Source organism: Priestia sp. FSL P4-0332, assembly GCF_038005845.1.
Lineage (GTDB): Bacteria > Bacillota > Bacilli > Bacillales > Bacillaceae_H > Priestia.
In genome coordinates, this window is record NZ_JBBOUA010000001.1 from 305,172 (window position 1) to 407,500 (window position 102,329).

The 102,329-nt window shown below is 38.2% G+C and carries 100 protein-coding genes, 1 rRNA gene, 1 pseudogene and 3 riboswitches (2 of these 105 cut by a window edge); of the genes and pseudogenes, 71 read left to right on the forward strand and 31 right to left on the reverse strand.

Annotated elements, in window-relative coordinates:
- Positions 1-1,120 carry the 5' portion of a sensor histidine kinase gene (locus tag MKY06_RS01650; RefSeq protein WP_289910609.1) on the reverse strand. The gene continues 626 nt to the left of window position 1, outside the view, so 1,120 of the gene's 1,746 nt are visible here — the first part of the coding sequence; the start codon lies at positions 1,118-1,120; the stop codon falls past the left edge of the window.
- Positions 1,117-1,842 (reverse strand): response regulator transcription factor, encoded by a 726-nt coding sequence (locus MKY06_RS01655; protein ID WP_057245292.1) that lies wholly within the window; start codon positions 1,840-1,842, stop codon positions 1,117-1,119. Before MKY06_RS01655 ends, MKY06_RS01650 begins: the two co-directional genes overlap by 4 nt.
- A gap of 170 nt (positions 1,843-2,012) precedes the next feature.
- Between MKY06_RS01655 and MKY06_RS01660 the strand changes: the two genes are divergently transcribed.
- From MKY06_RS01660 to MKY06_RS01690, 7 genes are all read left to right on the forward strand, one after another.
- A complete protein-coding gene (locus MKY06_RS01660) occupies positions 2,013-3,227 on the forward strand; it encodes a DUF418 domain-containing protein (protein WP_098526756.1) in 1,215 nt (404 codons plus the stop codon).
- A gap of 27 nt (positions 3,228-3,254) precedes the next feature.
- Positions 3,255-3,947, forward strand: coding sequence for an ABC transporter permease (locus MKY06_RS01665; RefSeq protein WP_255285994.1), 693 nt, complete (start codon positions 3,255-3,257; stop codon positions 3,945-3,947).
- 1 nt (position 3,948) lies between these two features.
- Positions 3,949-4,881, forward strand: a complete 933-nt coding sequence (locus tag MKY06_RS01670) for an ABC transporter ATP-binding protein (RefSeq protein ID WP_053488232.1) — start codon at positions 3,949-3,951, stop codon at positions 4,879-4,881.
- 146 nt (positions 4,882-5,027) lie between these two features.
- The gene (locus MKY06_RS01675) at positions 5,028-5,621 is read left to right on the forward strand and encodes an undecaprenyl-diphosphatase (RefSeq protein ID WP_013055082.1); all 594 of its coding nucleotides are present in this window, start codon (positions 5,028-5,030) and stop codon (positions 5,619-5,621) included.
- Positions 5,622-5,773: 152 nt separating this feature from the next.
- The gene (locus MKY06_RS01680; RefSeq protein ID WP_013055083.1) at positions 5,774-6,193 is read left to right on the forward strand and encodes an organic hydroperoxide resistance protein; all 420 of its coding nucleotides are present in this window, start codon (positions 5,774-5,776) and stop codon (positions 6,191-6,193) included.
- 105 nt (positions 6,194-6,298) lie between these two features.
- A riboswitch (cobalamin riboswitch) is annotated at positions 6,299-6,481 on the forward strand.
- A 133-nt stretch (positions 6,482-6,614) separates the two neighbouring features.
- Positions 6,615-7,412: a HoxN/HupN/NixA family nickel/cobalt transporter gene (locus MKY06_RS01685; RefSeq protein WP_013055084.1), complete on the forward strand. Its 798-nt coding sequence runs from the start codon at positions 6,615-6,617 to the stop codon at positions 7,410-7,412.
- A gap of 229 nt (positions 7,413-7,641) precedes the next feature.
- Positions 7,642-8,805: a M20 family metallopeptidase gene (locus MKY06_RS01690; RefSeq protein ID WP_013055085.1), complete on the forward strand. Its 1,164-nt coding sequence runs from the start codon at positions 7,642-7,644 to the stop codon at positions 8,803-8,805.
- Between the two features lie 69 nt (positions 8,806-8,874).
- On the opposite strand, the gene MKY06_RS01695 is transcribed toward MKY06_RS01690, so the two are convergent.
- Positions 8,875-9,297, reverse strand: coding sequence for a DoxX family protein (locus tag MKY06_RS01695; RefSeq protein ID WP_025601701.1), 423 nt, complete (start codon positions 9,295-9,297; stop codon positions 8,875-8,877).
- A gap of 305 nt (positions 9,298-9,602) precedes the next feature.
- Here MKY06_RS01695 and MKY06_RS01700 point away from each other — a divergent pair, with 305 nt between their 5' ends.
- Positions 9,603-10,127 (forward strand): type 1 glutamine amidotransferase domain-containing protein, encoded by a 525-nt coding sequence (locus tag MKY06_RS01700; protein ID WP_013055087.1) that lies wholly within the window; start codon positions 9,603-9,605, stop codon positions 10,125-10,127.
- Positions 10,128-10,172: 45 nt separating this feature from the next.
- On the opposite strand, the gene MKY06_RS01705 is transcribed toward MKY06_RS01700, so the two are convergent.
- A complete protein-coding gene (locus MKY06_RS01705; RefSeq protein WP_013055088.1) occupies positions 10,173-10,412 on the reverse strand; it encodes a hypothetical protein in 240 nt (79 codons plus the stop codon).
- 346 nt (positions 10,413-10,758) lie between these two features.
- Between MKY06_RS01705 and MKY06_RS01710 the strand changes: the two genes are divergently transcribed.
- Positions 10,759-11,247 (forward strand): DinB family protein, encoded by a 489-nt coding sequence (locus MKY06_RS01710; RefSeq protein ID WP_025601698.1) that lies wholly within the window; start codon positions 10,759-10,761, stop codon positions 11,245-11,247.
- A 26-nt stretch (positions 11,248-11,273) separates the two neighbouring features.
- Here MKY06_RS01710 and MKY06_RS01715 read toward each other — a convergent pair whose 3' ends face one another.
- A complete protein-coding gene (locus MKY06_RS01715) occupies positions 11,274-12,026 on the reverse strand; it encodes a lipase family protein (protein WP_035439339.1) in 753 nt (250 codons plus the stop codon).
- A gap of 253 nt (positions 12,027-12,279) precedes the next feature.
- On the opposite strand from MKY06_RS01715, the gene MKY06_RS01720 reads away from it, so the two are divergent.
- Complete coding sequence (locus MKY06_RS01720; RefSeq protein WP_013055091.1) at positions 12,280-13,734, forward strand: alanine/glycine:cation symporter family protein; 1,455 nt, start codon at positions 12,280-12,282, stop codon at positions 13,732-13,734.
- A gap of 32 nt (positions 13,735-13,766) precedes the next feature.
- Here the strand turns inward: MKY06_RS01720 and MKY06_RS01725 are convergent, their stop codons facing one another.
- A complete protein-coding gene (locus MKY06_RS01725; protein ID WP_013055092.1) occupies positions 13,767-14,822 on the reverse strand; it encodes an aromatic acid exporter family protein in 1,056 nt (351 codons plus the stop codon).
- Positions 14,823-14,965: 143 nt separating this feature from the next.
- Here MKY06_RS01725 and MKY06_RS01730 point away from each other — a divergent pair, with 143 nt between their 5' ends.
- Entirely contained in the window at positions 14,966-16,132 is a 1,167-nt protein-coding gene (locus MKY06_RS01730) for a M20 family metallopeptidase (RefSeq protein ID WP_025601693.1), read from the forward strand.
- Between the two features lie 54 nt (positions 16,133-16,186).
- On the opposite strand, the gene MKY06_RS01735 is transcribed toward MKY06_RS01730, so the two are convergent.
- Positions 16,187-16,642 carry a ferritin-like domain-containing protein gene (locus MKY06_RS01735; RefSeq protein WP_340960164.1) on the reverse strand — a complete coding sequence of 152 codons (456 nt, stop codon included), beginning with the start codon at positions 16,640-16,642 and terminating at the stop codon, positions 16,187-16,189.
- Between the two features lie 151 nt (positions 16,643-16,793).
- Here MKY06_RS01735 and corA point away from each other — a divergent pair, with 151 nt between their 5' ends.
- From corA to essA, 16 genes are all read left to right on the forward strand, one after another.
- Positions 16,794-17,759, forward strand: coding sequence for a magnesium/cobalt transporter CorA (gene corA / locus MKY06_RS01740; RefSeq protein ID WP_025601852.1), 966 nt, complete (start codon positions 16,794-16,796; stop codon positions 17,757-17,759).
- A 154-nt stretch (positions 17,760-17,913) separates the two neighbouring features.
- The gene (dcuS, locus tag MKY06_RS01745) at positions 17,914-19,500 is read left to right on the forward strand and encodes a DcuS/MalK family sensor histidine kinase (protein WP_013055096.1); all 1,587 of its coding nucleotides are present in this window, start codon (positions 17,914-17,916) and stop codon (positions 19,498-19,500) included.
- Positions 19,493-20,218: a response regulator gene (locus tag MKY06_RS01750; protein WP_289910640.1), complete on the forward strand. Its 726-nt coding sequence runs from the start codon at positions 19,493-19,495 to the stop codon at positions 20,216-20,218. Before dcuS ends, MKY06_RS01750 begins: the two co-directional genes overlap by 8 nt.
- Before the next feature lie 140 nt (positions 20,219-20,358).
- Positions 20,359-21,018 (forward strand): cobalamin B12-binding domain-containing protein, encoded by a 660-nt coding sequence (locus MKY06_RS01755; protein ID WP_013055098.1) that lies wholly within the window; start codon positions 20,359-20,361, stop codon positions 21,016-21,018.
- Positions 21,005-21,757, forward strand: a complete 753-nt coding sequence (locus tag MKY06_RS01760; RefSeq protein ID WP_013055099.1) for an STAS domain-containing protein — start codon at positions 21,005-21,007, stop codon at positions 21,755-21,757. The genes MKY06_RS01755 and MKY06_RS01760 overlap by 14 nt, the downstream gene beginning before the upstream one ends.
- A gap of 80 nt (positions 21,758-21,837) precedes the next feature.
- Positions 21,838-23,145 carry an ATP-binding protein gene (locus MKY06_RS01765; protein WP_234015017.1) on the forward strand — a complete coding sequence of 436 codons (1,308 nt, stop codon included), beginning with the start codon at positions 21,838-21,840 and terminating at the stop codon, positions 23,143-23,145.
- A gap of 370 nt (positions 23,146-23,515) precedes the next feature.
- On the forward strand, positions 23,516-24,721 hold the full coding sequence (locus tag MKY06_RS01770) for a DEAD/DEAH box helicase (protein WP_013055101.1): 1,206 nt from the start codon (positions 23,516-23,518) through the stop codon (positions 24,719-24,721).
- Between the two features lie 252 nt (positions 24,722-24,973).
- On the forward strand, positions 24,974-25,291 hold the full coding sequence (locus MKY06_RS01775) for a hypothetical protein (RefSeq protein WP_013055102.1): 318 nt from the start codon (positions 24,974-24,976) through the stop codon (positions 25,289-25,291).
- A 109-nt stretch (positions 25,292-25,400) separates the two neighbouring features.
- On the forward strand, positions 25,401-26,000 hold the full coding sequence (locus tag MKY06_RS01780; protein ID WP_029324609.1) for a WXG100 family type VII secretion target: 600 nt from the start codon (positions 25,401-25,403) through the stop codon (positions 25,998-26,000).
- A 61-nt stretch (positions 26,001-26,061) separates the two neighbouring features.
- Positions 26,062-26,454 carry an SseB family protein gene (locus MKY06_RS01785; RefSeq protein WP_013055104.1) on the forward strand — a complete coding sequence of 131 codons (393 nt, stop codon included), beginning with the start codon at positions 26,062-26,064 and terminating at the stop codon, positions 26,452-26,454.
- Positions 26,455-26,826: 372 nt separating this feature from the next.
- Complete coding sequence (locus MKY06_RS01790) at positions 26,827-27,120, forward strand: WXG100 family type VII secretion target (protein ID WP_013055105.1); 294 nt, start codon at positions 26,827-26,829, stop codon at positions 27,118-27,120.
- A gap of 93 nt (positions 27,121-27,213) precedes the next feature.
- Positions 27,214-27,453: an EsaB/YukD family protein gene (locus MKY06_RS01795; protein ID WP_013055106.1), complete on the forward strand. Its 240-nt coding sequence runs from the start codon at positions 27,214-27,216 to the stop codon at positions 27,451-27,453.
- Positions 27,454-27,467: 14 nt separating this feature from the next.
- Positions 27,468-28,772, forward strand: coding sequence for a type VII secretion protein EssB (gene essB / locus MKY06_RS01800; RefSeq protein ID WP_289910654.1), 1,305 nt, complete (start codon positions 27,468-27,470; stop codon positions 28,770-28,772).
- A gap of 12 nt (positions 28,773-28,784) precedes the next feature.
- Positions 28,785-33,263: a type VII secretion protein EssC gene (gene essC, locus MKY06_RS01805; protein WP_340960168.1), complete on the forward strand. Its 4,479-nt coding sequence runs from the start codon at positions 28,785-28,787 to the stop codon at positions 33,261-33,263.
- Positions 33,260-36,442 (forward strand): type VII secretion protein EsaA, encoded by a 3,183-nt coding sequence (gene esaA, locus MKY06_RS01810; protein WP_098278430.1) that lies wholly within the window; start codon positions 33,260-33,262, stop codon positions 36,440-36,442. Before essC ends, esaA begins: the two co-directional genes overlap by 4 nt.
- Positions 36,420-36,917, forward strand: a complete 498-nt coding sequence (gene essA / locus MKY06_RS01815; protein ID WP_013055110.1) for a type VII secretion protein EssA — start codon at positions 36,420-36,422, stop codon at positions 36,915-36,917. Before esaA ends, essA begins: the two co-directional genes overlap by 23 nt.
- A gap of 50 nt (positions 36,918-36,967) precedes the next feature.
- Here the strand turns inward: essA and MKY06_RS01820 are convergent, their stop codons facing one another.
- Positions 36,968-37,444 (reverse strand): hypothetical protein, encoded by a 477-nt coding sequence (locus MKY06_RS01820; RefSeq protein ID WP_013055111.1) that lies wholly within the window; start codon positions 37,442-37,444, stop codon positions 36,968-36,970.
- A gap of 287 nt (positions 37,445-37,731) precedes the next feature.
- On the opposite strand from MKY06_RS01820, the gene MKY06_RS01825 reads away from it, so the two are divergent.
- Positions 37,732-38,886, forward strand: a complete 1,155-nt coding sequence (locus MKY06_RS01825; protein ID WP_280166938.1) for an endonuclease — start codon at positions 37,732-37,734, stop codon at positions 38,884-38,886.
- Positions 38,887-38,990: 104 nt separating this feature from the next.
- The gene (locus MKY06_RS01830; RefSeq protein WP_280166937.1) at positions 38,991-40,628 is read left to right on the forward strand and encodes a family 14 glycosylhydrolase; all 1,638 of its coding nucleotides are present in this window, start codon (positions 38,991-38,993) and stop codon (positions 40,626-40,628) included.
- Between the two features lie 49 nt (positions 40,629-40,677).
- Here the strand turns inward: MKY06_RS01830 and msrA are convergent, their stop codons facing one another.
- The gene (gene msrA, locus MKY06_RS01835; protein WP_029324598.1) at positions 40,678-41,193 is read right to left on the reverse strand and encodes a peptide-methionine (S)-S-oxide reductase MsrA; all 516 of its coding nucleotides are present in this window, start codon (positions 41,191-41,193) and stop codon (positions 40,678-40,680) included.
- Positions 41,194-41,561: 368 nt separating this feature from the next.
- On the opposite strand from msrA, the gene MKY06_RS01840 reads away from it, so the two are divergent.
- Entirely contained in the window at positions 41,562-42,899 is a 1,338-nt protein-coding gene (locus tag MKY06_RS01840) for an ATP-binding protein (RefSeq protein ID WP_289910670.1), read from the forward strand.
- A 163-nt stretch (positions 42,900-43,062) separates the two neighbouring features.
- Positions 43,063-43,959: a hypothetical protein gene (locus MKY06_RS01845; protein ID WP_029324593.1), complete on the forward strand. Its 897-nt coding sequence runs from the start codon at positions 43,063-43,065 to the stop codon at positions 43,957-43,959.
- A 194-nt stretch (positions 43,960-44,153) separates the two neighbouring features.
- On the opposite strand, the gene MKY06_RS01850 is transcribed toward MKY06_RS01845, so the two are convergent.
- Positions 44,154-45,710: an ABC-F family ATP-binding cassette domain-containing protein gene (locus MKY06_RS01850; protein WP_013055117.1), complete on the reverse strand. Its 1,557-nt coding sequence runs from the start codon at positions 45,708-45,710 to the stop codon at positions 44,154-44,156.
- Positions 45,711-45,971: 261 nt separating this feature from the next.
- Here MKY06_RS01850 and MKY06_RS01855 point away from each other — a divergent pair, with 261 nt between their 5' ends.
- Positions 45,972-46,904, forward strand: coding sequence for a D-2-hydroxyacid dehydrogenase (locus tag MKY06_RS01855; RefSeq protein WP_057275226.1), 933 nt, complete (start codon positions 45,972-45,974; stop codon positions 46,902-46,904).
- Between the two features lie 99 nt (positions 46,905-47,003).
- The gene (locus tag MKY06_RS01860; protein WP_098278434.1) at positions 47,004-48,089 is read left to right on the forward strand and encodes a nitric oxide synthase oxygenase; all 1,086 of its coding nucleotides are present in this window, start codon (positions 47,004-47,006) and stop codon (positions 48,087-48,089) included.
- Between the two features lie 48 nt (positions 48,090-48,137).
- Here the strand turns inward: MKY06_RS01860 and MKY06_RS01865 are convergent, their stop codons facing one another.
- Entirely contained in the window at positions 48,138-48,269 is a 132-nt protein-coding gene (locus MKY06_RS01865) for a YflJ family protein (protein WP_016762840.1), read from the reverse strand.
- A 173-nt stretch (positions 48,270-48,442) separates the two neighbouring features.
- Positions 48,443-48,892, reverse strand: coding sequence for an Rrf2 family transcriptional regulator (locus MKY06_RS01870; protein ID WP_028410145.1), 450 nt, complete (start codon positions 48,890-48,892; stop codon positions 48,443-48,445).
- 216 nt (positions 48,893-49,108) lie between these two features.
- Here MKY06_RS01870 and hmpA point away from each other — a divergent pair, with 216 nt between their 5' ends.
- The 4 genes from hmpA (at position 49,109) to MKY06_RS01890 (ending at position 53,456) form a co-directional block, all read left to right on the forward strand.
- Positions 49,109-50,290: an NO-inducible flavohemoprotein gene (hmpA, locus tag MKY06_RS01875; RefSeq protein WP_013055122.1), complete on the forward strand. Its 1,182-nt coding sequence runs from the start codon at positions 49,109-49,111 to the stop codon at positions 50,288-50,290.
- Positions 50,291-50,362: 72 nt separating this feature from the next.
- Positions 50,363-51,652, forward strand: a complete 1,290-nt coding sequence (locus tag MKY06_RS01880; protein WP_098278435.1) for a lysine N(6)-hydroxylase/L-ornithine N(5)-oxygenase family protein — start codon at positions 50,363-50,365, stop codon at positions 51,650-51,652.
- Positions 51,653-51,795: 143 nt separating this feature from the next.
- Entirely contained in the window at positions 51,796-52,308 is a 513-nt protein-coding gene (locus MKY06_RS01885) for a type 1 glutamine amidotransferase domain-containing protein (RefSeq protein WP_013055124.1), read from the forward strand.
- Positions 52,309-52,667: 359 nt separating this feature from the next.
- Complete coding sequence (locus tag MKY06_RS01890; RefSeq protein WP_116299237.1) at positions 52,668-53,456, forward strand: CAP domain-containing protein; 789 nt, start codon at positions 52,668-52,670, stop codon at positions 53,454-53,456.
- 239 nt (positions 53,457-53,695) lie between these two features.
- On the opposite strand, the gene ade is transcribed toward MKY06_RS01890, so the two are convergent.
- Both ade and MKY06_RS01900 read right to left on the reverse strand, forming a co-directional pair.
- Positions 53,696-55,432, reverse strand: coding sequence for an adenine deaminase (gene ade / locus MKY06_RS01895; RefSeq protein WP_098278437.1), 1,737 nt, complete (start codon positions 55,430-55,432; stop codon positions 53,696-53,698).
- Positions 55,433-55,515: 83 nt separating this feature from the next.
- A riboswitch (purine riboswitch) is annotated at positions 55,516-55,617 on the reverse strand.
- Between the two features lie 182 nt (positions 55,618-55,799).
- Positions 55,800-56,027 carry a DUF1128 domain-containing protein gene (locus MKY06_RS01900; RefSeq protein ID WP_013055127.1) on the reverse strand — a complete coding sequence of 76 codons (228 nt, stop codon included), beginning with the start codon at positions 56,025-56,027 and terminating at the stop codon, positions 55,800-55,802.
- A 176-nt stretch (positions 56,028-56,203) separates the two neighbouring features.
- On the opposite strand from MKY06_RS01900, the gene MKY06_RS01905 reads away from it, so the two are divergent.
- From MKY06_RS01905 to MKY06_RS01915, 3 genes are read left to right on the forward strand one after another with little or no spacing between them, the layout of a single operon-like run.
- Entirely contained in the window at positions 56,204-56,677 is a 474-nt protein-coding gene (locus MKY06_RS01905) for a low molecular weight protein-tyrosine-phosphatase (protein ID WP_013055128.1), read from the forward strand.
- A 39-nt stretch (positions 56,678-56,716) separates the two neighbouring features.
- A complete protein-coding gene (locus MKY06_RS01910; protein ID WP_013055129.1) occupies positions 56,717-57,055 on the forward strand; it encodes a hypothetical protein in 339 nt (112 codons plus the stop codon).
- 14 nt (positions 57,056-57,069) lie between these two features.
- On the forward strand, positions 57,070-57,909 hold the full coding sequence (locus MKY06_RS01915; RefSeq protein ID WP_013055130.1) for a YihY/virulence factor BrkB family protein: 840 nt from the start codon (positions 57,070-57,072) through the stop codon (positions 57,907-57,909).
- A 230-nt stretch (positions 57,910-58,139) separates the two neighbouring features.
- Here the strand turns inward: MKY06_RS01915 and MKY06_RS01920 are convergent, their stop codons facing one another.
- On the reverse strand, positions 58,140-60,059 hold the full coding sequence (locus MKY06_RS01920; protein WP_013055131.1) for a heavy metal translocating P-type ATPase: 1,920 nt from the start codon (positions 60,057-60,059) through the stop codon (positions 58,140-58,142).
- A 224-nt stretch (positions 60,060-60,283) separates the two neighbouring features.
- Positions 60,284-60,433 carry a BH0509 family protein gene (locus MKY06_RS01925; RefSeq protein ID WP_013055132.1) on the reverse strand — a complete coding sequence of 50 codons (150 nt, stop codon included), beginning with the start codon at positions 60,431-60,433 and terminating at the stop codon, positions 60,284-60,286.
- 208 nt (positions 60,434-60,641) lie between these two features.
- Between MKY06_RS01925 and MKY06_RS01930 the strand changes: the two genes are divergently transcribed.
- The gene (locus tag MKY06_RS01930; protein WP_013055133.1) at positions 60,642-60,959 is read left to right on the forward strand and encodes an ArsR/SmtB family transcription factor; all 318 of its coding nucleotides are present in this window, start codon (positions 60,642-60,644) and stop codon (positions 60,957-60,959) included.
- Between the two features lie 15 nt (positions 60,960-60,974).
- On the forward strand, positions 60,975-61,898 hold the full coding sequence (locus tag MKY06_RS01935; protein ID WP_029324576.1) for a cation diffusion facilitator family transporter: 924 nt from the start codon (positions 60,975-60,977) through the stop codon (positions 61,896-61,898).
- A 15-nt stretch (positions 61,899-61,913) separates the two neighbouring features.
- Here the strand turns inward: MKY06_RS01935 and MKY06_RS01940 are convergent, their stop codons facing one another.
- A complete protein-coding gene (locus tag MKY06_RS01940; RefSeq protein WP_064471274.1) occupies positions 61,914-63,098 on the reverse strand; it encodes an MFS transporter in 1,185 nt (394 codons plus the stop codon).
- Positions 63,099-63,291: 193 nt separating this feature from the next.
- Between MKY06_RS01940 and MKY06_RS01945 the strand changes: the two genes are divergently transcribed.
- From MKY06_RS01945 to MKY06_RS01955, 3 genes are all read left to right on the forward strand, one after another.
- Positions 63,292-63,453, forward strand: a complete 162-nt coding sequence (locus MKY06_RS01945; protein WP_141425884.1) for a DUF3237 family protein — start codon at positions 63,292-63,294, stop codon at positions 63,451-63,453.
- 20 nt (positions 63,454-63,473) lie between these two features.
- Positions 63,474-63,962: a phenolic acid decarboxylase gene (locus tag MKY06_RS01950; RefSeq protein WP_013055136.1), complete on the forward strand. Its 489-nt coding sequence runs from the start codon at positions 63,474-63,476 to the stop codon at positions 63,960-63,962.
- Between the two features lie 206 nt (positions 63,963-64,168).
- Positions 64,169-64,552, forward strand: a complete 384-nt coding sequence (locus tag MKY06_RS01955) for an OsmC family protein (protein WP_098278438.1) — start codon at positions 64,169-64,171, stop codon at positions 64,550-64,552.
- Positions 64,553-64,698: 146 nt separating this feature from the next.
- On the opposite strand, the gene MKY06_RS01960 is transcribed toward MKY06_RS01955, so the two are convergent.
- Entirely contained in the window at positions 64,699-65,115 is a 417-nt protein-coding gene (locus MKY06_RS01960; protein ID WP_013055138.1) for a pyridoxamine 5'-phosphate oxidase family protein, read from the reverse strand.
- A gap of 200 nt (positions 65,116-65,315) precedes the next feature.
- On the opposite strand from MKY06_RS01960, the gene cax reads away from it, so the two are divergent.
- Both cax and MKY06_RS01970 read left to right on the forward strand, forming a co-directional pair.
- Positions 65,316-66,371, forward strand: coding sequence for a calcium/proton exchanger (gene cax / locus MKY06_RS01965; RefSeq protein WP_013055139.1), 1,056 nt, complete (start codon positions 65,316-65,318; stop codon positions 66,369-66,371).
- A 176-nt stretch (positions 66,372-66,547) separates the two neighbouring features.
- The gene (locus tag MKY06_RS01970) at positions 66,548-67,348 is read left to right on the forward strand and encodes a YfkD famly protein (protein ID WP_013055140.1); all 801 of its coding nucleotides are present in this window, start codon (positions 66,548-66,550) and stop codon (positions 67,346-67,348) included.
- Positions 67,349-67,384: 36 nt separating this feature from the next.
- Here the strand turns inward: MKY06_RS01970 and yfkAB are convergent, their stop codons facing one another.
- Complete coding sequence (yfkAB, locus tag MKY06_RS01975; RefSeq protein WP_098278439.1) at positions 67,385-68,503, reverse strand: radical SAM/CxCxxxxC motif protein YfkAB; 1,119 nt, start codon at positions 68,501-68,503, stop codon at positions 67,385-67,387.
- A gap of 204 nt (positions 68,504-68,707) precedes the next feature.
- Here yfkAB and MKY06_RS01980 point away from each other — a divergent pair, with 204 nt between their 5' ends.
- From MKY06_RS01980 to MKY06_RS02010, 7 genes and pseudogenes are all read left to right on the forward strand, one after another.
- A complete protein-coding gene (locus MKY06_RS01980) occupies positions 68,708-68,893 on the forward strand; it encodes an SE1561 family protein (RefSeq protein ID WP_013081532.1) in 186 nt (61 codons plus the stop codon).
- Positions 68,894-69,056: 163 nt separating this feature from the next.
- Positions 69,057-70,598: a fumarate hydratase gene (locus MKY06_RS01985; protein ID WP_013055143.1), complete on the forward strand. Its 1,542-nt coding sequence runs from the start codon at positions 69,057-69,059 to the stop codon at positions 70,596-70,598.
- 94 nt (positions 70,599-70,692) lie between these two features.
- Positions 70,693-71,502 (forward strand): delta-lactam-biosynthetic de-N-acetylase, encoded by an 810-nt coding sequence (gene pdaA / locus MKY06_RS01990; protein ID WP_064471275.1) that lies wholly within the window; start codon positions 70,693-70,695, stop codon positions 71,500-71,502.
- 162 nt (positions 71,503-71,664) lie between these two features.
- Positions 71,665-73,050, forward strand: a complete 1,386-nt coding sequence (gene rlmD / locus MKY06_RS01995; RefSeq protein ID WP_097824778.1) for a 23S rRNA (uracil(1939)-C(5))-methyltransferase RlmD — start codon at positions 71,665-71,667, stop codon at positions 73,048-73,050.
- A 340-nt stretch (positions 73,051-73,390) separates the two neighbouring features.
- Positions 73,391-74,741 (forward strand): annotated as a pseudogene (locus tag MKY06_RS02000) (FAD-binding oxidoreductase).
- A 199-nt stretch (positions 74,742-74,940) separates the two neighbouring features.
- Positions 74,941-75,021: riboswitch (glycine riboswitch) on the forward strand.
- A 159-nt stretch (positions 75,022-75,180) separates the two neighbouring features.
- A complete protein-coding gene (locus MKY06_RS02005; protein ID WP_013055146.1) occupies positions 75,181-76,533 on the forward strand; it encodes an amino acid permease in 1,353 nt (450 codons plus the stop codon).
- Positions 76,534-76,865: 332 nt separating this feature from the next.
- Positions 76,866-79,007, forward strand: coding sequence for a PAS domain-containing sensor histidine kinase (locus MKY06_RS02010; RefSeq protein ID WP_064471276.1), 2,142 nt, complete (start codon positions 76,866-76,868; stop codon positions 79,005-79,007).
- Positions 79,008-79,431: 424 nt separating this feature from the next.
- Here MKY06_RS02010 and MKY06_RS02015 read toward each other — a convergent pair whose 3' ends face one another.
- From MKY06_RS02015 to MKY06_RS02030, 4 genes are all read right to left on the reverse strand, one after another.
- Positions 79,432-79,548: a YfhE family protein gene (locus tag MKY06_RS02015; RefSeq protein ID WP_013055148.1), complete on the reverse strand. Its 117-nt coding sequence runs from the start codon at positions 79,546-79,548 to the stop codon at positions 79,432-79,434.
- 101 nt (positions 79,549-79,649) lie between these two features.
- Entirely contained in the window at positions 79,650-80,210 is a 561-nt protein-coding gene (locus MKY06_RS02020) for a GNAT family N-acetyltransferase (RefSeq protein WP_013055149.1), read from the reverse strand.
- 255 nt (positions 80,211-80,465) lie between these two features.
- A complete protein-coding gene (locus tag MKY06_RS02025) occupies positions 80,466-81,593 on the reverse strand; it encodes an amidohydrolase (protein ID WP_013055150.1) in 1,128 nt (375 codons plus the stop codon).
- A 61-nt stretch (positions 81,594-81,654) separates the two neighbouring features.
- Positions 81,655-82,557 (reverse strand): TIGR01777 family oxidoreductase, encoded by a 903-nt coding sequence (locus MKY06_RS02030; protein WP_098278440.1) that lies wholly within the window; start codon positions 82,555-82,557, stop codon positions 81,655-81,657.
- A 96-nt stretch (positions 82,558-82,653) separates the two neighbouring features.
- Here MKY06_RS02030 and recX point away from each other — a divergent pair, with 96 nt between their 5' ends.
- Entirely contained in the window at positions 82,654-83,463 is an 810-nt protein-coding gene (gene recX, locus MKY06_RS02035) for a recombination regulator RecX (protein ID WP_098278441.1), read from the forward strand.
- Positions 83,464-83,753: 290 nt separating this feature from the next.
- Here the strand turns inward: recX and MKY06_RS02040 are convergent, their stop codons facing one another.
- The gene (locus tag MKY06_RS02040) at positions 83,754-84,407 is read right to left on the reverse strand and encodes an SDR family NAD(P)-dependent oxidoreductase (RefSeq protein WP_013055153.1); all 654 of its coding nucleotides are present in this window, start codon (positions 84,405-84,407) and stop codon (positions 83,754-83,756) included.
- Between the two features lie 82 nt (positions 84,408-84,489).
- Between MKY06_RS02040 and MKY06_RS02045 the strand changes: the two genes are divergently transcribed.
- The gene (locus MKY06_RS02045) at positions 84,490-84,804 is read left to right on the forward strand and encodes a YfhH family protein (protein WP_013055154.1); all 315 of its coding nucleotides are present in this window, start codon (positions 84,490-84,492) and stop codon (positions 84,802-84,804) included.
- Between the two features lie 78 nt (positions 84,805-84,882).
- Here MKY06_RS02045 and MKY06_RS02050 read toward each other — a convergent pair whose 3' ends face one another.
- Positions 84,883-85,038 (reverse strand): small, acid-soluble spore protein K, encoded by a 156-nt coding sequence (locus MKY06_RS02050; RefSeq protein WP_013055155.1) that lies wholly within the window; start codon positions 85,036-85,038, stop codon positions 84,883-84,885.
- A 135-nt stretch (positions 85,039-85,173) separates the two neighbouring features.
- Here MKY06_RS02050 and MKY06_RS02055 point away from each other — a divergent pair, with 135 nt between their 5' ends.
- Positions 85,174-85,443, forward strand: a complete 270-nt coding sequence (locus MKY06_RS02055; RefSeq protein ID WP_013055156.1) for a YfhJ family protein — start codon at positions 85,174-85,176, stop codon at positions 85,441-85,443.
- 63 nt (positions 85,444-85,506) lie between these two features.
- Here MKY06_RS02055 and MKY06_RS02060 read toward each other — a convergent pair whose 3' ends face one another.
- Positions 85,507-86,487 carry a metal-dependent hydrolase gene (locus tag MKY06_RS02060; RefSeq protein WP_029324552.1) on the reverse strand — a complete coding sequence of 327 codons (981 nt, stop codon included), beginning with the start codon at positions 86,485-86,487 and terminating at the stop codon, positions 85,507-85,509.
- Positions 86,488-86,726: 239 nt separating this feature from the next.
- Between MKY06_RS02060 and mutY the strand changes: the two genes are divergently transcribed.
- Positions 86,727-87,821, forward strand: a complete 1,095-nt coding sequence (gene mutY / locus MKY06_RS02065) for an A/G-specific adenine glycosylase (protein WP_340960174.1) — start codon at positions 86,727-86,729, stop codon at positions 87,819-87,821.
- Positions 87,822-87,855: 34 nt separating this feature from the next.
- Here the strand turns inward: mutY and MKY06_RS02070 are convergent, their stop codons facing one another.
- On the reverse strand, positions 87,856-88,080 hold the full coding sequence (locus MKY06_RS02070) for a hypothetical protein (RefSeq protein ID WP_025752758.1): 225 nt from the start codon (positions 88,078-88,080) through the stop codon (positions 87,856-87,858).
- A 116-nt stretch (positions 88,081-88,196) separates the two neighbouring features.
- Here MKY06_RS02070 and fabL point away from each other — a divergent pair, with 116 nt between their 5' ends.
- The 5 genes from fabL to MKY06_RS02095 all read left to right on the forward strand — a co-directional run bounded on the left by fabL (position 88,197) and on the right by MKY06_RS02095 (position 92,440).
- Positions 88,197-88,946, forward strand: coding sequence for an enoyl-[acyl-carrier-protein] reductase FabL (gene fabL / locus MKY06_RS02075; RefSeq protein ID WP_013055160.1), 750 nt, complete (start codon positions 88,197-88,199; stop codon positions 88,944-88,946).
- A 97-nt stretch (positions 88,947-89,043) separates the two neighbouring features.
- Entirely contained in the window at positions 89,044-89,337 is a 294-nt protein-coding gene (locus MKY06_RS02080) for a gamma-type small acid-soluble spore protein (RefSeq protein ID WP_013055161.1), read from the forward strand.
- A gap of 189 nt (positions 89,338-89,526) precedes the next feature.
- Positions 89,527-89,787 (forward strand): YgaB family protein, encoded by a 261-nt coding sequence (locus MKY06_RS02085; RefSeq protein ID WP_013055162.1) that lies wholly within the window; start codon positions 89,527-89,529, stop codon positions 89,785-89,787.
- Positions 89,788-89,982: 195 nt separating this feature from the next.
- Positions 89,983-90,519 carry a nucleoside tri-diphosphate phosphatase gene (ntdP, locus tag MKY06_RS02090; RefSeq protein WP_013055163.1) on the forward strand — a complete coding sequence of 179 codons (537 nt, stop codon included), beginning with the start codon at positions 89,983-89,985 and terminating at the stop codon, positions 90,517-90,519.
- A gap of 169 nt (positions 90,520-90,688) precedes the next feature.
- Positions 90,689-92,440, forward strand: coding sequence for an ABC transporter ATP-binding protein (locus tag MKY06_RS02095; RefSeq protein WP_013081549.1), 1,752 nt, complete (start codon positions 90,689-90,691; stop codon positions 92,438-92,440).
- 35 nt (positions 92,441-92,475) lie between these two features.
- On the opposite strand, the gene MKY06_RS02100 is transcribed toward MKY06_RS02095, so the two are convergent.
- From MKY06_RS02100 to MKY06_RS02110, 3 genes are all read right to left on the reverse strand, one after another.
- Positions 92,476-93,564 (reverse strand): FUSC family protein, encoded by a 1,089-nt coding sequence (locus MKY06_RS02100; RefSeq protein WP_013055165.1) that lies wholly within the window; start codon positions 93,562-93,564, stop codon positions 92,476-92,478.
- 323 nt (positions 93,565-93,887) lie between these two features.
- Positions 93,888-94,061, reverse strand: a complete 174-nt coding sequence (locus MKY06_RS02105) for a hypothetical protein (RefSeq protein ID WP_170960132.1) — start codon at positions 94,059-94,061, stop codon at positions 93,888-93,890.
- 136 nt (positions 94,062-94,197) lie between these two features.
- Positions 94,198-95,496, reverse strand: a complete 1,299-nt coding sequence (locus MKY06_RS02110) for a glutamate-1-semialdehyde 2,1-aminomutase (protein ID WP_013055166.1) — start codon at positions 95,494-95,496, stop codon at positions 94,198-94,200.
- Between the two features lie 202 nt (positions 95,497-95,698).
- On the opposite strand from MKY06_RS02110, the gene MKY06_RS02115 reads away from it, so the two are divergent.
- From MKY06_RS02115 to perR, 6 genes are all read left to right on the forward strand, one after another.
- A complete protein-coding gene (locus tag MKY06_RS02115) occupies positions 95,699-96,712 on the forward strand; it encodes an ABC transporter ATP-binding protein (protein ID WP_013055167.1) in 1,014 nt (337 codons plus the stop codon).
- Entirely contained in the window at positions 96,705-97,496 is a 792-nt protein-coding gene (locus MKY06_RS02120; RefSeq protein ID WP_013055168.1) for an ABC transporter permease, read from the forward strand. The genes MKY06_RS02115 and MKY06_RS02120 overlap by 8 nt, the downstream gene beginning before the upstream one ends.
- 9 nt (positions 97,497-97,505) lie before the next feature.
- Positions 97,506-98,291, forward strand: coding sequence for an ABC transporter permease (locus MKY06_RS02125; RefSeq protein ID WP_013055169.1), 786 nt, complete (start codon positions 97,506-97,508; stop codon positions 98,289-98,291).
- Between the two features lie 92 nt (positions 98,292-98,383).
- Positions 98,384-98,776 carry an ion channel gene (locus MKY06_RS02130; protein ID WP_013055170.1) on the forward strand — a complete coding sequence of 131 codons (393 nt, stop codon included), beginning with the start codon at positions 98,384-98,386 and terminating at the stop codon, positions 98,774-98,776.
- Positions 98,777-98,845: 69 nt separating this feature from the next.
- Positions 98,846-99,316, forward strand: coding sequence for a thioredoxin-dependent thiol peroxidase (gene bcp, locus MKY06_RS02135; RefSeq protein ID WP_013055171.1), 471 nt, complete (start codon positions 98,846-98,848; stop codon positions 99,314-99,316).
- Between the two features lie 254 nt (positions 99,317-99,570).
- Positions 99,571-100,005, forward strand: a complete 435-nt coding sequence (gene perR / locus MKY06_RS02140; RefSeq protein WP_013055172.1) for a peroxide-responsive transcriptional repressor PerR — start codon at positions 99,571-99,573, stop codon at positions 100,003-100,005.
- Between the two features lie 22 nt (positions 100,006-100,027).
- On the opposite strand, the gene MKY06_RS02145 is transcribed toward perR, so the two are convergent.
- Complete coding sequence (locus tag MKY06_RS02145) at positions 100,028-100,387, reverse strand: YgzB family protein (protein WP_013055173.1); 360 nt, start codon at positions 100,385-100,387, stop codon at positions 100,028-100,030.
- Positions 100,388-100,609: 222 nt separating this feature from the next.
- On the opposite strand from MKY06_RS02145, the gene MKY06_RS02150 reads away from it, so the two are divergent.
- On the forward strand, positions 100,610-101,476 hold the full coding sequence (locus MKY06_RS02150; RefSeq protein WP_013055174.1) for a nucleotidyltransferase-like protein: 867 nt from the start codon (positions 100,610-100,612) through the stop codon (positions 101,474-101,476).
- A 343-nt stretch (positions 101,477-101,819) separates the two neighbouring features.
- A 16S ribosomal RNA gene (locus MKY06_RS02155) occupies positions 101,820-102,329 on the forward strand; it runs 1,042 nt beyond the window's last position.

Here is a 102,329-nt window from a genome sequence, read left to right on the forward strand (position 1 = left end):
GAATCGTTGAAAGAGGTGTGCGCAAATCATGTGATATTCCCGTCATCCATTCTTCGCGAGTAGTTTCTAGCTGCTTTCGTTCTTTTTCAGCTAAGCTAAGCTGCTCCGCCATCTCATAAAAGGCTTTAATTACTTCTGAATACAAACGATATTGTAAGCGTACTTTTCCATTCTTCCGAAAGACGCGCTTCCGCTCTTTTTCTGTTAGCACTTCTGAATAGTTTCCGCTTCCCATGCGCCCGAGCCAGCTCGTGAAGAGAAGTAAGGGGCCGCCATAGCGAAAAGCGTTCCAGATGGAGAAAGCGATGGTGGCTATAAGAACAGAAACAGCCACGATAATGGAGACCATCCAAGCTTTTCGAATAATAGATTCATCGGTTATACTGTGGTAATTATTAGGAGTGTAAAAAACCCATGAAATTTTCTTCTTTGGATCATGGAATACAGTAGCTGTTGAATCATATTTATCTTGTTCAATTTTTCGGGAAATAATTTCTAAAGGATCGTAACGTGTTTTTTCTTTAGACATTCTAATTGAAGCTAAGATATCACCTTTCTCATTTAAAATTTGAAGCGAAGCATCTTTTTCTTTTAACGCCTTTTTGATAAGAGGGATATCGCTTTTGGGAGGCACATTTTGTTTATTATATTTAGCATACAAAGCATATAGCTGGTCTTTTAAATCACTTTTATAGCCCAAAATATAATAAGTAGGTGTAGTCAAAAAGGTATCAAGTTCTGTTACTACACTATAGCCTTTAAATTTTTTGGTTTTATCCATTTCTAATAATTCGGAAAGACCGTATTGGTGGGGCAAGTCTTTTGGGGAGTTAATTTCTCCAATTACTTTTCCTTGTTTGTTCAGTACTTGGTACCATAGTCCTTCTTGTTTAAGTTGTTTTGCTAAATCATCTGAAACGGTTGCTTTTCCACCTTCAACTGTTGTATCCCCGGTTAATACGCTAAGTGATCCAGAGGGTAAGTCTCTTTTTATATCTTGCTTTGAAAGGTAATAAGCTAGAAACATTAAAACGCAAAAAAGAACGCAGCAAACACATGCAATAATCGCAATAAACTGAAATGAAAAATGAAAGGTCAACCTTCTTTTAATTGATTTCATAGCGCTTTTCCGTTCACTAATTTATATCCAAGTCCGCGCACCGTAACTAAATGCTTTGGACTGCTAGGATTATCTTCAATTCGTTCTCGAATTCTTCGAATATGTACGGTTACTGTATTGTCGTCTACAAACTGATTATATCCCCAGACGGCTTCAAGCAGCTGTGATTTAGAAAGAACAATATTCATATTTTTACAAAAGTGAAGAAGCAATAAAAACACTTGTGCGGGGCAAGAAACCGTTTGACCGTCCACAATGAGTTCTCCTGCCGATTCATCTACAGTAAAACGATCAAACTCATAGCGATTTGACGATTGTGGTTCCGTTCTTATAGAAGTTCCTTCAGTCAGCGCTTGCTTTCTGCGCAGTCGTGCTTTAATTCGTGCTGCAATTTCTAAAGGATTAAACGGCTTAGTTACGTAGTCATCTCCTCCCATGGCGAAACCCGTTAGTACATCCAGGTCGGATACTTTGGCTGTTATGAATAAAATATACGCGTTTGAGAGCTCACGAATTTTAGGACAGATATCAAATCCGCTTTGATCGGGAAGCATTACGTCCAACAAAATAATATCAATTGTTTGATTATGTAAAACATCCAGCGCTTCTTGAGCGGTGTGAGCTTTATAAATTTGGTTGAATCCTTCTTTTTTTAATACTGTCTCCAGCATTTTGACGATGGCAATTTCATCATCAACTAGCAATATAGACGCATCTTCCAACGTAAATCACCTCTGTTTCATTTCATACGTATTCGATTTTAGCATAAGAACATTACGAAAAGATTAACAAAATTGGAAAATGTTAAGGAAAAGATAATCTCCTGGTTATTTTCTTGAAAACTTCATTTCATATACTAAATGCACAGACACATAGTAAAGGAGTTAAAAGGATGAGTAATGATTTTAGGCGGGTTAAAGTAATTGATAGTATGAGAGGATTCAGCTTGTTTGGTATTTTACTAGCGAATATGCTGATTTTTCAATATGGCATTTACGGAAAGGATATGATTCATCTCTTCTCGCTATCACCAAGTGATTCAGCAGCCTATGTCTTTTTAAAAGTCGCGGTAGAAGAAAGTTTTATGCCGATTTTCACCTTTTTATTTGGCTATTCAATGGTGAAGATGAAAGAAAGCTTAGAAAGAAGGCAGCTAGGCGTGAAAAGGCATTTCTTTCGCCGTTTTCTTCTGCTTCTAGGGTTTGGACTACTGCATGGAGTGTTTTTATGGGAAGGAGATATTCTTACGTTTTACGGAATGATGGGAGTATTTTTACTACTTTTCTTTTTAAACCGTAAAGCCAAAACACTATTGGTGTGGGCATCGATGTTGCTGATTCTTACGGGAGCAGCTGGTTATGGTTCATTAAACGATAATATGTATCTTCTTAGCGATAAACAAACGCTTACGACATATGTAAAAGATACGATTCATGTGTATGGAAGCGGAACTTATGAACAAATTAAAGACCACCGCAACAATGCTGATCCGGTGAATATGGCAGGATATAAATTTGCTTTTGCCTTCTTGTTTACGCCATTTATAATGGGCGCTTTGTTTTTATTTGGTATGTATGCAGGAAAGAAAAAGTGGTTTTACGACGTTTCAGCTAATCAAAAACAGTATGGCCGTTGGGCGGCCGCGCTGATTCCGCTTGGCTTGCTGTTAAAAGGAACTATGTACCTGTGGCCGGATGCTAATTGGGCTGGCGCTACACATATGTTAGGTGGGAGTCTTCTATCTCTTGGTTATATTGCAGGCTTTGCTTGGCTATATGCGAAATGTGAAAAGTCATTTTTGATGAAGGCTTTTGAAAGCGTAGGAAGAATATCACTTAGCAATTATTTAATGCAAACGGTTATATGCACGACGATTTTTTATGGCTATGGCTTAGGCTATTTCGGAAAGCTTGGCATGATTGCAGGAATTTTTGTCTGCATCGGTATTTACGGAATTCAGCTTATCGGCAGTTATATGTACGTGCAAAAATTTAAAACTGGACCCGTGGAAAAGCTGCTGCGCATATGGACAAATTTTTCTTGGAGTGGAAAGCCAAAAGAGAAAAAAGCTTTACCGATAGAAGTAAATCATCCTTTTGTTGGATGAGAGGGGTCAAACTTATGTGAAAAGGAGATTTTAAAAATGTGGGCTATTAGTGTAAAAGAGTTTCAAAGCTTATTTAAAAGTATTAAATCAATTATCGTTATTTTAATCGTATGTGGTGCTTCCTATGGAATAGCCCATATAGTTAGTCAACTTGGAGGTCAACTGACGAGTGCACAGGTTCGAGATGGAGCCAACGGGGGAATTTTGGTGATGCTTCTCGGGTTCGGACCTTTATTTATTTCAAGTCTTTCTCATAATGTTATTAATCAAGAAATTAAAACAAGAACAGCAAGGTTTTTAGTTACCAAAACATCAAGAGAGCGTATTGTATTAGGGAAATTCTTAGGTATTTGTTGCTTCTGGCTTGTTTGTATCTCTATTTCATTTCTACTAATTGCGTTTATTTCGCATCATTTTTCTTTTTATATATTTTTAGAGTGCCTGCTATTCACCGTTTGTATCATTTCATTTGTTTTAATGCTTTCAGCTTTAACGCCAAGCCCAACTCATACTATGTTTTTATCAATTATTTTATCGTTTGTTCTACCGGTACTGAGTGGATGGAGCATATTTTCATCAAAAGCGTACATTGCATGGTTTAAGTATGTGACACCTTACTACTATTTAAAGCTGGAGAAAGGGTATCTAACAGTTCTTCTTATTTTTGCAGCACTTTGTTTATGTACGGCACTTTGGAGTTTTAAAAGGAGAGAAGTATAATATGTATGCCATTGAAACAAGTAAATTAACTAAAAAATATGGATCTAAAACAGTTGTTAACGGTATTAATTTACAGGTACCACAAGGAGAAATTTACGGGTTTTTAGGAAGAAACGGAGCAGGAAAGTCTACCTTTATTAATATGCTTACCGGCGTTTCATTTCCTTCAGCAGGAGAATTTACGCTGCTGGGACAGAGTGATATTGATTTAGAGCTTCAGAAGAAAATAGGTGTGCTTCCTGACTATGCTAACTTTTATGATGAGATGACAGCGCTCAATCATTTGCGCTATTTTTTAAAGATAAACGGCCATCGTTTTTCGAAAGAACATTGTAGTAATGTACTGAAGAAAGTAGGATTAGAAGGACATGACCATCAGAAAGTTGGAAAGTTTTCATTTGGAATGAAAAAGAAGTTAGGAATTGCTCAAGCAATTGTAACAGACCCAGATCTTATCTTTTTAGATGAACCGACTTCTGGAGTAGATATTGAATCTGCTCTCTACATTCATGAACTAATAAGAGAACTCCAAAATCAAGGCAAGACAATTTTTATGACGTCTCATAATTTAAATGAAGTTGAGAAGATTTGTACACGTGTAGCGATTATGAAAAATGGGGTCATCTTAATAGAAGGTACAATGGAAGAGCTGCGCTTTCAATATCAAGCGAAAAAAACGGTGATGATCAAACATGATCCTTATCCAAACAGTCACAAAGAATACATTCAACAGTTTTTCCGTACGTTGAGTCCCGAAGTTGAATACCATCACATGTACACAAAAGTGATGCTTCAAAAAGAAAGAAATATTCCTCTTATTATTCGCGAATTGATTCAATGCGGCATCGACATTTATCAAGTTCACGTCGAAGAACCTTCTTTAGAAGAAATCTTTTTGCAAAAAAATATTGTGGATCACTCACAGGTGAGTTAATGGGCGAAAGGCCGTTAATTTACTACTCAGCCTGAATACATTATTTATAAATACCAGTTAGGAAGCTTCTGACAAAAACATGTTCATTTTCTCAAGAAACTGATAAGATAGCTAATGACATTTAAAAATAAGAAAGGATTTCGATTATGTTATCAGCTATCAATTCAGTAGATTATACCATTTTCCACGCGGTGAATCAGTATGCCTCACACGTAAAGCCTCTAGATTCGCTGATGGTATTCTTTGCAGATTATGCCCAGTATGTACTTATCGTTTTACTCGGCTTGTTTTTACTTATTAATAAAAACGGCAGCCGTGTTGTAGCATTTCAAGCTTTATGTGCTTGTGCCACAGGAGTCATTATCAATAAAGTGATTAGTTTATTTGCTTATCGAGATCGTCCGTTTATCTCTCACCACGTGAATCAGCTTATTGATCACGCCGCAAATTCTTCATTTCCAAGCGATCATGCTACATCTGCATTAGTTATCACTTTTACCATTTGGCTGCATTTCAAACGTTCAGGGCGCATGTGGGTTGTCATGGGCGTACTCATTGCCTTTTCACGCGTATGGGTTGGCGTTCATTATCCATTCGATGTGTTAACAGGAGCCGTTTTAGGCTGCGTGCTGGCGCTGTTTATTCATTATGTTATTTTTAATACGAAACTGATGAGGGCTATTACCAACTTGTCTATTTTTCGAAAATCAGCTTATGACGAACAGTCTCAATATTATTAAGAAAAAGTCGCAAATACGCGGCTTTTTTTATTGGGAAATTTTTAATGTATTTAATACTTGTTTTTTAAAATTAAATTGTGTACAATTAAATTACAGAAACGATAAATAAAAAACTTTTAATAAAATTAACGAAAAAGAGGAGAGGTTTATACATGAAAGCTTTATATGAAACAACAGTCGTTAACACAGGTGGAAGAACAGGAGAAGTTCACTCTTTAGATAACATCTTTAACTTAGACGTTGCAACACCTCCAGCGCTTGGTGGAGAAGCAACAACAGCAACAAACCCAGAGCAGCTGTTTGCAGCTGGATACAGTGCTTGTTTCAACAGCGCGTTAGAATTTATGTTGAAAAAACATAACGTAGAAATCAAAAGCAGTGAAGTAAAAGCTACTGTTCAGCTGCTTCCTGATAAAGCTGATCAAGGAGTGAAAATTGGAGTAGCGCTTGAAGCTCATATCGAAGGCTTAGATTTAGAAACAGCGAAAAAATATGTAGACCTAGCTCACTCATACTGCCCGTATTCAAAAGCAATCAGCGGTAACGTAGACGTAACGGTAGAAGTAGTTTAATTGCTTTAAAAAGCCCTGCTAAGCATGTAAAGCTTAGCAGGGCTTTTTTATTTGAATTTTCTCTATTCATTTGTAAGAAGTACTAGTATAATGAGGAAGAAAATGAATCATTCGCACAGTTTAGGTGCTCTTACATAGCGTAAGAGGTAACAGGGAATCGAGTGCAAATCTCGAGCGGTCCAGCCACTGTAAGCAGGGAGTTTTCTATCTTATCGTCACTCAAAACGGGGAAGGCGGTAGAAAATGATGATCTCAAGCCAGGAGACCTACCTATTCTGTACACTTGACTCTTCTAGGAAAGAGGCGGTGTATCAAGGTACGCAGTGAGCAATTGCTGTTTATTTTCATATGCCGACACATCCTCAATTTCTATAGAATTGAGGCTTTTTTACGTTTTATTTTTAAAAAAGGAGTGTAGGAAATGGAAGGTTTATCAGTTTTTTTACTTGTCTTTTTATTAGGAATCAGGCACGGATTGGATGCAGATCACTTAGCTTTTATTGATGGCCAGACTCGATATAATTGGCGAATGGGCAGCCGTTTTGCCCCTTGGGTCGGAACGCTGTTTTCACTAGGTCACGGAGGAATGGTGGCCGTCACGGCCGGAGTGCTGGGCGTGGTGATGAAGAATTTTACGTTTCCATCGTATTTCGATCATTTTGCATCTTGGGTATCCATCATCTCTCTCTTTCTAATCGGGACATTAAACACGTATCATTTGCTTCGAACCAAAAATAAAGAGGAAGAGTTTCAGCTGAGCGGGTTAAAAGGAAAGTTTATTCCGAAAATCGCAAAAGGAACAACGAATCCTTTTTTAATTATTCTTGTAGGAGCATTGTTCGCTTTAGCAGCCGAAACGGTCAGTCAAACGGCCGTGTGGTCTCTAGCTGTAGGGAACGCAGGCAAGTATACCCCGCTTTTGTTAGGACTAGTGTTTATGTTTGGTATGATGCTTACAGATACAATCGATTCGATGATTGTACATAAAATGGTGAATGAATCGAGTAAATTTGGACAATCTGCTTCCCGCTTGATGGGCTGGGTTATTGTTGTCCTCGCGTATGGTGTGTCATTCTATTTAGCATTCACTTTCTTTAACCCATGGGCCGAAGTAAACTTTGAAATGGTTGGCGTTATTCTGTTTATTTTTTTAGTGTCTATGTTTGTTTTTGTGAGTGTGAAGTCAAAAGGGAAAAATATTAAAATAAATGTCAATTAGTCAAACGAAAGCTTTAATCTGTTGAAGATTGAAGCTTTTTTGTATGAATTTGTTGAAGTTTATGGCTATTTTCGGTCGGTTATGAATAAGTTAAAGTATTATCTGTATTTAAAGGATGGAAAATTGTCTGAAAACCATTATAATTAAGGATAATTTAAGGTCGTTATGTGAAACGTAGAACATAGTTATACGTACGATAAATAAAAGCATTTAATGCAAGCAGCAGGGGTTGTTTGGAGGAGGAATTGATTTGAGTCAGGTAATGGTAGAACAAAGCGTGTTTAGTTATTTAAAAGAACACGAACAAGAGATGCTTGAAGATTTAGTTGGATTTGTGAAAAAAGAATCACCGTCCTACAGTAAAGAGTTAGTAGATCAGTGTGGAATGTATTTAACGCAGCTGTTTCATAAACGGTTGGGGGTAGGATACGAAATCATAGAAGAAAAAGAAGTAGGAAACCATTTGAAATTTACGATTGGAGAAGGAGAAAAGCAGCTTTTAATTATCGGTCACTTTGACACGGTATGGGAAAAGGGAAGGCTGAGTCTAAGAACAGAGGGAAACAAGCTGTACGGTCCGGGAATTTTAGACATGAAAGGCGGCATTGTGCAATCTATATGGGCGATTAAAGCGATTCAAGAGCTTGGCTTATCGCTCGATAAAAAAATTGTGTTTTTCTGCAATTCGGATGAAGAGATTGGGTCAATTTCTTCTAAAAAATACATTGAAGAAGAAGCACAAAGGAGTGAAGCAGTGCTAGTAGCGGAACCGGCGGTGGCGGGTTCAGGCGCGTTAAAAACGTCGCGCAAAGGAGCGGGAATTTTCACCGTAAAAGCATGGGGACGAGCAGCACACGCGGGTAATCACCACAAAGAAGGAATCAATGCGATTGAAGAGCTGGCGCGCCAAGTGATTTTCTTGCAGGGCTTAACAGATTATGAAAAAGGTACAACGGTGAACGTTGGGACATTTACGGGAGGCAGCGGTACAAATGTAGTGCCGGAATATGCAGAAGCGCACGTGGATTTACGTGTTTCTACAGAAGAAGAAGCAAAACGCATGACGGATATTATTTTGAATTTAACACCCATTTTAAAAGGGATTAAGCTCGAAGTAACGGGAGGAATGAATCGTCCTCCGATGGTCAAGTCTAAACAAACGGAAGAGCTATTTGAATGTGCTCAATCAATCGCGGCCAAACTGGGTATGAAATTGGAAGAAGCAGCTGTGGGCGGCGGAAGTGATGGCAATTTTACAGCGGCCATTGGTGTTCCCACGTTGGATGGATTAGGAGCATGCGGAAAAGGAATACATGCGGAATATGAACATATTCAAATTGATACGTTGTCCGAGCGTTCTTCTTTATTTGCCAATTTGCTGCTGCAAATATAAAAAAAGCCCGCCTTAAACGGCGGGGACTAATCTGAAAGCTTATATTGGGAGAGTATAAGCTTTCTTTTTTTATTTACTGCTTTCTTCTTGAAGAGAAAAGGCAGTTTCTTTCTTTTTGAATACCACTGCATCAAGAGCAAGGAACTGGCTTCCTGCAAGAAATAAGTGAGCAGACATGGCAATTAAGGCAATATCAAACTCAAACCCGCCAACAAATCCGCTTTTAAGCTTGGCTGTAAAAATGGCGCCAAGCATAACTGCCACAAATAAAGCAGATACAACTCTTGTTGCTAGGCCAAGAATAATAAGAACCCCACCTACAAGTTCAATGGTTGCAACAATATATGCCATGAAACCAGGGATTCCTAAGCTATCGAAGAACCCTACTGTATTTTCAATCCCGCCTTGCCATTTTTGAAAGCCGTGTACTAAAAATGTAAAACCTAATACTAAACGAATAATAAGTGAACCAATTTCGACGTTTTTATTCACTTTACTTCCTCCTTTAAGTGTATTTGAAAAACACTACATTATGTAGTGTAAAAGCCCGAAAAAAGAAATGTAGTAATTAAATCAGAAAGTCTTTCTTATTTGGATAATTTTACAACATTATGAACATCACACTACACATTGTAGTGTGATGTTTGTCCCCAGTCAAGTGAAAATATAAAATTAGACCATTTGGCATACAAAAATTTTCTGAAGAGCACTTGAAAAATCCTTTAATTATGTACAAGTTAGTCCCTTATTTTCAATCTTATTCTCCAACATGCTATACTGATGGCGGAGGTGTTACGATGCGTTTAGAAAATAAAAGAGTTATTGCGCTTGTTAGTGCAGACTTTGAAGATCTAGAACTATGGTATCCAGTGATGCGTCTTCGAGAAGAAGGAGCAGAAGTACATTTAGTTGGAGAAAAAGCAAACGAAACGTACATGGGGAAATACGGTGTTCCAGCCGTATCGGACTACGCTTTTAAAGATGTTGATCCAGCTGAATATGACGCTATTTTAGTACCTGGAGGCTGGGCGCCGGATAAACTGCGCCGCTACCCTGAAGTAATTGAAATGGTTCGTCATATGGATGAACAGCAAAAGCCAATCGGCCAAATCTGCCATGCAGGATGGGTATTAATCTCTGCAAAAATCTTAGATGGCCGAAACGTAACAAGTACGCCAGGAATCAAAGATGATATGGAAAATGCGGGAGCTATTTGGCATGATGAAGCAGTCGTAATCGACGGTCACATCATCTCAAGCCGCCGTCCGCCAGACCTTCCTCCTTATGCAAAAGCATTTGCTGATGTACTAGCAGAGCAATAAGAAAAAGCCGAAACCAGTGTGGTTTCGGCTTTTTTGTAAGATCCGCTAAAAAAGAAATGATAAAGTAAATAAAAAACCATCATTAAAAAAGCGAGCAGATGCATCTGCTCGCTTTTGTTCGTGTTTCTTATCAGTAACTTGCTTTTGCAAGTGTAAAAACAAAATGATTACTTTCTTTATAAAATCCATGATTACGGTTTTTGTATGTTTCGTTGTTGTTAGGGCACAATTAGCATTGATTGTGCTTGCATGGATTTCATCCATTGCCGCGGTTTGTTTTTCCACATGATCGATTAACCTAAACGACGCAAGCCCTACCTCTCTTGCATCCTTACGGCTCCGAAGCCGATCCAGTGTGAATAAGTTTTGTTCAAAGACATGTGTCGAATGCCAGTATTTTTACCTTGCATTGTACGATACATCCTTTCAAGTTACTTTCACTATGTCCAGCTCTTAAAGAAAAGCCAGAAGTCTAAATATAACACCTCAGTTGATCTATGTCAAATAGAAAATATGATTTTTTCACGTGAAACAATTGCAGCTAAAACATAGTTAAGTAAAGGGATATCCTTTTTATATAGAAGAGTTTTTTGATACGATAAGCTAGAGGAATCCTAGAGGAGGATTAAATATGAATAAAAATGAACAGTTTCGAAATGACGTATTGAGCAGTGTAGAATCATTAACATATGAACAATTAAATCAACAGCCAGCATCTAATACATGGAGCGTTATGCAAGTATTAGAACATTTATATTTGATGGAGCGCATGATTGTTTCACGTGTAAAGGATCAGTTAGAAAACGGTGTGGATCAGCCGACGGAAGATAAGCCGTTTCATTTAGCGGTAGACCGTTCGCGGAAAGTAGATGCACCGGCTCAAGTTACGCCTTCTAATGAAAAGCAGACATTAGAAGAAATGAAGAGTAAGCTGGCAGAATCAAGAGCGGCTTTAATAGAGCTAGAAGAAACAGCAAGTGAAGACAAGCTAAAGCAAAAATCATTTCCACACCCTGTGTTTGGGTTAATGGATTTAAAGCAGTGGATTGATTTTATTGGCTATCATGAAAAGCGTCATCAAGAACAAATAGAAGAAATCAAAGCAGCAATTGGTGCATAAAAAAAACAGGCAGTCCGCCTGTTTTTTTATTTTTGGACCAAAATAGGATAGTCCGACATCATCCAAATACCAACACTGTATGTTTGGGGATTATGGTTCCCTACGGTAGAGCCTGTTTGAATCGTAAACGAGAGTTGCAGAGGATCCTGATCGTAATAAATTGTTTGCTTGGTGGAAGGGGAATAAAGGCGCTTCGGCGGGATTTTAGGAACCGTATCCGTCGTGTTAACAAAACAGCGGCTATTTGAAACAAGATTTGTGTATGTTTGAACGAATTGAGGATCACCTACTCGAGGAGCTCCGTAGTTGTACATTGTAACTTCTGGAAAAGATGCGTTTGTGGCGACATCTAAGGCATGAAGAACAGCGAGTGCGCCACCTAGGCTATGCCCCGTTATATAAAGTGGCTTGGGGGCAAGGGACTGATACGTTTCAAAAATTTCATCACGGCATGATTCGTAAACGGCTAAAAAACCTTCGTGGACGAGACCGGCTTGTTGATTGTATGGATAAGGGCGCTGCCTAATGCGAGCATCAGCAATCCAGTCTGCCTCAGATTGAGTTCCTCGAAAGGCAATTACGATAGAGTCATCAGATTCTAAAATAAAACCAAACCATTCTTGCACCCCTACGGCAGAAGCTTTAAACGATTTAATAAGCCGGTAGCCTTCAGGTACATCAAATGTGCCTCCCTGTGCGTATTGCTTATAAGCTAAGACGCACGCATAAAGAAGGTCTAGAGCTAAAGGACGATAAAATAAAGGCTCTATTCTCATCATTGTTTTTCACACCTTCTAATAGAAAATAACTCCTACAGCCTATGTGTTCCTGATAAGAAAGGTGCAGATATCTCTCTTTTGAAGGCGATAATTACGGAATGTAAACGGTTTATCGTTGGATGTTTTTGAGGATTTTATAAGTTTTTTGTGTATTTTAACTAAAAATTAGTTTTAATTTAGAGTTTTATTGTTAAAATTTATAATTTAACTTATAATTTAAAATAGTCTGAATAGAAAATAAGGGGGTTATCGTTTGGAGCAATTTGTAACGAGTTTGAATAATGTGCTATGGAGCACACCTGTTATTTATGGGTGTCTTGCGATCGGCCTGTTTTTCTCAATTTTAACGAGGTTTTTGCAGGTAAGACACTTAAAAGACATGGTTATGCTGATGTTTCAGGGTAAAAGCTCAGAAGCAGGAGTTTCTTCCTTCCAAGCCCTGTCTTTAGCGCTGTCGGGACGAGTCGGAACAGGAAACATTGCTGGAGTTGCAACAGCTATCGCTTTTGGAGGTCCAGGAGCTGTATTTTGGATGTGGGCAGTTGCTTTTATTGGTGCTTCTAGTGCATTCATCGAATCAACACTTGCTCAAATTTATAAAGTTAAACAAGATGGCCAATATCGAGGTGGTCCAGCGTACTACATTGAAAAAGGAACAGGTATGAAATGGTATGGCATTTTATTTGCTATTGCAGCACTTGTTGCAATGAGTATCTTAATGCCGGGCGTTCAGTCTAACTCCATCGCGCTTGGCATCGACAACGCATTTGGCGTTAGTCCAACGGTTACAGCAGTAGGATTAGTTATTATTCTTGCTTTTATTATCTTTGGAGGCGTTAAGCGTATTGCAGGAGTGGCCCAATTCGTTGTACCTTTTATGGCACTTGGGTATATTATTTTAGCTCTTATTATTATTGCCATGAACATTTCCGAGTTGCCGGGAGTTATCGCTCTTATTTTTAAAAGTGCTTTTGCATTAGATTCTGCTTTTGGAGGAATCGTTGGTTTAGCTGTTTCTTGGGGAGTTAAGCGCGGTATTTATTCAAACGAAGCAGGGCAAGGAACAGGTGCACACGCAGCAGCTGCAGCAGAAGTTTCACACCCAGTGAAACAAGGTCTTGTACAAGCTTTTTCGGTTTATATTGATACACTGTTCGTTTGTTCAGCGACAGCGTTTATGATTTTATTTACAGGCATGTACAATACGGAAGGACCAGGCGGTTCATTTATTATTTCAAATCTACCGGGTGTAGAAGCAGGACCTGGATTTACACAAGCTGCTATTGAAACAGTGTTGCCGGGGTTCGGAGCTGGCTTCGTGGCAGTTGCCCTATTCTTTTTCGCGTTTACAACGATCATGGCTTATTATTACATTGCTGAAACAAATATTGCTTACCTAACTCGCGGAAAGAACGGAAAGTGGGCTATGTTTGCATTAAAGCTTGTCCTTCTAGGAGCTACGTTCTACGGCTCAGTTAAACAAGCATCACTAGCTTGGGCGTTAGGAGATGTCGGGCTTGGTATCATGGTATGGCTAAATTTAATTGCTATCTTAATTTTAGCTAAGCCTGCGTTAGTTGCATTAAAAGACTATGAAGCTCAGAAAAAACAAGGGGTAGACCCTGTATTTGATCCTGTTAAGCTGGGAATTAAAAATGCAGACTACTGGGAGAAAGAATATAAGAAAGATGAGTCACAAGTTTCGTAAACAAGAAAATCCTCACATATGTGAGGATTTTTTTATGAAGAAAGTGAGACAGATGAGTTATTTAAGTTATATCGATCCTTCAAACAATGAATACGGTGTAGTTCTTCAAGCAGATGGTGAATTGCAAGCAGTTCGTAAAGCATTGTTGTTTCTGTTGAAAAAGGGTGATCCCCTCTGTTTTCCTCCTGCTTATGTGCCCAAAACCTTTGTTTTAAAGTCAAAACAAGCGTTTGATGCTGCAAAGAGCTTTTATATTGTTCATTTTGTAAGACATTATGAAAGGAAGTGAATGTATCCCATATTACTTGATGTCTTGCACTTTGCAGCTGATGAGCAGGCAAGTAAATTAAATTACCAATATGGTAGACAAGCTGCCTCATAAGAGAAAGTTTCTTATATTCATAGTGGAATTTTCTCATAGCTGTACGAGTGAAATGATGAAACTTCCATTCTTTTCGCTGATACTCACAAAGCGTCTCAATTTTTTCAATTTCAGCGGAAAGCTGCTGAAATTGAAGCTTTGTTTGTTTATGACAAGCATGTACTTGGGAAAGTTCGCTTCCTCTTTGCTGTAAAACGCTGCTCATTTGTTTTGAGAGATTTTGAATTTTCCTCGTAATAATCGGTGTATAATTAGGAGGAAGAACGATGATATTCACAAGTGAAGAAGTAAGCAGCCCAATACTGGTGGTCGCTAACCGAATTAAAAACGAGATGAAATAATGATCGTGCACAATCGTCAGCATAGCCACCCCTGTTAGCGTGGCAACGAGTGTTCCTGCATGCAAACGCAATTTAGAACAGGATATAATAGTAGAAACAGCAACAAGCATATAGGTAAGCGGCGTCACTCCTAATAGAAATGTGTAAAGCATGGCAAAAGCAGCTCCGATTGCTGAAGCAGGAAAGCGGATGAAAGCTTTTTTAATAGAATCGGCAGCTGTTGGTTCAATCGTAACAATAGCTGTAATAACAGCGAGCATATACGGCCAGCCAATGGACTGGCAAATGAGCGCAGTTAAAAAAACGGCAATGCCTGTTTTAATAATACGACCGCCTAAAAAATTGAATTTTTTTATGTTAATCATTATGCATACCTTCTTTAAAACAGTTAGTAATTTAATTATAAGGCATATTAAGGTGATAGGAAAACCCGTCTTAAAAACTAGCTTTTAAAAAACGAATAAATATACTATAATTTGTTTAAATATTTAAAAGAGGAGTACAACTAATGAAACAATTAATAAATGAAACAATTAATAACTTACAGGAGACATTTTATGAGGTAAGCAAATATATTGGGCAAAATCCTGAGCTTGGTCACGAAGAATTCAAAGCGTGCAAAGCATTAACGGATGTTTTAAAAGAACAAGGGTTCACAGTTGAAATTGGTACATGTGACTTGCCAACGGCTTTTACTGCTGTTTATGACAGTCAAAAGCCAGGTCCGTCGATTGGGTTTATGGCTGAGTACGATGCTTTGCCGGATCTCGGACATGCATGCGGACATAACTTAATTGGAACCATGTCGATTGCAGCTGGTATTGGTCTTAGTAAAGCAGTTGCAGAAACAGGCGGTAAAGTATACGTATATGGAACGCCTGCAGAGGAAACACGAGGCGGCAAAGTAACGATGGCCGAGCAAGGCATTTTTAATCATTTAGACGTAGCTATGATGGTACATCCTTATTACTGCCACCAAAAAAGCGGACGTTCTCTTGCGATGGATGCAATTCAGTTTGAGTTCTTCGGAAAATCCGCGCACGCAGCTGCTGCTCCTCATGAAGGAATCAACGCGTTAGACGGCGTATTACAAACGTTCAACAGCATTAATGCGCTTCGCCAGCACGTGAAGCCGGATGTACGCATTCATGGAGTGATTACAGAGGGAGGCAAGGCGGCCAACGTTGTACCGGATTATGCAGTAGCACAATTTTATGTCCGCGCTTCAACTCGTGCATATGTAGATGAAGTGACAGAGAAGGTGAAGGCATGTGCAAACGGCGCTGCTCTAGCCACGGGAACAAAATTAAAAACCTCAAACTATGAGTTTTCTTATGATGATATGCAAACGAATCAAACATTATCCGATGTCTATACAAATAATCTCATCTCATTAGGCGTGAGCGAACAAAGCATTACGGAAGACCAAGGCGATCATGGATCTTTAGATATGGGGAATGTAAGTCAGGTTGTTCCGGCTATTCATCCGTATATTCAAATTTGTGATGATTATTTTGTTTGTCATACGCACGAATTTAGAGAAGCAGCTTTAAGTGAGCAAGGAAGAGAAGCAATGATACTTGGGGCACAAACAATGGCATTAACAGGGTATGACGTATTAACAAATCAAACGCTGCTCCAAAAAATCAAAGAAGAATTTAATGCTACAAAGTAAGAGATAATGATAAAACCATACCAAATAATACGCTTGCGATTGCAAGCGTATTATTTAGTATGAGAAGCGGGACTGAATGGTTTGGAAAATTTGACCGTGGCGCTGTTCATCGCTCGCAGCTCGAACAATGCGGCTTTGAATTCGAGCATTTGTGATTCTTCTAGCGATTGATTGATAAAATGGAACGGTTTCTACTTCATCTTTAATGGATTCAGAGATCCCTTCTTGAAAAGTATTTGGCAGTTTTATGTTTAATGAAATCTGTGGGTAGCTGCCTGATAAATCATAATAGGCTTTAGAAAACCAGTCAAAGTGTTTAATTTCATCCTGCCGAATACCTAATATAGCTTGTTGAAACTGATTATTAGGAGCCAGTTCTGCTAAGCGTGTATAGTAGTGAATAGCGGAAAACTCATCGCTTACAGCTTTGTTTATATCTCTTAGAAGCTGTTCGTCTAGTCTTGTATCATCTTCCCAATATTCTTCATGCCGGGAGTAAAATTCATACATATGGATATACCTCCTCACCGTTTTGTTCTCTTGTCGTCACCATCATCGTATGTATAGACGAGAAAAGGCGTACATTAAAAGAAAAAAGTTTAACAAAATGGTAAAAAGGGTATGTGCAGAGAATAGTATCAAAAAAGACAGAGGTTATCTTATGATTAAAATTGTAGCTAAAACCAAAGAAGGAGCTATTAAAGAAATAGAAATGAATGAGATTCGTTCAAGCCATGACTTTCAATGGTATTGGGTTGATTTTTACAATCCCACCGAGGAAGAAAAAAAGCAGCTTGAACAATTTAATTTTCATCCTTTAGCAGTTGAGGACTGTTTAAATCAAGGTCAGCGCGCTAAATTTGAGCTGTATGATGAGCATTATTTTTTAGTCTATTATGCCCTTCATAAAGAAGAGCTTGAGCACTTAGAAGTATCTGCGTTTGTAGGGGATAACTTTTTAGTCACTTACCATATGGATAAGCTAACGAGCGTGGCTAGGGTGTGGGAGCTTATCAAAAAAGACCCTGAGGCTACCGAAGATGGAACATGGGATATCATGTATGAACTCTTAGATCATACCGTTGACGAATACTTCCCTGTGCTTTATAAATTTGAAGATCACATAGACGACATTGAAGACAATGCAAAAGACGAACCTATGGATGAATTAATGAGGCAGCTTTATGACATCCGAAGTGATTTGTCACGAATGCGCCGCATTTTAAACCCCATGAGAGATTTAATGTATCGTATTATGTCAACTAATGCGTTAAAAGCAAAAGAGCAGGTTCGCTATTTTAATGATATTTATGACCACTTATTAAATATGATTGAAATTATGCAAGCGAGCAGGGATTTGTCAAATGATATTCGAGAAAGCTTTATGTCCATTAACTCGGATCGTATGAATTCAATCATGTTTACGCTAACGCTTATGTCAGCTATTTTCTTACCGTTGACGTTTATTGCTGGTCTCTATGGCATGAACTTTTCATATATGCCGGAACTGAAGGGGAAATATAATTATTTTATTGTACTTGGCATTATGATTGGGCTTGTAGGCGTAATGGTCTTTGCCTTTTATAAAATGGGATGGTTCAAATATCGAAAAGGACCTAAACTATAAAGTAGATTGTTAACCTTCCTGTATAAATGTTAATCAACTCAGTAAAACTGAAATTAAATAAGCGAAGATCTTATCTGACTCTAGATAAGATCTTTTTCTTGTGCTATAAACAAGAAAAGCAGGGAAGCGAGGAAAGAATGTGAAACACGGAAGAATGGGGCTGCGAAGCATCACGGTGCTGCTTGTATGCATGGTGGTGATTCTATCGCTATTGTTAACGGATTTATTAGTTAGCAGTTCAATTGGAAAAAATATTCGAGATCAACAGGCTGAAAAAGCTCGGACTATTGCTACGATTATTTCAGAATCAACGAACGTGAAAGAAGGACTAGAAACAAAAACACCTCAGTCAATTCAAGAATTCACTAAACGAATTCGTAAAAAATCAAGCGTCTTGTTTATCGTTGTTATGGATATGAATGGAATTCGGCAATCTCACCCAGATCCTAAAAAGATAGGAAAGAGGTTTGCCGGAGGCGATGAGCAAAAATCATTGCACGGAAAATCTTATGTATCTGTATCAAAAGGAACGCTCGATAAATCTCTGCGCGCTTTTGCACCTATTTATAATGAAAAAAATCAACAAATTGGCGCAGTAGCTGTGGGGATTTCTTTGAATAATGTAAATGAAGCAATTAGAGATGGGCATCGCCGAATTGTTTTAGGTTCATTAATTGGTTTACTTGTAGGCGTTCTTGGTGCTATTTTATTAGCGAATTACATAAAGAAAATTTTATTTGGCTTGGAACCTTCTGAAATTGCTAAAATTCTAGAAGAGAGAAGCATCATGCTGCAGTCGGTTCGTGAAGGAGTGATAGCTGTTGATAAAGAAGGTAATATTACACTTGCTAATCGTTCTGCACGCCGCTTATTTGTTAAAGCAGGGTTAGCACCAGAGCCAATCGGTTTGTCTATTCGAGAATATATGCCCACCTCCAGGTTGGACGACGTTTTGTCTACGGGGGAATCTCATTACGATGAAGAGCAAGTCATAAATGGAGTAGCCATTGTGGTTAATAGGGTTCCGCTAGTAGTAAACGAAGAGATTGTAGGGGCACTTTCTACGTTTCGGGATAAAACAGAAGTTAATATCTTAGCAGAACAGCTAACAGGTGTTAAAATGTATGTGGAAGCGCTTCGAGCACAATCGCATGAATTTATGAATAAACTTCATGTGATTTTAGGAATGGTGCAGATGAATTATTATGATGAGCTAAAAACGTATATTCATCAGCTTGTTAATCACCGTGTCGATGAATCTAGTTCAGTGACTAAATCTATTAAAGATCATGCGTTGGCAGGGTTCCTCATGGGCAAAATGAGTTATGCTAGAGAGGAAAGCGTAGAACTGACGTTTTCCGCTGATGAAGTTATTCCAGAACCTTCAGATCCACAAGTTACTCATCATCTCATTACCATTATTGGAAATTTAATTGATAATGCAATTGATTCAGTTTGTCATCAAGCCTCTAAAAAAGTGTCCGTTATGCTTGTGTATAAAAACAATAAACTTACGATTCAAGTCACGGATACAGGCTGCGGCATTCCTTCCGATACAATGAATCAGATTTTCAAGAAAGGCTTTTCTACAAAAGGCACGAGCAGAGGGTTTGGGCTGCATTTAGTGAAGCAAACGATTGATGAACTAGGTGGCCAAATCGTCATTGACTCATTTATAAATAGCGGTACCACATTCTATATTGATATTCCGTACGAAACAAGGAGAGATCAAGTTGATTAAAGTATTAATTGTTGAAGACGACCCAATGGTTGCTCAGTTTAATCAAAAGTACATTGAAGAGATAGAGGGGTTTACAGTGGTCGCTGTTGCTCATTCGGGTCATGAAGCCTTGGTGAAGGTAAATGAATATCAAGTTGATTTAGTGCTGCTTGATGTCTTTATGCCTGGACAAAATGGTTTGAAAGTTTTACAAAAGATTCGAACAAAACAAGAGGAAATAGATGTCATTTTTATCACCGCTGCTTCGGATGCCCAAACGATTCAGCAAGCTCTACGCTACGGAGCGATTGATTATTTGATTAAGCCTTTTACATTTGAACGCTTTTATCAAGCACTTTCGGCTTACAAACAAACATTTCGTACGTTAAAACAGCAACCTCAGCTTAATCAACAGGAATTAGACGGGCTGCTGTCTAATAAAAAAATAAAAGAAGCTCCGGTAGAGCCGTTGCCTAAGGGTTTAACGACAGGAACATTAGAAGTTATCGTAGAAGCCATTGAGCATCTTAAAGATCACCCTTTTTCGACTGATGATGTAGCTGAAAAAACGGGAATTTCAAGAGTGTCTATTCGGAAATATTTAAAATTTCTAACAGATATAGGTCTTCTTGGAGAAAGAATGACTTACGGCACAATAGGACGACCTGTGTATGCGTACTTATACAATGAACAGAACCGTCACTTGCTGCATCACTACCTCGTTGACTTTGAAAAATAAAGAGATTGACTTGTCAGAGACGTCCGGTGCTATTTTGTCAGTGTGAGAATATTTTACTGTAGAGTGCGGGTGAGTTAAGTGGTATGGTTGATAATAACAAAGGAAAAAACAAGTCGTTTGACTGAAAAAGAGGTGGTTTCTTGATTGAAAGCATAGAACGCTTGACTGAATTACTGTTATCAGGGAATCAAGATGAAGCTTGGAATATTGTGTGGAAAAAAAGACAGCAGGGTTTCGATACATTTTATATTTTTCAGCAATTCATTTCAGTGTCAATGGCTCAAATCGGTATGATGTGGGAAGAAGATGAAATTTCAGTGGCTGATGAACATTTAGCTACTACTACCTGTGACTATGTTTTGTCACGCTATCAATTGTGTATAAGACAAGAAGTTATTAAAAATGAAAAAAAAGGTCTGTTTTTGTGCATAGAAAATGAACAGCATTTTTTAGGTTTAAAAATGATTTCCATTCTCTTTGAAGAGCACGGATGGCAGACGAAACTTTTAGGAGCAGATTCTCCGCTTTTACATGCAACGCACGCTGTTGAACAATGGAAACCTGATTTAGTAGGAATCTCGTTCAGTTTAACTCATCATATAGAAAAAGCAAGCGAATATATAGAAGGATTACAAAAGACAAAACATCAGCCGCTTATTTTAGTTGGAGGCCGAGTAGTTTCAAACTATAAGTTTCCTCTTGTTCAAACAAATCAAGTTCGATTTATTGCACAGTTAGAGGAGTTGAAAGAGTTTTTTCATTATCAATCAATTAGGGGGATTAAGGTTGTCGACTATTAAATATGCTCCGCTTCCTGTTTTTATTATGGATGAGGAAATGAATATTCTAGCGCAATCTGATGAAGCAGCCGCTTTATTCGGAGAGGTTCAACATTTTTTAGAAATTGTTGACGAAGATAGTCAGAACAAAGCTAGAAAACGATTAGGGCAGAAGAAAAAAATAAAAACAGAATTAGTCATGCATTCGCGCAAAGCTAAAATGTCTCTTTATACCGTGAATTGCAAATGGGAGCAAGATAAGGCACATGTAATATGTGTAGAGGAAGATTCTCAAATTAGAATTCTTTCAGAAAAAATCGAACAACATACAGCGCGTTTATCTGAAACAGACTTAGAACTGCTGCTGCAAAAAGAACGATTAGAAAAAGCAATGAACCGAGTTATAGAACTGTCGGGACCGTTTATTCATTTATCGAACAACATGGTGCTTATACCTCTGTTTGGCGATTTGTTTGAGGAAGTCATCATGAAAAATGAACATCGGCTGCTCAGACAAATAGATGAAGAAACGGTTGATCGAGTTATCATTGACTTTAATGGAATAGGTCAAATTGATGAACGAGGTGTTGCAGCCCTAGAACATTTAATATGGGAATTTCAGCTAATGGGTGTACAGATTTATTTAACAGGTGTGACACCCGATCATAGTCAATGGCTTCACCAGTATCATTTTCAAGCAAATGTAAAATCTATTAGTAACTTAGGTCAGGTCATTCATCAATTTTTTACAACGGCATGAAATGACTACAAAAAGTGAACACTTCATATAAAGACAATAAGACAGGGGATCAATACTGATAAACAGGTGATTAAAATTTGGTGAAACACGCGCGTAAAGTAGCTTTAAGAATTTCGATTATATATATCATTATTGGCGCTGTATGGATCTTGATATCTGATAATATATCTAGAACATTAGCGCAAGGTCGTTTTGAAGTATATATTTTTTTTCAACAATACAAAGGTTGGTTTTTTATTTTAGCTACGGGGATTATTTTGTATGGGTTGGTATATAGGAGAGCTTATAAACTAGTGGAGTCCCAGCAAGAGCTCGTAGTAAAAGAACACGAACTTCAAACGAGCAATCAGCACTATCAATCTTTATTCAAACATAATCCCGATGGCGTTTTTGAAATAAGTAAAACGGGTGAAGTTCTTCTTGCTAATCCAGAAGGTGAAGCAATCGTTGGATACTCCAGTGAAGAATTACAAAAGATGAAACCTTCAGCTCTTATCGCAGCTGAAGAGTTTGATATGTGTAAAGAGTATTTTAAAGAAGTGCTGAATGGAAAAGGTGCTAAGTTCGAAATGAATGTGATCAATAGAAAGAGAGAAAGACGGTTGCTTAGGTGTTCTTTGCTTCCCATCATCGTTCATAAGCAGGTAGTAGGTGTATTTATGATTGCACGCGATATTACTACATACCGTCAAGATGAAGAGCTTATGATAACCTCGGAAAAAATGTCGGTTATTGGACAAATGGCAGGTGCCGTCGCACATGAAATTAGAAACCCGCTTACTTCTTTAAAAGGCTTTGTACAGGTTATGCAAGCCTCTAAGGAAACAAATGACACATATTTAGATATTATGATGTCTGAAATCGACCGCATCAACTTAATCTCCAGTGAAATGCTCATTCTTGGAAAAAAGCAGCATGTATCTTTTGAAAAGACCAATTTATGCGAGATTTTAAAACAAGTTATTACCCTAATGGAAGCGCAGGCCAATTTAAATAATGTTTCTATTTTATTGAAAGAAACAGCCAAAAGGCCTATTTATGTTTCAGCTGATGCAAATCAGTTGAAACAAGTGTTCATCAATGTGATTAAAAATGGTGTAGAAGCTATTATGGAGAAAGGTCATATTACAATCACAGTTGAAGAAAAAGATACACGAGCATTGATTCACTTTGAAGACAATGGAATCGGAATGAGTCAAGAGAGGATTGAACAAGTAGGAACGCCGTTTTATTCTACAAAAGAAGCTGGCACTGGCTTAGGGCTGGCCGTGTGTTACAAAATCATGGAGCGTCATCAAGGTACCATGCATTTTAAAAGCGGTAAAGGAAAAGGGACAACGGTTACTATTGATATGCCAATTATAGAACGAAACAGCCGCCTCTCGTAGTTCAGAGAGGCGGCTGTTTTCTTGAAAAAGAGGCAGTAAGCAGATGAGCCCTTTGCGTCTGGATCCATATAGGACATAAAACCTCCTTCTTATACAAGTTTTCGTTCATAATAAAGAGGATCATATTGTTTTCTATAGAAGCAATAGTGTATCATAGTTGAAGCTATGTTTATTGATGTAGAAAAGTTAAGGCAACAACCGATTTTTCTACTGACGGATTGACAGGGTCCCTTGGGATAAGGAAGGTTTATTTATAAATGGAAATTAAGGTCAGTATTAACGCACATCACATGGCGACTGATACATTCGTTTAATTGAAATGAAGAAAATCGTTTATAATATCGAGAAAAGCATGGAAAAGGAGATAGATATGAGTCAGTTTATAGAGACTTTACAGCCTTTTTTACAAGAGGCGTGGAAAAAAGCAGGGTTCAATGAGCCTACTGCTATTCAAACGAAAGCTATTTCAGAGATTTTAGCTAATAAAGATGTAATAGGAGAATCCCCAACGGGAACAGGAAAGACGCTGGCATATTTGCTGCCTGTCTTACATCGCATTCAGCCGGGACCATCTCATATTCAAGCAGTTATTTTAGCATCTTCCCATGAATTAGTTATGCAAATTCACGGTGAAATTCAAACTTGGTCGCAGGGAAGCGGTATTTCAAGTGCTGCGTTTATTGGCGGAGCAAATATGAAACGACAATTAGAAAAACTCAAAAAACGTCCTAATATCATTGTTGGTACCCCAGGACGTTTGAACGAGCTAATTAAAATGAAGAAATTAAAAATGCACGAAGTCAAAACAATTGTGATTGATGAGGCGGATCAATTGTTTGTACCTGAGCATTTTCAAACGGTTCAACAGATTGTAAAAATGGCGTTAAGTGATCGTCAAATCCTAGTCTTCTCAGCTACTGTATCAGAACGTACCAAATCGCTAGCGAAAGATATGATGAACCATCCTCTTGAAATAGAGGTAGGAAGAGACGAACTTCCAGCTTCGAAGGTAGAGCATGTATACATCAAAAGTGAAGCTAGAGATAAAGTGGACGTGCTTAGAAAACTAGTTCGTCAAGAACAAATGAAAGCTTTAGCCTTTTTTAAAGGGATTGATACTCTCATCGAGTTTGAAGAGAAATTAACATTTAAGCGTGTAGAAGCAGGCTCTTTACACAGTGAAACGAAAAAAGAAGATCGTGCTACGACGATTAAAGGGTTTCGAAAAGGAGATTTCCCTGTCTTATTAGCAACGGATGTCGCAGCTAGAGGATTAGATATTAAGGGATTGACGCATGTAATTCACATCGATGTTCCTCAAGATGCAGATCAATACGTACATCGCTCAGGTAGAACAGGCAGATCGGGAGCAGAAGGTACAGTCATTTCTCTTGTGACTGAACGTGAAGAACGAAATTTAAAACAAATCGCACGTGAACTTCAACTTTCATTAGTGAAAAAAGAACTTTATATGGGTGAAATCGTGGATGACGGAACAAAAGAGCAGTCCCGTACAGCTAAAAAACCTTCAAAAAAGCCATTTAACAAGAAAAAGAAACAAAAAGGTCGAATGTAAACTAGGTATTATTCCTTTTTATAACAGCAGTGTCACAACCTAAAAAGCAACGTCTACTGCTTTATTACAGCAGCCTGGCGTTGTTTATTTTCTCTATTTTACCTGTATAAATAAGTAAAAAAAGAGAAATGTAGATATTTTTTCCTAGGTATGAAAATAGTTTGAATGATGGATTTTGTTTTTTGTAACCTTATTTTAACATTACTTTAAGAGACTTCTAATAAAAGAGGAAGAAGGACGTGGGGACATTTTATGGATGCAATTGATGATCTCTTTGACGACATAGAGCGAAGAAGAAAAAGTAAAGAATATAGTCGAGATGCAGATCAATTAGAATCATATTTACATGAAGTTCAACGTATCATGGAATTTCTTGAAGAGGGTATCTATCTGTTTCAAAATTCGCACCAACAATATGCGTCAGATTGGTCAGGGCGTTCTAAGAGCTCATATGAGGATATTTATAATGATATTACGCAATCTACTTTTCATCTGTACGACGTAAGGGATGAATTGTTTCAAACTTTACGCTTAGAAATTTCACGATTAAGAGAGTTAGCATCGGCGTAATAAATAACATTATCGACTCACTCCTTTAGAAAGTGAGTCTTTCCGTATAGGCTTAAAAAATGTTTGGATGATGACTGAAGGCTTACAAGAGATAGGGGGACGGACATACATGGAGATAAAAGTAAATCCAGAGGTGCTGCAGACATTTGCAGAGCGAATTCAGCAGTCTCATTCACAGACGGCTGATGCACTTCAAAAACTAAGCTGGGAAGCTACAAATCTACATTTCTTGTCTGTTGCAGATATTGATAAAGTGCTGGACTTGCAGGAAGAGTTACAGCATATGATTCGCAAACTTGATTCGCTAACGGAAAACGCACATTTATTAGTAAAAGACACTGCAGAACAAATGAGAAAAGCAGATGGAGAGCTAGAAGGCTCTTCAGGCTGGACGGAGTTTTGGTCGAGCGTGTGGAGCGATGGGAGCACCCATTCACAAGATACATGGAATGACATAAAGAACTTAAAAGAATGGAATACGTATGACAATATGCATAGAACGATTGAAAAACCTTTAGGTACTCTTAATGTTATGTGGAATTCGCTTTCTATGTCTTGGGAAGAAAAAGTAGTGAATGGTTCTACATGCAGTCGAACGGAATTTTTTACTTATGGCGTTATTCAAATGGGGTTGGGCATTTTAAGTCAGGAAATGAATTCTTCAAACATTATGTTTAGTGACAGCACAGAGGAAGTGAAGAGAGAATGAATGAAGTATATGATGGCGCTGGAAGTGAAATGGTACAGTTCCTTACAGGGTTGTCTCGGCAATGAAATATACATTTAACTTATTAGAAAAATCATTAATTGAAGCAATGAAAGATAATAAGAAAATTGCTCAATTTTATAAAACTTTAATGAATAGCAATTTATGGCTAGTTGTTAGTTCAGAGCATGGAGCATCAGATATATTAATTGCAGAGCACTACGTTCAGACGATGAAAAGCGCAGCGTACCGATATTTACCTGTTTTTTCGTCAAAATATCCGATTGAACAGATGCTGAAAGATGAAAAGACCGTATGCGTATCATTTAAGGATATGCTGCCTGTATTAAATGAAGAAATAGCGATATTACTTAACCCTGACACGCCTCTCTCAAAATTATTCATCCCCGAAGAAATAAGGATGTTAAAAGAAGATCAAAATTATTTTAAGCAGTAGCCAAAAAATAAAAAGCGCATGTGCTTTTTCAAAGCATGTCTGAATCTTAAATAAATAGAAGATATATAAAGAGGCAGGGCCTTAAATAGGCTGCTGCTTTTTTATTACTAGTAAATAGTTCTGTAGATAATGAACAAAAATGTAATTTAATAGTCTTATAGTTTTTATTTTCCTTTAAATAGGTACCTATAGATCAGATAGAAAAGGTTTAAATGAGAACAAAATCTTGGTTATTTAGGTTTTATTTGCATTTTTTAGGGGTATTTGTAGATACATATTCTCATTTTTGGAGGCTTTTGCAAGTAACCTTTGACCTTAACACTAGAGTTTCTTACAATAATAGTAAATATATAAACCGAAGGAGAGATATGTATGTCAGGGATTATTCGCGTAACACCAGCAGAGCTTCGCGACATGGCAGGTCGTTATACTAACGAAAGCGGTCAAGTTCAAGAATTAGTAAGCCGTCTTGATACAATGAAAAATCAACTTCAAGACATGTGGGAAGGTGCTTCAAGCGAAGCGTTTGCTGCTCAATACGAAGAATTAAAGCCTTCTTTCGTTGAAATGTCTAACCTACTTACAAAGATTGCTAAGCAATTAGATGACTCTGCAAATGTTCTTGAAGATACAGATAACCAAATCGCTAGCCAAATCCGCGGTTAACTTCATCTAATAATCTAAGTGAAGTAATAAAAGGAGCGCCCTATTCTCAAAAGATGAAGGCGCTTTTTCTATGTTTTGAGGTGATGAAACCCTATGTATATAGAAGTAACAGTAGACTTAAAGCACTATACAGGTGATCGGTTCGATTTGCGACTATCAAACTATCATTCACTCAAAAAAGTAGTCGAGATCGTTTGGCAAGCTAAAAAGATTACTCAATCACCAAAGGACGGTGCGTGGATACGTGTTTCAAATAAAAATCTTATTTTCTCGGGAAATGAGACGATGATTAACTGCGGAATTACCACAGGTGATTGTATCGAAATTCTCTAAAGGAGTCTATTAGAATGTCAGAGAAGAAACCGACTTACTTAGAAGAACAGCTCGAAGCTGTAATGACACGTCATAATAATGAATATACATTTATTTTTCAAAAAGAAAAAATTCGACTTAATCGTTCTGTTGAGATTGAAATGTTAAAGGATGTAAACACGGCTTTTCAAAAAGAAATCATGATGAGCGATGATGAACTTAAAATAACAATTAAGCCTACTTCTGAATTTCAACCTTTTACAGCATTAAGAGGAAAAGAAGAACAGCAAAAATGGCTGTTTGCAGATCAGCTTATCAAACAGGTAAAGCAGCATTCTTTTTCAAGGCTGCATTTGTTGATTTGTCCAGAAAATATCATTTTTGATAAAAGTTTAAGTCCGGCTTTTTTACATTATGGAGTCAAAGAAAGTTTACCTCCTTATGAGTCTAACGAGGAACAAAGCTTTCAAGAGTTAAAGGCTACGATAGCAGCGGCCGTTGACTCATCGCATACATTTGAACAGTATTTTAAGTTATATGAGACCTTGCAATTAAAAGAAGACGCTAAAAAAATAATGCATATCAGCAATGAGGAAGAGTTGAGTCAATTTGTTCAGCATAAGCTAACCCAAATTGAAAAGCATCAAAAGACACTCGTTCAACTTCCTCAAAAACGCTGGACTATTTTTAAGTTTTCATCTGTGGGTATACTTGTCTTATTAATTCCAGCTCTTATTTATACTTTTTACTCTTACTTTTTTGCTCAGCCGAAACAAGAAGCATTTGTAGAAAGCAACGAATACTTTCTTGAAAAAAACTACAGCAAAGTAGTCGACACACTTGAAGATTATGACATTGAAAGCATGCCTAAAATTGTGCAATACGAAATAGCAACTTCCTATCTTGTTAATGAAAAGTTAGGGGAGGAGCAAAAAGCAAATGCTTTAAAGACTATTACGCTTCAGTCAGATCCTCAGTATTTTGCGTATTGGTTTTACATTGGCCGAGGAGACAACAAAAAAGCGCTAGAAGTCAGCAGGTTGTTAGAAGAACGTTCATTAATTATCTATGCACTAATGAAATACGAAGGTCAGCTAAAGACAGACAACGATTTAGCGGCTGATAAAAAGCAAGAGGAGCTTGATAAAGTAGCGAACGAACTTGAAGAATTTAAGAAAGAAAATGATCAGCAAGAAGCGGAAGCAGCCAAGCAGCAAGAAGAGAAACAAGCTGAGGAGGCACGGGCGGCCAAGCAGCAGGAAGAAGATCAAAAAGCTGCAGAAGCCGAGAAAAAGAAACAAGAAGAGCAGAAAAAACAGCAGGAAGACCAATCGAAGTAGGGAGGTAGTTGTATGAATATGCTTTGGGTAGTTAGTGGGCAAACGTATCAGCAGCTGCCTGTAGATTTTAAAACCTTTCGCCAAGCAACGGTTGGAAACACTCAGCATCAAACTTTTACGTTTTCCTATCCGTTTGAGAAAGGGCAAATGACGCTGTCATCTGAAAAGAACGGCCGGCTCTTAATTTCCTACGGAGAAGAAAGGATAGCAGAGCTATCTGTTTCTGAGTCGTTTGTATGGCGAGAACAAGGACATGCTTTAACCTTTGTCCTTACAGAGACGGCTGTTAAAGAAGCTGTCTATTATATTGATTACGGATCAGAAGTTTCGTTTTCCACAAGTGATGAAGCAGCTGATGTGTATCAGCAGAAACAAAAGTGTGTAGTAGAGCCAAAAGAAGGATTTTACTTATCGAAGATAAACGGGAAGTGGAAGGTCTTTTATAACCAAGAACTGCTTTATCTTAACGGACACCGACTAGAAGAGAATACGAACCTTCAGCCCGGAGATCTTATTTTATGGTCTTCTATGACGATTCAATTGATCGAAAAAGATTTGCTGAAGATTCAAAGCTACTACGATTATGCATCTAAGCTTCCAGCTACGGCACAGCCTATTTCTGAAATGAAAAAGAAGTACCCGGTTTATAGACGGACACCGCGCATGATATATGATTTGCCTAATGATAAGGTAAGCTTGTCCTTTCCATCTCAGGACAATGATGAAAATAACCGAAGCTTATGGCTTACTATTTTACCGCCATTAGTCATGCTTTTAGTCATGGGTACGGTCTCGATTATTCAGCCTAGGGGAATTTTTATTATTATATCTGTCGTGATGTTTACGACTACGCTGATTGTATCTACCGTTCAATACTTCAAAGATAAAAAACAGCGCAAGAAGCGGCAGGAGCGTCGTCGTCGAATTTATACAAAGTATTTAGAAAACAAGCGCGAGGAATTACAAGAACTAGTATCAGTTCAACGAGATGTATTATCTTATCATTTTCCGACGTTTGAACGAATGAAATATTTAACAGAACAGATTTCTGATCGAATTTGGGAACGAACTGTAGAAAGCAGTGATTTTTTACAGGTGCGCCTTGGAACAGGAACAGTTCCGGGAAGCTACCAAATTTCTTTGAATAGCGGAGATATGGCTAATCGAGAAATTGATGATTTGCTTGAGCAGTCTCAGCACATGGAAAAGGTCTATCGAGAAGTGAAAAATGCCCCTGTTACCGCTCATTTAGGTTTAGGCTCTATCGGTCTGGTAGGAAAGATGAAAACGGTGAAGAATGAACTGCATCAGCTTGTAGGACAGCTGGCATTTTCCCACAGTTATCATGACGTAAGATTCGTATTCATTTTTGATGAAGAAGAATATAAAGAGTGGGAATGGATGAAATGGCTTCCTCATTTTCAGCTTCCGCATTCTTTTGCGAAAGGTTTCATCTATAATGAACAAACGAGAGATCAGCTTTTATCTTCTATTTATGAAATGCTGAGAGAACGCGATTTAGATGAAGCAAAAGGAGAAGGGGTTTTCTTGCCTCACTTTGTTTTTATTATTACGAATCAGCAGTTAATTGCAGATCACGTTATCTTAGAGTATTTAGAAGGATATCACCCTCACCTTGGGTTCTCTGCGATATTTGCGGCAGAGACAAAGGAAAGCTTAACGGAGCATGTTCATACACTCGTCCGTTATATTAACGAATCCGAGGGGGATATATTAATTCAAAAGCAAAAAGCTGTGAATATTCCATTTCAGCTTGATAAACACACGCTTGATTATAATGAAAGATTTGCAAGGATGCTGCGAACATTGGATCACCAAGTCGGCATGACCAACTCAATTCCAAATAGCGTTTCATTCTTAGAATTATTTAAAGCAAGAGAAATTGGTGAGTTGGATATCGTGCAAAGGTGGCAAAGCAATGAATCAGCTAAGTCGCTAGCAGTTCCCATTGGTTTAAAAGGAAAAGAAGATATTGTTGAACTAAATCTTCATGAAAAAGCTCACGGCCCTCATGGATTACTTGCAGGTACGACGGGGTCAGGGAAAAGTGAATTCTTACAAACGTACATTCTTTCTCTAGCGGTGAATTTCCACCCCCATGAAGTTGCGTTTTTATTGATTGACTATAAGGGCGGAGGAATGGCTCAGCCGTTTAAAAACATGCCTCATCTGCTTGGAACCATTACAAACATTGAAGGAAGTAAGAATTTTAGTACAAGAGCCCTAGCTTCTATTAAAAGTGAATTAAAACGACGCCAGCGCTTGTTTGATAGATATGAAGTCAATCACATTAATGATTATACAGATTTATATAAGCAAGGTATGGCAGAAGAACCTCTGCCTCATTTATTCTTAATCTCGGATGAATTTGCCGAGTTAAAAAGTGAAGAACCAGAGTTCATTCGGGAATTAGTCAGCGCGGCGCGCATTGGACGTAGTCTGGGCGTTCATTTAATTTTAGCGACGCAAAAGCCAGGCGGTGTTATTGACGATCAAATTTGGAGTAACGCGCGCTTTAAAGTAGCTTTAAAAGTCCAAGATGCCGCTGACAGTAAAGAAATTTTAAAAAATGCGGACGCTGCTTCTATTACGGTGACGGGTCGAGGCTATCTGCAGGTTGGAAATAATGAAGTGTATGAACTGTTTCAGTCAGCTTGGAGCGGCGCGCCGTACATGGAAGATACGTATGGGGCTGAAGATGAAGTCGCCATTGTCACAGATCTCGGGTTGATTCCTTTATCTGATGTATCTACTCAGCAGACGTCATCTAAACAAGCGGAAGCAGAAATTGATGTTGTGGTGCAAAAAATTGAAAAAACGCAGCAGGAACTAGCTATCAAAAAATTAAATAGTCCATGGCTGCCGCCTCTTAAAGAAAGATTGCTTCGCAGTGAGTACAAAGAGAAGCGAGACGGCGTATTCCCAATTGGCTTGATTGATGAACCGGAAAAGCAAAGCCAAACGGTATATAACTATCAGCTGATGGATGATGGAAACATTGGTATATTTGGTTCGTCAGGATACGGTAAATCGTTTACAGTCATGATGTTGCTTCTTAGTCTAGCTGAAAGACAGAGCCCGGAGCAGCTTCATTATTACATTTTTGACTTTGGAAACGGCACGCTGCTGCCGCTTCGTCAGCTGCCTCATACGGCGGATTATTTCTTAATGGATCAAATGCGTAAAATTGAAAAATTCATGACGATTATCAAACAAGAAATCGCAAGGCGAAAGCAGTTATTTCAACAGCGGGAAGTTAGCAATATCAAAATGTATAATGCTCTAAGTTCAGAAGAGCTTCCTCTAATTTTTATCACGATTGATAATTTTGATCTTGTCAAAGAAGAAATGCAAGATCTAGAAATGCAGTTCACACAGCTCGTGCGTGACGGTCAGTCTTTAGGAATTTATATGATCTTTACCGCGACGCGCGTGAATTCTATTCGTCAGTCGCTTATGAATAACTTGAAAACAAAAGTTGTTCATTATTTAATGGATCATTCAGAAGCGTATTCTATTTTAGGACGTACGCCGTATGCGCTAGAGTCTATTCCAGGCCGGGCTATTATTAAAACGGATCAACCTTATTTTGCGCAGCTGTTTTTACCTGTGGAAGGAAAAGATGATTTTGAAATCTTTGATGCAGTTAAGCTGCACATTCAACGATTAAAGAATCAATATGCTGATGCTACTGTTCCGGAGCCTGTACCAATGCTGTCATCGAAACTTGTACTTGCCGAGTTTATGACGGACAGAAGGGTTATTCGGGAAAAAGGAGTCATTCCTCTTGGATTAGATGAAGAGTTTGTTCGACCGGTGCATATGAACTTTACGAAAAATAAGCATTGCATCGTCATGGGGCAGACGCAAAAAGGAAAGACAAATGTAGTGAAGGTCATACTGCAAACAGCGCTTGAACAAGGCGTGAAGCAAATCGGACTATTTGATTCGGTTGACCGCGGTTTATCAAGCTATGCAGCTGAAGAGCAAGTTGTTTACATGGAAACAAAAGAACAGATTATCGACTGGCTTGATTTAACTGAAGAACGATTGCAGCGACGTGAAAATAAGTATTTGGAAGCAGTGCAGGAAGGAACGGTACACAGTCTTTCATTTGCCCCGATCATGCTTGTAGTAGACGGATTTGTACGATTCCAGCAAAACTTAGACAGCGTCCTGCAGGATCGTATTACAAAATTGATGAAAAATTATAGTCACCTGGGCTTTAACTTGATTGTTGCAGGGAACAACAATGAGTTTTCAAAAGGATTTGACGCGTTAACAACAGAAGTGAAGCAAATTAGCCAAGCCGTGTTGCTGATGAAGAAAACAGAGCAAAGCTTATTTACACTTCCTTATGACCGAAAAGAAGCCGATGTTAACCCTGGCTTCGGTTATTATATTAAAAGTGGAAAAGAAACAAGAATTCAAATCCCGCTATGTGTAAGTGAAAGGAAGATCTTAACATGACCGAACAGCGTAAGTATACACTTAAAGTCATATTAGCTGTTGTTTTAATTTTGGCTCTTCCTTCTTTCTTTTTCCAGTATATTGGAGACAACCCGCTGCAAGTCACAGAAAACTCAACAAGAACGATTGCGGTTGTTAACGAAGATAATGGAGTAAAAGAAAATAGTGAAAAAGCGATAGAATTTGGAGAAAAAGTGACTCCTCTTTTACAGGAGGGGTCGGATTATCAATGGACCGTGCTTGGACGAAGCGCAGCTACAAGCGGTTTACAGAATGGGAAATATGATGCGGTTATCTATATTCCCTCGACCTTCTCACAAAATATTTTATCGTATCAGGAAAAAAATCCAGAAAAAGCTACTTTGGAATACAAAGTTCAAAGTCAGCTTAACGCAGTTAATAAGGAAAAAGTAGTAGGGGAATTAGAAGATGCTACTACAAAGGTTAATAATGAAATGTCCTCTTTGTACTGGAGTTATGTATCACAGGAAGTAGATAAGGTACGCGGACAGTTCGATAAAATTCTAAATAAAGAAATCGCCTTTCAAAAAACAATGGTCGCTTTTTATAAACCGAATTCAAAAGATTTAGCAGGTGAATTAAATGATCAAAAGAAAATTCTTCAGCAAATCCAAGATAATGTAAATAAAGCAGAAAAAGGTTCAAGCGACAGACAAGGCGACGTAGAACAGGTTGAAAAGAATTTAAACAGCTTCATTGAATATGTAAATCAATATCAAACATATCAAGAAACACAGAAACAAATGCTTGAAAAAACGCAGGCTCAAAGCGTCGCTGCGATTCAAGAAGAGTTGTCTTCCCTTGAATCTAATCAGCCAAGCTCTAAGCAAAATTTTAATGAGCAGGCCAATCAAGTGTTTAGTGGTTTATCTTCCATTCAACAGCAGTTGGATCAAAATCAAAAAGCCGTCGGAGAACTTGGAGAACAACAAGCGGATAACGTCAGTGAACAAGAAAAAGCTCTGCAAGATTTGAACGGCCAAATAGTCAGTTCATATAAACAGCAGTCTGAGCAAACAACCCTAAATCAAATTGAAAGTAAGCTAAAGCCGCTTCGTGCGCAGCTAGAGACAGCTTCATCAAATGAGGGTGGCGGAGGCTCAACGGATCCAGGAGAAGATGGCGAAGCTCAGCCAGATCCAAATCAAGGCGGAGAGACGCCAACGGACCCTGGGGAAGATAACGGAACTCAGCCAGATCCGAGTCAAGGTGGAGAGACTCCGACGGATCCTGGAGAAGATGATGGAACTCAGCCAGATTCCGGTCAAGGAGAAGGAACGTCAGAACCAATTAAAGTGGATTTATCTCAGCAAACAGCAAAGCTTGATGATATATCAAAAGGACTTGAAGACTTAGAACAGCAGCTCCAAGGAATGGTGAACGAAACACCTGAAGCGCCTGAAGCGCCTGAAGCACCTGAGACATCTGAGGGAACGGAAACGCCTGAAACATCGGACACAGCGGATGCATCAGGTACATCCAATGCTGTGAAAAGTGCGCTTGAAAAAGTGGCTAATCTGAAAACACAGGTACAAGCAGTCAAAGATGAGCTGCAAAATGTAACCGTTCAGCCGGAAGCTTCAGGAGAAAATACGGATGCGCTGAAGCAGAAAATTGCCAGTTTGGAAGTAGACGTTAAGTCTTTGACAGCACAGAAAAACAAAGCAGAGAAAGACTTAGAAGAAGCAACCAAGTCGTCGAGCGGTCAAATTGCTAAGCTTCAAGAAGAAAATGAACGATTAAAAAAAGAGAATGAAAAGTTGAAAGAAGACGGCAAAAAGCCTTCTAAAGGTAGTGTGGATGTAGACAATCTCATTACGATGATTAAAAACAAAGAAGATAAAATTTTATCTTCTCCAAACCTTTCAGCTTCTCGCAAGGAAAAGTTGAGCAATACATTCTCAGGTAAGATTCAAAGCAGCAGTGCAGAAGATCTGCTAAAGTATTACGGTGATTTATCGCAGTATGATTTGACTTTAGCTCAAATAGGAAATACAGACATACAGAACAGCGTCCTTAACAATGACTCTATTAAAGGAAGTTTGCAGCAGGCGTTAGCTGGCACCGTCTCTTCTCAAGATGCACGTAAGCAAATCCAACAAAACCTGTCTCTAACAAAAGAAGAGTTAGCACAGTTCCAAAGTTCAGTGCAAGATTTTGCTGATCAATATGGACAAACAGTTGATGCTGAACAAGCATCTATTATGGAAGAGCTATCAGCTATTCAAGAAAAAGCAAATGCAATGAATCAAGAGCTTCAATCTAGCGCAGGTGAAGATCAAGCATTAGAAAAGAAAGAAGCTCCGGACGTAACGGGCTTAATGACGCTGCAGCAAAGCATGGGTCAAGAGTTGAAGGGAATGAACGAACTCATTTCATCTTTAGGTGAAAGACAAGCTAATGTTGTCACATACACAGATGAATTGCAGAAGCGTGTAAATGAAGTCCAGGATAAAGCTGACACGCTTAACAGCAAGTGGGCCCAAAACGTGGATTCAACGAAGTTGGTTCGCGGCCAGGTATACCGTTTGTTAAATAATACATTAGTAGATGGACAGAATAATGATTACGTTTATCATTATTTAGCGAATCCTCTTCAAGTAAGCGGTGAAGTGCCGGCTGAAAAAGTAAAAGAGGTTCCACCAGTTGTCATTTTGGTTATTATCTTAATCAGCAGCTTACTAATTGGCTATTTCAGTCAATACTACCGACATGCACCTATGCTTGTGAAAGGTACGCTGTTTGGGTTATTGAATTTGATTGTAGGGTTAATGGTAAGTATCTTTAGCCTTAATATTTATTCGTTATCGGGAGACCGGGCAATGGAATGGTCAATCTTTACAATCGTCTTATTGCTTGCTTCATCTACACTCGTACGTATTGCTTTCTTATTAGGAAGCTTCGCTGGATGGGTGACGACAGTAGGGTTGATTTTATTTTATATTACCCCGCTTCTTAACTTATCTATGCCAAACTTTAATTACGAAGATCCAGTATCTAAAGTATATATGTCAATTCAATATGATACGCAGTCTCTGTTTGGACAGGCGCTTATTGTATTACTGGGAATGACTGCCGTTTTAAGTGTTCTGCCATCTATTATTCGTGCTTTAAAGACGACTAAAGAGGTTGAAAATGATGAAACCTATAGTGCTTAATAAGAAGATTGGAAGTATTGTTCTTATTTTTTCACTTCTTTGTTTCCCTATAGCAGCAGCGGCTGAAGCTGATGACGGAAACGTTGAAGAGATTAAACCAAATGTATATAAGGATGATCCGATTAATTTGGACCCCGAATCTTTGCTAGAAAATAAAAAAGAAGTAGGAAATATTCCGGAGGAAATAAAGGATCTTACATTTGAAAAAGAGGAAGATGCAGAGAAAGAGAGCTTAAAAGAAAGTCTTTTTGCGAACGCATCAGCTGAAGATAATACGATTTCTGCGAAAGCAAAAGAATATAACTTGTTTTCTTCTAAAAACACTTCCTACAAGAAAGAGCGAACAGAACAAACTGTTTCTGAAAAGTCATCAGACCTACAATGGTTTTATTTATTATTGATTGGTGTGGGGGTTGTTATATTATTTGCGGTTTTAATACCGCGCATTAGCCCTCAGCCTTCTGTAAAAAAATGAAAAAACCTCGCTGTTAATCAACAGCGAGGTTTTTTCGTATAGACGCAGGCTTATAGGCGGCGGAAGCCTTCTTCAAACAAATAATCTTCTGCTTCTTCGTAAGATAGAAATGCTGCCTCTAAATTCAAGCCAGAATAAACATTCCACAGGTCATCTTCATGAACAAGTAAAAGCGTTGCATTGTCTGGGCCGTTCCAGCGCTGTTCATTTCCATTCCCTACAATAGCTTCTTCTCTAGCTGTATCAGGAAGGGTAGACAAAGATTCAATAGAAGCTTCAATAATAGAGCGAAGCTCTTCTTCTGTATAATCACGGATATTTACAAGACCTTTGTCATTTGTTTCATATCCTTTTAAAAACCCTGCATATACAAATCCATTTCCGTTAGGATGCAGATGATGCACAACAACCGTTTTATCGTACACGCTTTCTTCATAATGAAAATTCACGCGTCCTAAAGATACATCTTTTCGATGCAGCTCTGGAAACGATGAAATAATAGCTAATTTTTCGTCAAAACTAAGCATAGACAATCCTCATTTCTATTTAAATCATTTCATTTTCTGAAATAGTATAAGCTCTTTTACGATTCGGTTGATTATACCATATATAAAGAAAGACACATAATGCTTTTTCCAATGTGGACTTTTAAAAAGATAACCCTTCGCATAAAGTGGCCGTCACTGTAAAGAAGAATACATCTTTTTCACTATAAAACTTAACAAAAAAGAGGCAGGGAATTCACAGTGAAAAAATAATATAAAGAGGTGGAAGAAAACTAGTTTTCAAACCTATCATAAGGAGGAATAAAAAAGTGAAATTATACGCTCTGTGTAAAAAAACATGGGCAATGTCCCTGCTTATTTTTGTTCTTTTAGTAAGCTTAACTCCTGTTAGTCAAGCAGCCGCGTTTTTATCTGTTGCACAAGCTCTTGAGAATCAAAACAACAGTGTACAAACGGTTAAAGGATATGTAGTAGGTCAACCTACAGGCACATCTACAGTTATTAAGAGCAATTACCCAAACGATTATGCACTTGCTCTTGCTGACAGTTCAAATGAAACCAATACAGACAAGATGGTGTACGTTCAAATTCCTTCAAATTTGCGAAGTACATTTGGACTTCAAAGTCACTCGGAGTTAAAAGGGAAAAGTCTTACTGTTACGGGCACACTCACTCCTTATTTTTCGCACTCTGGAATAAAATCAGTTACTTCTATCAGTACAGAAACAGGAGGAACTGATCCCGCTCCAGATCCCACAGAGCCAACCGTTCCAGTAGAAGACTATTATCGTACTGCAGCTGAAAAAACAGGAAACAGCTTAAAGACAGAGCTTCATAACATTATTGATCATCACACAGAACTGTCGTATTCAGCCGTATGGGAAGCTTTAAAGAAAACGGATGAAGATCCAGCTAACGCAAATAACGTTATTTTGCTCTACACAGGGCGTTCACAGGCTAAGGGTACAAATGGAGGCGGAGTGGACGATTGGAACCGTGAGCACGTCTGGGCAAAGTCTCACGGGGATTTCGGAACAGCTATGGGACCTGGAACAGATCTTCATCACTTACGTCCAACCGATGTGTCTGTAAACAGTACGAGAGGAAACTTAGATTTTGATAACGGAGGGACGGAACATAGCGAAGCACTCGGAAATTATTTTGACAGTGATTCATGGGAACCTCGAGATGAAGTAAAAGGCGACGTGGCTCGTATGTTGTTTTATATGGCCGTGCGCTATGAAGGCGATGTAAGTGATGAGCCTGACTTAGAACTTAATAACACAGTGAATAATGGCACTGCTCCTTATCACGGGAAATTATCTGTGCTTCTTCAATGGAATGCCCAAGACCCAGTAGATGATCGAGAACGACGTAGAAATGACATTATTTATTCAGACTATCAGCATAACCGCAATCCGTTTATTGACCATCCTGAATGGGTGAATGAGATTTGGAACTAATGAAGAAGGCGTCCTGGCGGGGCGTCTTTTTTTATAAAAGAAAAAGGAAAAAACTAAAATCTGCCGAATACCTATAGGTGATTTTGAAAAAATGGAGGGAAGATATGAAACAGCTATGTAAAAAAGGATTGGCTTTCGTTTTGATGTTCATTTTTGTTAACGCTTTCATTTTGAGTCCAATTAACGGAGCGGCTGCCGTAGATGGAAAATCAATGAATCCAGGTTACAAAACCTATTTAATGGCGCCTTTAAAAAAGGTAACAGACTATACAACATGGGAAGCGTTTGAGAACGATTTACGCAAAGCGAAACAAAATGGATTTTATGCAGTGACAGTAGACTTCTGGTGGGGAGATATGGAGAAAAACGGCGATCAGCAGTTCGATTTTTCCTATGCTCAGCGATTTGCTCAAGCAGCTCGTAACGCGGGTATAAAGATCGTTCCTATTATTTCTACTCATCAGTGCGGCGGTAATGTAGGAGATGATTGTAACGTTCCGCTTCCGTCTTGGGTATGGAACTTAAAAAGTGATGACAGCCTTTACTTTAAATCTGAAACAGGTACGACAAATAAAGAAACGCTAAGCCCGCTTGCAACCGACGTTATTTCTAAGCAATACGGAGAGCTCTATACGGCATTTGCGCAAGCGTTAGCACCTTATAAAGACGTGATTGCTAAAATCTATTTATCAGGAGGCCCTGCAGGTGAAATTCGTTATCCGTCTTATACAGCAGCAGACGGAACCGGCTATCCGTCTAGAGGGAAATTTCAATTGTATACGAACTTCGCCAAAAGCAAGTTTCAATCATATGCTTTGACTAAATACGGTTCACTCGCCGGCATTAATCAAGCATGGGGAACCAATTTAACGTCTGCATCGCAAGTTTTACCGCCATCAGATGGCTATCAGTTCTTAAAAGATGGTTATTCAACAGCTTATGGAAAAGATTTCTTAGCATGGTATCAAGGAGCTTTGGAAGATCACACAAAACGTATTGGACAGTTAGCTCATCAGGCTTTTGATTCCACCTTTAACGTACCAATCGGTGCAAAAGTGGCAGGAATTCATTGGCAGTATAATAATCCCACGATTCCTCATGCTGCAGAAAAACCTGCTGGATATAATGATTACAACGCGCTTTTAGATGCGTTTAAAACAGCTAAATTAGATATAACGTTTACGTGCTTAGAAATGACGGACAGCGGAAATTATCCGGAATATTCTATGCCAAAGACGCTTGTACGCCAAGTAGCAGGTATTGCGAATGCAAAAGGAGTTGTTTTAAACGGGGAAAATGCTTTAACTATAGGCAGCGAAGATCAATATAAAAAAGCAGCTGAAATGGCCTTTAACTATAATTTTGCAGGATTTACTTTGCTTCGTTTCTACGATGTTATTAACAATGATACGCTGATGGGGCAATTTAAAAATACGTTGGGCGTTACACCTGTTGCGCAAACGGTTGTAGTAAAAAATGCGCCAACTGCATTAGGAGAAACGGTTTATATTGTTGGAGACAGAGCTGAGCTAGGTCAGTGGGATACGTCCATTTATCCAATTAAATTAACATATAATTCATCTACAGCTGATTGGAGAGGCACCGTCTATTTTCCTGCGAGTCAAAATGTTCAATTTAAAGCAATTGTGAAGAGAGCTGATGGATCGTTAAAAGCATGGCAGCCTTCGCAGCAATATTGGAGCGTGCCGTCAACAACAACGACTTATACAGATAATTGGTAAAACAAAGCCGCATAGCAAACGCTATGCGGCTTTATTTTGAACACAAGAATTATTTCCAGTTCGTTTGAATAAATTCATCTCGCCCAGACTTAGCGCGGTCTTCTTTATAATGCTTTGGATTTTTCTTGTGGAAATCTTGGTGATACTCTTCGGCTTCATAAAACGTAGAGGCAGGAAGAATGCTTGTCACGATTGGTTTTTTAAAACGTCCGCTTTCTGCGACCTCTAGCTTCGTCTCTTCAGCTGCTTGTTTTTGGCTGTCGTTATGGTAAAAAATTGCTGTTCGATACTGCGAGCCGCGATCTTGAAATTGACCTCCGTCATCTGTTGGATCAATTTGCGGCCAATAAAGATCTAATAAACGTTTATACGGAAACACTTCGGGGTCAAATGTGATTTGAACCACTTCGTAGTAACCGCTTGTTCCAGATTTTACTTGCTCATAAGTAGGGTTATCCACAGTTCCCCCCATATATCCTGATACAATGCCGTGAATACCTTCTAGCTCTTCAAAAGGTGTAACCATACACCAGAAACATCCACCTGCAAATGTAGCTTTTTCCATACGTAATCCCTCACTTAATCCGTTGTTATGAAGGGTATTATAACAAATTTATATTGAAACAGCTAGAAAAGGGTTTGTAGTCTGTGTAAAAGCTGTGGATAAAGATGAATATCCACAGCTTTTACACAATAAACTCGACTGTTTTGAAGATTGAAAAATGAAGGAGAGAATAAAGAAAAAATGATAGAATAGATAAGATGTATATATCGATTTAGAAGAAATTGTACAACAGAAGTACAATCTACGGACTGGACTTTGGGGTGCTGATGGCATCTAGATAAATAAAGTTAGTACGTTAGTAACAAGAGGTAAGAAACAGCATATTCGCGCTGTTAAATAAATATACAAAGATAATAGGAGAGTTGAATATGTTACAAGATAATCTCATCCTAGAGCACTATGGATTAAACGAATTAAATTTTGATACGATCAAAAGCTACCGGGATCGGTTTGCTGAAGTAAAACCAGCTCATCCTTGGAATGCGCTTGAAACAAAGGAGTTTTTATACAAAGTAGGAGCTTGGGGAAAGGTTAGAGATACCCATAAAGAAGGAGTCACACTCGCAGGCCTGCTTTTATTCAGTGAAGAACGGATTATCACAGAAGTTTTACCACAATACTTTTTAGAATACCGGGAAAGTAAAGGAAACGAAGAATGGACAGAGCGCTTTACCTCTCAAGACGGGACGTGGTCAGGAAATATCTTTGATTTTTATTTTCATATTCATGAAATTGTTCGTAATAGCGAACCCCAGCCTTCAATCGCTTCCTCTTTAACAGAAGTTTTGATTAATATGCTTATTCATGCAGATTATAATGGCGAGGGCGGCGTTATTTTAGAAAAGCAACCTTCACATTACGTTTTTTCTAATCCAGGTCTTTTGTTAGTACCTACAGATTCAGTTTTTAGCAATACCGTTAGTCAGCTTCGAAACCCAAATATCGTTAAGTTATTCAGTTTACTAGGGTTATGTGAACGTTCGGGCTCTGGTTTGAAAAAAGTAAAGCAAAATTGGAGCTTGCATCATTATAAAACGCCGGCTATTGATCAAGATGTTTCTATGCATCGTACAGTGGTCACGTTATCTCTGTCCACTCAAGAAAGACAGGTAAGTTCTTCTGAAAAAGACACTTACAATACGTCCATAACCGATTCGGGAAATAATTTTAAAGATGTCGAAAAATATCAAAATACACCTGAAAACGATGTCGAAATTGACTCCTATAATAAAAATAGATACTCCTATAATAAAGAATTAATAGAGGAGTTAAAGTCATATAATAACAATGTTAACTCCTTAAATAAAGAAGATAACTACTATAATAATGAGAGTAACTTATATAATAATGATGTTAACTCCTATAATAAAAATCATAACTCCTTCAATAAGGAACAAAAAGAGGATTCTTCTAATTTGGTAAATGTGGAGAATATTGATACGAAGCTATGGGGTATTGCAGCGCTGGCTCGTGAAAAAAAACGGCTTTCGCCGAATCAGATGGAACATATTATTCTTGAGTTATGTAAAGAAAAACCGCTTATGCTTAAAGAGTTTGCTTATTTACTAGAAAGAACGCCGGATGGAGTACGTAATAATTATTTAACAAAGCTATTACGAAAAGGACAATTACAGTTGAAATATCCAAATCAGCCAAACCATCCAAAACAGGCATATTTATTTAATAAGAAAGATATAGAGAAATAAATCAAGCAACCGATAGAACATATAGAGATTAAGCTGCAAAAAATTGATAAGGAGGAGTTTGCTAAAAGCTACAGATTTAAGGGGGAAATTCACCATAAAGTTGTGCCAAGCTGTCAGACTCTCTTTATATGAGTTCTGGCTCGTATAAAGGAGGAAAAAGAGTGTGAAAAGCAAGTGCGTTCTTATTTTTCTGGTAGTTGTATGGCTGTTTAATATGGGGAAAGGAATAGGATGTGGATCAAAGGTGAATGCAGAGATGAATATACCGCTGTCGACGTGGGTGTGGGATACAAAGAAATGGATGCTGAACCAAGAAGCTATCCTCGAAAAGCTTCAAGAAAAAAAGGTCACAAACGTTTATTTACAAATTGATACTCATCTTTCACCTTCCGTATATAGGCATTTTATCCAACAAGCACAAGCCAAGGGCATAAGTGTTTACGCACTTGACGGCGCTCCTTATTGGATAGGGCCTTCTGGTATAGAAGAGCAGGAAGCATTTTTTAATTGGATAACAGTTTACCAAGCAGAAGCAGACGAGCAACAGCAATTTTCAGGGGTTCATTTGGATGTAGAGCCTTATTTGTATAAAAGTTGGGAAAATAATCGCGTGAAAAGTATTCTGCAGTATCAATATGTTATTTCTCAAGCCGCTGTACAGTCTCATGAGTTACACTTGCCGCTTGCTGTAGATATACCGTTTTGGTTTGACGAAGTTCCATTCAAAAATAGCAATGGTTCCGGTTCGCTGGGGCGGTGGGTTATTCAGTACGCTGATGAAGTCACAATTATGGCGTACCGAAACCACGCAGATCAAGAAAACGGTATTGCTGAAATAACAGAAAATGAACGCAAGTGGGGACGTTTACTATCCACTCCGATTGAAATAGGGGTAGAAACGATGGCTTCAGATGAAGGAGAATACATTTCTTTTTCTGCTAAAGGAGAAGAAAAGATGATGCAAGAGCTGGGTATGTTGCTTACGGAGTGTCAAGCTGAAAACCCTCCAAGCAGTATAGCTGTTCATTATTTTGATAGCTGGCTACAGATGAAGCCATGACAACGAAAAGACCGCTGCATCGCTGCAGCGGCCTTTTTGGGTTTAGGGAGTATAGATACAATATAGCCATTTTATTAAAGGACTATACATAAAAAAAGTAACCATTTAAAAAATGGCTACTCACACAAAGGGGGGGAACTTAATCTTATCATTCCCACTTTTTCTAAAAGATATGCCTCTTTTAACCCGTTTTTTTAAAATAATTTAGTCGTCCAAGATTCGCAGTTCCACACGTCTGTGACAACATCTTGATAAAATTCAGGTTCGTGGCAAATAATTAAGATACTTCCTTTGTATTCTTTTAAAGCTCGTTTTAATTCATCTTTCGCATCTACATCTAAGTGGTTTGTAGGCTCATCCAGTACAAGAATGTTGGTTTCATTGTTAATCAGCTTACATAGACGAACTTTTGCTTTTTCTCCACCGCTTAGAACTTCTACTTTACTTTCAATATGTTTTGTTGTTAAGCCGCATTTAGCTAAAGCTGCACGAATCTCGTATTGGGTAAAGTGAGGAAACTCATTCCATACTTCTTCAATACACGTATTGTAATTAGCCGTTTTGATTTCTTGTTCAAAATAGCCAATATGCTGGTAATCTCCTTTTTCTACAGAGCCTGAAATTGGTTTGATTTCTCCTAAAATACTTTTTAAAAGAGTTGTTTTCCCGATTCCATTTGCTCCTACAAGGGCAATCTTTTGACCTCGCTCCATTTTTAAATTCAGTGGCTTAGAAAGCGGCTCTTCGTATCCAATGACTAAATCAGATGTTTCAAAAATTAATTTGCTTGAAGTACGAGCACCCTTAAAGTTAAACTCTGGTTTTGGACGCTCTTGAGCTAGTTCAATTACTTCCATTTTATCGAGCTTTTTTTGACGGGACATGGCCATATTTCGTGTCGACACACGGGCTTTGTTTCTCGCTACGAAATCTTTTAAATCTGCCATTTCTTGCTGTTGTTTTTTATAAGCTGCTTCAAGCTGCTGTTTTTTCATCTCATATACTTTCATAAAATCGTCGTAGTCTCCTACATAGCGATTTAACTCTTGGTTTTCCATATGATAAATTAAATTGATCACGCTATTTAAAAATGGAAGATCGTGAGAAATTAAAATAAAGGCATTTTCATATTCTTGCAAGTAGCGTCTCAGCCACTCAATATGCTGTTCATCCAAGTAGTTTGTAGGCTCATCAAGTAAAAGAATTTCTGGTTTTTCAAGCAGCAGTTTGGCTAATAATACTTTCGTACGCTGTCCGCCGCTTAAATCCTGTACATCGCGATCTAAGCCGATATCTTCTAATCCTAATCCGCGTGCAATTTCTTCGACTTTTGCATCGATAACATAAAAGTCATTGTTTGTTAAGAGGTCTTGAAGCGTACCGACTTCTTCTAATAGTTTTTCGAGTTCTTCTGGTGATACCTCCGCCATTTTCTCATAGAGGCCATTCATTTGAGCTTCTAAATCAAATAAATATTGAAAAGCACTTTTTAGTACATCACGAATAGAAAGGCCGCGCTCTAATGCTGTGTGCTGATCTAAATAGCCAACGCGCACTTTTTTAGACCATTCTACTTTTCCAGCATCCGGTTCTAGCTTGCCTGTAATGATGTTCATAAATGTTGATTTACCTTCGCCGTTTGCTCCAATTAAGCCGACGTGTTCACCTTTTAACAATCGAAATGATACATCGTTAAAAATCGCACGGTCACCAAAACCATGGCTTAGATTTTTTACGTTTAATACACTCATGCTGACACACCTTTTCTTTTAAAATATCTATCGTACGTTTTGTTATAAACAAATTGATTCATAACGATTATAGCGAACTTATATACATAAATCCATATGAGTTTTCCAGCCTTGAAAGTCATATAAAATTCACTCGCGTCTTCCTTTCACTTCATTCATACTATATATATCAATGTAGAAAATCCTTCATGACGAAGGGACGGTTATATCGAATCATTCAAATAGAGTATATAAAAGAATAAAAAGGCAGGGGGAAAAGAAATGAACATTCATACGATACTAGTGGCAGGAAGAATGCATAAAGAGCTGCAGGAGATAATCAATCAAAAGCAGCTGTCTCAGACGTTTCGATTTATGGAAGAGCAAGACGTTACAATTGAAGATTTAGACTGGGCTGACGCGCTTTTATCCTTCGGTCCAACGAATTGCTTTGAAGATCATAGCTTTAAATGGATTCATTCTCTCGGCGCAGGAGTCGACCGGTTCTTAGAAAGCGGTAATTGGAAAAAGAGTGTGATGTTAACACGTACGGTTTGTTCATTCGGTCAGCGAATCAGTGAATATTGTCTTAGCTATATGCTAGCTGAACTTCAGCACCACGCACAGTTTCAGCATCAGCAAAAACAAAAGCAGTGGAAAGTGGTAGAGCCTAAGCAGCTTTCTACTCAAACGGTCATAATTTACGGAACAGGTGAAATCGGCGGGCGTCTTGCAGCCGTTTTAAAATCTTTTGGTGTACGAGTAATTGGTGTATCTAAAAGTGGAAATGAAAAGCCGTCATTTGATCAAGTGGTCTCGATTTCGAAGGAAAAAGAATTGCTAAAAGAAGCCGATTGGATTATTAGTACAATGCCCCTAACACATGAAACAAAAAGCTACTTTGATCCAAAATGGATGAATGTAGTTGAAAATGCATACTTTATAAATGTTGGACGAGGAGCAACTGTAGATGAAAATGCGTTAGTAGAAGCTATTGAGCAAAAACGTATTCGAAAAGCATACATAGACGTGTTTGAGCATGAGCCGTTAACGAAAGAATCTTCTTGGTGGGATCATTCAAACATCATCATAACACCTCATATTTCAGCGGTGACTACGCCTGAAGAAGCCGTCGAGTGCTTTGTTGAAACGCTGCAAAAAGTTGAACAAGGCGAATTGCCTTCTAACTTGGTTAATATTGAAAGAGGCTATTAAAGCATTATGATGCGCGTTTCCGCTATGAGAATGGTATACTGAAACTTGCTTTTCTTGAACGAAAAGAATGAAATCTGTTCTTCTAGGGGGGAACAAACGTTGAAGCAAGAAGAATTATTTGAACAAGCACGTGTATTTATAGAGACGTGTTACGCTGAACTTGAAAAAAGCGAAGCGGATAAAAACAAGCGGTTAAAAGAAATCCATCAGCAAATTATGTCACTCGGACATTATGATCATACATTTGAAGAGTTAGAGCACGGAGCTCGTATGGCTTGGAGAAACAGCAATAAATGTATCGGACGGTTATTTTGGAAATCGCTTAATGTATTTGATAAGCGAGAGGCAAGCACAGTTGAAGAGGTAAGAGACGCGCTTTTTCACCATATTGAATATGCAACAAATGACGGGAAAATCCGGCCTACTATTACGGTGTTTAAACCGAAAATGAAAGCAAAAGAGCCGGTTAGAATATGGAATCATCAGCTAATCCGCTATGCTGGATATGAGACGGAATACGGTATGGTAGGAGATCCTGATTCTATTGCGTTCACGGAGGTTTGCCAAAATTTAGGGTGGGAAGGTGAGAGAACTCACTTTGATGTTCTTCCTCTGGTACTGCAAGTTAATGAAGAGTCACCTCGATGTTTTGAGATTCCAAAACATTTAGTGAAAGAAGTAGCTATTACGCATCCAGAACTTCCTGAATTTGAAGACTTACAGTTAAAATGGTACGCTGTCCCGATGATTTCAGATATGAAGCTAGAAATTGGAGGGATTGATTACGTCGCGGCACCGTTTAATGGATGGTACATGGGAACTGAGATTGGGGCGCGAAATTTAGCGGATACGTATCGCTATAATCAACTTCCAAAAATAGCTTCTATGATGGGATTGAATATGGATTACAACGCGACGCTTTGGAAGGACAAAGCTCTTGTTGAATTAAATGTTGCAGTGCTTTCTTCTTTTAAACGAGAAGGAGTTAGCATTGTAGATCATCACACCGCTGCTCAGCAATTTCACTTGTTTGAAGAAAGAGAGCAAAAAAATGGCCGCGAAGTGACTGGGAACTGGACGTGGTTGATCCCGCCGGTTTCGCCAGCTACCACGCATATTTTTCATAAGCCTTATAAAAATAAAGTATTATCACCAAATTATTTTTATCAAGACACTGCTTATTAAATGAACAAAAAAGAGAGTACGCATTTGTACTCTCTTATTACACGTTAATTAATTTTTGTGTTTATCAAGCAAGTTAGCAAGTACATATGTTTTGTACTTTTCTACTTTGCGGCCCTCGTGGTTGCGAACTCCTCGTTTCTTAAGTTCCTCAACATACCAACCTTTGCTTCCTACGTGCATACTCAAACACCCTTTCGTCATTTTTTTAGGATGAACAGAATGAGGTTCATTGTCTGCTCGAATGGAGACATCTTGTCTTTCCAATACGTGCCTCATTGTAACATCTTTTATTTTATGATGAAAGGGAAAAAGGTTAAAAAAACGAGAATGATTTCAAATGAATTTTAGTTTACTCATTCCTCGTTTTTTTGAGATAGAAGGAGGAGGTTTAATTCATCTTTATTTTGAATTAGATCTTCTAGCGTATATTGATCTAATACCTTAATGAAGGCTTGCATGGCTTCATGTAAAACACTTTTTAACTTACAGACGGGGCTAATAATGCAGAAGTTTCCTTCACGGTCAAAACATTCCACGATATGAAAATCTTCTTCTGTTTGACGTACCACTTTTCCGATATTAATGTCTTTTGGAAGTTGAGCTAAACGAATACCGCCGTTTCGTCCTCGGATCGTTTCAATTAAGCCAAGTTTTCCAAGCTCGTGAATGATTTTCATAAGATGGTTTTTTGAAATATTATACGCTTCAGCAATTTCTTTTATATTGCTTAGTTTATTATTATCGCGAACGCCTAAATATAATAAAACTCGCAGTGAGTAATCTGTATATTGTGTGAGCCTCATCTTTTTACCTCTTCTCTTACCAGCAGCTTATATATCTATAATAGCATGTCTATATCTAAGAAATACAGAAAGAATGCTCACATTTTTGACGAGGCGAATTTGTGAACATTTCTTTAAATGTGTATATAAAATATATCTTTTTGAGTTAGATGTGAGTATTATAAAGATGTATTAAAAATATATCTTTTAAAAATGAATCTTTCGGAGGCGAAAGTTATGAAACAAACAACTATTTCTATTGTAAAAAGTACAGTTCCTGTTTTAGAAAAGCATGGTCAAGCAATTACCACTCGTTTTTATGAGATGCTTTTTGAACAGTATCCTTCTTTAAAAAATGTATTTAACCAAACAAATCAAAAAACAGGACGTCAGCAAATGGCGTTAGCTAATACAGTTTATGCCGCTGCGCAGTACATCGATCGGCTTGAAACGCTGCTTCCAGTTGTAAAGCAAATCGCTCATAAACACCGCAGTATCGGCGTAAAAGCAGAGCACTATCCAATTGTCGGAGAGTTCTTATTAAAAGCAATTAAAGATGTTTTAAAAGAAGCTGCGACCGATGAGATTATGGAAGCTTGGAAAGAAGCATACGGTGCCATTGCGGATGTATTCATAAGTGTGGAGCAAGAATTATATGAAGAAGCCGAAGAAAAAGGATGGAAAGATTATAAAAAACTAATGGTTCATAAAAAAGTAAAAGAAGCAGAAGACGTGTACTCGTTTTATTTAATATCACCTGATCAAAAAGCGCTGCCTGCTTTTCTGCCAGGTCAGTATGTGAGTGTACGAATTCCTGGTCAAGAGTATTTATCCATTCGTCAGTACAGCTTATCTGGCTATCCAAACCAACCATACTATAAAATTACGGTGAAAAAAGAAAAGCAAATGGAAGACGGGGTTGTGTCAACTTATTTACATGACCAATTGAAAGAAGGAGACTTGCTTGAAGTCAGCGTTCCAGCAGGAGATTTTGTCTTAAAAGAAAATAGTAAATCAGTATTTATCAGCGGAGGTGTAGGAATTACTCCAATGATGTCAATGCTTCATCAAGCACTGGAAAACAATCAAGAAGTAACATTTATTCACAGTGCTAAAAATGAGCAGTTTCATGCAATGAAACAAGAGCTTCAATCGTTGTCAGAGACATATACGTTTGAACAACACGTTTTCTATAGTCAAGCGCAAACAGAACAGCATGATGAACATATAACGTATGGTCGCTTAACTAAAAAAGAGCTAGCTAAATATGCCGCCGATAAACATGCATATTATTATGTTTGTGGATCTTCTTCATTTACGCAAATGGTGTTAGAAGGCCTAGCTGAAATGGGTATTTCCCAAGAAAATATCATGTATGAATCGTTTGGCCCGAAAATGAGTATGACTCCTTCCGCATAAATGTATGGAAAAAGGGTAAAAAGCTAACAGTAGACAATACTGTTAGCTTTTTTTATGAAAGGGAGTTTAAAGATGACAAATAAGCAGTATGACATGGTGGGAATAGGAATAGGACCTTTTAATTTAGGCTTAGCGGCCCTTGCTGAGCCTCTTGATGAAATTGATGCCGTCTTCTTTGATAAAGAAGAGAAATTTGAATGGCATCCGGGCATGTTAATTGACGGCACGGACTTGCAGATTCCGTTTCTAGCAGACTTAGTTACATTTGCGGATCCAACAAGCCCCTATTCTTTTCTAAATTATATTCACAGGCAAAAACGCTTGTATCCGTTCTTTTTCTTTAATCGTTTTGACATTCCGCGTCAAGAATACAACGAGTACGCAAAATGGGTAGCGGAGCAGCTATCTTCCTGCCACTTTTCTTCAAAAGTTGTGGACGTGATACCAAAAAATGAAGAAGAGTATTATGAAGTAAAGATAGAAACACCTGAGGGAATTCAAACGGTAAATGCTAAACACGTTGTAATGGGAACAGGAAGCATTCCACTTGTGCCTCCGGCTTTTGAAGAAAAGCTGAATGAGCATATTTTACACAGCAGCGGCTATTTACATAAAAAAGAAGAGATTCAAAAAGGAAAGCATGTAACGATCGTTGGTTCAGGGCAAAGTGCTGCAGAGATTTTTCTTGATTTACTAGAAGAACAGACTGAACATCATTACCACCTTACATGGTTTACAAGATCCTCGAATTTTTTTCAGCTTGATCAATCCAAGCTTGCTCAAGAGTTATTTTCGCCAGACTATGTAAATTACTTTCATTCGCTGTCTTTTGAGGAACGTACAAGCACGGTAGAAGATTTAAATCCTTTACGTCACGGAATTGAATCTTCTACTTTAACGAAAATCTATGATTTACTTTATCATCGTTCACTTAAAGGAAAAGTACCAGTTACGATTCAAGCTTCGACTGAAGTAAGTGATATTCATAAAAAAGGAAATGGATATGAGCTGGAGTGCAAACAATTAAAGGCTGAACGCTCTTTTCAATACGAAGCGGATCGTTTGATATTGTCCACGGGCTATAAGCCAAAAATTTCGCCGTTCATCGAACGAATAAAAGATAATATCGAATGGGAAGATGACAAGCGTTTTAAAGTCACAAAAGATTACCGGCTTGTCTTTAAACAACCCCGTAACCACCACTTTTTTACGTTAACCAATATCGAACATTCACATGGATCTGGCGCAACAAATCTTGGTTTATCCGTTCAGCGCAATCAGCGTATTCTGAACGTGATTGCAGGGAGAGACGTGTATCCAGTTCCAGAAGAGACGACGTTCCAGACATTTAATTTGTTTTGAATTTCTGATTTATAAAAATCTTCAATGTGGTTTTTGATTATTGTAGAAAAGTTTTTTACTCATAAACTATGTTTAAAAGAATAGTGTACGGGTATTTTATTTATAGAACATTAGTACACAAATCAATTAAGGAGTTGCTTAGAATGAGTAAGAAAATTGCAGTATTAGTAACAGATTTATTTGAAGATGTGGAATATACAGATCCAGCCGAAGCCTTTGAAGAAGAAGGCCATACGCTAACCAAAATCGATGTTAAAACAGGTGAAGTAACAGGTAAACAAGGCGAAACAACATTAACAATTGATAAAGCGATTGCGGATGTAAAACCAGAAGATTTTGACGCATTGTTTTTACCGGGAGGTTTCTCACCAGATATCTTGCGTGCGGACGATCAAGTCGTAGCTTTCACAAAATCATTTATGGATGAAGGCAAACCGGTTATGGCTATTTGTCACGGACCACAGCTGCTAATCAATGCTGAAACATTAAAAGGACGTGACGTAACTGGTTTCAAATCAATTGCTATTGATTTGAAAAATGCAGGCGCAAACTTCCATGATAAAGAAGTGGTGGTATGCGGTAATCAACTAGTTACAAGCCGTACACCAGATGATATGGAAGCATTCGTACGTGAATCAGTAAATGTCTTAAAATAAGTAAATAATATTAGTAAAACTTTCTGTAAAAGGCGATAACAGGGTGGTTTACCACTCTGCTGTCGCCTTTTTTGTATGTAACGATTTTGACGAGGAATTTACAGTTATATTACTGCATTGGATGAAGCGGTTTCTAAAAGAATATGAAAACCTTTTACTACCAATAGATAGAAGCTACGTAACACAATCGAAATATTTTTCACATAAATGAAAGTATAATTTTGGTAGCTTAAAAGACGTTGCGAGTTTCATAGTTTTCATGCAACAATGAGGGTGCATCACGAGATTGGCTTGCTACAAGCTTAGATGCGTTGCGGTTTTACAAAAAAACTTTATTATCACATAGGAGGATTTCAAACATGAAGAAAAGGTTTCGTATTGCCACTGTCGCAGGTGCCGTATCATTAGGATTACTAACAGCAGGACAAGCAAATGCAGCAGCTCCTGATTGCAACACTCCAAAACAAATTAACATTAAAGATGCTCAAGCAGCACAAAATATAAATGTAGATGAGCTATTAAAGAAATTTAACGCTCAAGGACAATCTGCTCAAGCAGCAGCTCCACAACAAGAAACACAAGCACCAGAGCAAGCTGAAGCAGCTCCACAGGAACAAGCACAAGCACCAGAGCAAGCTGAAGCAGCTCCACAGGAACAAGCACAAGCACCAGAGCAAAGTGAAGAAGCAAAAGCTCCAGAGCAAACACAGCAAAACACAAAAGCTCAACAATCAGAAAATACTGATAAAGCAGAACAAACAAAAGATGCTAGTCAATTCGAACAAAAGGTCGTAGATTTAGTGAACCAAGAGCGTGAAAAACAAGGTTTAAAACCTCTAACACTTAACAAAAAATTAAGTGATGTTGCACGCACTAAATCAAAAGATATGATGGATAAAGGGTACTTTGACCACAATTCACCAACATATGGTTCACCATTTGATATGATGAAACAATTCGGCATTGAATATACAACAGCAGGTGAAAACATTGCAAAAGGTCAGCAATCTCCTGAAGATGTAATGAATGCTTGGATGAATAGTGACGGTCACCGCAAAAACATTCTAAACCCTGATTTCACTGAAATTGGTGTTGGATACGTAAAAGGTGATACTACGTACTGGACTCAACAATTTATCGGTAAGTAATACAAAAAGAGCAGGATATACCTGCTCTTTTTTTGCGTTTTTAGCTGTCCAATTTGGGTATAGTAAAGTAAGAACACGTAAAGGAGTGCCTTAAATTGGGACGTATATTAAAAAAAATTCTAGTCGCTGTTTTTCCTATCCTTTTAAAAGAAGGATATCGTCATTATAAAAATCGTAAAACTCGAACTACGCCGTCTAAAGGATATAAATAAAAAGGACTCGAAAGAGTCCTTTTTATTTTATGCTTGAACGGTGATATGCTTGAATTCTTTTACGTTAAATAATCCTTTGTCGGTTAATTTTAGACACGGGATAACAGGCAAGCTTAAGAAAGATAGTGTCAGCAGCGGATTGAATTTCTGTGAAATATCAAGCTCATGAAGAGCCCCGTGAAGCTGCTTAAGTAAGCTGTTTACTTCATTATAAGGGTGAGGTGACATTAATCCTCCAATGGAAAGAGGGAGGGAGCCAATCACTTCATTGCCTTTTACAATAACAATACCTCCGCCGATTTCTTCAATTGCCGCAATTGCTTTTGCTAAATCTTCATCATTTGTTCCTACGGCTACGATATTATGTGAATCGTGAGCAATCGTGGTAGCAATCGCTCCGTCTTTTAGCTGAAAACCTTTTACAATCCCAAGACCAATATTCCCTGTTAGATGATGACGCTCAACAACAGCCATTTTCAGCTGATCGTTTTCTACAGAAGACTGAAATTCGTTTTGCTTCACTTGAACTTCTTCTACAATATGATTTGTAAGCAGGCTGTTTGGATTAATTTCAATAATATTAGCGCGATTGTGCTGAAGTGGTATCGTAAGTTTTTTAATGGAAAACTCTTTGAGATGAACAGAATTCATTAGTTCTGTTGGAAGATCAATTTGTTCTTCTTGAACAGAAAGCATCTCTCCATTTTCAGCAATAAGCTCTCCGTTTTGATAGACATGTGCTGCAGATATATCGGTTAAGTCGTCTAATAGAATAAAATCCGCTTTGTAACCAGGAGCAACCGCACCTCTATCTTTTAACCCGTAGCATTCAGCGGCATTTAACGAAGCCATTTGAATCGCAATTAACGGATCCAGCCCGAGTTCAATAGCAAAACGAACATTGTAATCAATAGAACCTTCCGTTAATAAATCATCTAGGTGTTTGTCATCGGTACAGAATAAAAATCTGCGCGCGTTACGTTCATTTACAGCAGGTAATAGTTGTTTCAAATCTTTAGCGACAGAACCTTGGCGGATCAGAACATACATCCCGCGCTGAATACGTTCAATTGCTTCTTCTGCTGTTACGCATTCATGATCTGTTGAAATGTCAGCGGTACGATAAATATTAACGCCCGTAGCATCTAGCCCTGAGCCGTGCCCATCAATTACGCCGTTTGCATCGTTAGCTGCTTGTAATTTATCGAGCATATCGTCATCTCCATCTCGCACAGCAGGGAAATCCATCACTTCTGCTAATCCAAGCACGCGAGGGTGAGAGAAAAATGGCGCTAAGTCAGCTGCTTTTAAGACGGCTCCAGAGCTTTCAAAAGGAGTTGCTGGCACGCTTGAAGGTAAGTTCACAAATACGTCTAAAGGAATGGAATCCGAGTTTTGAAGCATAAACTCAATGCCAGATTTCCCTGAAACATTCGCAATTTCATGAGGGTCCGTTACGACAGTTGTGACGCCTCTAGGTACAAGAAGTTTTGAAAACTCTTTAGGTGTAACCATTGATGATTCAATGTGAACGTGTCCATCAATGAACGTAGGAGAAATGTATTTTCCTTTTGCATCAACGACGTTATTCCCATCGTATTGACCTATTCCAACAATCACTCCATCAGCAATCGCAATATCGGCTTCAATGATGGAAAGCGTAAAGACATCGATAATTTTCCCGTTTTTCACTACAAGATCTGCAGGTATTTTTTTATTGGCAACAGCAAGCTGTTTTTTTAAGATTGTTTTTGTATTTGACATGAATGTGACTCCTCTCATTGTATAACTGAATAACAATGAAGGACTATGTAAGGGAGAACATAAAGAAGAATAAAAATGCAGTATGAATGATGTTCAACCCTCGTAGTCCAACTATTTACGGTAGTTCGGTAGAAACTCTTGGACCCTATTTCCAAGACTATACGAGCTTTAGGTATTTCGATACATTCTATAGACAAATAATAAAAACGTCAATTCCTAATAAAAAAGAAAGATTTTTGGGAATATTTCATCTATGTGTATGTAAACGATTTAACTCTTATTTGCTCGCTAAAAGGTGCAGCATTCATGTATAGAAAAAAATGTAGAAAAAACCGTCAATGGCTATTAGTCATTGACGGAGTTGTCATTAAGCTTGTTTACGCAGTGTACCTAATTCTTCCGCGATTGCTTGCATTTCACTTGGGCTAAAAGAATCTTTTCTCATTACCATATCGTATAAGTACTTTAAGTCTTCATACATTTCTTCGTCAAAAGCTTCAGCTTTAATTGCTCCGATATTTAGCATGCGCAGTTTTTCACTAATGCTATCGACCATATGTTTAATATTTTCTGGAGATTTTACTGATAAATCCACTTTGTTCATCCTTCCAGTTGCGTTTTTTTTATTGTAACATGTTTTTATCGTGTGAACACTTTTATGTCAGGTTCTTATCCAAAGAAGAGTGGAAACGATATAAATAAAAGAAAACTATTTTTTAGTTTGAAAATGATTGTATATAATGTTTGTAATAAGGGAAAGGAGTCGAGACTATGATTAACGTATTATTCGTTTGTTTGGGAAATATTTGTCGTTCACCCATGGCAGAAGCGGTCTTTAAAGATATGGTGAAGAAAAAAGGGCTAGAAGGACAAATTCACGTAGATTCTGCAGGCACAGGAGGCTGGCACAAAGGCAATCCTCCTCATGAAGGGACGCAATCTATTTTAACGAAAAACAACATTGATTTTAAAGGGCAAACAGCAAGACAAGTGATTCAAGAGGATGTAGCTAAATTCCATTATATTATTGGAATGGATGTCGAAAATGTAGGAAACCTGAGAAGGATGGCTGGACATACTAAAACAGGTTATATTGCAAGGCTTTTGGATTTTGTGCCCGATTTACATATTGAAGATGTGCCTGATCCTTATTTCACGGGAAATTTTGACGAAGTATATGACTTAGTTCAAGAAGGATGCAAGGCTCTTTTAGACGAAATTATAGAGAAGCATTTCTCGGAATAAGCGATACTTAAAAAATAAAAAACGGAGGAGAAACGACAAATGGGTAAACGAAATAAGCTAGTAGAAGGTATTGTCATTGGAGCAATTATAGGAGGAGCTGTTTCTTTATTTGATAAAGAAACAAGAAGCTCCGTCATTCAAGGAAGTAAAAAACTGAAAGACAAAACAACAACTCTTATTCAGCACCCTGAACTTGTAACGGATACTGTCAAAGAGAAATATGAAACCATCCGTACGACCATCGAGCAAGTTTCTGAAGATGTATCATTTGTAGCAGGAAAAGTAGAAAAGTTAAAAGAAACAACGCCTCAGGTGATGGAAATTGTAAACGATACAAAAGAAGCATTTGTGGAGAAGTATGGTGATGAACAAAAATAAATAAGGAGGCACATATGGCTGGAATGTACATGAATAACATCGTAAGGTTTGGCAAAGAACTGATGGGCCGCATTCATCGAGATGAGCTGCCCAGTTTATCAGCTGAATTGGCTTATTATTTGCTGCTCTCGCTATTTCCTTTTTTAATTTTCTTAATTACGCTGATTGGATTTTTGCCATTGGAATCAACAGACCTGCTTGACTTGGTCGAAAATGTAGCGCCACAGCAAACGCTGCACATGATTGAAAGCAACGTTTCCCATATCATTGGTTCTCATAATGAAAAGCTATTGTCCTTTGGTATCATTGCCACGATGTGGTCTGCTTCAAATGGAATTAATGCGATCGTAAGAGCATTTAACCGAGCGTATCACGTACAAGAAAATCGGCCTTTTTTAGTGGCGAGAGGTATGGCAGTTCTCCTTACTTTTGCGATGATATTTGTTATTATTGTAGCGCTTTTACTTCCTGTTTTCGGTCATATGATTGGCCTTTATTTATCGTCTACGTTTGGGTTTTCAGAAACTTTTCTCGCTTTATGGTCTGCTTCCCGCTGGATTATCAGCGGCCTCATTTTGTTTACTGTTTTTACGGGGTTATATTACTTTGCTCCTAATAAAAAGCTGCTGATTCGAAATGTTGTAAAAGGAGCGGCTTTTGCTACGGTCGGCTGGACAGTGGTATCGATGCTATTTGCTTATTACGTAAATCATTTCAATAACTATACAGCTACATATGGAAGCTTGGGTGGAATTATTATCCTGCTTATTTGGCTGTACCTATCGGGGATGATTATCGTTATTGGAGGAGAAATTAACGCTATTTTCTACGACCGTCGAGTCAAATCTTCATAGTCACAAATTGGGATGAAATCATTCGCAAGATAATGAGCATACTAACAAAGTGAAAGGGAGGTTTTACATCATGACAAAGCATACAAAAAAAGACGGAAGCAATACAAAGCAGAATAAAAAGAGCCAGCCGAAGCATAAAACAAGCAACAGCCAAAATGGACAAAACGGTTACCATTAAGGCATTGATTTTCATAATAAAAAGCCTAACAAATACGTTAGGCTTTTTTGCGTTAAGATTTTAGCAAGCGAAGGCCGTTTAAGATAACTAAAATGGTGCTGCCTTCGTGACCTATAACACCAAATGGCATATCAAGCACTTGGAAAAAATTCGAACAAATTAATAAAAAGATGACGGCAATAGAAAAAATAACGTTTTGTTTCACAATTGAGTTCATCCGTCTGGAAAGAGCTACTGCATCCGAAATTTTTGATAGATCATTTTTCATTAAAACGATATCCGCTGTTTCAAGTGCCACATCCGTTCCTTCTCCCATGGCTACTCCAACGTTAGCAGTAGCCAGAGCAGGTGCATCGTTAATGCCATCTCCCACCATTGAAACGGTAGGGAATTTTTCTTTTAACGCTTTAATTTTATCTACTTTCGCTTCAGGCAAACATTCTGCAATGTATTCATCGACTGCACATTCTTTTGAAATGGCTTCGGCTGTTTTTTCGCTGTCTCCTGTAATCATGACGGTATGAATGCCCTGCTCTTTAAGAGATTTAACAGCGTCTACAGCTTCTGTTCGTACAACGTCTTTTAGCGCAAGCAATCCCACAATACCATGCTGGTCTTTTGCGTACACAATCGTTTTTCCTTCACTGGCAAGCGTAGATGAAATCCCATTTTCAAATTCAGCTGCATCTTCTTTACCTACAAAATCTGCTTTTCCTATCTTCCACGTATCTCCTTGAAGAGACCCAATGACACCATATCCGGGAACGTCTTCAAGCGAATCTGGCTGAACGAGCGTCAATTCCTGCTTATTTTTCACAAATTCAACAATGGATTGAGCAAGCGGATGATTGGACTGACGTTCAATTGATGCGATTTTAACAAGAAATTCCTGTTCGTTCATATCAGAACGGACAATGACATTTGTTACTTCTGGCTTTCCTTTTGTTAACGTTCCTGTTTTATCAAAAGCAATTGCGCTTAAATGGCTTAACCTTTCCAAATGCACGCCGCCTTTGAACAAAATTCCTTTTTTTGCTCCGTTTGAAATAGCAGACAGCGAAGCAGGGGTGATAGATGCAACCAGAGCGCAAGGAGACGCTACAACTAAGAGAATCATTGCACGGTAAAATGTCTCGGTCCAGCTCCATCCAAGCACATAGTGTGGGAGAAATAGCATAACTGCCACAACCGATAGAACAATTTTTACGTATGTGCCTTCAAATCGTTCAATAAACAATTGAGAAGGCGACTTTTCACTTTGAGCCGTTTGAACAAGTTGAATGATCTTTTGAAACAGCGTCTCAGCACTTGGCTTTGTCATTTTAATGGTAATGGCGCCTTTCACATTCACCGTGCCCGCGAATACTTCATCATCGAGCTGTTTTAGTACAGGAACAGATTCCCCTGTAATAGCAGCCTGATCAATCGTTGTTTGACCTGAGACAACAATACCATCGGATGGCACTCGTTCACCCGGCTTAACTAGCAGCAAGTCACCGATTTGTAAATCCGAAATGGATACAATTTCTTCTTGATCTCCAATCAGACGCGTTGCTTCTTGCGGCTGTAAATTCATCAAGGCGCTAATTTCTCGGTTGCTTTTATTCATGGTGTACGTTTCTAATGCACCGCTTAATGCAAAAATGAAAATAAGCATAGCACCTTCTGTCCAGTAGCCAATTACAGCCGCTCCAATGGCTGCAATAATCATTAACATTTCGACATTCAATTCTTTATTTTCAATCGTTTCTTCAATACCTTCTTTTGCTTTAGCAAATCCGCCTATCACGTAAGCTAATACAAAGAGCGTAATAGATACAGCAGTATCCTGCTGTTTTGACAGCAGCCAGCCGGCTAAAATCAGCACGCCGCTTAACAGTGCAGCAATGAGTTCACCATGTGTTTTTAATACGTTGACAGCAGAAGATGTTTGAGGCGTTTGTTCTTGTTTTTTAGGTAACGCATTTTCCATACAAATCCTCCTTGAACGATAATTGAGAAGAATAATCACAATCATTACCCCTAAAAAAACACGAAAGCTGCCATCTCAGCGATAGCAGCACATTTTTTCAGTTCTTCTCTTTTAAATTGGGATATTTAGTATAGTATAGCACGGAACAAGCAAGGAGGTAACGACTAACGCCTAAAAAATAAAAACAGAATGCAGCTGGACGTCTGCATTCTGTAAAAAACGTACTACATATCTAAATGTTCTTCATAATATTTATAAGCGGAAGTGTAAATGTGCTCGATATCGGCATCCGTCATGTACATTAAGGTTTCACGGTCAATCCCCTTCATTGTTTCAATAAATGTAATCATATTTTTGCGTTCTTGTCTGCTCATTTATTATTCTCCTCTCCATCTGTTTTAATACAGTTTATTATATTTAATTGTATTATATAACAGAAAAAGTATTTTGTGTGGATTTTTTTAAAAAATAGGCAAAAAAATTTAGAAAGACGTAAATAATTGACTATATAGAAAAAGGTGTTTTATAATTTATATATGAACATATGCTCATATACTTGCATATAATGAACGGAGAGATGTTATGAAAAAAGATGAACATTCGTTTTTATCGCCTCAAATAGTAGAAGAAGCGTCAAGAATACTAAAAGCTATTTCAGATCCTACGAGAATGAAAATTCTTTATTTACTATTTCAAGAAGAGTGTTCAGTCGGTCATATGGTTGAAGTGCTTGGTGTTTCACAATCAGCTATTTCACATCAGTTGACTCACTTGCGTCATTTACGTTTAGTAAAATATCGCCGTGAAGGGAATACGTATTTCTATACGTATGATGATGAACACGTGGTCGGAATACTGCATCAAGTAATTCAGCACGTAGAATGCGCACATAACGAGTAAAAGGAGGGGCTTTGCATGAGTCATGATCATCACCACCATCATGGTCACCATCACCATTTTGATACACAGCGTGAAGGCAACAAAAAAGGTCTGTTAATTGCACTCATTATCACAGCGGGTATTATGGTTCTTGAGTTTGTTGGAGGGCTTTTTACAAATAGTTTAGCGTTATTATCCGATAGCGGACACATGCTTTCTGATACAAGCTCACTTGCTCTTAGCCTTGTAGCGATATGGTTTGCTAATCGAGCTGCATCGGCTAAAAAAACGTACGGTTATTATCGTTTTGAAATATTAGCGGCTCTTTTTAACGGAGTGGCACTGTTTGTAATAGCAGGATTTATCATCTATGAAGCCTATCAGCGCGTATTAGAGCCGCAGTCTGTAGCAAGCGGCAGCATGATGCTGATTGCTACCGTTGGTTTACTCGCTAATTTAATCAGCGCCTGGTCACTTATGAGACAAGGCGATGTAAAAGGAAATGTAAATTTACGCAGCGCTTACTTACACGTATTGGGAGATGCTTTAGGATCTATTGGAGCTATTGTAGCGGGATTTCTTATGATGCTGTTTGGATGGTATATTGCTGATCCTATTATTTCTGTAGTTGTGTCTGTATTAATTTTAAAAAGCGCTTGGGGCGTGCTTGCTCATAGCGTTCATATTTTGATGGAAGGCTCTCCTGAAGGGGTAGATCACAGTGAAATAAAAAACCTTCTTGAAAACATTGAAGGAGTCAAAGATGTGCATGATTTACACATTTGGACGATTACTTCAGGACTGGACTCATTGAGCTGTCATATGCGCGTAGAAGATGAAAAAGATAGTCAGCAAATTTTGCAAAAAGCCATCGATTTAGTACATGATCACTGCGGCATTGAGCATACCACGATACAAATTGAAAAATCAGCTCTTCAGCATCGAACGCTAAAAGTTTAAAAAACAAGCGAGAACCTATAGGTTCTCGCTTGTTTTTTGTTGCCTAGGCATCTTTTGTCCGAATACAAAAAGAATAATAAAAATAAAGCCAAGCATCCCGCTAATAATATTAAAAAAGCTGATATGGTGAAAGAACTGAATAAACGTGCCGCCTATGTAAGGGCCGGCAAGGCTTCCGATACTAAAAGCAATGCCGCATAGTAAATTACCTGTAGGCAGTAGACGAGCAGGAATCAAATCCGTCATATAGCTGATTCCTAAACTGAACGTCGAGCCTACAACCATGCCAGCTATAAATAAACAGGCTACTAATGGAATAGCGGTCTCTTCCAAGAGGCTTGCTGTAAAAAACGTAACGGCTCCAATTGATAAAATCCATCCTAATACCAATTTCCGCCCAAATTTATCGCTCAGTATTCCCAGAGGAAGCTGAAATACAATAGCTCCAACTGCAAAGGAAGTCAGCAGCAGTGAAATAAACTCTACTTGCAAACCAATTCGTAAGCCATATACAGGAAAGCTTCCGTTCAGTGATGATTCTAAAAATCCATATCCAAAAGGCGGCAAAAAAGCAATCCAAGCATACTTAGCGGCCTTAGAAAATCGCTTAGCCGTTTCTTTTAATGAATTAACCTCCACTTCCTGTAAGGGAAATTCATTTTTTATCAAAAATAAAAACACCCACGTTATGAGGCAGAGAGCTGAAGAAATCATAAAAGGAAGCGCTTGATTAATTTCAATTAACGGCGTCATTAAAGGGCCAACAGCAAAACCAATACCGAAAAAAAGCCCGTACAATGAAATGTTTCGACCTCGTTTATCAGCAGGTGAAGACGATGTAATCCACGTTTGAGTACCAAAGTGCAGCGCGTGATCTCCTATTCCAATAAATAAACGGAGCACAAACCAAAAAACAACAGATTTCCACAGGGGAAACAAAGCTAAAGATACAATAACTAAAAGTCCGCCTGCTGCGATAATTGGTTTATATCCGTATCTGCGAAGCGGGGCTTCCATGAAAGGAGAAATAAATAAAATGCCTAGGTACAATCCAGTTGCGTTTAATCCGTTTATAGTAGAAGAAAGACCGTCTTTCTCAAAAATAATAGCAATTAAAGGCAGCAGCATACCTTGGCTGAATCCAGAAATGGCGACAAGGCTAACTAAAATCCAGAAACGTTGTTTATGAGTAGCACTCATAGCATTCAACCTCTTTTTATCTATATTTTGTCAATCTAACTGTTTCATCGTACAAGGAAAACGCTTTATTGACAAGGATGTAGACGTGCTGTGCTGTTAATTTGACATCTTTCTATAAGGAAAGTAGAATAAAACATGTAAATAGTTACATGTTTTAATTTACAATCAAAAGGCGATCGCTAGGATACAAACAGTGCTTAAGAAAATAGCGACATTCACAATCAATGTCGGTACAACGAGTGTCATTGGTCATACAGGAAGTGCAAAATATAAACGCTTACACAACTGCGTTTTTCTAGGCACTGCTGTGAGACACTTAGATCGCGTTGTGTCAGACATATACGAAGTGTTATAAATCAAAGGAGCGATATAAAAATGGAAAAGTTTATTGGAAATCATATGATTTACACATACGAAAACGGATGGGAATATGAAATTTATATCAAAAACGAAAATACAATCGATTACCGTATTCATAGCGGAATGGTGGCAGGACGATGGGTTCGTGACCAAAAAGTAGATATCGTGAAGTTAACAGAAGGTGTATATAAAGTATCGTGGACTGAACCGACTGGAACAGATGTATCTTTGAACTTTATGCCTGATGAAAAACGGATGCACGGCATTATTTTCTTCCCAAAATGGGTACATGAACATCCTGAAATTACCGTGTGCTATCAAAATGATCATCTCGATTTAATGCATGAGTCTCGTGAGAAATATGAAACGTACCCGAAATATGTGGTTCCGGAATTTGCTGATATTACATTTATCAAAAATGTCGGAGAGAACAATGAGGAAGTTGTAGCTCAAGCCCCTTATGAAGGAATGACGAATGATATTCGCGCTGGAAAATTAATTTAATACGGAGTCATAAAAAAGGCTGAGACAAAATTATGTTAGCTGAAGGAAGATCCGAACGAATTTGATTCTTGATCAAGAATCAAATTCGTTCGGATTTTTTTATTGTGATGGTGCCCGGAAATAAACAGCGGTGTAACAAGTGATCCATATTGAGAGTAGTGGGTTATATAAAAAGCGGTTTATAATAAAGTAAAGGAGTGAAGAAAATGGAATTTAACATGAAAAAAGAGGCGGGATTTACAACAAATCTTCCTTATGGAGAGCTACATATCGCCGGAGATGAAGAGTATGGCTTTCGTCCGTATCAGCTAATGGTATCGTCCATTGCTGCTTGCAGCGGAGGCGTGTTAAGAAAAATTCTAGAGAAAAAAAGAATCGCTTTTTCCGATTTACGCATCCAAGCTGATGTGACACGAAATGATGAAAAATCGGGGCGAATCGAGAAAATTCATTTGCACTATATCATCACAGGAGAAGAACTTTCATTAGACAAAATTGAAAAATCAATTGAGCTAGCACGAAAAAATTGTTCGATGCTACAGTCGGTTATTGACAGTATAGAAGTGACAGAAACCTTCGAAATTAAATGAGGTTGGGGCAAAAGTATTTTAGTTGAAGAAGATCCGAACGATGAATCAAACTCGTTCGGATTTTTTATGGTGTTGTTACAAGCCGTTCAGCTCCTTGTTCCCATTTGTTCGTCTTTAGATGGAATGGACTTAGCTACGTCTCAATCTCATATTTCCTTCGGTTTGCTTCCGGCTTTATCAAAATAGCGCATACGTTCAGGAGTCAACTGAAGAAGCAAATAATTTGGATCATCTGGACTTTTAATCCACTCTTTTAACTTTTCATTCCAAAATTTCTTTTTTAACTCTTCGTTTGTTTCTACATTTACTTTGGCTTCTACCTCTACATACGGATCACTCCAACCTTGCCCATCATAGCCTAACAAAATATGAACGTAAGGGTTTTTTTCTAGTTCTTCGACTTTATGGGTATCTTTATTGGTAGCGGTGTAGAGCACAAGATCTTCATGAAAAAACATCATAAAGCGTGAATAAGGTTTTCCATCTTGAATTGTAGCTAACGTTCCAATTGTATAGTCATCCAGTACGGATAAAATTTGATTTTTCACATCATTATTGCTCATTTTTTCACTCCTTATTATATCTTTTTACCCTTGGTAGTTTGGCTGATTTTTAACTATCTTAATCAAAAATCAATTAAGGGTTTATCATTTATAAAAATAGGTTAAAAATACTAACATTGACGGTGAGTCTATACAAATTCCATTAATTTGATATGATTGATTTTGTTGTCAAAAAATGAATAAGGTAGGTGTACATATCGATGATCAATCGGATTTTTCTTATAGCGGTTATTCTTGGGGTGCCGCTATCTGTTATTGGGCATATGATGCACTGGTCAGATGTTCTTATGTTTATTATTTACTGTTTAACAATCATTGCCCTCGCAGCTTTTATGGGGAGAGCAACAGAGAGCTTAGCTGTTGTAGCTGGTCCTCGAATAGGAGGTCTATTAAATGCTACGTTTGGTAACGCTGTAGAATTAATTATTTCTATTTTTGCTCTGAAAGAAGGCCTTACAGCGGTGGTGCTTGCATCGTTAACCGGTTCTGTATTAGGAAATCTTCTTCTTGTAGGCGGTCTTTCATTCTTCATCGGGGGATTAAAATTTAAGCGTCAAGAATTTAATGTCTATGATGCAAGACATAATTCTGGATTATTGATCTTTGCCGTTATCGTTGCGTTTGTTATTCCTGAAGTGTTTGCTAGCGAAATGAACGAAGCGAAGACCATGTCCCTGAGTGTCGGAATCTCCATTATTCTCATCATCTTGTACTTAGCGGCATTATTTTTTAAGCTGGTAACGCATCGAGGCGTGTATCAGCATAAAAGTGAAGAAGTGGAAGAACATGAGGAGCCAGAGTGGTCAATGTGGAAAGCGATTACTGTTCTCTTTTTGTCTACGTTAGCTGTAGCTTACGTATCCGAAAGCTTGGTTAGCACAATCGAAATTGTATCGGAAAGCTTTGGCTGGAGTGAGCTGTTCATAGGGGTCATCATTGTAGCGATTGTTGGGAACGCGGCAGAGCATGCTTCCGCTATTATTATGGCCGTTAAAAATCGCATGGGTGTAGCTGTTGAAATTGCTGTTGGATCAACTTTACAAGTAGCGATGTTTGTAGCACCGATATTAGTACTTGTTTCGCTAATGTTCGAAAACCAAATGTCTCTTGTCTTTACTTGGCCCGAGTTGATCGCGATGGTAACGGCCGTATTTTTAACTATTGCGATTTCTAATGACGGAGATACAAACTGGTTCGAAGGTGCAACTCTTTTAGGTGCTTATATTATTATGGGAATTGGTTTTTATCTTATTTAAAAAGAAGAGACTGGAACAAACATGTTTTAGTTGAAGGAAGATCCGAACGATTAATCGTTCGGATTCTTTTTGTGTAAGCAAATAGAAGAATTTCCCTTTCGGTATTCAGGATAAAACAGGGGGTGTTTGAAAAAACTATGGTTGCATTCATTAACGATGTTGAAAGGAGTTTCTAGATGTTACGTAAATTGCTTTTATTTGTGTTTACCATCATTATTTCATTTTCATGTTCAACGAAGATCGCCATTGCTAAAACAGCTCAGCCTACCATCAACGTGCCTTCTTCAGCTTTAAATATTTCAAAAGAAAATACCTATCCAAATGCTAGTCAAGACACGCCATATTTGCAGCCGAGTGAGTTTACAAAAGAGCTCATTGAAACATCAAATGTAAAAATTGAAAACCCTGATTTAATTCGTATATTAAATGAATCAAACATTTCTAAAACTCCATGGGCAATTGGTTTCAGAGCAACCGTCTTTTTAGGACAGTGGCCATTAAATTACGAATCAACAGAAACAAACGTTAACTGGCAGCACCAGCGAATCAATACAAATCATTATGATAACAGAGCAGGAAAAACTCAGTACAAAATGATGTACAGTCAGGAAAATCAAAGTCATGTAAAAGGCGGATTAACAGCAAAAGTGCCTCAGCCTGATCATGTTAAACAAATGATGCTAATTGAAGCAGCTAAAAAAACAAAGCTCACTTTATCATTTCAAACATTTGTAGGTGCCGGAACGAAAAAAGACCAGGTCTATAACGTAGCTCCTAAAAAAGTAGGTTATCTGTATGCGTATACGCCTGCTGTAAGTGAAAAGGGAAAAGTAACATATGGAGAAGTGTATGTCACAGTAAAAGGCAGCAAGCGCGCAATTGTGGTGAGAAATGTAACGTCTCAAGGAATTGGAGCATGGATTCCAGTACAAGATTATGTTTCCTTAAGCTTTGGAGCTTATGACCAGCCGAGATAACAAAAAAGAGATTCCCACGATGGAATCTCTTTTTTGTTATTTTGTAATGCTCGCTTGGAGTTTGCTGAAATCAGTATCTTGATAATAGCTGTTTTTCACCAAAATATTAGGTCCCAAACAAGACACTGCTGAACAATGACAGCTAAGTTCTTTAGAAATTGTGCTTTGCTGCCACGTATCAAAAGCGTCTGTAAGCTTTGTATCTTGAATGTTGCCAAGAGGAGGCGTATCACCAAAATCCGTTACGATAATATCTCCGTCGAAAATATTTACATTTAGGCGAGAGCGCCCGTCTGGATCGTTTCGAACAGTTACATTTTTATTGCTATATAAGCGCTGTAAGAGCGTTAAGTCTTCCTCATTATTGCTGCATGCATAAAATGGTAACGTGCCGAATAGCATCCACACATTTTCATCTCGAATATCAAGAAGGTGATGAATAGCTTGACGCATTTCAGGAAGAGATAATGTTTCTAGAGTGCTAGCAAAGTCACTTGGATACATAGGGTGTACTTCATGACGCTGACAAAGCATTTCATCAACAATTTGACGATGAATCTTTTCCATATGAGGAAGCGTACGTTTATTTAACATCGTTTCAGCTGATACGGTTACACCTGCTTTTACAAGCGCTCGGCTGTTTTCAATCATACGGTCGAAATATTTGGCGCGCTGCTCATAAGTAGGCTTTCGCTCCATCATTGCAAAACCAGCTTCCACAAAATCGTCCATCGTTCCCCAGTTGTGAGAAATATGTAAAACATCTAAATAAGGAATGATTTGTTCGTAACGAGCAAGATCTAATGTTAAATTTGAATTAATCTGTGTACGGACACCTCGTTCATGTGCATACTTTAATAAAGGCACCACATAATTTTTCACAGAAGATAGAGACATCATCGGCTCTCCGCCGGTAATGCTTAACGCTCGAAGAGTTGGAATTTCATCCAGACGTTTTAAAATTAAATCAAGCGGCAGTGCGTTTGGGTCTTTTGGCTGCAGCGTATATCCAACTGCGCAGTGCTCACATCGCATATTACAAAGTGTCGTTGTGGTGAATTCAACGTTTGTAAGCGTCGGTTTGCCGTATTGTTTCATATCTAAATACGCTTCCCACGGATCGAACTCCGGGGTAATTCGTTGTAAAGTGGCCATAAAAAAACTCCTTTTATTTTTCCGTAAAGTGAAATGATGATGAAAACATCTCACGGTCCGTCCTGCTAGACTAAATTATACGTCTCATTCAAAACGGACACCAGTGACTATTATGGATTTTATTGCTTTTAGTTGTCAAATATGAAAGTATTCGTTAGGATATAAAGAAATACGAATGAAAAAGCTATATCAGGAGGGTTTAAAATGGGAAACGCCGTTCGAGATAAAGATTCACAAGTACGTTATTTAAAAGATCGTTTAAATATGTTTGTACACGTATTAGACTCCATGGAGCCTGAAAACACAGATCTAGAAGACATTGACCGTTTGATTACGATGATTGATGACCTTGAAGCAAAATGTGAGCAGTTTAAAAAAGATAAAGAATGAACAAAGGAAAAAGCGCTAGAAAAACTAGCGCTTTTTTGCTTGAAGTGGAAATCCTCCTATAAAGGTCTTTCGAAACAATTTTTGAAGGAGTATAATAAATTTTGAAAGTTGTACGACAGATAGATAAATACATACATTAGCGGGATATGGGAGGAATTAAGTGATGATTGAAGCTTTAAAACAAAGCATGTACGATTTAATTGTTGAAACATCTACAAAATTGCCAAAAGACGTTCGACGTGCTATCGCAAAGGCAAAAGCGCGTGAAAATGCAGGAACGCGTGCAGCAATGTCTTTAGCGACCATTACCAATAATATTAAGATGGCGGATGATAATTTATCGCCAATTTGTCAAGATACGGGTATGCCAACATTTAAAATTAAAACCCCTGTAGGAGTGAATCAGCTTCAAATTAAAGAAGCGATTTATTGGGCAATTGAAGAAGCAACAAAGCACGGAAAGCTTCGCCCTAACTCCGTAGATTCGTTAACGGGAGAAAACAGCGGTAATAATTTAGGCGGCGGCACGCCGGTTATTAAGTTTGAACAGTGGGAAAATGACTATATTGATGCGCGTCTTATTTTAAAAGGCGGCGGCTGTGAAAATAAAAACATTCAGTACAGCCTGCCTTGTGAAGTAGAAGGTTTAGGTAGAGCTGGCCGTGATTTAGACGGCATTCGTAAATGTGTGATGCACTCTGTGTATCAAGCACAAGGTCAAGGCTGTAGTGCCGGCGTCATTGGTGTTGGAATCGGTGGCGACCGTACAACAGGCTATGAATTAGCAAAAGAGCAGCTGTTCCGAAATTTAGATGACGAAAATCCAAATTCTCAGCTGAAAGAATTAGAAGAGTATGTAATGGAAAATGCCAATAAGTTAGGAATTGGTACAATGGGCTTTGGCGGAGAAACGACATTACTTGGCTGTAAAGTCGGCGTAATTAATCGTATTCCTGCTAGCTTCTATGTGTCAGTTGCGTATAACTGCTGGGCTTACCGTCGTTTGGGCGTTAAAATTAATGCCGATACAGGAAGCGTTCAAGAGTGGCTGTATCAAGAAGGCGAAGAAGTAGATTTTAATAAAAATGCAGGCGCAGAAGACAAACAAAATGCGGATGAAACAAAAGAAGTTGTATTACAAGCACCTATTACAGAAGAGCAAATTCGTGAATTAAAAGTTGGCGACGTGGTGCGCATCAACGGTATGCTCTACACAGGACGCGACGCTATTCATAAGCATTTAACAGATCACGATGCGCCAATTGATTTAAATGGACAAATCATTTATCACTGTGGTCCGGTTATGTTAAAAGATGAAGATGAAAAATGGCACGTAACCGCTGCAGGACCAACAACAAGTATCCGTGAAGAACCTTACCAAGGAGATATTATGAAGAAATTTGGTATCCGCGCGGTTATCGGTAAAGGCGGTATGGGTCCTAAAACGCTTGCTGCTCTTCAAGAGCATGGCGGTGTGTACTTAAATGCGATCGGCGGAGCTGCACAGTACTATGCTGATTGTATCAAGAGCGTAGAAGGCGTTGATTTGATGCAGTTCGGTATTCCTGAAGCAATGTGGCATTTAAAAGTAGAAGGCTTTACAGCTGTAGTGACGATGGATTCACACGGAAACAGCTTGCATGCAGATGTAGACAAGTCTTCATTTGAAAAGCTTGAGCAATTTAAAGAACCGGTATTTAAATAAACATACGTCCGGAACGTATGGTAAAAAGTAACGTTCATGAACGAGAAAATTGAGTGGATACTAAGCGTAAAATGACTTCCGAAAGGAGCTTCTTATGCGCCGGTTCACCTTTTTTCTCGTTTTTTTATTCGGGATGTCAACAGGCATAGCATCTGTTGAAGCACAAATGTATCCAAACACTCCGATCAGCTGGGGATTTCAAAAAAGTAAAAATCACAAGCCCGCATCCGCAGGTACAGCTTATGAACAAATTCTTGCTAAGTATGATGCTTTTTACCTCGGAGATACAAATAAAAAAAATATTTATTTAACGTTTGACAACGGTTATGAAAATGGTTATACACCGCAGGTATTAGACGTGCTCAAAAAAAGAAAGGTTCCTGCCACGTTCTTTGTAACAGGACACTATTTAAAAGAAGAGCCTAAGCTAATTAAGCGAATGGTAAAAGAAGGGCATATTGTCGGCAATCATTCATGGCATCACCCTGACTTAACTCAAGTGGATGACGCACGTTTTAAAGAGGAATTACAAAAAGTAAAAGATGAATACAAGAATATTACTGGTCGTGATGAAATGAAGTATCTTCGCTCACCTAGAGGTGTATTTAGTGAACGAACGCTAGCTCTTTCAAAGCAAGAGGGCTATACGAATGTATTTTGGTCACTTGCATTCGTTGACTGGAAAGTGAATGAACAAAAAGGCTGGCGCTACTCATACGACAATATGATGGCTCAAATACATCCAGGTGCAATCATGCTTCTGCATACCGTTTCAAAGGATAACGCAGATGCATTAGATCAAGCAATTGTGGATTTAAAAAAGCAGGGCTATACGTTTAAAAGTATTGATGATTTAATGAACGAACGCAAACAAATGAAGAAAAGTCCTTCTGAAACGAAATAAAGATAAAAACCGACGGGAATGTTTCTCCTGTCGGTTTTTTGCTGTTGAAGTGTTATAATATGCGTTGATGTCTTTTTTAAAGCGATACGGTCTAATAGGTTTTAAGCAGCTAAGGACCGTTAATAACTATATAAAGAATTTAAACTAATCGGAGTTGGTCTCATGAATAAACCAAAAACTGAAATGAAAGTTCAAAAAGGACAAACGTTTCCGTTAACGATAAAAAGACTCGGTATTAATGGAGAAGGCGTAGGATATTTTAAGCGCCAAGTCGTCTTTGTACCAGGAGCATTACCAAATGAAGAAGTGGTTGTAGAAGCAACAAATGTCCAGCATAAGTTTGCGGAAGGGAAAATCAAGCGAATTCGCAAAAAATCTCCTCATCGCGTAGATGCGCCCTGTCCTATTTATGAACAGTGCGGAGGCTGTCAGCTTCAGCACTTATCCTATGAAGGTCAGCTAGAATCTAAGCGCGATATTGTTCTGCAAGCGTTCGAACGTCACAGTTCATTAAAAAAAGTAGAGGAAAAAACACGCCAAACAATTGGCATGGAAGATCCTTGGGGCTATCGTAATAAATCACAGTTCCAAGTAGGTGTAGATAAACAAAAAGTCATCGCTGGTTTGTATGGACTGAATTCTCATCGACTGATTGACATTGAAAACTGTCCTATTCAGCATGGAGCCACGAATCACGTGACAAAAGAAATAAAACGAATTTTACAAGATCTTCAAATTCCTATCTACAATGAACGCAAACGCCGTGGTATTGTACGTACCATCGTATCTCGAGTAGGATTTGAAACGGGTGAAGTGCAAATTGTCTTGATTACGGCTAAACAAGAAATTCCGAAAAAAGAGCTGCTGATTAAAGAAATTCAGCGCCGCCTACCGGAAGTGAAATCGCTCGTACAAAACGTAAACGGCCAAAAAACATCGCTTATTTTTGGAGACGAAACGTTTACACTCGCTGGAAAGTCGGTGATTCAAGAAACGTTAGGAGATATCTCGTTCGAACTTTCAGCGCGTGCATTTTTCCAGTTGAACCCTCTTCAAACAGTGAAGCTATATGATGAAGTAAAAAAAGCAGCTGCGCTAACAGGCAATGAAAAAATTGTAGATGCTTACTGCGGAGTAGGTACAATTGGCTTATGGCTTGCTAAAGATGCCAAAGAAATTCGCGGAATGGATACGATTGAAGAATCGATTGTAGACGCGAGAAAAAATGCCAAAGATCATGGATTTGAGTATGCCACATATGTGACGGGTCCAGCTGAAAAGTGGATGCCGAAGTGGGTAAAAGAAGGCTGGAAGCCAGACGTAATCGTCGTTGACCCGCCGCGAACAGGCTGTGATGACAAGCTTCTAAAAACGATTTTACAAGTGAAGTCAAAGAAAGTGGTTTACGTTTCTTGTAATCCATCCACATTAGCGAAAGATGTGCAGCAGCTGTCGAAGGCTTATCATGTTGATTACATTCAGCCTGTTGATATGTTCCCTCATACGGCGCATGTGGAGAATGTGGTAAGTTTGACGTTAAAGAAATGAATAGAAAAAGAGTAAAGGGCAGATTTGATTCTGCTCTTTTTTCTTTGAGCTGTACTTTTATTAATGGGGGAATTGTTAAAATTAAACATCTGTTCTTTTAGAGTATAAAATATTTTAGTATAGTGAATCGAAATTCCCATAAAGTCTAGATTTAGAAAGTTTTACATCGCTAAAGAGAAATTACATAAGAGGATTAATGCTTTTAAAACAAACTATAATGACGTATTTTATACAAATAATAAACGCAAATTCTATCCCAAAACCCAAACCTTTAACCACATCGATAATACTATATTAATAAAACTAATAAAAAGTATGTACAGAGGTGGCAGAGGTCAAAATGAACTCAATGTTTTTAAAAGGGCTTACTGGCGAAGTGGTAACGCCAAAAGACCCAATTTATGAGGAAGCTCGTCAGGGATGGAATCGTGCTGTTAATAAATTTCCGCTTGTGATTGTATACTGTGAAAAAAAGCAGGATGTTGTGAATGCGATCCGCTGGGCGCGCAAGCATCGTGTTGATATTCGCATTCGATCTGGCGGTCATCATTATGAAGGGTATTCTACGGGTGACTGTGTATTAGTCATTGATATTAGTCGATTAAATGGGTTGAAATTGGATAGGAAACGGAACATTTTAAAGATGAAAGCAGGAGAGGAAAATACGGAAGTGTATGATTTCATCGGTTCGAACGGATATGTGTTTCCAGGAGGAACGTGTCCGACTGTTGGGGTATCTGGCTTTACACTTGGTGGAGGCTGGGGACTTTCGAGCAGACTTTACGGGTTAGGGTGCGACAGCTTGATAGAGCTAGAATTAGTCAATTATGAAGGAAGGCTCATTAAGGCAAACAAATCGTGTAACGCGGATCTTTTTTGGGCATGCCGCGGTGCCGGTGGCGGTAACTTTGGCGTTGTGGTAAGCATGACGTTTCAGCTTCCAAAGCCCACGAACAGCTCTGTGACGCTCGTTCGATTCTTTTATGTAGGTACTACAAAGGAGAAGCAGGCACAAGTGATGAATATATGGCAAAACTGGCTGCCCAAACTGGACAAACGTATGACGCTAGTTGCAAGCATTTTATAATGCAGGAGGAGAAGGGTTAGGCATATTTGCAAACGGATTCTTTTACGGCTCCCCAGAAAGAGCTCGGGAGATTTTGCAGCCTTTTGCAGAAGTAGAAGGGTTTCAAGTAGAGCTGGAATCATTATCTTTTCTTGAAGCGGTAAAAAAAATAGAAGCAACCTATCCTCCGTCTGAAAAATTTAAGTCAACGGGAAGATTTGTGCACAGAAGCTATTCACGTGGTGAGCTTGAAAATCTTGCAGATCTCATACAGCGTCCGGCAGAAGGTTCCGTGTATGATGCGATTTCTTTTTATGCACTAGGAGGAGAAATTCGCCGTGTTGGTAAAAGAGAAACGGCTTTTTTCTACAGAAACGCCAGATATATTATGGGGTTTCAGTCTGTCTGGACAGAAGATGTATTTGCAAGAGCAAACAGAGATTGGCTTCGCAAGCGATTTGAATATATTAAAAGTATTACGGTAGGTTCCTATGTGAATTTTCCTATCAGCAACCTGAGAAACTACGAACGTGAGTATTTTGGAGACAACGCAGAGAGATTAGAAAGAGTGAACAAAAAGTATGATCCGTTTAATGTGTTCAGGTTCCCGCAAGGACTCAGGTAGCGCGAGGAAAAGGATACTAAGTTGACGATTGAAACTGTTCAATTACCTTCTGTCGAAGAAGGTAAATAAATGAAAGTAATCTTTCCTGTTGACAAAGCATCTAACTGGTATTAGAATAAACAACTATTCGACAGTCATTCTATTGATTGAAAAAATTAATACGTAGAAAGCTATGATTGCTATGGATCACACTATAGCAGGAGCAGCTTCTGGAGAGATCGCGATAGTTTCGCGACGCCGAAGGGTTCACAATCTCAGGCAAAAGGACAGAAGAGTACCGGATATTTATTTGGCATGTTACTAATTGGTAGCATGTACCTTAATATTTGTTATTCTTATGACCATGAGATTGGAGCGCATCCAATCTCTTTTTTTTATTGGACTTTATTTGTAGTCCGCACGATCGCATCAAAGGTTTTATTGTTAGGAGGAGTTAGAGTTGGAACAACGAGAATTAAAGAGGGATTTATCCAATCGTCATGTTCAGCTAATCGCGATTGGGGGAACCATTGGTACGGGCTTGTTTTTAGGTTCTGGTAAAGCAATACAGCTTGCAGGTCCCTCTATCATCTTTGCTTATTTAATTGTTGGTATTGCGCTTTTCTTTGTGATGAGAGCGCTAGGAGAACTACTGCTGTCTAAAGCAGGTTATCAATCGTTAACAGATATTGCTGAAGAGTATCTTGGACCGTGGGCGTCATTTGTAACGGGATGGACCTACTGGTTTTGCTGGATTATGACAGCTATGGCTGATGTGATTGCAGTTGGCGTATATGTGAAATATTGGTTCAATATTCCTCAGTGGATTCCCGCACTTATTTGTGTAATCATTTTATTAGGTCTTAACTTATTAACCGTAAAATTATTTGGAGAATTAGAGTTTTGGTTTGCTTTAATAAAGGTTATTACGATTCTTGCATTAATTATTATTGGCGTTATTTTGCTGGTAATGGGATTTAAAACAGACGCGGGATCCGTTACTGTTCAAAACATTTGGAATCACGGAGGACTGTTTCCAAATGGGGTTTCAGGTTTCTTACTTTCATTCCAAATGGTTATATTCGCATACGTCGGGGTTGAATTGGTAGGGGTATCGGCAGCAGAAACATCAAATCCCCAAAAAAATATTCCATCGGCCATTAATAAAATTCCGCTGCGAATCTTATTTTTCTATGTTGGGGCGCTTATCGTCCTTTTATTTATTAACCCGTGGATGGAATTAAATGCAGCAGAAAGCCCATTTGTTAAAACCTTTAGTTTAGTCGGAATTCCGCTTGCTGCTGGAATTATTAATTTTGTTGTATTAACTTCAGCCGCTTCTGCTTGTAATAGCGGAATGTTTTCAACAAGCCGTATCTTATATAATTTAAGTAAAAATGACCAAGGGCCATCTAAGTTTGCAAAACTGAACAAAAACCACGTACCAAGCAACGGATTGTTTGTATCTACGCTGGTCATCTCAGCGGGAGCTCTTTTAAGCAAACTTATACCAGACCAAGCTTTCGGCATCGTCACGACCATTAGCGCTATTTGTTTTATTTGGGTGTGGAGTATCATTCTTATTTGCCATCTAAGGTATAAAAAGACGCGTCCGCAGCTGCATGCAGCATCAGCATTCAAAGCACCGTTAACACCATTTATAAACTATGTTGTGCTAGCTTTGTTTGCGGTGATTCTTGTTATTATGCTGTTTTCTGACGCGACGCGCCCAGCCTTATTGTTGACGCCCGTTTGGTTTATTCTCTTATTTATTTTTTACTGGACTAGAAGGAAAAAGAAAATAAATCTTTAAAGGCTAGAAAATCAGCAGGGAATAAACATGATTTTTTATAAAAGAATATAGTAAATTTCTGACCTCATCACTCCGTGATGAGGTCTTTTTAGTGGAGGATAAATAATTGATTTCTACTGCATGAATAAAATGCAGGAAGCAAAGTTTATAGAAGAAAACTAAAAATTTGTTCTAACAGAAAACACAGTGAGAAAGCTCATAGTTTTCTGATAGGAATGTAGAACAAATTGCTTTTCTTCTGTGTCTAAAGATGGAATTCCGTCATTTATATGGAAAAGTTTTCATTTTGCAGTACAATGGAGGTAGACTTCATTAGATTAAGGTGAACAAACATGAAATGGTTTAAATCTCATACGTTTTGGAAAATCTTCACGATTAATGTGCTTCTTATTTGTACCGTACTGACGCTAATGTTTATTGTTTCAAGAGTGATGCTGCCTAATATTTCTCAAAATCAATATCGACAGGTAACTGATAAAACCGTCAAGAGAATGAAAGAGCAAATTAACGTCGTCATTAAAGATATTTGGAGCCTGGGCGACGAGGTACAGCAAGATCCTATTTTTTTATCGGATGATGAACAAGAAATAGACGAAGAATTGCAGAAAATAGTTAATATTTCACCGTATATCGATAGCGGAACCATTTTTAATGTAAAAGGGTATGTTGAGCATTATTACCCGAATGATTTAAAGAATATGAAACATGTGAACTTAAGTAAAAGAAAATATTTTCAAGAAGCGCTGCGAACCAAAAAAATATATTTAAGCGATGTCGTTTCAGCAGATACAAAGCACTACATTGTGGTGATGGCGATTCCTATTTTGGATGGGCAGCAAAATGTAAAAAAGGTTGTAAATTTAGCGCTGCGAATTGAAGAAAATAAAAGTTTTCAATCCATCTTTCAAACGTTTGATATAGGAGAGAACGGCTATACATTTATTGTAGACCGCAATGGTAGAATTATTTCCCACCCAGAGAAACAGAGAATCGGTGAAAATGCTAAGAAAAATGAAATCGTTCAGAAAACGATGAATCATAAATCAGGATATCAGCGGGTTGTGAACACCGAAGGTAAGTATTTCTTTGCGTCTTTCGAATATATTCCTGTTTTGGATTGGGGAATTGTCGCTGAATTACCCGTTGAAGAAATTTACAGGCCTTATGAAATGTTTGAAAAAACGCTTTGGATCGTTTCAGGCGTTACGATTTTACTGCTTTCTTTTTTTACTGCGTTATATGCAAGGCAAATTGTGAATCCAATTCATAAACTATATGAATTGGCGGGACAAGTAGCGCGCGGGAATTTTAATCAAAAAATTCCGGAACGAGAAATTGAGCGGGGCGAAATCGGTATTTTATCTAAACAGTTTAATGAAATGATTAGCTATATACGCCATTCTAAAGCAAATTTACAGCAAAAAGAAAATCAGCTGCAGGAACAAAAAACGTTTTTAAGACAAGTTATTGACATTAATCCAAGCTATATTTATGCTATCAATCAAAAAAGGGAATTCATTCTCGTTAATGAATCTTTTGCGATGCTCTTAGGTGAAAAATCTGATGACTTAATTGGACAATCGATTGATAAATATCAGTTCAACCTTCAATCAGATCTTTTATATAAAGGGGAGTTTTCAAACTGTACCCAAAAAGGGATGGTATTAGAAGAACAGTTTAAAGATTCGAAAGGAAACCGGCGCTGGGTCGAAACAGCAAAACTTCCTATTATGAATGAAAAACAGGAAGTGATTCAAATGCTGTGCGTATCGACAGATATTACGGAGCGTAAAAAGGCAGAAGAGAAGCTTAGAACTTCTGAGAAGCTTGCCGTGGTAGGAGAACTTGCAGCTGGAGTGGCTCATGAAATCAAAAATCCTTTAACTTCTTTAAAAGGTTTTGTTCACTTATTAAAAGAACAACATCCTAAAGATGCTTTGTATATAGATATCATGGAAACTGAATTAGAACGAATGAATGGAATCGTAGAAGAATTTTTGATGTTAGGAAAACCTCAGGTAATGAAGGTTGAATCTTTGAACATGCAAGCGCTTGTTCAAGAAGTGTGCTCACTTCTTGAACCTGAAGCAGTAGAAAAGGAAGTAGCTTTCATATTTGAAAGAGACGACCAGTTACCAAAGGTGTATGGAGATAAAAATCAGTTAAAACAAGTATTTATTAATATTATTAAAAATTCTATCGAAGCAATGCCTGAAGGAGGAGCTATTCATATTACGATTAAAGTAAAAGAAAACCACCTTTGGCTGCAGCTTGCTGATGAAGGACAGGGTATTCCTCCTGAACGGTTAGCGAAGATAGGTGAGCCTTTTTATAGTACAAAAGAAAAAGGTACAGGCTTAGGACTGATGGTCAGCTATCGGATTATTAAAGCTCACCACGCGCAGATGACGTTTTCTAGTCAGTTAGATAAAGGAACAAGTGTGGATATATTGTTTCCAATCATAAAAAAGTAGGGGAACTTCCCCTACTTTTTATTATTATACTTATAATATATCAAAAGCGTTGATGGTACTAAAATAAATGAAAGTGCTAAAGAAGATATCCACAGGTTAACAAGAAGTTAACTGCTGAATTATATAGGATATTCACAACTTTATCCACACTATTCACATTTTTTCAGAAAATTTACATAAAAATTACCCACTGTTATTTCAAGTTATGAAAGCGGTAATATGCATATCCAATAAAGTTATGCACATTATCCACATAATTGTGGGTAAACTTTGTGGATATAGTAGAGTGTTAAAAAAACGTAAATCATACGCTTGAAATCTTCGTGTTATTATTTTTACATAATATAAAAACGTCCTTCCGATACAAACTGTACAGAAAGGACGTTGGGGTGATCAAGCGTTGGATAGAGATGTTTTGCCTCACTTATTTTTTCGTGTAGCCGCCTGCACGGTCTGCTTTTTTAAACTCGCGGCCGTAATAGATTTCTTGAGCGCTACTTAACGTATTTTTTGCGTTTTCTTTTCGTTTTTTTTCAGACATAAAAAAACCTCCAATTAACGTTTTTCGATCATGCTACTTATTTTTTCCAGAATCTCTCGTTTTTAATCATAAAAAAAGCTCTCCGTGTAACGGAGAGACTCTTACGCTTCTTTAAGCTGGTGATCTTCTTGAACGTCTTGCTCGTGACGCAAGTAATATAATGTATACAAGTCTTTTGGAATTTCGTATAAATCATATACGTCTTCATGTTGATTAATTTCATCGTATAAAGCTTTGTGTGTTTCATTCGCAAGTACTGCATAAGGCAGTTTTTCTGCAGCCTTAATAGACCTAATATTAATTTTGCGAATTCGCATAAAAATTCGCTCTATATTTAACTCAAAGAACAGTTCATTAAAGAACGCTTCTTTTGCAATTTGATTATATCCTTTTCCATGAAACGGTTTGCCAAGCCAAGTGCCTAAAAAACCAGCTTGGTCCTGTACATCAAATAAATTAATGGTGCCGATAGGGTTACCCCATTCGTCTAAAATCGTGCGAGAAATAATTTCTCCATGATCTTCTGCTTCCATCGTTTGTTTAGTCACAAATAAAAATTCTTCATAGGAATGGGCTTTATGACGAACAAAAGGGAAGACATCAGGATGTACCATGAGTTCGTATAGAGATTGACAGTCATTTAGGTCACGTTTTTTTAACATAACTTTTCCCTCCTGATCGAGGGTATATACAGACTCCAATCAAGTCCCCACCCTCGAAATTTTTTAATAATTAAAAAAATTTCGGGGTGGGAATCGAACCCACTAGAACCAGTTACCTGGTGGCGCACCATTTGCCTTCCCATTACAAGTCAACAAACATAAAAAGTCAACGTGTGATGTTTATGCTTTTGTGAAATTCACATGCTTCTAAACGTATCATACTAAAAAAAATAAAAAAAGAAAATAGGTAAAATGTTAATTTTTTTTAAATAATATTTTACCATCTATCATGGTGAAAAGGGGCTTTGCTAAGTAGTGAAAGGGATGATGGCTCCATAGCACTAAATCAGCGTCTTTTCCTGCTTCGATACTGCCGATTCGCTGATCAATACGGAGATTTCGAGCAGCAGCAATGGTGATGCCTTCTAATGCTTTTTGTTCTTCGAGTCCTTCACGTACGGCAATGGATGCACAAATATTTAAGTACTGAATGGGCGTATAAGGGTGGTCTGTTGTAATGGAAACTTCTACTCCTTCATTGCAGAGAGCTTGATAGGTTTTCCACGTTTTATTTTTCAATTCAACCTTTGAGCGGCGTGTTAAAGTTGGTCCCACGCTTACTTTTAAGTTTCTTCCACTTAGCTCTTTAGCAATTAAGTGACCTTCTGTACAGTGTTCAATACGAACGTCTAAATTAAATTCATCTGCTAAGCGCAGAGCTGATAGAATATCATCGGCTCGGTGAGCATGAATTCGAACGGGAATCTCTCTATTCAGTGCTTGAATGAGCGGTTTGATTCGCAAATCATCTTTATTGTCACTGCTTTTTGCATGATAAAAGGCTTCTCTCAGCATCCCCATAATGCCCATTCGTGTAATGGATTCTTTATTGCCATGGCTGTGGATTCGTTTTGGATTTTCTCCTAGCGCAATCTTAAGTCCAGCTGTCTCTTGAATCAACATTTGAGAAATACTTGTTCCGGCTGTTTTAATAACGGACGTTGTACCTCCGATCACATTTGCACTTCCAGGCATAATGTGTACAGACGTAATACCCGCTTCAATGGCATCTTTAAACCCAGGATCTAAAGGATGTACGCTGTCAAAAGCTCGGATATGGGGAGTCATAGGCTCGATTGTTTCGTTAGCATCATTTCCCGCCCAGCCGGTTCCTTCATCATATAGTCCTAGATGTGTATGAACATCAATAAATCCAGGGAATAAGTAGCGCTGTTTGCAGTCAATGACTTCTACTTGAAGAGGAGGCTGCAAGTTTGGCCCAATTAAAACAATTTTTCCATCTTGAATGAGCACATCACTATTATAAATAGGTTTTGACGTAATAGGATAGAGCGTTGCATTTTTCAAGAGAATGGTTTTCATAAAGGATGCTCCTATCTATCGGCAGCTTAGTCACCTGTTTTAGGTAAATATCAGAAAATAACTAGAGTAAATCTCGCAATGCATCTTCTAATACAGTATATGTAAAAATGTAATTCTGTTGAATCAATTTTTCAGGTAAAACACGCTGTCCTTTCAAAATAATCATACTCATTTCTCCCATCAGCAGCTGAAGGCCAAAGCTAGGTACGGGCATCCAGTGAGGGCGATTTAACACTTTGCCAATCGTCTTTCCAAACTCTTTCATTTGAACAGGGTTTGGGGCAGTTACGTTAACAGGTCCTTCTATTTGTTCGGTATGAATACAATAATCAATAATTTTGACGACGTCTTGAAGATGCACCCAAGACATCCACTGCTCTCCCGAACCAACTGTTCCTCCTGCAAATAATTTATAAGGAAGGGCAGTAGAAGGGAGTGCCCCGCCATCTTTGCCTAATATAACGCCGAACCTTGTTAAAACAGTACGAATATTGAGTTCCATCGCTTTTAACGCTTCATTTTCCCACTTTTTTACTGTTTCAGCTAAAAAATCTGTGCCCGTGGATGGAGAAGCTTCTGTGAACGTTTCTGTAGTTGATGTCCCGTAATAACCAACTGCGCTTGCGTTTACATAAAGGGACGGTTTTTCGGGTAAGGCAGCCATAATACGAAGGATTTCTTGAGTAGAAGAAAGGCGACTTTCCACAATGGCTTTTTTGCGCTCGTCCGTCCAGCGGCCGCTGTTAAGTGAAACGCCAGCTAAATTGATAAAAACGTCTGCTCCTTCTACATGCTCTTCAGGTTGGCTGTTTTCTTGCATCCACTCTACATATTTAAGTTTCGGATCTCTTGCAGCTTTATCTGCATTGCGTGTTAAAATATATACATAATGTTTTTGTGTTAAAAAATGTTTTGTTAAAGCTTTACCTACGAATCCAGTTCCTCCAGCAATAACAATTTTCATACGAATTTCCTCCTTTATTGAGATAAATAAAAATGTGTATGATACGTTTGGCGGTTCTTCAGCCATCAATTTAATAAGAAATATGAGGTGAAGGTTATGCCTGTTGTCACAAAAATCACAACGCAAAAGAATAGCGGTGAACGTTATAATGTGTATTTAGATTACGGTAAAGGTGAAGAGTTTGGCTTTGGTGTTGACGAAAATGTCCTCATCAAATATGACTTGAAAAAAGGTCGTGAGCTTGATGAATTTGAATTAACGGAAATTCAGTACGCAGATGATGAGAAAAAAGCTTATAATTTAGCGATCACTTACTTATCTTATCGAATGCGCTCTGAAAAAGAGGTACATGATTATTTAAAGAAAAAAGAAATTAACTCTACTATTATTCAACAAGTTATTCAGAAATTAGTCAGCCACCGTTATTTAAATGATGAAGAGTTTGCAAAAGCATTCGTGTTAACTCAAATGAACACGACATCAAAAGGACCAAATGTGATTCAAAGAGAATTAAAAGAAAAGGGAATTTCTGATTCCATTATTACCCTTAGTTTATGTGAATACCCTGAAGAACAGCAAATTCAAACTGCTGTGAAATTAATTGAAAAATTAAAAGGGAAATATAAAAAATTATCTCAAGTAATGATGAAACAAAAAATGGAACAAGCATTGGCAGTGAAGGGCTATTCATTTTCTATTATTCAAGAAGCATTTCAGCGCACGAATACAGAAAAAGAAAGCGATGAAGCATGGGAAGCTCTGCAATACCAAGGAATGAAAGCTCATCGTCGTTTTTCAAAGTATGAAGGCTGGGAATATCAGCAAAAAATAAAGCAGGCTCTTTATAGAAAAGGATTCTCTATTGACCAAATTCAATCATTTCTAGATTCTATTGAAGAGGAATAAAGGCGGGACAAAAGTATGTTAGTTGAAGGGAAATCCGAACGGTGAATCGAGATTCTTGATGGAGAATCCAACTCGTTCGGATTTTTTCAGTGTGATGGTAAACGTAAACTTCATATGTTTAGTTGCTTCTAGCAGTTGATTGGAGGGCAAGACGAAGACTCCTGCCGTCCCCGGAAAGGGAGAAGTCCTGCACGGAAATCAACCGCTGTGTCACAAGCAATTCCTATAAGATCATTTATACAATTTGTTTATCTTTAGATTAGATTGATGTAGGTATGTTTCACTCTTTTTTAAAACAAAATATCTTCTGAGTCATTCTGCTGTTTATAAATAATCTCAGCAATTTCTGAAGCCGAGCGCAATCGGCTTTTATCTTTAATGTGGTTGTTGTGATCCCAAAAAGGGGTATTCATGCCTCCCATGTAAGCTGCAATCACATGAAGGCTGGTATCTTTGTATTCCACTTTTAAACTTTCTGTAAATCCCCTTACGCCAAACTTACTTGCCACATAGACGCTTTCATTAGCTTTCCCGCGAAGTCCTGCAGTTGAAATGATATTCATAACTTTAGGTTCAGGTCTCGTCAAGAGATGAGGCATAAGCGCTTGTGTTAAAAAAATAGTTCCTTTTACATTTGTATCGATGACTTCATCGATGGCTTGTTTTGTATAATCGGTCAAAGGACCAAAATGTCCAATGCCTGCATTGTTGATAAGGATATCTACTGAATGCTGCACCAGCAGTTTTTCTACAGATTTTCCTACTTCTTCATACTTTGTAATATCTACAGACATCGTATATACGTTGTCTCCTAGCTCATGCTGCGCCTCTTTTAATTTATATTGATTGCGTCCAGCTAGAATGACGTTGTAGTCTTTTGCGTAAAATTTAGCGAGTTCTTTTCCAAGACCCGTCGCACCGCCCGTGATTAGCACTGTTTTCATTCCCAAAACTCCCTTTTCATAGTCTCCCTTTAGTTATACCTTTTGTTATAATAAAATGAAAGCAAACAAGGGGGAAAACAGCATGTCTGAAAAACGTTACAGCGATATGACGACGTATGAACTTCAACAAGAAATTGGGTCTCTTCAAGAAAAAGCACGAAAAGCTGAACAGCTTGGCATGGTCAATGAGTATGCAGTATTAGAAAGAAAGGTAACAATGGCTAGGTCGTATTTATTGGATCCCGAAACGTTTAAAGCAGGGGAAGTATATGAAATTCAAGGAGATCCGGGTTCATATTTTAAAATTGATTATATGAACGGAGTTTTTGCGTGGGGATTTAGGCTTGGCTCACCGCAAAACGAAGAGGCATTGCCTATTTCCATGTTGAAAAAATAAAGGGATAAACAAGCAGCACGAAGTGTGCTGCTTGTTTGATTTCTATATTCACTCTATTTTTAAACGTAAAGCAAGCGGTTATTCTTCGCGCTCATTAGAAGCATGCATACGTTCTTGAGGATGCGTGTTAATAGTTCCATTTGCACGTTTTGAAGCGTACTCAGCTTTTGCTCGAGGTTCGCCTTCAAACTTAGTATGATGTTGGTTTGGAAAATCTTTTGCTTTATTGCGCATCGATACCTCTCCTTTTACAACAGAAAGCGTTGCGGTTATGATATAGTACATGAGGGAGTGAATAACTCCGCATTTATAGTGTAAGTTAAAAGTGCAAACATACTCATAAAGAATTTTGGTAATCGAGGTGTTCTTATGAACGATATATTTGAAAGATTAACGAATCAGCTATTAAATAAAAACAGTTCGCTCTCATACGCTCAAGCTCGCACGTGGGTTGAACTTTTCTGGGAAGATTTTGAGTCATCTTACGCAAAAGCAGGATATGATTATAAAGGTAAAGAAGCGACGGAAAAGGTTGTTACGATGTATATCAACAGCTACGGTGACAAACTTCATGAAATCGCGGTTAAAAACCCTAAATATCAGCATTTATTAAATAACGATGACTATTTAAAACATTAAATAAAAACGAACCGTCTTCTCAAGACGGTTCGTTTTTGGGTTTCATATTTGTTCTTGTTATGATTAGTGCGGGAGGTAATCAAGCTTTTTACGCAATTTTTTCTCACTGAAAATCCAACCTGTGTACGAGCAAATAATATTTAAATCGTAATCAAGCTGGACCACGGCTACAAATGGATAGTAATCCTTGCTGCGGTAGCGTAAATCAATAAAGCGCACTTCAATATGGTCGTTATATTCGTCCAGTTCCCATCTATAAATAGGTGAAAATGAAAGAAAAGCAGATAAATTTTCATCTTTTTTCGCTACTTCAATTACAGCGGATTCAGGGATTGGAACTTTATCAAACGTATCATAAATAAAAATTTCTTCTCCGATTGCTCTTCCTACGTGAAAATACTTTTCGGTCGTCACAGCTAAATGCCAGTGAGTGAAACGCATTGTAGGAGAGATATTGAGCTTGATTACATCAGGAAACTGTTTTCGAAGCTTCTTGGCGATCTGGTGGCGCATATAAAAGCGCAGTCCATAGTAAAACGCCAATAGCACATACAGCGTAATGAATGTTGGTCCCGGCTCTGCTCCAGCAAACCAAATGATAATCGCAAGGACGTGAGCTGAAAAAATCACGTAATCAAACGTGTTGATTACGCCAAGCGCAATCCATTTATTTGTGAAAGGTCGTAAAGCTTGCGTGCCGTAAGCGTTAAAGATATCAACAAAAACGTGAATAATGACGCCTGCAAAGGTCCACATCCATAGATGCAGCAAGTTAGCTCCTGGCAGCAGAAGCGAAAGAATGAGCACAATAAGCAAAGGCCATAAAATAACAGCCGGGATAGAATGTGTAATTCCACGGTGATTGCGGATATACTGTGCATTGTTTCGCAGCTTTAAAACAGTGTCTAAATCAGGTGCTAATGACCCGGCCATTACGCCAATCATTACAGCATCCAGTGTGGCTGTATTCGCAGATACAGTGGGGTCTAATGTTGCAAGGCCGCCTAAAGCGATTCCCATTGCAATGTGTGTACCAGTATCCAGAGCGAACTCCTCCTTTGTAAAATGACAATCTTAGATTATCCTAATTCAGCATGGAAGCTGGATTTAGGGCGAAAAATCTCGCTTTATTACTAACGCAGCAAATTAGCTGTTTTTATTCATTATTTGAACAATTCATTTTACTATTCATATTTGTAGTTGTTATAAGGTTATCATAAAGTTACTAAGATTCAAAAAGCAACACATTGTATATGTATAGTTAATACCTCGGAGGCTATGACGTGAAACAAAGTAAAGATATTGTACAAAATTTCGATATTCGAGCATTTCAAGATGACTTAATCTCTTGGTTTGAGCAGGAACAGCGCATTCTACCTTGGCGTCAAGATCAGGACCCTTATAAAGTGTGGGTATCTGAAATTATGCTTCAACAAACGAGAGTAGATACGGTCATTCCTTATTTTAATAATTTTATTAGCAAATTTCCCACTATTAAAGATTTAGCTTATGCGAATGAAGATGATGTGTTAAAAGCGTGGGAAGGATTAGGCTATTATTCCCGTGCCCGTAATTTACAAACCGCCGTTCGAGAAGTTCACGAACAATACGGGGGAGAAGTTCCAAATACGCCAGCAGAAATCTCTAAACTAAAAGGAGTAGGCCCTTATACAACAGGAGCCATTTTAAGTATTGCATACGGAGTGCCGCAACCTGCTGTAGATGGAAATGTCATGCGTGTGCTATCGCGCATTTTATCCGTTTGGGATGATATTGCAAAACCGAAAACAAGAAAGCTGTTTGAAGATATCGTGCATGAAATTATTTCAAAAGATAATCCTTCCTATTTCAATCAAGGCATGATGGAAGTTGGTGCCATTGTCTGTACACCAACTTCTCCTTCCTGTTTATTATGTCCAGTTCGCGAACACTGCCGTGCATTTGAAGAAGGAGTGCAGAATGAGCTTCCTGTTAAATCAAAGAAAAAAGCGCCGCGTGCTCTTCAGCTTGCTGCAGCGGTGATTAGAGACGAGGAAGGAAATTATCTGATTCATAAACGTCCAAGCAAAGGACTTTTAGCTAACCTATGGGAATTTCCAAATATAGAAGTAGATCTTAGTATAGCGCCAGATCATCAGCAGCTTCACGCATTTATTCAAAATGAGTACGGAGCCGATATTAAAATCCATGCACCGTTTACGACGATTCAGCACGTGTTTTCTCATATCGTCTGGAATATCACAGTATATGAAGCAGAGCTTATAAGTGATATCAGTGCATTAAAAAATTTGAAAGTGGTTTCTGAAAAAGATTTAGAACAATATGCATTTCCTGTTTCCCATCAAAAAATCTTAAAAGAATATTTACTTGTTAAATAAAAGAAGCGCGGATAAACTCCGCGCTTCTTTTTATTTAATCATATGATACATGCGTGCCGTGTGTGTAATCTGCTTCCTGGCGCTGTAACCCGCCCCGTGCTTCAATTTCTTTAATAATTTGCTGATGAATACTTTGTCCTTCAGCATTTAAATACGGCGTTATTTGCTGTAAAGAATGATGGAAAAACGCAAGCTCGCTGTCTTTCCACTCGCTTTTAGAAATCATTGAAAGAGCCGTCATGTCTCTACCTACATACATTCTATTCACCTCATTCATTTCATCAAGTTTTATCTATTTTCCCTATATTACTTGTTTCTTATGCGATAAAATCAGTACAATGTAAAGATAATACGATACATAAGGGAGATGACATCATGTCACAAAAGGTAGCACTAGTTACGGGAAGCAGCAGAGGTATTGGTAAAGAAATTGCCTTACGTCTGGCTAAAGAAGGATACGATATTGTATTAAACTATGCACGAAGCAAAAGTGCAGCGCAGGAAGTAGCAGAAGAAATCAAAGCATTAGGCAGAGAAGCATTAGTTGTTAAAGCAAACGTAGGAAAAGTAGAAAAAATTAAAGAAATGTTTGAGCAAATTGATGAAGTATTCGGTCGCTTAGACGTATTTGTAAGTAATGCAGCGTCAGGAGTTTTACGTCCTATTATGGAATTGGAAGAAACTCACTGGAACTGGACAATGGATATTAACAGCAAAGGATATTTATTCTGTGCACAAGAAGCGGCTAAACGTATGGAAAAAGTAGGCGGAGGAAAGATTGTTACCATCAGTTCGCTTGGGTCTATTCGCTATTTAGAAAATTATACAACAGTAGGCGTGTCAAAAGCTGCTGTAGAAGCGTTGACCCGCTATTTAGCAGTGGAGCTGGCTCCAAAGAATATTGTGGTAAATGCTGTATCTGGAGGAGCTGTGGATACAGAAGCATTAAAACATTTCCCAAATCGCGATGAGCTTCTAGATGATGCACGCAAGCATACTCCAGCTGGTCGTATGGTGGAACCAAAAGACATGGTAGATGCAGTTATGTTCTTAGTGTCCGATCAAGCAAATATGATTTGCGGTCAAACGCTTATTATTGATGGAGGGCGTTCACTTTTAATGTAAGGTAAATGTATTTTGGGCTTGCGCCTTAAAATACTGAAAAAAGTTTGCATACCCTATTTACCTCCCGGGCATATTAATTTTCGTGGAGGTGATTACAATGGCAAAGCAAACAAACAAAACAGCATCTGGTACAAGCACACAACACGTGAAACAACAAAATGCTCAAGCATCTAAAAACAACTTCGGTACTGAATTTGGTAGCGAAACAAATGTACAAGAAGTGAAACAACAAAATGCACAAGCAGCGGCAAACAAAAGCCAAAATGCTCAAGCATCTAAAAACAACTTCGGTACTGAATTTGCTAGCGAAACAAGTGCTCAAGAAGTGAGACAACAAAACGCACAAGCTCAAGCAAAGAAAAACCAAAACTCTGGTAAATACCAAGGTTAATATCAAAAGCGAACTTAACGTCTTTCATACGGCGATGTTAAGTTCGCTTTTTCTTATATAAAAAGCAACAAAGTATGACAAAACTTCTTGAAACTTTACACAACTCGTCAAAGGAATCTGTATCACCTAAACAGAATGTTAACAGAAGTGCCGCGTGTATGGTTAAAGCAAATAGGGAGGAGCTATCGTATGAAAAAATTTGATGAGCTAGTGACTCAACAATTGGAGACCATGGATCAACTTCTGTTTTTGCAGTCTGAGATTGAGCGCTGTCAGGAAATCGAAGGTGAACTAATAAAACTTCATGAAGAAGCAAAACTTCATTCTGTGCAAGGTGAGATTAGTGAAATGAAGCTAAAATTAAAAGAGATTCAATTGACGTTTGAAGCACAAACCGAAGACATTATTCGTACATATAAAAGTGAAGGGGCTTGCTCTACACTTGCTTAATGAACATTGATGTGTCACTTCCTCTCTTTTTTAAGGCTGCCAAGCAAAGGAAAAGTAGGGGGAGTGGCTTTTTTGAACTCAAGAAGGTTAGCACATTTGTGTTAAAATGAGAGAGAAACCGTTATAATAAACATAAGACAAATGGAGACGTTATATGAATTTTTTTAAGTGCTAAAATGAAAGTAGGTATTGGAGATGGGAATTCCGGTGGAAGGAGAAACAATTCAAATACACAGCTACAAGCATAATGGACATATTCATCGCGTGTGGGATCGGACAACCGTATTAAAAGCAACCAATAACTTAGTGATTGGAGGAAATGATCGTACGGTCGTTACAGAATCAGATGGACGAACATGGGTCACAAGAGAGCCTGCAATTTGTTATTTTCATGCTCAGCAGTGGTTTAACGTCATTGGGATGATCCGTGAAGATGGAATTTATTATTACTGCAATATCAGTTCGCCGTTCATTTATGATGACAATGAAGCGCTCAAATATATTGATTATGATTTAGATATCAAAGTCTATCCAGATATGACATACACCCTTCTTGATGAAGATGAATATGAGAAGCATCGAAAAGAAATGAATTATCCAGAAGTGATTGACCGTATTTTACATAATCACGTCGAGGAGTTAAAAGGTTGGATTCGACAGCGAAAAGGCCCGTTTGCTCCAGATTTCATTGACATTTGGTATGAGCGTTTTTTAACATATCGGCATTCTTGATGAATGATCTAGAGAACATTATGTTAGGCCGTCTAAAGCTGACTGTTTGATATAATGTTCTTTTTGGCGTTATGCTCACCATCTTTTAGGAGAGATAAAAGCACTAAAAAATCGACGCGTGTACATATACTAAGAAAGCTTGCCCTCATAGATAGAAAGGGGAGATTTTATGGGAAGTATAAGACGCTACATGAAGTTTGTACAGCCATACAAATGGCAAATTGTCGGCACTGTATTAATTGGTATTATTAAATTTGCTATTCCTTTATTAATTCCGCTGCTTTTGAAATATGTTTTGGACGATATCGTAAATGGACATGGCATGTCTTCTTCTGAAAAAGTTCATAAAATGGTGACGATTATGGGGATTTCGTTTGTTATATTTTTAGTGTTAAGACCTCCCATTGAATATTACAGGCAGTATTATGCTCAGTGGGTATCGAGCAAAGTACTATATGATATACGGGATCAGCTGTTTAGCCATATTCAAAAGCTTAGCTTACGTTATTATGCAAATACTCGAGCGGGTGAAGTGATTTCACGAGTCATTAATGATGTAGAGCAAACAAAAAACTTTGTTATCACAGGCTTAATGAATGTATGGCTTGATATGATGACGATTGTAATAGCCATTGTGATTATGTTTACGATGAATGTACCTTTAACACTGGTATCGATTATTTTGCTGCCGGTTTATGCGTTCTCTGTAAAATATTTTTACAGTCGTCTTCGCCATTTAACAAGAGTCCGTTCGCAGGCTTTAGCGGAAGTGCAGGGGCACTTACATGAAAGGGTTCAAGGGATCTCTGTTATTCGCAGCTTTGCTATTGAGCCTCATGAGCAGAAACAATTTGATAAGCAAAATTCAAATTTTCTACAAAAAGCAATCAATCATACGAATTGGAATGCAAAAACATTTGCAGTAGTAAATACCATTACCGATTTGGCGCCTTTAATCGTGATTACATTTGCTGGATATCAAGTCATCACAGAAAGTCTTAGCGTAGGAACGATGGTAGCATTTGTTGCCTACATTGACCGCTTGTATAATCCGCTTCGCCGCTTGGTTAATTCATCGACTACGCTCACGCAGTCTGTTGCATCTATGGACCGGGTGTTTGAGTTCATTGATGAAGAATACGATATTACAGACAAGAAAGATGCAAAAGAATGCACTGAGCTTCATGGAAAGGTGCAGTTTGAGCACGTTTCATTTGCTTATGAAGAAGAAGAAAAACCGGTGATTCATGATATTAATTTAGATGTAGAAAAAGGAAAATCCGTTGCGTTTGTTGGAATGAGCGGAGGCGGTAAATCCACGCTTATCAGCTTAATTCCGCGCTTTTACGATGTGACAGAGGGCAAAATTCTCATTGATGACATTGATATCAAAACCTATAAAGTACGCAGCCTGCGAGATAAGATTGGAATCGTCCTGCAGGATACGGTGTTGTTTAGTGACACGGTTAAAAACAATATACTGCTTGGAAAGCCAGGAGCGACAGATGAAGAGGTAATTGCTGCGGCAAAAGCCGCAAATGCCCACGATTTTATTATGAATTTGCCTGAAGGATATGATACAAAAGTGGGAGAGCGGGGAATGAAGCTATCAGGGGGACAGAAGCAGCGTATTTCCATTTCGCGCGTATTTTTAAAAAATCCAGCTATTCTTATTTTTGATGAAGCCACTTCAGCTCTAGATTTAGAAAGTGAGCACTATATTCAAGAAGCATTAGCTGAACTAGCAAAAGATCGCACGACCTTCATTGTAGCCCATCGTTTATCTACAATTACTCATGTTGATGAAATTGTACTTTTAGAAAATGGAAGAGTAGTCGAACGAGGTTCTCATGAGGAGTTAATTAAGAAAAAAGGTCATTACTATCAGCTCTTTAACGTTCAGCAGCTTGATACAATTTAAAAACACCACCTATTGTCTAACAATAGGTGGTGTTTTTAATCTTCTTGTCGCTGATGATTAATATCAAATGAGTTATCATCTTTGTGATAGTTTTGGAACGTATCAATCAGCTTATCAAGATGCTCTAACTCTTCACTATACTCAATGATGACAGAGATCAAAGGGAAGATATGATAAATAACCTTATTCTCTTCATCATTATCGTATATTTTGTACTGCATAAATTTATCGATTAAAGCTCGTTTTCCAACGCAGGCTTCGTTTGGTACAGTAGTGGTTGGCTGTACGCGTAATTTCCCAATGAATTTTAATAATACTTGCTCATGATACATTAACAGGCACTCAACTTCAGATTTGATTAAATCTTGAAATTGCTGTGGCATGACCTGGAGATCATTTTCTACTCGGTGGAGTAGCTTCAAGGTTGTAAGAGCTCGTGTTGTTACGGTAATCATTTGACGAAATAAAACGAGCTTGCGTGACTTAACAAAACGTTTTTTGGTTGAATAAGTGCGTTCTTCTTTGTAAAAATCGAAAAGTTGATTCATTTTAGCCACATTGTCTTTCATTTTTTCAATGTCTTCTTTTAACAATGTGTGCTCAGATGCGTGATAAAGATTCATGCGAATCCATTTAATAATTTCTTCCGTTGTGCTTACAATTTTATAATACAGCTTTGTTTCATACTTTGGCGGAATAAAAATAAGATTGACAATAAATGCTGAGAATACCCCAAGTAACACTGTACCAAAGCGTATAAGTGCATATTCAACGAAATTATCTCCTGGATTTTCCATGATTGCAATTACTGTCACAAGCGCAAGCCCAATTGTATTATTAATACGTAATTTTAAGTTGACTGCGATGACAACAACAGCGGTAAAACCAATAATGATGGGATGGGTACCAAAAATAAGTCCAAAACAAACTGCAGAAGCAGCTCCAATCACATTCGCCTGTATTTGCTCCAATATTGTTAAATAAGATCTGTAAATAGACGGTTGAATTGCAAAAACTGCCGCAATTGCCGCAAATATTGGAGATGGTAAACTTAGAAATTCACCTAATAACAATGAAAGTGTAATGGCAATTCCCGTTTTTAAGATGCGGGCACCAAGTTTCATGTGCGTTCGTAGTTCCTTTCTGTAAAAAAGTTTTTTCGTTATGAAGAATGTTCCCCAAAACAAATGATAAATTGCAAAAATCAATCCTTCTTTATTACATAACCTGTTGGAAATAATATAAACAATAACATACTATACAAGGTTTAAGAATGGATATCAAGAGAAAACAAGCAGAAAAATAAGGGTATTTCTCGGGATTTTTCGACAGGCTGACAAAAAGGAGATGACGCGTAAGAAATGGTTATGAAAGGTGGGAATGTTCTATAAGGAAACCCAAAGGTAAAACGAAAAAGAGGTCGAGACATAACGAAATAAATTCAATCTCAAGACGAACAAATGGGATACATGAGCTGAACCGCTTGTGACACAGCAGTTGATTTCCATGCAAGACTTCGCTTTCCGCGGGCGGGCGCTAAGCCTCCTCGTCGCATACGCTCCTGTGGGGTCTCGCCTGTTCTGCTTTTCCCGCAGGAGTCTTCGCCTTGCCCTCTAATCAACTGCTAGAAAGACCTACACGCATGAAACTATATTCACCATAACAAAAAAAACGAACCACAAATCAAACATGTTGATTAATGGTTCATTTTTCACTTCGTCTAAAATTCTTTTATCTCAGCCTCTTTAGAATAAGAATTAGCGTTCTTCACTTAATTGTTTAAATGCTTTTTCTACTGCTTCTAATGTCTCGGCAATATCTTGTTCTGTATGAGCTGTAGTAAGGAACCATGCTTCATATTTCGAAGGAGCTAAGTTGACACCTTGGTGGAGCATTAGTTTAAAGAAGCGTGCGAATAATTCGCCGTCTGTATTTTCTGCTTGTTCATAGTTTTTGACCGTTTCCGTTGTAAAGTAGACAGTAAGAGCGCCTTTCAATCGATTGATAGTGATAGGCATGTTATATGTACGAGCATGTTTTAAAATACCTTCTTCGAGCATCGCCCCTAGCTTATCCAACTGTTCATAAACACCTTCTTGCTTTAGTACTTCTAGGCAAGCAATCCCAGAAAGAATAGAAGCTGGGTTTCCTGCCATTGTACCTGCTTGATAAGCGGGTCCAAGCGGCGCCACTTTTTCCATGATTTCTTTTTTACCGCCGTAGGCTCCGATTGGAAGGCCGCCGCCGATGATTTTTCCAAAGGCAGTCAGATCAGGTTTTACACCAAGTAAATCTTGAGCTCCACCGTACATAAAGCGAAACGCTGTAATAACTTCATCGTAAATAACAAGTGCTCCAGCTTCGTGAGTCAATTCGTTGACTTGTTCTAAAAAGCCAGGTTCAGGCTCAACAATTCCAAAGTTTCCAACGATTGGTTCTACTAAAACAGCCGCAATCTGATCGCCCCATTTTTCTAATGCTTCCTTGTAAGGCTCAATATCGTTAAAAGGAACTGTGATGACTTCATTAGCGATACTTTTTGGTACACCTGCAGAGTCAGGAGTTCCGAGTGTAGAAGGGCCAGATCCAGCTGCCACCAATACAAGGTCTGAATGGCCGTGATAGCAACCTGCAAATTTAATAATTTTATCGCGTCCAGTATAAGCGCGTGCTACACGGATCGTTGTCATAACGGCTTCTGTTCCAGAGTTGACGAAGCGCACTTTATCTAATGCGGGCATCGCTTCTTTGAGCATTTTAGCAAATGTGACTTCATGAGCAGTTGGAGTACCGTAAAGAACACCCGTTTCAGCTGCTTTTGTAATAGCTTTCGTGATATGAGGATGAGCGTGTCCCGTAATAATAGGACCGTAAGCTGCTAAATAGTCAATATATTTATTTCCATCAACGTCCCAGAAATAAGCTCCGCTTGCCTTCTCCATTGCAATAGGCGCTCCGCCTCCTACGGCTTTATATGAACGTGAAGGGCTGTTAACGCCGCCTACAATATGTTCGAGTGCTTCCGCGTGTAATTGTTCTGATTTTGTAAATTGCATAGTATGCCTCCTAATGAAAAGTTCAACTTCTTTATTCTATCAAACTTATTTGTTTCTTGAAAAACATTCGAGAACGTGTATGATAGAAATTTGTGAGCTAACTGCTAGAAAATAGTTCCTCGTCTCTTGGAGGAGTTGCTAGCAAGGGCGCTGGAAACAATAAAAGAAACCACTAATACGTCCACGTAACGGAGGGAATACAATGAAAAATGCTATTGAGGTGAATCAACTTCGTAAAGAATTTAAAGCCTATTCTAGCCGCTCTGGCCTTAAAGGGGCATTCCGGGATTTATTTACCCGTAATTATAGAGTCATGAAAGCGGTGAACGATATATCGTTTACCGTAAAACAAGGGGAAATGGTAGGGTATATAGGAGAAAACGGAGCGGGGAAATCGACCACAATCAAAATGCTGACAGGAATCTTAACTCCTACTTCAGGCGACATTACCGTAAATGGAATGAATCCTCATAAGGAAAGAGAAAAGTTTGCCCAAACGATTGGTGTTGTTTTTGGTCAACGCTCTCAGCTGTGGTGGGATATTGCCGTACAAGAATCTTTTCGCCTGTTAAAAAAAGTATACAAAGTGTCAGATGAAGATTATAACGCTCATATGGAGCATGTTATTCAAACTTTAGATATTGGACCGCTACTAGATAAGCCGGTGCGAAAGCTTTCGCTAGGTCAAAGAATGCGCTGTGAGCTGGCTGCTGCTCTTATTCATAATCCGCCGCTTCTATTTCTAGATGAACCGACGATCGGTTTAGATGTACTAGTTAAATTAAAAATCCGCCAATTTTTAAAAGAAATTAATGAAAAATATAATACGACGATTTTGCTTACGACACATGATTTAGCAGATATTGAAGCTTTATGTGAACGCGTCGTAATGCTGGATGAAGGCAGTATTATTTATGACGGATCGCTGCAAAAGCTGCGTTCGAATTGGGGAGATCTTAAACAAGTTACGTTTGAATTTGGAACCGCGCCAAATAAAGAACAGTTGAAGCTATTGACGCAAGGGATGCCTGTTAACTGGATTGAAGGTGATCAAAAATATTTGTGGACAGCGCAGCTTCAAAATAAAGGGGACTTGATGTCGCAGCTGATTGCTAAAGTGGTGGCAAAGCATGAAATCAGTGATATTAACATTGAAGAAATTTCAACGGAAGAAATCATCCGCAACATTTATGAAGAAGGTGTTGTGAATGGATAAATATATAGAGATGATACGCATTCGCTTTTTAATGATGCTGGCGTATCGGACGAATTATTACAGCGGAATATTGATTTATGCGATTAATATTGGTGCTTACTACTTTTTATGGTCCGCTATTTATGGAGGAAAAGAGAATATTCAAGGGTTATCCATTACCCAAATGACAACGTATGTAGCAGTTTCATGGATGGCAAGAGCCTTTTATTTTAATAACATTGACCGTGAAATGGCAATGGAAATTAAAGATGGCAAAGTGGCAGTAGAGTTAATTAAGCCTTATAGCTACCTTGGTATGAAAACAATGCAAGGACTGGGAGAAGGGATTTTTCGGCTGCTGTTTTTCTCAGTGCCCGGCATGATTATTGTCGCGTTTTTATTTCCAGTACAGTTCTCAGCAAATGCAGCAACATGGCTTTATTTTGGACTGTCTTTAATTTTTAGTTTCATTATTAATACACAAATTAATTTATTAACGGGTATTACGACTTTCTTTCTCTTTAACAATGATGGACTCATTCGAGCGAAGCGCGTTGTTATTGATTTGTTTTCAGGACTTCTTCTGCCCATCAGCTTCTATCCTTTGTGGGCGCAACATATTATGAGCTATTTCCCTTTTCAAGCCATTAGTTATATTCCGAGCATGATTTTCACAAATGGATTTAAAGGGCAGGAAGTAATAAATGCTCTTATCACACAAGCAGTTTGGTCAGGACTTCTATTTATCCCTATTGCATGTTTGTGGAACATAGCGAAGAAAAAAATGGTTATTCAAGGAGGGTAGTCTATGAAAATGTTTTATTTTTCGATTTTTTTTCAGTACATTAGTCAATATATGAAAACAAGGCTTCAGTACCGCACCGACATGGTAGTTGAAATCATTTCAGACTTATTGTTTCAAACAGTTAATTTGATTTTTATTTTAGTTGTATTTGGACATACTCAGTCGCTGCACGGATGGTCACGAGAGGAAATTATCTTTATTTATGGTTTCTTTTTGGTCCCTTTTGCTATTTTTTCGTCTTTCTTTAACATTTGGGATTTCAACGAGCGGTACATTGTTAAAGGAGAAATGGACCGAATTTTAACGCGGCCAATTCACAGTTTGTTTCAAGTTATTTTAGAGCGGATGGAACTAGAATCATTGTTTGGTGGTATCACAGGGATTGCAGTAATGGCTTATGCTGCGTCTTCTTTACATCTTCATTTCCAGTGGTATGATGTTTTTATTTTTCTATTATTTATTTTAGGAGGAGCGCTTGTATACGCAGGAATTTTCATCGCCTTAGCAAGCATAGGCTTCTGGTCCGATGCCAGAACCTCTATTATGCCTACTATTTATAATATTGGAAACTACGGAAGGTATCCTGTAGATATTTATAATAATGTCATCCGATATGTTTTAACGTGGATTCTTCCTTTTGCATTTGTAGGCGTATATCCAGCTGCTTATTTCTTAGGAAGGTCAGAATGGTATGGATATGCATTTTTAACTCCAGTTATGGGAATCGTCTTTTTTGTAATCTCTATTTTCTTATGGAATACAGGGGTCAAAAAATACAGAGGAGCAGGCAATTAAATGCCTGCTCTTTTTGGTGGCTTCGGAGTAGTAATGAATGGACAAGAACGCGCGTATAGTGGTAGTAGAGTATAAATTAAAGGAGTAGAATGATGGTTGTTTTTCTAATCCTCGTTATCATTGTTTTTGTAATTGGTAGTATGAAGTTTCTCTTTGAAAAAGAACTTGGAGAATTTCATTTTTTCTCAATTGGTCATTTCTTTGTCTTGTTTTATTCATATATTACAGTTTTATTGGGATTTAGCCTTATTTATACAGTATGTGAGATGGGGAGTATTCCAGTATTAAGCGGAGGGTTTGAACATGAAGGTCATTATTTTTATACCCTGTTTAACAGTATGTATTTCAGCGCAGCGACGTTATTTTCAGTAGGCTACGGAGATATGTATCCGGTTGGAATTGGGAAATTATTTGCAACTTTTGAAGCGTTTATCGGCTATATTATGCCTGCAATCTTTGTGATGCGAACTGTTACCCGCACTTAAACTTGTCATCTTATCTAATATTGGGTACGCTATTCAAAGAAAATGAAAAGCGTAAAGGAGAAGATAAATATGACAGCTGTAGTTGGAGAAAAAGCACCCGATTTTGTATTGATGTCTACAAATGGAGAGCAAGTATCACTAGCGTCGATGAAAGGCAAAAACGTTGTGCTGTATTTTTATCCGAAAGATATGACGCCAGGCTGTACAACAGAAGCCTGTGATTTCAGAGATCAGCATGAAAATTTTGAAGAGCTAGATGCGGTGATTCTAGGAGTGAGTCCGGATCCAATCGACAAACACCATAAGTTTATTGATAAGCACGGCCTTCCATTCTTACTTTTAGCTGACGAAGATCACAGCGTAGCTGAAGAGTATGGAGTATGGACACTGAAAAAAAACTTTGGAAAAGAATATATGGGCATTGAACGCTCCACTTTTATCATTAATAAAGAAGGAATGCTCGTAAAAGAATATCGCAAGGTTCGAGTGAAAGGGCATGTGGAAGAAGCTTTATCATTTATTAAAGAAAAAATGGCATAAAAACAGGCAGATAACTAGAGCAGTTTTAGTCTTTGAACATACAATATCAGTGTAGGGCATACCTCCTCAGATGTTAATATATTTAAAAGTGTGGATTGATTTCCACACTTCTTTTTTTGCATAAAATATATGAAAAATTTCTACTTATTACATAAAATAGGAATAGGCATCAAGTTGACAAAACGTGGGTAAAACATGTAGACTAATTATAAGAATTATAAAGTAATAATACTTACAGAAGAGGGGTGCATGACGTGTCAAATCATTTACAAGAAGCCCTTGAAACGTTAAAAGGTACTGGCGTTCGTATTACACCACAACGTCATGCTATTTTAGAGTATTTAATCAATTCAATGACACATCCAACAGCAGATGATATTTATAAAGCGCTGGAAGGTAAGTTTCCAAATATGAGTGTAGCAACCGTTTACAATAATTTAAGAGTATTTCGCGAAGTAGGTATTGTAAAGGAACTAACATACGGTGATGCATCAAGCAGGTTTGATTATGTTACAACAGAGCATTACCATGTGATTTGCGAAAGCTGCGGAAAAATTGTGGATTTTCATTATCCTGGTTTAGACGAAGTAGAAAAGCTGGCTGCTCATATTACTGACTTTGATATTAGTCACCACCGAATGGAAATTTACGGAACGTGTCCTGATTGTACGGCTAAAAAAGCGCATTAATAAGCTGATAGTAGTGATACTATCAGCTTTCTTTTTGTTTTTTTCTATTATACTTTTCGTCGAATTGTTTTCCTTCAAGAGACTGGTCAAGCGTAAGCGGCTCGTTGCAATACATACACATATCTACGCGCCCTAGCATTTTGGTTTGCTTTTGACATGTAGGGCAGGTTACTTGAACCGCTTTTGTAGAAAGCATGCCAATCCAGAAATAAACGCCGGTACTAGCTACGATGCACAGCAACCCCAAAAGCATAAAAATAGTCATTAGCCAGACTGAAGACCGAAAGAAAATTCCCCCATACATAACAATGAAACCAACAAAGATCAGGCTGAGTGCAAACGTGCGAATCTTGTTAATTTTATTTGAATACTTTATCCCCATCAGTATCCCCCCTGTTACCAATATATCATAGAGTGAGACAGTGAATGATGATAAAAATTGAATCTTCGGAAAATTATCGTTGGTTTTTGAGCTTTCTGAATGATTTCCATAATTCTGAGTGGGATATCCGTTATACATCGTATATAATAAAAAAAGAAATCTTAGTCCATAGCCTTTAAAAGTTTGAAAAATATTTGTTTATTACAGTTAGGAGAGCTCAAAATGGAAGATGTTTTACGGCCAATATATCAAGAAAGAGCTAGCAATAAAGACACACTAGGTATTTTACTGATTGAAAAAAAGAAATCAGAATCTCCAGTGACGGATAATTTGGATGCTATCTTATTTATTGTGACCAAGACTACAGAAACGTCTCTTTTTATTAAACAATACGAATATGAAAATGAGCGTGCGGCACTTTATATGGCTTCTGAACAGCAAATGAGTGAATGGATTATGAATGGGACGAACCGCCGTATTATTGATTGGATCTTAAATGGTAAAGTGCTATTTGATCGCAACGAATATATGGAAAATTTAAAGAAACGCTTAATTGATTTCCCTAGAGAAGATCGGACAAAGAGAATAGGTGTCGAGTTTGCTAAGTTGATTCGCCGATTTAAAGAAGGAAAAGACTTTTATGCGTCTAATCATTATTTAGATGCATTCAATCATGTCATTCATGCTCTTCATCATTTAGCACGACTGTCTGTGTTGGAAAATGGATTTCACCCAGAAGTGACAGTATGGAACCAAGTGAAAAAAATAGAACCTGAAATTCATCGTCTTTACGAAGAACTAATTATTAGCCAAGAAGAGGTTAGCAAGCGTTTAGAGCTGCTTTTCTTAGCGAGTGAATTTCTAGTAAATAAAAAAACTGAATTGGGTGCCAAGCATCTTGTTCATATTATGAAAAGTGAAAAGCAGGAATGGACGTTTAATGAACTGGTTCATCATCCCGAAATACGCCCTTATGCTATTGATTTAGGAATACTTCTTGAGTTTTTAATTGAAAAAGATATCATTATGGTAAAAAAAGTAGAAACCAAGGGAAAGAGTTTGTACCATAGACACTATGTGGCGAAATGATAGAGAGGATAAAGGGTATCTGATACGGTGCGGTTATGACGTGTAGATACCCTGACATATGACTTTATAGCCTGGATAAAAGGTTTTTCTAAAAAAACACGATTTATTTTAAAAAATCTATTGACGCTTTAAAATATCCGTGATAAATTTATATACGTCGCCGATGAGCGATACTAAATTTATCAAAAACTTGAAAAAACTTCTTAAAAAAGTTGTTGACAAGAAAGAGATAAACTGGTAAGATTAAAAAGTCGCTTAAGAGCGGCGGTTGAACTTTGAAAACTGAACAAAGCGACAAACGTCAACGTTAAATTTTATTTTTTAATTGAGCAAGTCAAACATTTCTTCGGAGAGTTTGATCCTGGCTCAGGATGAACGCTGGCGGCGTGCCTAATACATGCAAGTCGAGCGAACTGATTAGAAGCTTGCTTCTATGACGTTAGCGGCGGACGGGTGAGTAACACGTGGGCAACCTGCCTGTAAGACTGGGATAACTTCGGGAAACCGAAGCTAATACCGGATAGGATCTTCTCCTTCATGGGAGATGATTGAAAGATGGTTTCGGCTATCACTTACAGATGGGCCCGCGGTGCATTAGCTAGTTGGTGAGGTAACGGCTCACCAAGGCAACGATGCATAGCCGACCTGAGAGGGTGATCGGCCACACTGGGACTGAGACACGGCCCAGACTCCTACGGGAGGCAGCAGTAGGGAATCTTCCGCAATGGACGAAAGTCTGACGGAGCAACGCCGCGTGAGTGATGAAGGCTTTCGGGTCGTAAAACTCTGTTGTTAGGGAAGAACAAGTACGAGAGTAACTGCTCGTACCTTGACGGTACCTAACCAGAAAGCC

Bases quoted from the DNA above. Each gene is read 5' to 3' on its own strand.
- MKY06_RS02015 (WP_013055148.1), bottom strand. From the start codon at position 79,548: ATGTCTGAAAAAAAACGAAAAGAAAACGCAAAAAATACGTTAAGTAGC.
- MKY06_RS01710 (WP_025601698.1), top strand. From the start codon at position 10,759: ATGAATAAAAATGAACAGTTTCGAAATGACGTATTGAGCAGTGTAGAA.
- esaA (WP_098278430.1), top strand. From the start codon at position 33,260: ATGACCGAACAGCGTAAGTATACACTTAAAGTCATATTAGCTGTTGTT.
- MKY06_RS02085 (WP_013055162.1), top strand. From the start codon at position 89,527: ATGAAAAAATTTGATGAGCTAGTGACTCAACAATTGGAGACCATGGAT.
- rlmD (WP_097824778.1), top strand. From the start codon at position 71,665: ATGAATAAACCAAAAACTGAAATGAAAGTTCAAAAAGGACAAACGTTT.
- MKY06_RS01795 (WP_013055106.1), top strand. From the start codon at position 27,214: ATGTATATAGAAGTAACAGTAGACTTAAAGCACTATACAGGTGATCGG.
- ntdP (WP_013055163.1), top strand. From the start codon at position 89,983: ATGGGAATTCCGGTGGAAGGAGAAACAATTCAAATACACAGCTACAAG.
- yfkAB (WP_098278439.1), bottom strand. From the start codon at position 68,503: ATGGCCACTTTACAACGAATTACCCCGGAGTTCGATCCGTGGGAAGCG.
- dcuS (WP_013055096.1), top strand. From the start codon at position 17,914: ATGGGGCTGCGAAGCATCACGGTGCTGCTTGTATGCATGGTGGTGATT.
- MKY06_RS01680 (WP_013055083.1), top strand. From the start codon at position 5,774: ATGAAAGCTTTATATGAAACAACAGTCGTTAACACAGGTGGAAGAACA.
- MKY06_RS02120 (WP_013055168.1), top strand. From the start codon at position 96,705: ATGGATAAATATATAGAGATGATACGCATTCGCTTTTTAATGATGCTG.
- MKY06_RS01960 (WP_013055138.1), bottom strand. From the start codon at position 65,115: ATGAGCAATAATGATGTGAAAAATCAAATTTTATCCGTACTGGATGAC.
- MKY06_RS02050 (WP_013055155.1), bottom strand. From the start codon at position 85,038: ATGCGCAATAAAGCAAAAGATTTTCCAAACCAACATCATACTAAGTTT.
- MKY06_RS01685 (WP_013055084.1), top strand. From the start codon at position 6,615: ATGGAAGGTTTATCAGTTTTTTTACTTGTCTTTTTATTAGGAATCAGG.
- MKY06_RS01865 (WP_016762840.1), bottom strand. From the start codon at position 48,269: ATGCACGTAGGAAGCAAAGGTTGGTATGTTGAGGAACTTAAGAAACGA.
- essA (WP_013055110.1), top strand. From the start codon at position 36,420: ATGATGAAACCTATAGTGCTTAATAAGAAGATTGGAAGTATTGTTCTT.
- MKY06_RS02040 (WP_013055153.1), bottom strand. From the start codon at position 84,407: ATGAAAACAGTGCTAATCACGGGCGGTGCGACGGGTCTTGGAAAAGAA.
- corA (WP_025601852.1), top strand. From the start codon at position 16,794: ATGATTAAAATTGTAGCTAAAACCAAAGAAGGAGCTATTAAAGAAATA.
- MKY06_RS01920 (WP_013055131.1), bottom strand. From the start codon at position 60,059: ATGGAAAATGCGTTACCTAAAAAACAAGAACAAACGCCTCAAACATCT.
- MKY06_RS01930 (WP_013055133.1), top strand. From the start codon at position 60,642: ATGAAAAAAGATGAACATTCGTTTTTATCGCCTCAAATAGTAGAAGAA.
- MKY06_RS01985 (WP_013055143.1), top strand. From the start codon at position 69,057: ATGATTGAAGCTTTAAAACAAAGCATGTACGATTTAATTGTTGAAACA.
- MKY06_RS01940 (WP_064471274.1), bottom strand. From the start codon at position 63,098: ATGAGTGCTACTCATAAACAACGTTTCTGGATTTTAGTTAGCCTTGTC.
- MKY06_RS01925 (WP_013055132.1), bottom strand. From the start codon at position 60,433: ATGAGCAGACAAGAACGCAAAAATATGATTACATTTATTGAAACAATG.
- MKY06_RS01770 (WP_013055101.1), top strand. From the start codon at position 23,516: ATGAGTCAGTTTATAGAGACTTTACAGCCTTTTTTACAAGAGGCGTGG.
- MKY06_RS01855 (WP_057275226.1), top strand. From the start codon at position 45,972: ATGAACATTCATACGATACTAGTGGCAGGAAGAATGCATAAAGAGCTG.
- MKY06_RS01890 (WP_116299237.1), top strand. From the start codon at position 52,668: ATGAAGAAAAGGTTTCGTATTGCCACTGTCGCAGGTGCCGTATCATTA.
- MKY06_RS01950 (WP_013055136.1), top strand. From the start codon at position 63,474: ATGGAAAAGTTTATTGGAAATCATATGATTTACACATACGAAAACGGA.
- MKY06_RS02130 (WP_013055170.1), top strand. From the start codon at position 98,384: ATGGTTGTTTTTCTAATCCTCGTTATCATTGTTTTTGTAATTGGTAGT.
- cax (WP_013055139.1), top strand. From the start codon at position 65,316: ATGATCAATCGGATTTTTCTTATAGCGGTTATTCTTGGGGTGCCGCTA.
- MKY06_RS01905 (WP_013055128.1), top strand. From the start codon at position 56,204: ATGATTAACGTATTATTCGTTTGTTTGGGAAATATTTGTCGTTCACCC.
- MKY06_RS01670 (WP_053488232.1), top strand. From the start codon at position 3,949: ATGTATGCCATTGAAACAAGTAAATTAACTAAAAAATATGGATCTAAA.
- MKY06_RS01790 (WP_013055105.1), top strand. From the start codon at position 26,827: ATGTCAGGGATTATTCGCGTAACACCAGCAGAGCTTCGCGACATGGCA.
- MKY06_RS02080 (WP_013055161.1), top strand. From the start codon at position 89,044: ATGGCAAAGCAAACAAACAAAACAGCATCTGGTACAAGCACACAACAC.
- bcp (WP_013055171.1), top strand. From the start codon at position 98,846: ATGACAGCTGTAGTTGGAGAAAAAGCACCCGATTTTGTATTGATGTCT.
- MKY06_RS02025 (WP_013055150.1), bottom strand. From the start codon at position 81,593: ATGAAAACCATTCTCTTGAAAAATGCAACGCTCTATCCTATTACGTCA.
- MKY06_RS01715 (WP_035439339.1), bottom strand. From the start codon at position 12,026: ATGATGAGAATAGAGCCTTTATTTTATCGTCCTTTAGCTCTAGACCTT.
- MKY06_RS01675 (WP_013055082.1), top strand. From the start codon at position 5,028: ATGTTATCAGCTATCAATTCAGTAGATTATACCATTTTCCACGCGGTG.
- MKY06_RS01980 (WP_013081532.1), top strand. From the start codon at position 68,708: ATGGGAAACGCCGTTCGAGATAAAGATTCACAAGTACGTTATTTAAAA.
- MKY06_RS01885 (WP_013055124.1), top strand. From the start codon at position 51,796: ATGAGTAAGAAAATTGCAGTATTAGTAACAGATTTATTTGAAGATGTG.
- essC (WP_340960168.1), top strand. From the start codon at position 28,785: ATGAATATGCTTTGGGTAGTTAGTGGGCAAACGTATCAGCAGCTGCCT.
- MKY06_RS01840 (WP_289910670.1), top strand. From the start codon at position 41,562: ATGTTACAAGATAATCTCATCCTAGAGCACTATGGATTAAACGAATTA.
- MKY06_RS01820 (WP_013055111.1), bottom strand. From the start codon at position 37,444: ATGCTTAGTTTTGACGAAAAATTAGCTATTATTTCATCGTTTCCAGAG.
- MKY06_RS02055 (WP_013055156.1), top strand. From the start codon at position 85,174: ATGAACGATATATTTGAAAGATTAACGAATCAGCTATTAAATAAAAAC.
- MKY06_RS02145 (WP_013055173.1), bottom strand. From the start codon at position 100,387: ATGGGGATAAAGTATTCAAATAAAATTAACAAGATTCGCACGTTTGCA.
- MKY06_RS02045 (WP_013055154.1), top strand. From the start codon at position 84,490: ATGTCTGAAAAACGTTACAGCGATATGACGACGTATGAACTTCAACAA.
- MKY06_RS02115 (WP_013055167.1), top strand. From the start codon at position 95,699: ATGAAAAATGCTATTGAGGTGAATCAACTTCGTAAAGAATTTAAAGCC.
- hmpA (WP_013055122.1), top strand. From the start codon at position 49,109: ATGAAACAAACAACTATTTCTATTGTAAAAAGTACAGTTCCTGTTTTA.
- MKY06_RS01775 (WP_013055102.1), top strand. From the start codon at position 24,974: ATGGATGCAATTGATGATCTCTTTGACGACATAGAGCGAAGAAGAAAA.
- MKY06_RS02030 (WP_098278440.1), bottom strand. From the start codon at position 82,557: ATGAAAATTGTTATTGCTGGAGGAACTGGATTCGTAGGTAAAGCTTTA.
- MKY06_RS02110 (WP_013055166.1), bottom strand. From the start codon at position 95,496: ATGCAATTTACAAAATCAGAACAATTACACGCGGAAGCACTCGAACAT.
- MKY06_RS02095 (WP_013081549.1), top strand. From the start codon at position 90,689: ATGGGAAGTATAAGACGCTACATGAAGTTTGTACAGCCATACAAATGG.
- MKY06_RS02020 (WP_013055149.1), bottom strand. From the start codon at position 80,210: ATGTTAAAAAAACGTGACCTAAATGACTGTCAATCTCTATACGAACTC.
- MKY06_RS01935 (WP_029324576.1), top strand. From the start codon at position 60,975: ATGAGTCATGATCATCACCACCATCATGGTCACCATCACCATTTTGAT.
- MKY06_RS01725 (WP_013055092.1), bottom strand. From the start codon at position 14,822: ATGATTAACATAAAAAAATTCAATTTTTTAGGCGGTCGTATTATTAAA.
- MKY06_RS01785 (WP_013055104.1), top strand. From the start codon at position 26,062: ATGAAATATACATTTAACTTATTAGAAAAATCATTAATTGAAGCAATG.
- MKY06_RS01850 (WP_013055117.1), bottom strand. From the start codon at position 45,710: ATGAGTGTATTAAACGTAAAAAATCTAAGCCATGGTTTTGGTGACCGT.
- msrA (WP_029324598.1), bottom strand. From the start codon at position 41,193: ATGGAAAAAGCTACATTTGCAGGTGGATGTTTCTGGTGTATGGTTACA.
- MKY06_RS01955 (WP_098278438.1), top strand. From the start codon at position 64,169: ATGGAATTTAACATGAAAAAAGAGGCGGGATTTACAACAAATCTTCCT.
- MKY06_RS02010 (WP_064471276.1), top strand. From the start codon at position 76,866: ATGAAATGGTTTAAATCTCATACGTTTTGGAAAATCTTCACGATTAAT.
- pdaA (WP_064471275.1), top strand. From the start codon at position 70,693: ATGCGCCGGTTCACCTTTTTTCTCGTTTTTTTATTCGGGATGTCAACA.
- ade (WP_098278437.1), bottom strand. From the start codon at position 55,432: ATGTCAAATACAAAAACAATCTTAAAAAAACAGCTTGCTGTTGCCAAT.
- recX (WP_098278441.1), top strand. From the start codon at position 82,654: ATGCCTGTTGTCACAAAAATCACAACGCAAAAGAATAGCGGTGAACGT.
- MKY06_RS01970 (WP_013055140.1), top strand. From the start codon at position 66,548: ATGTTACGTAAATTGCTTTTATTTGTGTTTACCATCATTATTTCATTT.
- MKY06_RS02100 (WP_013055165.1), bottom strand. From the start codon at position 93,564: ATGAAACTTGGTGCCCGCATCTTAAAAACGGGAATTGCCATTACACTT.
- MKY06_RS02070 (WP_025752758.1), bottom strand. From the start codon at position 88,080: ATGTATGTAGGTAGAGACATGACGGCTCTTTCAATGATTTCTAAAAGC.
- fabL (WP_013055160.1), top strand. From the start codon at position 88,197: ATGTCACAAAAGGTAGCACTAGTTACGGGAAGCAGCAGAGGTATTGGT.
- MKY06_RS01870 (WP_028410145.1), bottom strand. From the start codon at position 48,892: ATGAGGCTCACACAATATACAGATTACTCACTGCGAGTTTTATTATAT.
- MKY06_RS01880 (WP_098278435.1), top strand. From the start codon at position 50,363: ATGACAAATAAGCAGTATGACATGGTGGGAATAGGAATAGGACCTTTT.
- MKY06_RS02125 (WP_013055169.1), top strand. From the start codon at position 97,506: ATGTTTTATTTTTCGATTTTTTTTCAGTACATTAGTCAATATATGAAA.
- MKY06_RS01700 (WP_013055087.1), top strand. From the start codon at position 9,603: ATGCGTTTAGAAAATAAAAGAGTTATTGCGCTTGTTAGTGCAGACTTT.
- essB (WP_289910654.1), top strand. From the start codon at position 27,468: ATGTCAGAGAAGAAACCGACTTACTTAGAAGAACAGCTCGAAGCTGTA.
- MKY06_RS01780 (WP_029324609.1), top strand. From the start codon at position 25,401: ATGGAGATAAAAGTAAATCCAGAGGTGCTGCAGACATTTGCAGAGCGA.
- MKY06_RS01735 (WP_340960164.1), bottom strand. From the start codon at position 16,642: ATGTATGAATTTTACTCCCGGCATGAAGAATATTGGGAAGATGATACA.
- MKY06_RS01910 (WP_013055129.1), top strand. From the start codon at position 56,717: ATGGGTAAACGAAATAAGCTAGTAGAAGGTATTGTCATTGGAGCAATT.
- MKY06_RS01915 (WP_013055130.1), top strand. From the start codon at position 57,070: ATGGCTGGAATGTACATGAATAACATCGTAAGGTTTGGCAAAGAACTG.
- MKY06_RS01660 (WP_098526756.1), top strand. From the start codon at position 2,013: ATGAGTAATGATTTTAGGCGGGTTAAAGTAATTGATAGTATGAGAGGA.
- MKY06_RS02150 (WP_013055174.1), top strand. From the start codon at position 100,610: ATGGAAGATGTTTTACGGCCAATATATCAAGAAAGAGCTAGCAATAAA.
- MKY06_RS01730 (WP_025601693.1), top strand. From the start codon at position 14,966: ATGAAACAATTAATAAATGAAACAATTAATAACTTACAGGAGACATTT.
- MKY06_RS01830 (WP_280166937.1), top strand. From the start codon at position 38,991: ATGAAACAGCTATGTAAAAAAGGATTGGCTTTCGTTTTGATGTTCATT.